Source organism: Paraburkholderia sp. BGA-UO-ETr-F21, from assembly GCF_059567925.1.
The window spans coordinates 172,057-287,399 of the sequence record NZ_JCAQOY010000036.1 but is presented as its reverse complement, the minus strand read 5'-3'; the positions used below and the strand labels follow the sequence as shown (position 1 = coordinate 287,399).

Genomic DNA, 115,343 nt, shown 5'->3' with positions numbered 1-115,343 from the left:
CGGCGATATCACCGGCCATGACGACGGCCTGTTCGTCAACGACACCCGTGTTCTCTCGCAACTGCGCCTCACTTTCGGCGGACGCGCGCCGTCGCTGCTATCGGGCAGCGTCAGCAGCGACAACACCTCGTTCACCGCGCATCTGACCAACCGTCCGCTGCCGCCGCTCGGCGGCGACAGCACGCCCGAAGGCGTGATCCACGTCGAGCGCGTGCGCGTGCTGTCGGGCACCGTGCTCAACGAAGCCATCGAACTCACCAACTACGGCACGAGCGACGCCGTGGTGCCGCTCTCCATCTCATTCGCCAGCGACTTCCGCGACATGTTCGAAGTGCGCGGCCTGAAGCGCGACAAGCAGGGCCGTGTCGAACCGGCGCGCGTCGAAAATCGGGAAGTGCTGCTCGGCTACGTGGGCCTCGACGACGTGGCGCGCAACGTGCAGATCGCCTTTTCGCCGGAGCCGGACAAACTTTTCGCCAACCGTGCGGACTACACCGTCAAGCTGCCGGCGCAGGCGTGCGTGTCGATTTATCTGTCGGTGGCGGTGCAGGTGGTCGCGCGCGCGGACAATCCGGGCGCGGGCGTCTCGCAGCCCACCCATGCGTTGAGCGAAGCGCACCTGTCGCAAATCGACGCGGAGCGTCCGCGCGTCGGCCGCGCTGCCGTGCGCGCCGCGCTCGTCGACGCCCACCTGGTTATGCGTGAGCGCCGCCGCGCCACCGCGCGCGTGCGTTCGAGCAATCCGCTTTTCAATGCATGGATCGACCGCTCGCTCGCCGATCTCGGCCTGCTGACCACGGACCTCGTGACCGGCCCGTATCCGTACGCGGGCATTCCATGGTTCTCGACGCCGTTCGGCCGCGACGCGGTCATTACGTCGCTGCAGACGCTCTGGTTGCAGCCGCAGTTGGCCGCCGGCGTATTGCGTTTTCTGGCCGAACATCAGGCGCGTGAGAACTCGCCGTTTCGCGACGCCGCGCCCGGCAAGATCATGCATGAGATGCGCAAAGGCGAAATGGCCGCCACCGGTGAAGTGCCGTTCGCGCTCTACTACGGGGGCGTCGACACCACGCCGTTGTTCATCGTGCTGGCCGGCGCCTATGCGGCGCGCACCGGCGACGTCGCGTTGATCGACGAATTGTGGCCGGCGCTCGAGCGCGCGGCGCAGTGGGTCGCGGGCGTGTGCGACAAGAACCGGTACGGCCTGCTGGATTATCAGCGCGAGTCGGATGGCGGTCTGGCGAATCAAGGCTGGAAGGACAGCCACGATTCTGTCTTTCATGCCGACGGCCGTTTCCCCGACGGCCCGATCGCGCTCGTCGAGGTGCAGGCGTATGCGAGCGCCGCCTTCGACGTGATGGCGCGCTTCGCAAAGGCGCGCGGACTGCACGATGCGGCGGAGCGTTACGGCGAGCGGGCGAAGAAGATCCGTCAGTGCGTCGAAGAAAAGTACTGGATGGAAGAGGCCGGTTTCTACGGCATTGCGCTCGATGGCCACGGCGAGCTGTGCCGTGTAATGGCCTCGAATGCCGGCCATCTGCTGGCCTTCGGTTTGCCGTCGCGGCAGCGCGGTGAATCGGTGGTGCGCGCGCTCGACTCCACGTTGTTCCATACCGGCTGGGGCGTGCGCACGCTGGCGGCGAGCCAGGCGCGCTTCAATCCCATGGCGTATCACAACGGCTCGGTCTGGCCGCACGACAACGCGCTGTGCGCGCGCGGCCTGTCACGGTACGGCGGCAAGGCAGCGGCGGTACGGCTGCTGCAGGCGCTGTTCCAGGCCGCGGTCAACTTCGACATGCGTTTGCCTGAGCTTTTCTGCGGCTTCCCACGGCGGCGCGGCGAGCCGCCCACCGCCTATCCGGTCGCCTGTCTGCCGCAAGCGTGGGCGGCGGGTTCGCCGTTCATGATGCTCGAAGCGTGTCTTGGTATCACGATCGACGCCGAGCGCCGCGAAGTGCTGATCGAACAGCCGATGCTGCCCGAAGGCATCGACTGGCTCGAAGTGAGCGACATGCGGGTAGGCGATGCTTCGGTGTCGATCACGTTCCGCCGGATTGGCGAGAAGGTGGTGGCGTCAGCGGAGCAGGGTGACGTGCGGGTGGTGGCGTTGCTTTGAGTGTGGGTTCGGCGTGGGTTGGGCGTGAGTTGAGCGCTGGTAGCTCGCAATCGATAGTTGTCCCGCGCACGCTCCCTAACTGACTGAATGCGTTGAAATTGTAAAAATTGCAGGGCGTGTCGTTCGCAATCAATTCTGGCTTACGGCGCGTTGGTCGAAAGTTTGCAGTTGCAAACGAAAGCTGTCCCGAAAATCGCTATCAATGTTGTCCTAATGCGATGCTCGGACCGAGGTGTGGTTTCGGTTGCAGCACTCAGCCCTGTTTTTATATATAGCGACAGAAAAAAAAGACCGCCCAATTGGGCGGTCTGCAGAAAAGTCGGGCCGATGCCGGTCAGGGCATCAGGCTTCTACTTCGATTGGCGTTATGCCGCGTTGGCGACAGTAAAACTTCGTTTTCTCATTTCGAGAACGGTTGCGACGAGTTTGTGCCATTTGCCAGACCGTCGATAGTCTCGATAGAGTGAACTCACCGCCGAAAGTGTTCCATGTTTTGAATTCACCGAGGTCCAACCGACACCCGTTCCGAGCTTTTCCAAGATTGCGCTGACAAACGCGCGCGTTTGTTCGCCGCTTCGACATTGTGGACCAGTTGGAAACAGGTATGCGACACAGGCCCATTCATCATCGGAAAGCCCCCAGCCGGCAGGGCCCTCAATAACGTCAGAGTCGACGAGTATCGGGTTGAGGCGCTCCCCCGGTGCCGGCTCTCTGAGTCGGAAGTGTTGCGGTTGCCGGCCGGCCCAGTCAAAAGGTGCTTCGAGTGGAGAGCATCTTCCAATGTTTAAACTCGACACAAAGAACTTGCGGCCTCTTAGACAACCTTTTACCGAGATGTCTATCTTGGCTGTCGGCAACTTGATTCCAACGACTCCGTAAGTAGCGCTGGTGTAAACGGAGTCGAATGCAACTCGGGCTGTGGGAAAACAGTAAAGCCAGCGAAGTCGCTCAAGGCCTGTGTCGCCAACCGGGACATGTTGTCTAAGCTTTCGAGGGAGAATTGCAACAGTTGTTGAACCATTCGCGTAGACGATGAATCGGCTCATGAATCAACTGCTCCCATTGTTGCTGATGCCAGCGGCGTTTGCGGTCATTGGCTTCACGCTAGGGCGCTTGATTCGTGGCTGCAGGCCGAAGCGTGATGCTCGATATCCGCGTCTCGCGATGAGTTCGATTTAGCTGCGGGATGCACATAACTCGGCGTTGTCACAGCATACCAGGATGAGGTGCGCGTTTGAAAGCATTGACTTCTGTTGTCTGGAAGTCGTCGTTGCGCGTGGCCTGGACGTGACGGAACTAGGCCATCCCGCCGCGGGTGTCATGCTCGCAGGATTGGCATCAATGGGCGCTTCAGCCGACGAAATCACCACTGCGCAACTGCTTGCAGAATCGGTGCACGAAACGAGCCCCCGGCTGCCGGGCGTTACTGTTGGGGAAGCTTGCAAGGTGGCTAAAAGCGTGGATAGGAAAACTATCAGGTTACTGTTATAGGCTCGGTGCATCAAAACTTTTGCAGCAGTTGAGGACCGTCTTCGGACCCTGTTCAACGGTCAACTACCGTTGCGTCATATCGATGGCTAATCGGTTACAAGCGGAGGCGGTGTGCGTCGAAGGAACGTGACCATAGTGGTCGAGGCAACGTTGACGTCAAAAGGATGCCTCATCTCTGCTGCGGATATGAAAGCCGCCCTCGGTGTAGGACCCAATACGCAACTGAAGTGGCACGTGCTGCTGCAGGGCGGCGTGATTGTTCGGGCAGAGGACTTGTCAATCTTGAGCTTGGCAGGCTCCGTGAAGGCAAGCAGGCATGTAGCCATTGAAGACATGTGCCCATAGCGCTGGCTTGCCGACGGAGTGCAATTTTGGACGGGGCACACCAACGGGATGGCGGTATTCGTGCTGCGAGTGACGGTTGAGTTGTGGCCAGGTGGTCGAGAATCCGGCAAGCGCGTGATTGCTACTGCTGACATTGCGCGTATCGCGGATGGGGCTTTTGCTGATTATCAAGCGCGCCTTTCTGAGGACGGCCTCAGAAGGGTGGAAACAGGACGTGTGCAGGCGCATCCGCGCTGGTCCACAACCACTTGGGACTTGGTCGCGCGCAGCATTTCGGCAGCGCTTGGTGGCAACGCTGACGAACTACCGTCGCGTTCTGTGCTACCCGAGGTCCCAGTGCACACCACGCGTGGCGGCACGAGATACGGCAGGCTTCGCGAGATTCCCGAGCCTGCTCGAACGCATTTCTTTCACCGCATCGAATATCGCACGCGACCACTGATTGACGAAGACCCAGACCCAAAAGACTGTGCTTATTTGCACGACTGACTGTACTTTGTGTGTGGCTAGTTGTTTTCTGGCCTGTCGGTCGAGGGCGTCTGCGGCATGAAGCGTTACAAACAGAGCCAGGCTGAGTCGGGACGTTTATCTATGACCGAAATTGACACCGCAAAGATGAATTCCGAAGCACCGACGTTGTACCTGGGATTCAGCAATGTTCTGCATCACGGCGAAGCTTTTTTCGACATGCATGGAGAAGTCACACTGGAGTCTGTCGGGAAGCCGTTTGGCGACACACATCATCTGTTAGACGCGCTCGCGCCGTATCCAAATTCGCAGATAGTGCTGACGACAAGCTGGTCATGGTGGCTTGGCGACGCGGATGTTATCGCGTTATTGCCCCGAGCTCTTGGAACGAGGGTCGCTGGTACTACGCGTGAGTTTCCGCCTCAAGTTGAAGAAGCTGTGACCGGATGCGGCTTTGTCGGGTCAATCATTCGCCACGCGACTGCTAACCTCTTAACGCGATGGCTTGCGATTGGGAGCGATTTCCACGGCGTGCCAAGTTACCTCATGTCGCGCTTTTTAACCTTGTCAGCAAGTGGGCTTGGGGCCAGCCACAATCGAGAAGCCTTGCGTGCGTCGCTGGAGTCGACCTTCAAGGAATGAGTCGACTAACAATCGTCGAGAGAGGACGCGAGTATTAAACCGGAAACCCATATACAAATCGCTGTCGAAGGTGAACTCATTCGAAGTCGGATTGTGGCTGCCGTAGGCACCGCCCTCGCATTGCCCCCTTCCTGCCGGCAAGCGCAAATCCTTCATTGACATTGCCACGCGAGTCATCGGACTTTTCAAATGAGCACTCCCGTACCTGACGATTTTCCTCGAGATGTGGCGCCGGCTTCTCTTTCTGGCGCTCAGCCGAAACTTGCTGTCAGGATGATTGACGACAAGTTTGTCGTAGGTCTGACTGATGAAGAGCGAGCCGAGCGCTGGACGTTGTGCAAAGACCTTGCACATCAACTTGTTCCCAAAGCCTTAAAAGATGCCGCTAAATACCCGCAGCATTCGAATGACGAGACGCTCGGAAGGATGCGCGTGCAATTGAAGGCAAGGCGAAGCAAACTGGTTGATGGCAAGGCTGCGAGGCTTCCTAGGCTGGTAACTGATGATGGCATTTGAAGGAGCACGCCACGGTAAACCGCACTCGACGACTAGCAATCGGAGTAGCGCTCAGTGAAGAGGGTTTCGCGGTACGGCAACTTTTACTCGTGAACTCGTCGGCTAACCGTCGTTCGGCGGCAGTGGGAGAGCCGGCGGAGCCATGCTGGCAAGGTGGTCGGCTGCCGGGGCGAAACGGTTCAAAAGCGGGAATTGTCGCTGACGGCGGCGTGAGTTCAGTGCTTTTCATGCATCTCCATAAGCGCAAGTATGTGAGACATCTTCACCAAGAATGCTGCAACGCAGCATGAATATGAAACGCCATTAGGCCGATGCAACCCTGCTGTCCCTAGCCGTCCTGCTGTGGCATATCTGATGGCAGGTAGAAGGGTAAAGAGCGGGCGACGATGGACAGAAATAAGAAATTGACTTCATCAAAATTGCGGCTATTATGAAGCCAATTGCTGCGATGCAGCATGTGAATGGGGCGACATCCGGCCCTATCTTTTTTGGAGTCGATTATGACCACCCTCATCCCCGAACAATCGATTGCAGCAACCAAAGCAAGCGTCGACACAGCTTTCGGTCTGGCAAGCAAGGTTTTTCAAGGATTCGAAAAGCTCGTCGAACTCAATGCGCAGACGGTCAGGACGACGCTTGCCGAGGCGCAAGGACTCGCTGCCAAGTCCCTCACTAGCAAGGCGCCGCAAGCAGTGTTTGCAGTTGAGGACGACCAGCTACGCGCCGGTTTTCAGAAAACTCAGGCCTATTGGACGCACGTAAAGGACATTGTGTCGAGCATCCAGGCTGAATTCGCCGCGGTGGGCAAAGCGGTCATTAAACAACCGTCATTTGACGCGAAGGCGTGGTTCGAAAACATGTCGAAAAATGCATTGCCGGGCAGCGACGCATTTCTGGCCGTCTGGAAGTCGGGTCTGGCCGCGGCGAACCAGTCTGCTAGTGCGGCGTATGCAACTGCCACGAAGGCGACTACAGAGACTGTCAAAACCGCGGTCAGCGAAGCGTAGTACTCGCTCGCGCCTGAAGACCTTAACACGGGCGCGGAAAAGTCTGCGAATGGGCGAGACAATGAAGCTCCACGTCAAGTAGCAGGGGAAGGAGTTCCGGTATTTGGACGGGACTCCTCAACGAAGCGGCGAATAGCATCCTGCGTGTGCGAAGTCTTAGCGCATAAGCCTGGCGGTCCAGACACCAGAAGAAACGGCTGGCAGAAGTTAACGCGACGCGTACGCCGTAACCTCTTCGGGAGTTTCGTAGATATACGTTGCGACATTGCGACGTTGCAGCGCATCACCTAGTTTCATCCGGAGAAAGCTGCTCGTGGTGTATCGGGTCACATCCGAGTAAAAGCGGGAAACGAGCCCGGTCACCATATCCGAATAGGCGTCGATAACCTCTGGAGCTATCGAAAAGTTGTCGTAGTTCACGATAGCGTGAGGTCTTACCGTGAGCCCGGACAACGCCAGTTCAACCTCAGCGCGAATGGCTTCCACGTCCTCTTCAGTCGCGACCTTGTGCCCTTCGAAGTTGATGAAGAACATATTCTTGTCCGCGTCGAAGCTGAAGCGCTCACGAAGTCTCAATCGCAGAAGCACGCTTCGCAGTCCCATCGGCTTGCTTTCGAAAATACGCGCGTCCATGAGGCGCGGCGGCGACTTGATGATTGGCGCGAAGCCCATCTGTGAAATGATGTCCCTCTGCAAGTCGACTCCTGGCGCAATTTCGACAAGTTCGAGGCCACCCGGGCCCAGAGCAAAGACACACCGTTCTGTGATGTACAGGACGGGCTGGCGGCGCTCATTCGCGTAGCGACCGCCGAACGTGCGGTGCTCCACTTCGTCCACGAACTTCCGACAGACGCTGTCCCGAAGAATTGTCAACCGGCCGTCTTTGATACTCACATCGAGGTTGCCGGCGTTAAACGTGCCGAGAAAGACCACCTTCTTCGCGCTTTGAGAAATATTGATGAAGCCGCCTGCACCTGCCAGCTTCGGGCCAAACTTGCTCACATTAATGTTGCCTTCGCGGTCAACCTGAGCCAGTCCGAGGAATGCAATGTCCAAGCCGCCGCCGTCATAGAAGTCGAACTGGTACGGCTGGTCAATGATGGCGTCAGTATTGGTCGCGGCACCAAAATTCAGTCCACCCGCAGGTATCCCGCCGATGACGCCAGGTTCCGTCGTCATCGTGAAAAGGTCGCACACCTTCTCCTCGTTGGCGACACTCGCTATGCCCTCGGGCATCCCAATTCCAAGATTCACCACGCTGTTAGCCATCAGCTCGAACGAGGCTCGTCGCGCTATGACTTTCCGCTCCGTCAACGACATTGGGGCAATGGAGCCAGCCGAAACGCGAAGCTCGCTTGCGAAGCCTGCACTGTACGGTTCGGCAAAGGTCTGCCAGTGATTTTCGGACTTCGCGACGACGACACAGTCGACCAGAATGCCGGGTATCTTGACCTGTCGAGGATTCAACGTGCCGGACTCTGCAATTCGCTCTACCTGAACTATCACGATGCCGCCGGAGTTACGTGCAGCCATAGCGATTGACAGCGACTCGAGGGTGAGCGCTTCCTTCTCCATCGTTACGTTCCCGTTTGCGTCGGCCGTGGTGCCGCGCACGATAGCGACATCGATGGGGAATGTCTTGTACAGAAGGCAGTCAGCGCCATTGACAGATATGAGGCTGACCAAATCATCTGTCGTTTTGTCGTTAAGCTTGCCGCCACCGTTTCGGGGGTCTACGAATGTACCGAGCCCGACTGTCGACAGGTGGCCAGGTCGATGCGCCGCGATGTCTCGGAACAGTTGTGAAATTACACCCTGCGGAAGGTTGTAGGCTTCGATGTGGCCTTGGACAGCCAGGCGTTGGAGCTTCGGCACAAGCCCCCAATGGCCACCGATTACTCGCCGAACAAGTCCTTCGTGAGCTAGGTGATTCAGGCCTCTGCCGGCGCCATCGCCCTGACCACCCGCATAAACGAGCGTTAGGTCTCGAGCCACATCCGTGCCGTTCTGGCCTGAGTCGAGAAACAGCTGCTCCAGCGCGACTGCAACTTCCTCTGCGAAGCCTATGCCAACAAACCCACCGGTTGCGACGGTGTTGCCGGGACGAATTAGCCTGACGGCCTCTTGTGCACTGACGATTTTGCCGCGCGCGACGCTGCTTGTCGCCGCGGGAAACGGATGTTGAAAGCCTGCGCTCATGATGTCTCCAAACTGCACCATGGAGCGCGCGGCTCCGGCGCTATCTATTAGTTAGGACTTGCTGAACTTTAACCACGCGCTTTTGTCTGCTTTTTGTTGTTGAATCTAGTACGTGTGGTCTGTGTCTAGGCAGACCGAGGCCCACACGCCCATGACCGAATTCTGCCTGATTGGTGGGCTGTGGGTTGACCCCGCGCCCGCAAAAAACGTCGCGACACCAGCTCAGCCTTCCGCATCCGGTTGGTTTGCGGGTTCCGCATGTTTGAATGCGCTTAAAGCCATCGCATTGTTGGCAATGCGATTCAGCGTCGGATAGGAATCCAATGGTATGTCGAATCGTCGTGCGTTCCAGATTTGCGGAACCAAACAAATGTCGGCGACTGTCGGCGTGTCGCCGAACGCGAAGTCTCCAACGCGCTTTTCGGCCGCGAGGCGAGCCTCCAAAGAGCCGAAGCCGATGTCAATCCAATGCCTGTACCACTGTGACTTCTGCTCGTCCGATATACCGAAGTTATTCTTCAGGTATTTAAGGACGCGCAGGTTATCAACCGGGTGGATTTCGCATGCGACCTGTAGGGCAATCGAGCGTACATAAGCACGGTCCGCAGCGCTCCTGGGAAGGAGCGGTGGTTCGGGGTGTACTTCATCAAGATATTCAATTATTGCCAGAGACTGCGTTAGAACTTCGGGTCCTTCCTCAAGAGCAGGGACGATACCGTCGGGGTTCACCTGGCGGTATTCCGGCGCGAGCTGTTGACCGCCATCTTTCAAAAGATGGACGGCTTCATACTGAAACTCTAGTTCCTTTAAAGCAAGCGCAATACGAACTCGATAAGATGCCGAGCTGCGAAAGTAGCTATACAGCTTCATTCGCTATCCTCCGAGCTTGGGACCTCAAGCGCGGGCAAGACGGTGCCGACACATGAACCGAACCCGACCCGATAGCCGTCGCCTTGGCACCAGCCAATCAGAGTCAATTCGTCGCCATCCTCGATAAAGTCACGTGTTTCACCGTTATCTAGCTTGAGCGGTGATTGTCCGTTCCAGGTCAACTCGAGCAAGCTTCCGAATGTCCCAATTTTGTCATCGGGCGATTCAGATTTTGGTCCACTGATAGTCCCGGAACCAAGCAGGTCACCGACACGAGTGTTGCAGCCTGCGGAAGTGTGGTGCACCAGCTGCTGCGCCATCGACCAATACATATACTTGAAGTTGGTCTTGGCGATAGTCGTTGGCGACGTAGCGGACTTCGGCTTCAGCTGTACCTCAAGATGCAGGTCGACTCCAGCGCGCGTAGCTCCGCGGAGGTAAGACAGAGGCTTCGGCACTTGCGGGGGTTGTTCAATTCGGAACGGTTCCAGTGCTTCCATGGTGACCACCCACGGAGAAATGGTTGTCGCGAATCCTTTCGAATTGAACGGTCCAAGCGGTTGGTACTCCCACTGCTGGATGTCGCGCGCGCTCCAGTCGTTAAGAAGGACCATACCGAAGATATGACCGTCGGCGTCGCTTGCACTGATAGTCGAGCCGAGCGCATTGCCCACGCCGACGAAAAAGCCTGTTTCGAGTTCAATGTCGAGCTTACGACAGGGTCCAAAAGTGGGACGTTCAGCGTTCGGCTCCTTGCGTTGGCCGTTCGGTCGACGAATGGGCGTACCACTGACGACCACAGAAGACGCTCGCCCGTTATACCCGATAGGAATCTCGAGCCAGTTCGGCATCAACGCGTTTTTCGGGTCGCGGAACATCGCGCCGACATTCGTCGCATGTTCGCGGGATGAGTAGAAATCCGTGTAACCGGGTATGTCGAAAGGAAGATGCATAGTCGCGTCGCGCTGGCGCACGAAGGCCCGCTCCCGCAATTCAGGATTATCCCGCAGTGTCGATGTGTCTTGGGACAATAGTGCGGATAGCTGAATTCGGGTGCTGGTCCACACTGCCTTTCCTAAGGCTACGAAATCATTGAGGCGCGCCTGTCGAAAGACGCTCTTGGGCTGACCGGCATCGTCGGTGACAACATATGGCACGGCAATCAGTCCTGCGGCCTCGATGACCGACAGGTCGAGAATCAGGTCTCCAATTGAAACGCCGACCCGGCCTGCGCTTGACTTGCCATCCGAGAATACGCCGAAGGGCAGGTTCTGAATGGGGAAGTCTGTGCTGGCGAAATTCGCCGACTCGACCCAGCTTTTGAGGTCTGAGCTAATTGTTCGACGCAGCATCAGGGCATCTTCTGTGTTGGCAGGCATCACTTAACGTCCGGGTTAAAGTTGTTTCCAAGGCCCTGCCAGCACTCAAAATACTGTGCCTGCAACTGCGAGGTTTCCAGAGCGAACTGAGTTGGCTTGATGAGATTGCGCGTCTCAAACATGAAAGCCATGGTCGAATCGACCTTCATTGGCTGCGACGTGTCAGACACCGATGCCTTTTCAAACGTGCCAGCGTCGGGACCATGTCCCGACATACAGTTATGAAGGCTGGCGCCACCCGGCACAAAGCCTTCGGCTTTGGCATCGTACTCGCCATGAATCAGCCCCATGAACTCGCTAGCGAAATTCCGATGGAACCAGGGCGGGCGGAAGGTGTCTTCGGCGGCAAGCCACCGAGGCGGGAAGATGACGAAATCGATAGTGTCAACGCCGGGCGTATCACTCGGTGAGTGCAGCACCAGAAAGATTGACGGGTCCGGATGGTCGAAGCTTATCGAGCCAATGGTGTTGAAACGTCGAAGGTCGTATTTGTACGGCGCGTAGTTGCCATGCCAGGCGACTACGTCCAGAGGCGAGTGACCTATGTCTGCGCGCCAGAGATGGCCGTTAAGTTTTGCCACGAGTTCAAAATCGCCTTCACGAACTTCATACGCCGCGTGTGGTGTCAGGAAGTCGCGCGGGTTGGCAAGACCGTTCGAACCGATAGGTCCGAGGTCAGGAAGGCGGAGCAGGGCCCCAAAGTTTTCGCAGATGTATCCGCGCGCTTCACCGTCTGGCAACTCGACGCGAAAGCGGACGCCACGCGGAATGACAGCGATTTCTTGCGGCTCGATGTCAAGAAGGCCGAGTTCTGTCGCAATGCTGAGTCGACCTTCTTGCGGAACAATCAGCAGTTCTCCGTCCGCGCTGTAGAAGAACCGGTCCGTCATGGAACGGTTCGTTGCGTACATATGGATAGCACATCCCGACATTGCATCCGCCGACCCGTTGCCTGCCATCGTGACGAGACCGTCAACGAAATCTGTCGGCGTGTCCGGCATCGGGAGCGGGTCCCAGCGCAACTGATTGGGAGGAGTCGGTGGTACGCGCGAGAAGTCGCTGACCAGTCTGCTGCTCTCCAGCGGCGTGAATGGCATGTGAACCGCGGCCGGTCGCACGCGATACAACCATGAACGACGGTTGTGGGAGCGAGGGGCAGTGAAGGCCGTGCCCGAGAGCTGTTCTGCATACAGGCCGTAGGGCGCACGCTGGGGCGAATTTCGACCAACGGGAAGCGCATCGGGGAGCGCCTCGGTGGCGAACTCGCTGGCAAATCCCGACTGATAGCCATCCGGATGGGCTGAGAATGCAGACGCGGACGATGCGCGTTGCAATGCAGTGTTGCAGAACGTGCCGCCCTGAACGGGTTCACGGCGGCTTGATGTGTCTCGGGTCGGCTGTTGCACTTTAATGTCTCCAGGTTGGACTGGTCGTTGCAGCCTGCGTGTTCCTGATGCTCGCAGGCTGGCGCGTGAGGGCGGTCAACCCTCGAGGGTTTCCCACATTTCCTTGTCGCGCTGAGCAGTCCAGATACGCGGGTCCGGGTACTGCGTTGCTTCGTCGTGTGCCCGTGTGACGTCGAATGGCATACAGTGGTCGAAGATGACCCAGTCGCCGAACTTCGGCTTCAGCGTGGCGTAGGTTTCTTTGTAAATGGCGTTCAGGTCTTTGCCTTCGCTGGCGCCAGACTTGACCTTACTGTAGAGCTCGCTGACGAAAGCGCGGGTTCCAGCCAGCCCGTCGGCCACTTCCTGCGGCGTCTTGAGAGCAGCGCCGCGGCCGGGGACAAGCTTTTCGGGTTTCAACGCGGCGATAGCATCAAGCGTGGCAGGCCAATCCTGGAAATACGCGTCGCCCGCATACGGCGTTGCGCCGTACTCGACCAAGTCGCCGGAAAGCAATGTCTTTTCCTGCGGCAGCCAGACTACGGTATCGCCCTTGGTATGCCCGCGACCAAGCTGCAGGATTTGGACTTCGAGCTTGCCCATCCAGAGCGTCATTTTTTTCTGGAAAGTAAGGGTCGGCCACGTGAGGCCCGGCACTGATTCAACCGCATTGAAGAGACGTGGGAAGCGCTCAATCTCGCTCTTCATATCCTGCTCGCCGCGTTCGACGATGAGGTCGTAGGTGTCCTGGCTTGCGATTATTTGCTCGGCGTTGTAGGCCGACGCACCGAGCACGCGGACCGCATGATAGTGGGTCAGCAGAACGTACTTGATGGGCTTGTCGGTGACTTCGCGGATGCGGCGAATGACGTCCTGAGCCATCACCGGTGTTGCTTGCGTATCAGCGACAAGCACAGCGTCGTCACCGATGATGATGCCGGTATTGGGGTCGCCCTCAGCGGTGTAGGCGTATGCATGTTCCGAAAGTTGTTCGAACGTAACTTTCTTTTCCTCAACGTCCGCGTGGGAAGCAAACTTCTTTTCTGTCGCCATGGCGAAAGACCTCTAATTCGATGGGTAAAAGGGGACTGAGCAAGCCCGCGACCAACGCCGCTGTGTCCGGGTGTTAGAAATTATACATAAGCAGATGAATTCGCATATAGACAAAATCCCGTAGATGGCTTCGTCAAACGAGAAATCTGCAAGGGAGCAGTTTGCGGGTCGTACAAGATTTTCTCTATGAGAATTTGCTTGCAGATAGCGAATTTTTGGGTGAGCCCAAGGGGCGCGTACGAACGTAACGCAGTGGGCCCGTGAGAGAGGTTGGGGTGTGCGTCGACACGTTGCAGGGCAATCAGGCCCGCTACGTGGACGGTTCCACACTTCAAACACTGCGTTGGCACAGGTTCGAGGCACCCTGGCCGCAGAAGGCCGACCTCGTGCGCGAAGCGGGCGGCAGCGTCAACCCTGAACGGGGCGGCGCATTGTCAGCTACCGTGTGAGCCGGTCGACTTCTTCACGACGCGGCCGGCGGCACGCCTCGACATGGTGCCGTGATTTCCCCCCGCTATTACGCGGAGGAACCTGGAGGTTGAGAAGGCAGACGGTCGATAGTGACCCGTCATTGCGATGGTTGGGCAGTTGAGATGACGTATCGAACCTCGCGCCTGCTTTCCGGAGGTGACGGTATTCGAGGAAGGAGACTGTCCGAGGCATGCAGGGGAGCGGGCGACAACGAATCAGTTCGTCGCCTGCTTGCCCACCGGCGCTCACGTCAGGCTTCGCTGGAATGCATCGTCTTGTACCCCAACCGATATGAGAGGTCGGTGGTCGTCTGACGCAGGGTTCCCGCGAGTTCGCCATCCCAGCGCGTGTCGAAGGTACCGGCCGGACCCACAAGGGTGATTGCGAGCGCAATCGTGCCATTGAACATGAAGACGGGTGCTGCGATTGCGTTCACGCCCGGCAGCGGATGACCCGCTGTCCGGGTCATTCCTTCTTCGCGAATTTGCTCGTATTCCTTGAACAGCCGAATCTTGTCCGCCGACTTGAGGTCTGTGGCGCCACTGAGCCGGATACCTTCATCATCAAGTGCCTTGCGCACAAGCGGTTCGGGCATATACGCACCGAAGAGCCGCCCGGTTGCCGTATTGACAAGCGACATGATTGTGCCGACGCGCAAAGTGAGGTGAAGCGGATAGGAGGGGTCTTCCTGTCGGACGACGACGGGACCGTTGGGTCCCCAGGTTGTCAGAAAGACGCTCTGTCCGGTCCTCGAGGCGAGTGCCAGTACGTCTGCCTCGGCCTCACGAAGCGGGTTCAACCGTTGCAAACCGTAAAGCCCCAGCCGCAAAGCGAGCGGGCCTGGTGCATAGTCGCCGGACGGTTCGACGCGTTGCACCAGTTCTAGCTTGATGAGGCTCACAAGGTACGGAAAGAGCTTGGCCGGAGACATGCCCGTCACCCGGGCAATTTCCTTGAGCGGCATGGGGGCGTCGGAGTAGGTGAGCGCGGACAAAATTTCACTGCCGACTTCGACTGATTGAATACCACGCTGCGCTTTTTCGGTGCTATCGGTGTCCATGCGACTATCTCGGTGGGTTGTGTACCCTTGAAATCAGGCTTCCGTCTCGTTGAACCCGGATGCCGGTAAAATCAAGAAATCACATTCACATTCGTGCGGCAGAGGATTGCATGGTAACGAAGCAACCGGCAAAAGAACAGCCTTCGGAAGGCCAGGAGACGAATGCACGCAAGGAACAGCGGGGCATTCAGAGCATGGAGGTCGGTGGTCGATTCCTTCAGTATCTTGCAGACGCTGGCGAACCCGTGACGCTGGCACAACTGAGCGCCCGAAGTGGCATACCTCCAAACCAGGTTTTTACCTACATGGTCAGCCTGTTGCGTACCGGTCTCGTCAAACGGGACCCCGTTACCTCGCGCTTCGAGCCGGGGCCGCTCTCATTGCGGTTGGGGCTGCACGCACTCCGGATGGTGCCCGATGTGCGCAATGCGATGCAGCCGTCGAGCGACCTCGCGACGCGTGTTGGACAGAGTGTGCTTCTCGCCGCATGGGGCGACCGCGGCCCGACCATTCTCCAAAGTATCGAGCCTGCTGCGTCTTTGCATGCCGGTGTTCACGTGGGCACGGTCATGTCTCTTGCGCATTCCACGACCGGCCGTGTATTTGCCGCGTACAAGAAAACCCCTCTCATCAAGGAATTGGTGAAGGCGGACATTGGCGCACAGACACCTGAGGGCGAGCGCCTCACTCTCGAGCAGTTCGATGGCATTCTGGCCGACATCCGGAAGCGCGGCCTTGCACGTGGCGAGGGAATGCCAATTCCAGGCATCAACAGCATCAGTGCCCCCGTTTTCGACGGCACTGGAGAAATTGTTCTTGTTCTCACGCTCTTCGGTGTGGCTGGAGCTTTTGACGTTGCGTGGAAGGGTGAGCTTGCTACGAATCTGCTTGAAACCACCAAACTATTGACAGAGCAGAACGCCGGCCGCGTCGCTTCAGCCGGATAAGGTCAAACCGACTGCCGGACATCAGGCGCAACTACCTGAAGTGCTCCCCATCTGGTTGAGGCATGCTGTGCCTCGACCTGCCATTCCTGACAAAAGCACGTGACCGGCAGGTCGGTGTTATCCCTCATCCGTCCGTCCGCCGTATTGCATAAATCACCCTTCGTTATGCCCGGTGCGCACCTCGTGGCGCACCTTGGCGCATTTGTCTGACCCGCCACAGGTCGTCTTTTGGGTGTCCGCGTGGCGTAAAGAGGCAATCGAATATGGCGCGCGCGGTCGTGAAAGCACGTCATCCCACTCCTATAGTCGCCACATGTGTGCAGAGACGGCGTTGGTCAATAGGCGACCAACTCTAAAAAGGAGAGGAGACGATGAAAGCGTATTTCAGGTATTCCACGATTCTTGGTGGTTTATTACTGGCGGCCACCAGTTCCGCCGCAATGGCAGCCGAATCCGTATCGGTACAACGCCAAGGCGATATTACGACCATGTGTGGTACCAAACCGATGGTCGTAGGCCTTTCGGATGGCTACGGTGGTAACACTTGGAGAAAGACCGCCATTGCGGAACTGCAGGATGAGGTAGGTCGCTGCAAGAACCTGAAACGTTTCATCTACATGAACGCGAACGGAGACCAGCAGAAAGCGAACTCCGACATCAACAGTATGGTCGCGCAGGGTGTGAATGTTCTCATCGTGTACCCGGACTTCGGAGCCGCGCAGCTTCCAGCGATGCGAGCTGCAACACGGGCTGGCGTCACGGTCATCCCCTACATGGCTCAGGTTCCGGGCACCCCGGGCAAGGATTACGCGGCGAACGTGAGCGCCGACCTCCTGCGCATTGGCGGGGCGTGGGCGGACTGGTTTGGCACGAATCTGAAGAAGGGCAATGTCGTCTTCCTCGGGGGCATCCCGGGAGCGCCGGCATCGCAGACCTTTCTCGAAGGCTTCAAAACACATCTGGCTAAATATCCCGAGCTGAAGCTGGTCCAGAATGACTTTGTTGTGACGAACTGGAACCCTATTGACGCGCCTAAAGCTGTCGAGGGGGTGATTGCCAAGTATCAGCATATCGATGGTGTGGCGGCTGACTATGGGGTGACCGCACTTGCGACCGTCAAGACCTTCCAGCAGGCGCATCTGCCTATTCCAGCCATCGCGACTGGCTCGAGCAACAATGAGCTGAGTTGCAAGTACGTAACGATGAAAGACGCTGGCAAACCTTTCCCTTACTACTCGCTTGATGGCATGACTTCCGTCATCAGGTTTGCCGCGCGGCGAGGCGTAGCGATGTATCAGGGAACGACAGACAACGAGCCTCTCCAGGTCTTCCCATACATATACGCGGATAGCGGCGCCGGCGTTGCGCCAAAGTGCGATGCCTCGGCGCCCCCCGATGCGGACTTCTCGTCGGTGCTGGCCGTCGACAAGCTAAAAGCTGTTTTCAAGCAATAACCACACGTCGTTCACCGTATGAATCGTGTGGTAGGTAATTTGTAGTGCTTATTGAAACGTCGGAAAACTCTCTTGTGTGAGGAAATGATGGGACAGGAATTCAGTCTGGAAGAACGTGTCAAGCGCATCGAAGACATCGAAGCCATTAAACAACTGAAGGCGACGTACGCGCGTCATCTCGACGACGGATACAACCCGGAGGGAATCGCATCGCTCTTTGTTGAGGACGGTCTCTGGGTCATCAAGGGCGTCGGTGGTGAGGCAAAGGGCCGAGACGGTATCAAGCAGCATTGCCGGAATCTCAAGGAAGGCATCGCCTGGGGGCAGCACAACATCTCATCACCGGTTGTCACACTTAGCGCCGACGGCAAGCGTGCAGAAGCGACTTTCTATCTGGTCTGCCTGCTTACGATGGCCGCGTCGCCCACGAAGGCGGAACAGGAAGCCTTTGTGCTCGCAGGCAAGTACAGCGACAAGCTCGTGAAGGTTGGCGACCAGTGGCTCTTCGAGGAGATTACCGGAACGATTGACCAGTCGTCGCCCTGGACGGAAGGGTGGGTCAAGTCGCCTTTCGTCAAGGAATCCTGGTGATTGCACCGTAGAGGCATTTCGACGGTGCGCTGCGCGGTTCGCCATGAGAGACATCATTGCACGTCACTCGCTTGCCGGTTCGCGTAGCGTTTTCTTTACCGCAAAGTATCCGATGAGACAGTGATGAGCAAGCTACTGCAAAGCTACGATTTGAACGGTACCTTACTGGCGAACCGTGTCCTGATGGCACCGATGACGAGGTCGCGCGCACGTGACACTGTTCCAGATGCCAGCACCGCCCTGTACTATCGCCAACGCGCTGGGGCTGGTTTGATAGTTACCGAAGGGTCCCAGATTTCAATTGAAGGAACTGGCTACCTTTTCACGCCCGGCATCCACACCCCCGAGCAAATCAAGGGATGGCAGGAAGTGACCAAGGGTGTGCACGAGGAGGGCGGCAAGATTTTCATCCAGGTCTGGCACGTCGGCCGGATTTCTCACGTGAGTTTGCAGGAAAACGGTACCGCGCCCCTGTCCTCGGTAGGGGTTCCCGCGAAAGGTTACACGTGCTTCGCATACGATGAAGCTGGTCAGCCGGGAGCGGTCCCGGTGAGCACGCCTCGGGCGATGACCAAAGAAGACATTGCGCGTGTCACCTCGGACTTCGTCACGGCGGCGAAGAATTCGATGGAAGCCGGATTCGATGGAATCGAAATTCATGGCGCCAATGGATATATCTTTGAACAGTTTATCAGTGCAAGTTGCAACACCCGTACTGACGACTACGGCGGAAGCACGCTGAATCGCCTGCGCTTCGTCCTTGACGCGGTCGACGCAATGTCTGAGGCTATCGGGAGCAATCGGGTGGGCATAAGGTTAGCGCCGTATGGGCGTCTTCACGGCATGCACAGCTTTGACGATGAGGAGAACACCTGGCTCACCCTGGCAGAGAAGCTCAGCGAGAGAAACCTGGCATATGTCCACCTCAGCGACCAGGAGTCGCTGTGCAACATTGACCCAACTGTGGCTGCGATTCCGCAAGATTTTCTCGGGAGGTTCCGCGACGCTTACAAGGGCACGCTGGTGATAACCGGTTCACTTACCCAAGAAACTGCGGAACAACTTGTAAATTCCGGTATTGCCGACCTGGCAGGGTTTGGTCGTCCGTTTATTTCGAATCCGGACTTGGTCGAACGCTTCAGGAATGCGTGGCCGCTTACGCCGTTCGACTACGCGGTCTTTTATGGTGGAGGCGACGAGGGATACATTGACTACCCCTCCTACCAGGAAAGCATGGACAACGAAATGCAAACCGGCTGAAAAGGCTGCGAGCAGCAATAAAGGTCGGATACTCGCCAGTCGGGTATCCGACCTTTTTTCTTGCGCTGCAGCTAGCGAGTGGGCGCGAGAACCGGGCGGTGGGTCTCCATCGTTCAGCGCGCGCCGATATCAGTGGTTCGGACCAGCCGAGAGCTCTGCCGTGATAACAGCACTGAAAAGGTCAGTGCAAGTATGAGAAGACCGGTTGCCGAGAAAAGAAAAACGGGCTGAGCAGAAAACCGGTCGAGGAACCATGCTGCACAGAGAACTCCAAGCGACTGGCCGAAGAATAGAAAACACGAGAAGAGCGACACTGCTGTTCCGCGGGCACCGGGTGCCATCTGAGTGGCGTGGGTTTGAAGCGTGTTGTGCAGCGCGTAAAAGCCAAAGCCGGCAAGTAGACAGGCGGGGATAGCGAACGGCCAATCGCTTAGCGAGGCGAGCCCGCCATAGGAGACCGTGAGACATGCACCGCCTAGCCGCGCCAGGTTGGCTTCGCCGAGCCGCCGAACGAGCAAGCGGGCACAACGGCTGTAAAGCAGGCCGCCAACTCCATACAGGGCCACTATGCCACCGGCCTTCGACATCGGAATATTGAAAGCCGTATGGAGGTGGCTCGGGATGAACGAAAGGGTACTGAACGCGAGCGCGCCTTCGATGAAGGTTACCAGGAGAATCGTTCGAGCCCACGGAATCGAAAGGACCTCAACGGCGCGATGACCGAACCCTTTTCCGGTACTCGTGCTGTTAGCGGGCCTGCCGCCGTTCTCCCGTAACACCAAGAGGCCTGCCAAGAGGGAAATCGCTGCCAGTGAAGCGAAAGATACGCGCCAGTTGAATGTGTCTGCCACCAATCCACCCAACCACTGGCCGGCAATCATGCCAAATACCGTTGCGCCAAGCAGCCGCGCAAGGACTTCCTGGCGTCGGTCGTACGGCACCATGTCCCCAATCCATGCCATCGTAAGAGGAACGATTCCGGCCGCCGCGGCGCCGGAAAGTACGCGCGCGACAACTAGCTGGTCCAACTGGAGGGAGATTGCTGCCCCAACATTGCCGATAGTGCAGGCCAATGTGGCGAGCGCGATGACGCGGACTTTGCCAAATCGGTCACCCAAAGGGCCAAAGAACAACTGCATAACGCCATAAGCGAGCGCAAATGCCGAAATTGTCTGCGCCGCACCACCCGTCGTTACGTCAAAAGATGACTGAAACGATGGCAGCAAGGAATCGCACACCCTCATTGATGCCATGCTTGTGAAGCAACACGTGCTCAAGAGCCATAAGACTCGCGGTGACAGCCTACTTTCCATGCTCGAACGTCCTGCATTGTGTTCAGAAGTGCGGAAGTCGCGCCGATAGAGCGCACGGGCAAATCGTCGGCGCTTGCCTGGTCAGACATCCTTTTGACCGGTGTCGCTTCCGGTCTATAAATTATACATAAGCGATTCAATGCGCGTATAGCAAATACGACCAATCCCGGAAACCGGAGGCCTTCAGCATATTTGCCGTCGCAGATGCAACGAGGGCTCAGCGCTGCCGCTGGTTCGTGCCCCTTTACTTTCGAATAGCCATATCTTTGGCGCACAGGGGCCATTGATTATGTCGTGGCCAGTCGCGAAGGCCTTCTCCTCCTCTCATATATTGGCTGCAAGTCTGATGAAGATGGCTTCATCGAAGGACTTGTGACTCTAAAAAGATGAGGAGACGATGAAAAATCTCTATCTGTATTCGATGCGCGCGCTTGCCGCTAGCCTGCTTGCAGCATCCGCGTCCATGCCCGCGATGTCTGCCGAATCCGCCTTGGTAACCAAACAGGGAGATATCGGTTCCATGTGCGGCACGAAGCCGATGGTCGTTGGTCTGTCTGATGGCTACGGTGGCGTCACGTGGCGCAAGACAGCGGCCGCCGAACTGAAGGATGAGGTCAGTCGCTGCAAGAATTTCAAGAAGTTCATGTACACGAACGCGAACGGTGACCAACAGAAGGCAAATTCCGACATTAACAGTATGGTCGCGCAGGGCGTAAACGTACTCGTTGTCTTCCCGGATTTCGGCGCGGCGCAGATTCCGGCCATGCGTGCGGCAACCAAGGCTGGTGTGACCGTAGTCCCTTACCTCGCAAAGATTTCAGGTAACGCCGGGAAAGACTACGCAGCAAATGTGACCGAGGACGTCTACCGGATGGGCCAGGTTTGGGCCGATTGGTACGGCCAGAACCTCAAAAAAGGAAATGTCGTGTTTCTCGGTGGAGCGCCGGGAGCCATGTCGTCGCAGATATTCCTGGAAGGATTCAAGACGGAGTTGACGAAGTATCCGGACCTGAAACTGCTGGATAACAACTTTATTGTGACCAACTGGAATCCGGTTGATGCGCAAAAGGCGGTCTCAGGGCTCATCGCAAAGTATCCGCGCATCGATGGTGTCGCCACGGACTACGGTGTAACCGCGCTCGCAACGGTGAAGGCGTTTGAACAGGCACACCTGGCCATTCCGGCTATCGCGACAAATGCGAGCAACAACGAGTTGAACTGCAAATATCTGGATATGAAAAAGTCCGGCAAGGCGTTCCCGTACTTCTCGCTTGACGGAACGACTTCTGTCATCAGGTTCGCTGGTCGTCGCGGCGTTGCAGATTTCCAGGGGACAAAGAATGAGGAGCCTCTTGCGGCATTCCCGGTTCCGTACGCTGACAGCGCCAAGGGTATGGACCCGAAGTGTGACCCTACGGCTCCGCCGGACGCCGATTTCTCTTCAGCACTTTCCGCCGAGAAACTCAAGGCCGTCTTTCAGCAATAAATCTCTCGAGTCGACGACGCAGGATTTCCGCGTGGACGCCCAGGCGTTCGAACGGCTGTCCCTGTCATCGCTCACGTCAGGTCGGTTCCGCAACATACCGGGTACGAAACGTTGCAAGGCATAAACGCAGTGCGTGAAGCATTGGCAAAACGGAAACATGGAGGCAAGTAATGGCTGACTACATCATCATCGGAGCGGGCTCCGCCGGTGCCGTTCTGGCACATCGACTGAGCGCCGACGCCAGCGTCAATGTCACCCTGCTCGAAGCGGGTGGCTGGGACAAGAGCCCATTCATCCACATGCCGGCGGGATACTTCCGGTTGATGCAGACGGGTCAGCTGGACTGGGGATATCACACGGTTGCACAGAAACACATGAACAATCGCGAGATGTTTATTCCTCGTGCACGCAGCATTGGTGGCTGCACAACGGTCAACGGCATGATTTATACGCGTGGCGACCGGACTGACTATGACCGCTGGCGTGACCTTGGAAACGAGGGCTGGGGTTACGAAGACATCCTCCCGTACTTCAAGAAGTCCGAAACGTGGTCGGGCGGAGAGAGTGACGTTCACGGCGGAAGTGGTCCTCTGAAAACCAGTCGGTTCGGCATTCACAATCCGATTGCCCTCGCCTTTATCGAGGCAGGTAAGCAGGCGGGCTACCAATATAACGACGACTTGAACGGCGGCAGTCAGGAAGGTTTCGGCCCCTGTGACAGCACGCTTGCCGACGGCGTTCGCTCGAGCGTGGGGCGGTGCTATATCGCCCCGATTCGCGACCGAAAGAACCTCACTGTCATTACTGATGCGATTGCATCCCGAGTTCTCTTCGATGGTGACCGCGCCGTGGGTGTGGAGTATCTGGCGGGGAAGAAATCGAAGAAAGTCTACGCTTCTCAAGAGGTCATCCTCTGCGGCGGAGCGTTCAACTCGCCACACCTGCTGCAGATTTCTGGGGTCGGTGACCCGGAGCACCTCCAGTCTATCGGCGTTCAAACCGTTCATAAGCTCCCGGGTGTCGGAAAGAACCTCCAGGACCATGTCGGATGCGGCCTGAAACAACGCATTACGCAGCCGCTTTCGCTGCTCAAGCATCTCAACATCCTGAACTCCGCATCGGCGGTTGCAAAGTACATGGCGACCAAGACGGGGCCGGCCGCCTACCACGGCGTCGAGGCGCTCGCCTTTGTGAAGACGCGACCGGACGTGGTGGCGCCGGATATCCAGTTCCATTTGAACATGGTGATGTATGAGGACCATGGCCGGAAGATTTTCTACGAAGAAGGCGTGATGCCTTACTTCAACATCTCGCGTCCTCAAAGCCGCGGAACGGTGCTGGCGCGCTCTGCTGACCCGACGGCACTGCCGGAAATCGACCCGAACTTCTTTGCTGTACCCGACGATATCCGCGTGATGCGGGACGGTCTGCGAATCGCGCGCGAGCTGATGGCGCAGAAGGCGTTTGACCAGTATCGAGGGGAGGAGTTTGGGCCGGGTAAGGAAGTTACGTCGGACGCAGAGTTGGACGAATACCTCAAGAACAAGAGCGAGAGCGTTTACCACCCGGTGGGAACCTGCAAGATGGGCTCGGACGACGACGCGGTAGTCGATGCACGCTTGCGTGTACACGGCGTTCGCGGTTTGCGTGTGGTTGACGCGTCGATTATGCCTACGCTCACGAGCGGAAACACGAATGCTCCGACCATCATGATTGCGGAGAAAGCCGCAGACATGATTCTTTACGATGCGACGGCAGGTAGTGTTGTGAGCCGAACTGACCAACACGTCGAGCAACTCGGAGTCTGAGTCAGCTTCAAGGTGGCGTCGGCGCATTGTCCGGGCCGCCTTGGGTCGTCGCAGTTTTTACCAACGTCACAGGGAAGAGCAATGACTTCTTCAATTGCAGTTTTCGATACGGCATCCACCCTCTCTGAAGCCACGAAGCGATTTCTGGGAAAGAAACATCGCCTCTTTATCGGCGGTGAATGGGTCACTGCTTCGTCGGGTGCGACTCGTGATGTCGTCGACCCGGCCACTGGGGCTACGATTTCGACGATGGCGAACGGCGATGCAAAAGACGTTGAGCTCGCAGTCAAGGCAGCTCGCGAAGCTTTTGAGGGCGGGCCGTGGCGCACGATGCCGACAAGCGAGCGCGCGAAAATCATCTGGAAGATTGGCGCACTAATCGACGAGCATGCAGAGGAACTTGCACAACTGGAAGTTCTCGACGAAGGCTCGCCGTACAACGTGGTGAAAAATTTTTACGTCCGCCTCGGCGCAGAGCATTTCCGCTACTACTCGGGATGGGCCACGAAAATCACCGGCACCACCATTCCGGTGAATATGCCGGGCGAATGGCACGCATATACGGTCCGCGAGCCCATCGGCGTCGTGGGTCAAATCATTCCGTGGAACGTGCCTCTGCTCATGGCGGCATGGAAGTTGGCGCCCGCTCTTGCTGCCGGTTGTACCATTGTGCTCAAGCCCGCTGAGGACACGCCGCTGACGGCACTGCGAATTGCCGAACTCTGTCAAGAGGCCGGGCTGCCCCCGGGCGTGCTCAATGTCGTGACCGGCGATGGTACCGCAGGTGCCGCTTTGGTCGAGCATCCGGACGTTGACAAGGTCGCATTCACCGGGAGCACCGATACGGGCAAGGCTATCGTGCGCGCCTCGGCAGGCAACCTGAAACGCGTCACGCTCGAACTCGGTGGCAAAAGCCCGGTTTTCGTTTTTCCTGATGCCGACCTGAAGCGTGCCATCCCGGGCGTGGCAGAAGCAGTGCTGCTCAATACTGGCCAGGCATGTACGGCTGGTTCCCGCCTCTATATTCACGAAGACATCTACGACAAGGTCGTTGCAGGGGTTTCGGAATATGCAGAGTCGCTCAAACTCGGTCATGGCCTCGACCCAGCCACGAACCTTGGACCTCTCATCTCCGAACGACAACTTTCGCGCGTATCAAAACTGCTGCAAGCGGGTATCGACGAGGGCGCGAAGGTGTATTCGGGCGGCGGGAAGCCGGAAGGCGCAGGCTTTTTCATCAGCCCGACCGTGTTGACAGACGTAAAGCCGGGCATGACTGTGTATCAGCAGGAAATCTTCGGACCGGTCATTTCCGCGATGAGGATGGATAGCGACAACCTCGATGCGCTCGTACGCGAAGCCAATAACACGAACTACGGTCTCGCCGCGAGCGTATGGACTCAGGACGTTAGTTTGGCTCACAAGTTAGCGTCGCGTATCCGAGCAGGCGTGGTTTGGGTCAATAACCACAACCAGACCGACGCGGCGCTTCCTTTCGGTGGCTATAAGCAGTCCGGATGGGGACGAGAGATGGGGCTGAACGGAATTGAGGCATATACCGAGCTCAAGTCCGTCGGCGTCTATCTCGGCTAAGCGCTGACCTGTGCCAACTCTCCCCATGCCTTGCGCATCGTACGCTTACTTGCGCGCGGTAGGGGGAGGGCCACGCTTGATGTAGTCATCTATAAAAGGAGACTCGTAGCATGGAGGGATTGCGCAACAAGACGATTGTTATCACTGGTGGCGCCGGAGGCATCGGCCTTGCCACGGTTCGTTGTTTGGTGGACTCGGGTAGCCGGGTCATTATGGCGGACCTGGTTTCGAGCGATGGCGAACGGTTGGCCGCAGAAGTGGACGCTGGTCGCGGAATGGTCCATTTTCTGCCTATCGACGTCACGAGCGCCGACTCGCTGACGCAGGCCGCGGACGACGTGGTTCGTTGCCATGGCGGTGTCGATGGGGTTGTGGCCAATGCTGGCATCGCGGTTATGTCAGAGGCTTTTGCATACAACGAGGCTTCGTGGCGTCAGACGATGTCCATCAATCTCGACGGCGCATTCTTTACAGCGCAATCGTTCGCTCGTCACATGCGCGAGCGCGGCGGCAGCATCGTCCTGATTTCCTCAATAGCGGCTCGCACGGTTGTCAGACCGGAGAAGTGCGCTGCCTACGGAGCTACAAAGGCGGCCGTCGAGCACCTTGCAGCGTTGCTCGGCGTGGAATGGGCGAGCGATGGAATCCGCGTGAATGCCGTAGGACCGGGTCGCACGGAAACTCCGATGATTGGAAGAATTGCGAATGAGGCGCCGGAGATGGTCGCCACATGGATGCAACAGGTCCCTATCGGACGGCTTATTCGGCCCGAGGAAGTGGCAAATGCGGTCGCATTCTTTCTTTCAGACCTGTCTAGCGGCTGTAACGGTACGACATTGATGGTAGACGGCGGTTACGACAAGACTTAAGTACTGATGTTCGTTCAGTGCCGTACTCCTGCGGCACTTTCATGGCGTCCGCAACCCACGGATGCCATCTTTTTATTTGCGCGCGTCTTGATTGGATGAGCGAACCTATCACTGTGAGATGTCGCAGGGCAAACGTTTCTGCGACATCGCATCAGCTAGTGCCAAGAAGTTCAAGCAGCGCGCTGCTTTACCAATGTATTGGGCGCAACGCCGTAAGTCTTCTTAAATGCTCTGCTGAAGTGTGAGAAATCGCTGAAACCGCATGCCACCGCGACGTCAGCAATGTGCTGGGCACGCCCCTCAGTAAGCGAAGTGTGGCTTGCCTCGAGGCGCTTCTGCCAGAGCCACCGCGCGGCCGTTGTTCCTTGAGCTGCAAATATCCTGTTCAGAGTGCGTCTCGACACGCCGATGGCATTCGAGACCATTTCGACATCAAGTTCTGAATCGCCCAGGTTCGCTTCGATATAGCTCTTTGCACGCTCTAGTACGCCTCCGTGTCTTTCGAGCATGCCTTTCATGCCGTTAAATTCAGTCTCAACGGATGCCGCGAAGATATCGATGACTGAGGCAGCCAACTTGGATGCGGCGCAAGACTCAAGCTCCTTATCCACATTTGCGGCGCCCCTGATGACCGAACCGGCGAGCGCGCCCATCGCCGATTGGCCATCCAGCGCGATTGCGGTAAAGCGCTCGGCGTCAGACAGTCGGCAGAGCATTTGCTTTCGGGGAATCTTCAGCAAAATTATGCGGTAGTCAGAGGAGAAGCTGTATTTGAAGGCCCGCGCCGTATCGTAAAGAACGATATCTCCGACCTTTTGCTTCGTTTGGCGACCACTTTGCTCAAGTGTGCCACTGCCCTGAACGAGCAGGCTCGCAAGAAAGTCGTCACTTGGCGTGCGGCTGAGGTCACTCGTCGTACGCACATACTGCAAGCCAGGCGCAGCAATGTCTCCGACCCCAATGGAAGCTATCGGTTTTTGGACGACGCGTGCTCGGAAAACGTCGCCAGCATCCGAGAACGCAGGCAGGTCTACGTGACAGTAAAGACGGCAGATTACGTCGTGGTAATAGGCCAATCGTTCACGGACCAAAACCGAAGACGTATCGAACTGTTCAATCATGATTTGACGTGCCCGTGGTGGTTATTCGCGACTCATCCCGTGAAACTTGTACAGTTACAAATTACTTCGAAAATATCCAATTTCCAATTCGAACAAACCCGGACAGCGAACGCGTGAAATAGTTGCTTAAAAGGTCGCACCGGACGAGGCATGGGACTCGAAGCAAAGAGAGCCGCAGCGGACCAGCCGACAGTTCGCTAACGGCATGTAGTTAGCCGATTCCTTCAAAGGCCTCATGGGCATCGCGATTTGGCGCGCTCAATCCATCAAATCTGTCGTGCCGAGTCGCGAACAGTCGAGTCAGGTTTCGTACATTCGTTACAAAGCGGACCACCTGCCATTGCAGGTTACGAGTTCGCAGATAAGGAGACGAAATTGAAACCGCTCACGAGCGTTCCGTACTTTCCGCACCATGGGAGTTCGCGCCTCTCTCGGGAGTCTTTGGTTTTCGCTTCTGTCGGCCGCCGTGATCATTTTCTCGGACCTTCCAGCCTCCTGCCGACGCACCTCGTCCAGCTGAACCTCAGTGGACCGGGAATTCTCGTAAAACGCGACATTAGGTGACGACCATGGATATCGAGAAAACATCCTTGCATACGCTTGTTGATAAATGGCTTGGCGCACCGACGACCAGGCCATTGCGGGTCACGGAGTTCGGACGTACTTCCTTCGGTGTGCGTTACGTATGCGTTGAAGTGCTGCGCCTCGCGGGTCCGCTGAGAATCGCCTTCTTTCACCACGAAGACGGCGCCTGGCGAGTGTTTCCCCCGCAAGGGGGCCGGCCGAGATTGACCACAGCTTATTCATGATTGGCGCTTGTGCACGCGCGTCAATTCATTTGTTGCTCGCCATGTTTTGACTTCGCTTTTCTTAATCGACGGCGAAGTTACCGATGCAATTTTTCTCAGACCGCTATTCGCTAAGGGAGATAGTCATGGAAGGGTCCAGATTCAGCACGGAGCAGCGTTTGGCACGACTCGAAGATATCGAGGCTATCAAGTATCTAAAGGCCAGGTATGCCGAACATCTCGATAACGGGTATGACCCGGAAGGCGTCGCATCGCTTTTCGTTGACGATGGCCTTTGGGTCATTAAAGGAGTCGGCGGCGAAGCGAAAGGCAGGGAGGCAATCAAGCAGCACTGTCGCAACCTGTCGGCGAACATCACCTGGGCCTTGCATAACATCGTCTCGCCAGCGGTGGACGTGGACGAAGACGGTTGTCATGCAACAGCTACGTTCTACCTGGTGTGTTTCGTATCCATGGCGCCAAGTGAGCCTTCGCCCCAAGGAGAGGCGGTTTTTATCGCCGGCAAGTACAAAGACAAGCTCATCAAAGTCGATGGAAAGTGGTACTTCGAAGAAATCACTGGCGTTGTTCAACAGTCTGCCCCATGGACGGATGGGTGGGTAAAGAACCCGTTCGTAAAAGAAAGCTGGTGAGCCGTCGCTAGCGTCTCTCTCGAGCTGTTCATCCAGTTGCTGCGGGCAAGCGACCTGTTTTCGTCTTCACTGCGGTTATACGGGATGACGTTCGGAGAGGAAAAGTGTTTAACCGAAACCAATGAAGGAATTGTTATGAGCTCGCTACTTGAAGCCTATGACATGGCTGGTACCAAGCTGGCAAACCGCGTCGTCATGGCGCCGATGACGCGATGCCGCGCAAAAAACACGGTGCCTGACGCCCAGACGGTCCTGTATTACCGTCAACGGGCCGGTGCAGGGTTGATTATCAGCGAGGGTTCGCAGATTTCGGCTGAAGGCGCAGGGTATCTGTACACGCCGGGTATCTACACACACGAGCAGATTGACGGCTGGAAGCAGGTTACGAAGGCAGTGCACGAAGAGGGTGGAAAGATGTTCATCCAGCTTTGGCATGTTGGTCGTATGTCGCATGTCAGTTTGCAGCAGGATGGCGCAGCTCCGGTTTCGTCGGTCGCCGTCGCCGCGCAAAACAGTAACTGCTATGCATACAACGAGAGCGGGGAACCGGGTCCGATTCAGGCCAGCGTGCCTCGCGCACTCGAAACGAGCGAAATTGCACGTATTAGCTCGGACTTTGTAACGGCAGGTGTCGAGTCGATGCGAGCCGGCTTTGACGGCGTGGAGATTCACGGCGCAAACGGGTACATCTTCGACCAGTTCGCCAACGGCTCGCTCAACAAGCGCACTGACGAGTACGGCGGCAGCACAATGAACCGTCTTCGTTTCACGCTGGAAACAGTCGATGCTCTCGCAAAAGGAATCGGCAGCACACGAGTGGGTATTCGCCTGTCGCCTTTCGGTCGACTGTATGACATGCAGCCATTCGACGATGAAGAGAACACCTGGCTGACGCTGGCAAACGAATTGAGCAAGCGAAATCTCGCATATGTACATCTCAGCGACCAGACAGCGTTTATTGGCGTGGGAATTGGTAGGGAATTTCTTGGCAAATTCCGTGATGCCTATACAGGCACCTTGATTCTCACAGGCGCTCTCGACCAGGAAGCGGGCGAAGAACTTGTCGAATTGGGCTTGACGGACCTCGCTGGCTACGGGCGGTCATACGTTTCGAACCCCGACCTCGTAGAGCGCTTCCGTAACGGATGGCCGCTGAGTCCTGTCGACATGCCGACGCTCTATACCGGCGACGAAAAGGGATACGCCGACTATCCCACGTACTCGGAGCTGCTCGAGTCGGCGGATGTAGCTTCGGAGTGACCGGTACGCCTGCAAAGAAGAAATTAAACAGCAGGCGGACCAAAGACCTAGAGGGTCGGCGTAGACGCTCCCGTATGCATCAAGTGCACAGCAGGGCATTCGCATTGCGGGTAAATCAGGAAGGCAGGAGACGAAAATGGAACGAAAGATTGCACTGCAGGTTGACCATGTGACGAAGGTCTTCCCAGGTGTGAAAGCACTGGACGATGTCACGTTCGAAGTCGCGGTTGGTGAAGTACACGGGCTCGTCGGGGAAAACGGCGCCGGAAAATCTACCTTGATGGCGGTTGCGTCGGGCGCCTTGGTCCCCGAAGAAGGACGGGTTGTCATCAACGGCGTCGAGTCCAAGGGCGATACGGAAAAGGCACGCACACTCGGGCTTGCCATCGTTCGCCAAGAGCCAGCCTTGATGCCCGATTTGACAGTCGCCGAGAACCTGTATCTTGGTGTATCGGAAGCGCAGCGCCCAACACTTATGCGCACGACATCATGGGCGCAACGTCTTCTGGAGCAATGGAGCGACGACGTCGCCATTGACGCATCGGCACGAGTGGCCAGTCTGAATCCGGAGCAGCGATTCATTGTTGAAATTGTGAAGGCGCTAGCGACGAAGCCGAAAGTCCTGGTTCTCGATGAGCCCACGGAGCACCTTCTCGCTGAAGACGTCGAGCGCTTGTTTGAGCGAATTCGAAAGGTGACGGCGGGAGGCTGCGCGGTCGTGTACATCTCGCACCGAATTCGCGAGGTGCAGCAAATTGCCGACCGCCTCACTGTACTTCGTGATGGCCAGGGACAAGGTACCTACGACGCTTCGAATCTGAGCGAGCAACAGATTGTCGAACTCATCGTTGGCGGGGCGCTCGACCGCGAGTTTCCTCCGAAGTCAAAGGCTCGCCGGGCCGAGGTTGTCCTTGATGTTGTCGGCTTGAGAGGTTCCGGATTCACGGACGTCTCGTTGCAGGTCAAGAAGGGCGAAATTGTTGGGCTCGCCGGCATTGACGGCAATGGCCAACGCGAATTCATGCGGGCACTTGCGGGGTTGAACAAAAGCAAGGGAAGCGTGACCGTCAACGGCAAGAGCGTATTGCTCAAACACTCCCAAGCTGCAACGCGCAGCGATGTGCGCTATCTGCCAGGTGACCGTCATCGCGAGGGCATCTTTGGCGACCTTTCGGTCCGCGAGAATTTTTCGATTCGTAGCCTGTCTTTTGACACGGTCCGAGGACTTGTGCGTCCAAAGAGCGAAGGGCGTCGTGCAGGGGAGGCTGTGTCAAGCTTCGCTGTCAAGACCCCCACCATTGAGACACCGATCCGCTCGCTCTCAGGGGGCAATCAGCAGAAGCTAGTTCTGTCCAGCGTGCTGGCGAGCAAGCCGAAGGTCCTGCTCGTGGACGAGCCGACGCAAGGAGTAGACATCGGTGCACGGATGGAGATATATAAGGTGCTCCGTGAAGCGGCCGCTGGTGGTACTGCAGTCATTGTGGTTTCGTCAGACTCTCTTGAAGTAGCCGGGCTGTGCGACCGAGTCCTGATTTTCTCGCGCGGACACATCGTGAAGGAACTTCGCGATGACGCCGTGAGCGAAAACAACATAACGTCGGCGGTTTTGACCGCGACCACAGAGCGTGAAAGAGGTTCAGCCAGTATCTCAGGCTTCTGGAAATGGGCGGCAGGGGACTGGGCACCGCTGGTGATGCTCGCGCTCGTGATTTCTGTGCTCGGCATTTATGCGACACATGTCAACGAGACCTATCTTTCGACTCGCAACCTCAGCGGGATGCTTGCGCTCGTCGCCACACTGGCAATCGTCTCATACGGACAGCAGGCTCTGATGCTTGTCGGAGGTATCGACCTGTCGGTCGGCCCCTTGATGGGATTGATGGTTGTCATTCAGTCGTTCTTCCTGAACGATGGTGCAACGTTTGGCCATCAACTAGAAGGCTGGGTGATTGTCTTTGCCGTGGCGGTAGTTGTAGGGGTCGTCAATTGGCTGCTTGTTGACCCATTCCGCCTTCATCCGATGGTCGCGACGCTAGCCACCTATATGGCCCTTCAGGCGGTCTCGCTACTCTTGCGTCCTATCCCGGGCGGTCTCATCGCGGACTCCATCGTTGATGGAATTGGCACGCAGTTGGGATTCGTCCCAGTCATCGCGATTTTCGCCGCCATCATCGCGCTGGCACTTGAGTTTGGGCTCTTCCGGACAAGGCTTGGTCTGGCATTCCGCGGAGTGGGGTCGCGTGCTGAAGCTGCACGGATGGCCGGGGTGCGCCCGCATCTGACGCTGCTTACCGCCTACGTTGGCTGTTCTCTGCTTGCCGGCATCGCAGCAATTCCAATGATGGCGCAAGTCGGCTCGGGCGACCCGAGCGCGGGCATCAACTACACGCTTGCAAGCGTGGCAGCAGTAGTGATTGGCGGTGCGAGTCTGTTCGGCGGTCGTGGCTCGTTTGTAGGCGCACTCCTAGGTGCTTTGCTTATCACACAGGTCAACGTCGTGACCTCATTCCTTGACCTCGGCGATTCGTGGCAATCGTATCTGCTAGGCGGGATGATTCTTGCGTCGGTGGCCCTTTATTCCAAGAGCAGAGAAATGGCGGTGGCAAAATGAGAAACGTTTCGACTCAAAATCGCGCCGATACGGTTCAGCACCTTCCTCGTCCGTCGGCACAGTTGCCGAGTCCGAAGGCGATTCCAGCCATGGGGGAGTTCTCATGGATTTGGATTGGGTTGGTCGTTCTGTTCGCAATCAGCGCCGTTGTAGCGCCGGGCACGATGGCGCGAGGTTCCATCCTGGCAATGTTACCGTTTGCAGGGATTCTGGCCATCGTCGCTACGGGCCAAACGCTTGTTATACAGCAGCGTGGTCTCGACATGTCGGCCACTGGCATGGTGTCCCTCGCAGGCGTTCTGATGGCGAGAACGGGCTTCGGATTCGACTCGATAGTTTTTGCCGCAGTATTTACTGTATGCGTTGGAGCGGTCGTAGGAATGCTCAATGGTGCGCTGGTTTCGCGACTGGCGATAACTCCGCTCGTTGCGACGCTTGCCGTGAACGCGCTGCTCATCGGTGTTGTCCGTTCACTCACCGGCAACGTCCCGGTCAACGTGCCGCCCATCATGCAGACAATCTCGCACGCCCAGGTCTTAGGGTTGCCGGCAAACGTGCTGTTTGCGTTCGCGTTCGTGGTTACAGCTTGGGTTATTACGCGAAAAACCGCCGTTGGCCGGAGATTTGTCGCCGTTGGTGTCAACCCGCGCGCAGCAGATGCTGCCGGGGTTCGCGTGCTCAAGTATCAGATTGGCGCGTACGTCGCCTCAGCCGTTTGCTTCTCGGCGGCCGGAATGCTGCTTGCCGGGTTCATCGGAAGTGCTTCGCAGTCGTCGGGCAACGATTACCTGATGCCTGCAATCGCGGCCGTCGTCGTCGGTGGTACACCGTTCACGGGTGGCAAGGGGAGCGTCATCGCGAGTGCCGTTGCCGCATTGTTCATGGCACAACTGGGCCAGATGGTACTTGCGCTCGGAGCTGGAACCTCGGTGCAGCTTCTGGTACAGGCGTGTGCGATTCTGGTTGCCACCACCGTTCGTTATCTGCCTACGGCACTGCGCACCTTCCGCACTATCAAGAACTGAGAGAAAAGAGCACGCCAGGCTCCTTCCTGAGGCCTGGCTATGTATCGAAGGCGTGCTGTGAGTCTTTGAAGTTGGGTTAGCGAGTTGATTGCACCGGCCCGCTAGAGACCGGGATGCAATTTTTGGAGATTTTTACATTAAGGATAACGAAATGTGTAGAAAGGTGATTTTAGGCATTCTTGTGTCCGCCGGAGTATGCAGTGCTCATGCGCAGAGCAGCGTCACGCTCTATGGCCGAGTTGCATCGGGACTCGATTTCGTCACGAATGTGGCGACGCCGGACGGTCAATCGAAGAACAACTATCGTTTTGGCAGCAACCAGTACGGTATCAGCTGGTGGGGTCTGACTGGCAAGGAAGACCTTGGAGGAGGCTTCCATGCGGAATTCAAACTTGAAAGCATGTTCACTGCGGGAACGGGGCAGTTGCCGGGGCAAAGCCTGTTCAACCGATACGCCTACGTGGGGCTTGGTAAGGACGAGTGGGGCAGCTTGTGGGCAGGTCAGATAATGAGTCTCACCGATGAGACGGGATATTATCTTGACCCGTTCGGAGAGCAGGTGACCGGTATCGCAAACTTTGCCAAGGGTCGCGCGTGGGGTTCGCGTTCAAATACCTTGACCTATAACTCGCCGAAATGGGCAGGCTTCTCTTTCCGACTTCAGAATGGTTTCGGGAACCAGGCAGGGAATTTCCGCGGGAGTCGCCAGTTTAGCGGAAGTGCCACCTACTCACTGGGTGGTTTCAACGCATTCGGGGTCTACGAAGAAATCCGTGATGCAAACGGAAAATTCTCGGACCCGTACGCAGCATCGCGCGAATACATGATTGGTGGCACGTACCAGTTCGGTGGATTGAAGTTCTACACCGGCTACCAGGCACTTGTCTCCTCGGGACACGATACGGTCGTCAGTGCCGACAATCCGACTGGGGTCACCCGAAATGAACAGGAGTGGCTGGGCGCAACCTATCAGGTCAACGCAGCGCTGGCTTTCCAGGCTGGTTGGTATCACGGTAACGCAAATCACGGCGGCGGCAGTGGGAATCTCGGGGTCATTGGTACGACCTACAACCTGTCAAAGCGCACGTTCCTGTACGCAACGTTCGGGGCAATGTTCAACGGGGGGAACGCAAACTTTCCTGTCGAAACTGCGGATTCGCTGCCGCTGCCGGGTCACCACCAGCAGGGCGGCTACTTCGGCATGATGCATTACTTCTAAGGGCTGCGAGACTGCGAGTTTTAGGGCGGAACACTGCCTTCGCAAATTCCTTATCTGCGGGGTGCCTCGGGGCACGACCGGGCGCCTCGCACTAGGTAGAAACGTGAATTATATATATACGAATCACTGCGCTAATATGTAATCAACGAGGGCCGGCGCGTGATGTTGCGGTTGCCTTCTGAGTGTTGCGGCGGCCAGGCAGATGACTTATTGACCTTCATCAGAAGCGGCGCCGTATGGAAAACAACTGCGCTGTGGAGTTTACTGATGACGACGCCGAGTTCGGTTCGCACAAGCCCTATATCGTCTGGCCCCTTTTCCGACGATACCGCGGACAACCGTCTTTTTCGCAAGGTGACGTTGCGAATCATTCCCTTTTTGTTTTTTTGCTACGTCATCGCCATTCTGGACCGCAATAACATCGGCTTTGCGCAGTTACAGATGAAGCACGACCTGTCCCTGACTGATGCGATGTACAGCCTCGGCGCGGTTTTCTTCTTCTGCGGTTACGTGCTCTTTGAAGTGCCGAGTAACATGCTCTTGCATCGATTCGGTGCCAGAAAGACGTTTGCTCGCATCATGCTGTTGTGGGGCGCGGCGTCAGTGTTGATGGTGTTCGTCTCCAGCACGTCGCAGTTTTACGTCCTTCGGTTTCTGCTTGGAGTGTTTGAAGCCGGCTTTTTCCCTGGAATTGTTTTCTACCTGACCTATTGGTTCCCGGCGCGGCGTCGCGCTGGCGCACTATCGATTTTCTATGCGGGCGTCGCTGTAGCTGGTGTGCTGGGTGGTCTGGTATCGGGCGGGATTATGCGAGGCATGGACGGAGTCATGGGTATTCACGGCTGGCAGTGGATGCTTGCGATTGAGGGCGCACCAGCCATACTGCTCGGCGTTATTGCCTTCTATTATCTCAAGGACAACCCGTCGACAGCCTCGTGGCTGTCCGCCAACGAAAAGCGCCATCTGGCAGACGTGCTGGCACGTGAAGACATACCGACTGGACACAGCCATTCGCTAGTCGCCGCGTTGGGTAACCCCTATGTGTATTTGTTCGCCTTCGTGTATTTTTGTCTGACGTCCGCTATCCTGCTGTTGCTGTTCTGGATGCCGACGATGATTAAGGACTTCGGTGTTAGCGATATCGTTCAAATCAGTCTGTATTCAGCGATTCCAAACGCAATCGGTGCGGTAGGTGTCATTGTTATCGCCAAGCATTCGGACCGGCGCAACGAGCGGAAGTGGCACTTCATCTTGTGTGCGGTGGGCGCTGCGCTGGCACTTTCTCTGTTGACATCACACGGTATCGGATTCAGCGTATCGATGGCGTTGCTGACAGTTGCTGCCGTACTGGTATACGCCGCACACCCAATTTTCTGGTCTGTTCCTGCGACGTTCTTCCGCGGTCCGAATGCGGCGGCGAGTATCGCTCTGGTTAGCAGCATCGGTGTCTCGAGCGGAACTATCACTCCGTATCTCATCGGGCTCATCAAGACTTACACCGGCAGCATGAGCAATGCCTTCTATTTCATTGCAATCTTGCTGGCGATTGCCTGCATAACGATGGGATATGCATTGCGGTCCGAAGCATCACGCCGGCTCTAGGAAGCTTGAGCGGGCGGCGAAAAACTAGGCGGGTTCTGAAATTGCCAGAGCCCGCCATTGCTTTTTCAGTAAGGCACTTTCTGGGACGAATCAATCACAGGTGGTGTCGCGCTGTGACCTCCGGTAGTCAGTGGTCGCTTTTCTCCTGAGCGTCGACACGTTGTGCCCGGACTTGCCGTTCTGCAGCCTGGATGTTTTCGGGATAGTGCACCCAGTCTTGGGGGGAGTATCCGGCGCGATGGAGGGCCTCGAGTTCGGAAACGACTTGCGCGCGGGTTACCTGGGTTGATTGCTCACTGGCGAAACTGGTGACGCTGACGGTACAGGCAATCGCAGCCGCAATAATCTGCATTTTCATGTTTGGGGTCCTTTAGCTGTGACGTGGGAGGGCATGTGTGCCCAGCGTGTCGAGACTATAGAACCGATGCGCGTAGGTAAAAACCCTTGTAAAACGAATTCACTGTTTGCTGCGACTGAATAGTACCGGCGAATGCCAGCGGCAGGGCTGTTAATCGGCTACCACCACAGACGTGGCAGGCATGAGCTCCTAAGTGCCACCGCTGCGGGGTCGCCCACCAAGGGCGTCGTCGGCAGCACTCGCTACCGACAACGGGGGATGAGGAAAGTCATTTCATGACTAGCGGGTCGATGAGGTACGCAGCAGCGCGGCTAGATATGCCCCCGATTGCGTGAGTGAGCCCGCCGTCCGCTTCGAAGGCTTTGTGAGCCTGGGCGGTGTTCCGGAACCATATGGATAAGAGCACGCTCGGCGCAACGGGCTCTGACCAAAGTCGTTCCCGTTTCGCTGTACGGACCGTCCAGTTGAATGCCATCTGTGCGTCCATCCCGTCGGCTTCGATTGCAGAAACAAGCGTCTTTCTGAAAGCCTCACGGTCCGCGGCATCTTTCATGACGGCTACGACGATGACTTTGACCCCCATGGGTTTAGGAAATTCATCTTCATGGTCGACAACGCAAAGGCTCCAGCCGCGAAGGAAATTCGGCTCATCCTCGGGAACGTATCTGGTTCCAATCGCTGAGCGTTGCGCGACGCTCATCACTTCATCATTCTCAAAGCAAAGCTCCACTACACCATCAACCTGGAAGCATCCCTGTGCGTCCGCGTGCTGCCATAGGATTTTCTCAACTCTGTTCTGTGTATAACTCGTGATGCCTTCCATGCAGAGCGCGAGGGCCGCGTGGCAGCCGGACCAATAGGCGCGGAAATCACTGGTAGCAGTTCCTTCCTTCCTGGACAACAACGTCATTCGCTTAATCATTTTCGGCTCCTGAGTGTGTGTAAGGCTTGTTGATGCATATCGGCTTGCGGCGAAGTTCTCGCTGAATCGGACCGCCCCAGAAGCAGTCGGCGCAAGGGGGTTCGCCCGAGCCGCGCCCGCGGCAACGGTCGCCCCAGAGGCCCTCCTGGTCACACTTCAGAGGGGGACTTCCATCGTCGTTTGATGTTCTAGGGATTGTACGTACGCAAATAGATGCGCATATATATAATTGTAGCGTATCATTAACTCATGGCCCAAGGAAACGGGAATGACTTGTGAGGAAGCGCCAACTGGTCGCTTTCTCGTTCTGGGAGACGAGTAATGAAGCAGGAAAGCGAATACGTCTGTGACGTACTGGTGATTGGTTCCGGATGCTCGGGGATGTCTGCGGCAATCACAGCCGCCACGAGTGGCCTCAAGGTTCTTGTGATTGAAAAGGAACCGAAATTCGGTGGTTCAACTGCCCGCTCAGGTGGCTGGCTCTGGATTCCCAATACGTCGCTCGCGAAGGTCCAAGGCATCTACGAACCCGAGGGTGCGGCACGTACCTACCTTCAGCACGAGGCGGGCGACAGTTTCGACAGCAACCGCGTCGACGCTTTCATCAAGAATGGTCCTGAAGCAGTCGACTTTTTCACAACGAAGACGGCTGTGCGCTTTGATATGCCGCTGGTGTTTCCTGACTACCACGCTGAAGCGCCAGGTGGTACGCAGGGCGGCCGTTCCATGGTCACGCGGCCGTTCGATGGACGTGAGCTTGGCGCGGCAATTAAGGACTTGGCTCCCGCGCTACCTGAACTAACTGTGTTCGGGATGATGTTGGGCTCGGGCAAGGAAATCGTGCACTTTATGCGTGTGACGAAGTCCATTAAATCGGCATGGTATGTCACCAAGCGTCTCTCACGTCACTTCGCAGACGTTCTGAAGCATGGCCGCGGCATGACATTGACTAACGGCAATGCGCTCGCCGGCCGCCTCGCAAAGTCGCTCAAGGATTTGAATGTTCCGCTGTGGCTTAACACGAAGGCCGTGAACCTGACGACCGAGGCTGGTCGAGTGACTGGTGCGCTGGTCGACCGCGAAGGCTCGAAGGTGAGAGTTGTAGCCAGCCGAGCCGTTGTGCTGGCGAGCGGTGGCTTCCCGTACGACATCGAGCGTCGCAAGCAGCTTTTTCCCCACGCACCCACTGGGACGGAACACTTCTCGCCCTCGCCGACCGGGAATACAGGTGACGGCTTGCGCATGGCAGAAGCGGTCGGTGGCCAAGTCTCGACGACGCTTCCCAATGCTGCTGCGTGGGTTCCTGTCTCCACGTTGACGCGCAAGGACGGTTCAACAGGCATCATGCCGCACTTCATCGACCGTGCGAAGCCTGGCGTTATCTCTGTGTTGCGTGATGGTCGTCGGTTTACGAATGAGGGAAATTCGTACCACGACTTTGTGCAGGCGCTGGTGAAGTCCACCCCGCCGGGCGAAGAGATTTCGGCGCACCTCATATGCGACCACAAGACGCTTCGCACCTATGGACTCGGAAGTGCCGCGCCGTTCCCGATGCCAATCGGTCGATACCTGCGAGTTGGGTACCTGACGCGAGCGTCCTCCGTCGAAGAACTGGCCGAAAAAATCAATGTCAATGCACTGAATCTGAGAGAAACGGTTCGTAGCTTCAATGCGGAAGCACGACTCGGCCGAGACCCCGCATTCGGGAAAGGCAGCAAGGCGTACAACCGCTATCAAGGTGATGCGTTGCACTCGCCGAATCCATGCGTCGCACCCATCGAGAAAGGTCCGTTTTACGCGCTCAAAATCCGAATTGGTGACATTGGAACATTTGCAGGTTTGAAGGCAGATGCATCCTGTCGAGTGCTTGATTCCGCGGGCACGCCAATCCAAGGCCTGTACGCAGTTGGAAACGACGCGTGCAGCATCATGGGTGGTAACTATCCGGGGGCCGGTATCACACTCGGACCTGCCTTGACGTTCGGATATATCGCCGGGAAGGCAATCGCAGGCGCTGACAGGCTGGACGAAGGCGAGATTTCAGTCGGCCTTGCGGCACCCAAGTTTGCAGTGGTCTCACAATAGCCGTTGGAATCGAGGAGAGCCAAGGAGCGGGCGTTTCGCGGTGGCCCTGTGCCACCGCGCCTTTTTCCCGGTTGCTAAACCACGACTGGCCGATGTTCGTAGCATGAGGAAGCGGGTGCCACGGAGGTGCAGCATGGTAGCCAGAGAACCGATTGTAGGACCTGCTGCCAGGGAGGCGAAAGAGCAGCGGGGCATTCATGCCATGGAGGTGGGCGGCACTCTCTTGCGCCACCTTGCGGACGTCGGCGAGCCCGTGACAATGGCGGCTCTAAGCGCCGCGACCAACGTGCCGCTAAATCAGGTCTTTACGTACATGGTGAGTCTTGTTCGCACCGGACTCGTACGACGAGACGCGCTGACACATAGCTACGAGCCTGGACCGCTGTCGCTCAATCTGGGGTTGAGTGCATTGGCACAGCTTCCTTTACTTCAGGAAACAGTTCGACGCGCAACTGACCTGGTGAGCGAGGCAAATCAAGGCCTTCTCGTGGCAATCTGGGCTGACCGCGGTCCCACCGTTGTTCGGTACGTGGGACCAGACATCTATATGCATACGGGCTTGCATGTGGGCGCGGTTATGTCAATTGCGCACAGCAGCACAGGACGCCTCTTCGCAGCGTTCATGCCGAAAGAGGAAGTGGGTCCGCTGCTCGACCGCGAAATATCGAAGCGCAGCAAAGTGGCACGCACGCAGTCGACCGAACTGCTTGACGACATGCTTCTGGATATTCGGCAAAAACGTCTTGCAAGAACAATGGGTTTGCCGATACCCGGAATCGATAGTCTAAGCGCTCCCATCTTCAATCGTGCGGGGAAAGCGGAGCTTGCAGTGACCGTCTTCGGACCATCTGAAGCTATCGATGTTTCGTGGGACGGTAGTGTTGCGCAACGGCTGTCAGTCCTCACATCAGAACTATCAGCGGGGTCGGTTCTTCCGCCATCCACGTGTAAGGTCGCTTAGGCTCGGGTTGCCTCCGACTGACCCCTTGTTTCTACCTGTCAAATCAATCGTCCTTCATTCATGCGCTGAGTCCCAGAACTAGCGCGCGCCTGGCTGCTTCGAGCTACTCAATCTGGCGCGCCGGGTCCAGCAAGCAACGAGTGCTCCTCTTACATTCTCCTTTGCCGGAACCTGTGACGTCTCGCAGGCCGGCAGAGACGGCGTGGTTCGAGCGGAGAAGCGAGCCCGCCTTGTACTCATCAAATTGCCCACGTTCCGGGCTAGACGCGGTCCGCGTTGTTGCGAAGCGCGCGTTTTCAAATAATTTATTTTGGGATGGAGGTTGGAGTGAAAACGAAGATGACCATTGCTTGGGTAGTCGGGGTCCTCATTGCCGGCACGTCAGTCTCGTACGCACAAGGCGGCTCAGGTAGCGATTCGCTGGCGTCGGGCAAATCAGCAAGTCAGACGGCGACGAGCAAGTCGGCGGACCGCGCTTTACAAAAACGCGTGCGTTCGGTTCTCGCCAAGGACAAGCGCGTCACCGTCTCTAATATCACTGTACGAGCTCATGCAGGTGCGGTCACGTTGCAAGGCACTGTGCCTGGCCAGGAGGAAATTGAAAGGGCTGGTGACGTTGCGAAGGGCGTGACTGGCGTCACATCCGTTAAAAACCTGCTTACAGTAAGAACCGCAGGGCAATAAAAGGCAATCGATGCACGACGCCTGAGTAGGCGGGTTTTGCAAGCAGAGAGGCCCCGGTCGCGGGCCTCTCCTGAATCACACGTCAGACTGCGAGGAAGCCCCCGTCGACAGCCAGTGTTACTCCCGTGACGTAACGAGACATGTCGGATGCAAGAAATATTGTCGGGCCAACCAGGTCTTCTGTCTGTCCTACCCGACCCATCGGGATGCGAGTCATAAACGCTTCGAGGCGACTCGGGTCTTCCCGCGTCGCTGCCGTCATGGGGGTCTCGATTACACCAGGCGCAAGAGCATTCACACGGACGCCGAACGGTGCCAACTCGGCTGCGAGCGACTGCGTGAACATTTTGATTGCGCCTTTCGACGGCGAATACCCGAGGCTACCGCCTTGTCCCGCGTAGGCTGCGATAGATGCAATATTGATGACCGCACCCTTCGTATCCTTGATTGCAGGCATGAAAGCGTGCGTCACGTTGAACGTGCCGTGGACATTGACGTCCATAACCTTCTTCCAGTTTCTTGCGGCATCTGGACTGGCGGAGTTTTCGCGAATGATGATGCCGGCGTTGTTCACGAGCAAGTCAATCTTTCCGATTTCCCGTTCGACGGTCGCCGCCAAGGCGTAGCACGCCTTATCGTCGGTGACATCAAGCTCGAAAGCCCATGGTTGGCCCTTTTGCTCTCGAATAAGCGCAGCGGTTTCCTCAACTTGCGCGATATTGATATCGCTGACAACGACCTTCGCGCCGGCCTGCGCAAGGCCTAGGGCAAGCGCTCGACCGTTGCCTTGACCTGCGCCTGTAATAAGCGCAAGCCGCCCCTCCAGCAAGCGCGGGGCGACCGTGTGTGAATACGACATAGCTTCTCCTTGCGTGTTTGATGCGTGATTGGAATCGACGCCGACGCGTCAGACCTCATCTCAGCAAGTATTTCACTACAACATATAAATTCGCATAGGTGTAATTACCGAGTGTTGTATCGAGCGCCACTTTCCTGTCCTTTCTCACGCGGAAATTCTCGCCCTTCCAGAACCTTTTCGTTGTCAGCACCTGCTCGATGACGCCGAACCGGCATAGCTCACCAGTCGGTGCACAACTTTCTAAACGCGATTTGAGGGTGTAGCTAGGTGATTGCACCTATGCAAATGCAATAGCCTATATCTAATTTCGTGACGTAGTATTCGCACATCAAGAGCGGCGTATCCGATGCGTCTGACACGCATTGAGAGCATCAGGAGCCGCGAGCCAAGCGCTCTTAAGACAACGAGAACGGAAGCGACGCGGAATTCCTGCGACCTTCGGAGTGGGGCATTCGCAGATATACGAGTTCCAAGGGATGGGATATGCGTTCAGCCGTTGGCAGCTAACAAAAAGGAACCAGCTCAAGTCTGGGCTCCGACAGAACGAACAAGATTTATTGGGTTTTTCAGGAGACTTTTGATGTTGACGCAACGAGGCACGAAGTACGCATTGACTCTAGGGTTGGGGTTGATAGCTACACCTGTTTTTGCTCAATCGAGCGTTCTGCTCTACGGCATCGTCGATACGTCGATTACCTATCAGAACAGTCAGACGACTCTCGGCTCGACGGTTCCCGGGCACTCGAACGTGAGAATGCAATCGGGTGTGTGGAATGGAGCACGCTTTGGTCTGCGGGGAACGGAAGACCTTGGTGGTGGCACTCGGGCGATTTTCGCGCTGGAATCAGGGTTCAATCTAGCCACTGGCGGACAGCAATTCACGAACGCCATGTTCGGTCGGCAGTCGTGGATAGCGTTGAACAACGACGCGTACGGAACACTGACACTCGGCCGGCAATATTCGGCCTATTACACGATGCTGTCGCCGTGGGTGCCTGCATATTATTTGACGGGATACGGTTCACATCCTGGTGACCTGGATGGTATGGACACCTACTACCGTGCCAACAACGCGGTCACCTATACGACGCCTTCGCTTTACGGCTTCACAGTGAGTGGAGCGTACTCCTTGGCAGGAGTACCGGGACGCCTGAATCAGGGCTCAACCTGGAGCGCTGGTCTTCAGTACAAGAATGGCCCGTTCGGCATGGCCGCTGCATTCTGGCGTATCAACAATTCGACACCCGGCGGCGGTCCGTACGGAACGGATTCGGCCGTGAACTCGTCGGGACAGCAAGGTGTGTCCGCCATCACGAATGGTTACAGCCAGGCACAAGCCCAACAGCGCTTCGCAGTCAACGGCGGATACAAGTTCAACGGTAATCTGGACCTCTCTTTCGCGTACTCGAACGTCCAGTACATCCCCGGCATCAACTCGAAGTTCACAGAGACCGCAGTCTGGAACACGGTCGGAACAACGCTCCACTGGAGAGCTACGCCAGCGGTCGATTTGGCGGCCGGCTACAGCTACACCTGGGCATCCAAAGCGAACAACATTTCTGACGCCGCGAAGTATCACCAGTTCGTATTGTCGCAGTATTACTCCCTCTCAAAGCGCACCGGTCTTTATGCATTGGAGGGCTACCAGCACGCTTCCGGCAAGACGCTCGGCAATCCGGGAACCGGGGCCATCATCAATGCGACTCCCGCAATCGGTGACAGCTTCCAGGGAACACCGGGCGCAAGCCCAACGATGCTGGCAGTGAGCGTGGGCATTGTGAGCAAGTTCTGATTGATTGAAACGACGGCGGGGCCAACTGCCCCGTCGCATGTCGATGCAAAAGGTTGAAGACAACATGAAAGCTATTCGCGTCATCGCAGGAATCGTAGCCTCGCTCAGTTTCGCCGCAGCGGTGCCTGCTGCGTCGGCCGACGAGATAAAAATTGGGTTCAACGGGGACCTTTCGGCGTCGCCCTCCGCGCAGAGTGGGCAGGCTGCCGTCCTTGGTATGCAAGCAGCCATCGCCGATTTAAACGCGGCCGGCGGAGTGTTCGGCAAGAAACTGACGCTAGTCGTACGAGACGACACATCGCAGCCGCCGAAGTCGATTCAGAATATGAGCGACCTTATCGACAACGAGAAGGTCGTCGCTGTGTTCGGTCCAACGAACTCTGGCAACGCAATGGCGTGGAAGCACATCGTCAATCAAAAGAAGATTCCGGTCATCGACAACGTGTCATCGGGTACGGATATCACGAAACCGATGAGCGCCGGCGCTGACAACTACATGTTTCGTGTCTCGATGGTCGACCGCGAGCAAGTTGCTGCGCTCATGGCGTATGTGAAGAAGGGTGGAAGTGACGCCAAGAAGATTGGCTTCATGTCAGAGACGACGGGCTACGGCCAAGGAGGACTCAAGGACATGAAGTCCATCGCAGAGATGCAGGGGATTACACCTGTCGCCATCGAACAGTTCGGGGTCGGCGATACAGACATGACCTCCCAGTTGAACAAGCTGAAGGCAGCAGGCGTTGACACCATCGTTATCTGGGCTCAGGGCACACCCATCGCTCAAGTCATGCGCAGCATGGAGAAAATCAACTACTACCCGCGCGTATTGAGCTCATGGGCTGCAGACAATATCACTTTCTATGACGCTGCTGGCAAGAACCTCGCCGAAAAGCCGCTCTTCCTGCGTACCGTCAGCGAGAACAGAACGCCCGCCCAAGACAAGCTGTTCGCGCGCGTCGGCTCACAGTTGAAGGCACCCAGCTCGTTTTCGTTCGCGCTGCACGGGTATGACTCTGTGATGATTCTCGCGCAGGCAATCAAGCAGGCGAACAGTACGGATGGCTCAGCCATTCGTGTCGCGCTCGAGAATCTGAATACTCCAGTGCAGGGGCTGCTCAAGACCTATAACAGGCCTTTCAGCAAGACCAATCACGAGGCTCTGACCGCGAGAGACTTTGTGTGGGTGCATTGGAAGGATGGGCGCCTGGTGCCTTACACCGATGCTTTTGTGGCGTCCCTGACTCCCGCCGACTACAAGCAGTAACGGTCTCATCGACGGTGGCGGCAATGGTCGGCGCCGCAACAGCGGAGGAAATCCATCATGGAAGCAATCTTTCAGGCGTTGATTAGCGGCTTGGCGGTCGGTGGCGCATACGCACTGGTGGCGCTTGGTTTCAGCATTACCTTCACCACGACGAAGACGCTCAACTTCTCTCACGGAGAATTTGTCTCTTCGGGCGCTTTTATCGGGATGAGCGCGATGCTGCTTCTTCTCGGGAAGCCCATCACTTCAACGACGTTCGGTGGTGCCGTGCCGGGTGTGACGGCGCAGTTCCTTGCCCTCGTCGCCGCGCTCATTGTGATGGGCGCGCTCGGATGGCTCTTATATGTCATCGGAGTTCGACCATTCGCAAAACAGCCTGGGATGGCTTGGGTGATGAGTACGCTGGGGTTTGGCGTCGTGCTCGACAGCATTGGTCTCGCCATATGGGGCCCGAAGCCCGTTGTCGTGCCTTCACCGGTTGGCGACTCTGTCATCCAGATTCTCGGAATTGGAGTGCGACCGCAAGAATTGCTTCTCCTTTCCGTAGCGGTCATCGTGATGATTGTCTTTGACTTCGTCATGCGAAAGACGATGGTCGGCAAAATGATGCGTGCCGTTGCAGCCAACGGCGCCGTTGCAAGCTTGATGGGCATCAACACGAACGCTGTGATGATTGGGGCATTTGTGGTGAGTTCAGCGCTCGCAGGTTTATCTGGGTTTCTGATTGCACCCATCACTCAAGCGTCACTGTTCATGGGGCTCACAATCGGTCTGAAAGGGTTCTCGGGAGCGATGATTGGAGGTCTCAATAATCCGCGCGGTTGCGTTATCGGTGGATTTGCTCTCGGCGTCTTCGAATCGACGGTGAACCTGTGGCAAGCACAGTGGCGTGAGATTGCTGTGTTCGCAGTGGTAATTCTCGTCCTTTCGTTCAAGCCGACGGGTCTGTTCGGCGGCCGCCTCGTGGAGAAGGTATGAGAAAGTACACCCATATCCTGTGCGTCTGTGTCGTCGCTTTCGCACTGAGCGTTGGAGCACTCGCGGTCGGAAACGACTATTACCTGCACATTGCATTCATGATGTGCGTCTACTATCTCTGTGCCGCCGGCATGAACGTGCTCGTCGGGTTCGCGGGGCAGAAATCACTCGGACAGGCGGGACTCTTCGGTGCAGGTGCATACGCGGTCGCGCTTCTTACGTCGCAAACCGGATTGAATCCATGGGCAGCCATGGCAATCGCGACGGCCATATCTGGCGTTTGCGGCGTGCTTATCGCGCTGCCGTCCCTCCGGGTCAAAGGGCCGTATCTGGCCATGGTCACCCTTGCATTCGGTATTGTCATCGAGCGTCTCGTCAGCGATTGGACGGACGTGTTTGGCGGGGCACAGGGCATCTATGGTGTTCGAAGCCCTGAGATTGGCGGTCAGCCTATGTCGCTCGCCCAGTGGGTTTGCGTGGGAGTGGTCTTCTGCGCAATCACCCACCTGCTCCTACGCAACCTTTTGAACGGAAAATTCGGCCGTGCGTTCCTGTCGTTGCAGGCCGATGAGATTGCGTCGTCGTCTGTAGGTGTGCGGGTCTATCGAGCGAAGGTGATTGCATTCGTCATTGCAGCGGTCACCTGTGGTCTCGCGGGCGCGATGGTCGCTCAGCAGAATCAATACATAAACTCCGATTTCGTGTCGTTCCAGTTGTCAATCTTTATTCTTCTTCTGGTGCTGTTCGGCGGAGCAGGAACGAAGTCGGGACCGATGGTCGGAGCCATGATTCTGACGTTGCTTGACGCGCTGCTTGCGCGTTGGCCTTCGGTGCAGCACACGTTGTACGGACTGCTTTTGCTGTTCGCTCTCTACGCGATGCCCGGCGGCGTCGTCGGTACGGTGTCGAAGTGGATTGGTCGTAAGCGTGAGGAATCGACGGGTGGCGATGTGCGGCCGAGTGGACAGGTAACAACGCTTCTGCGTAACGGTCGGTCGAGCGGGGACGAACTTCTGACTGTAACCAATCTATCGAAGGCTTACGGCGGTGTGAAGCCGGCGCAGGACATTTCCTTCTCGCTCAAGCGAGGCCACATCCATGCGCTCATCGGCCCAAACGGCGCCGGTAAGAGCACCATGATTAACATGGTCACAGGCGTCGTGCGGCCTGACGCTGGCTCAATCCGCTTCAACGGCAAGGAAATAGGCGGCAGCGCGGTCCACGCAATCTGCTGCCTGGGCATGGGCCGTACGTTTCAGAATCTGAGGCTCTTTGCTGACCTGTCGGTTCTCGACAACGTGATGCTGGGTCGTCACAGCCGTATGAAGAACGGTCTGCTCGCGTCTCTCTTCGCGATGCCCCGCGCTCGCTATGAAGAAGAGCTGACGCGGCAGCGCGCGCTGGAACTTCTGGACCTCGTTGAGCTTGGTCATCTTGCGAGCCGGCCTGCCGGGAGTCTTTCCTACGGACTGCAACGACGAGTAGAGCTTGCTCGGGCACTTGCGACTGAGCCGCAATTGCTGCTGCTCGATGAGCCTGCCGCAGGATTGAATCCGCATGAGACAGCGGAACTCGGTCAACTGCTGCTTCGCATCAGCAAATACGGCGTCAGCATTCTCATGGTCGAACATCATATGGACCTCGTCATGTCCGTTTCTGACCACGTGATTGTCCTCGACTACGGGGTCAAGATTGCAGAAGGTCAGCCTGCAGACGTTCAATCCAACCCGCGTGTTGTCGAAGCTTACCTGGGCGTCGACGAAGCTGAAGCAGCATGAGAGGAGGAAGTATGCTCAAAGTCGACTCGGTCAAAGTCTCTTATGGTGCCATTCAGGCTGTGAAGGGTGTAAGCCTCGAGGTGAAAGAAGGGGAGGTCGTCACTATTATCGGCGCGAACGGTGCTGGAAAAAGCAGTCTTCTCAAAAGCATCGCGGGGCTGCAGTCGGTCTCTACTGGGCGCATCACTGTCGGCGGTCGCGACTGCACTCGGCTGCCTGCACACATGCGACTCGGCTTGGGCATTGCTTTGTCGCCCGAGGGTCGAGGCGTGTTTCCAGACCAGACCGTTCGTGAGAATCTTCTTCTCGGAGCGTACTCGCGGAAGCAACCAATGTCTGCGACCGAAGCGGCGATGGAGAGAGAGTTTGACCGGTTTCCGCGTTTACGTGAACGCCAAAACCAACTCTCCGGGACGCTTTCCGGTGGTGAGCAGCAAATGCTCGCCATCTCGCGCGCCTTGATGAGTCAGCCACGCATGCTTCTACTCGACGAGCCGTCGTTGGGCCTAGCTCCGCTGGTCATCCGAGACATTTTCCATGCCATCCGTAGTCTGCGGGAGGAGGGCCTTACCATTCTGCTCGTTGAGCAGATGGCGAAGCAGGCGCTCTGTGTTGCGGACAGGGCGTACGTGCTCGAGGTGGGCAACATCACACTTGAGGGCTCAGGACGCGAGTTGCTCAACGACCCGAAAGTGAAAGCGGCATACCTGGGCGCGCATTGACCGCGCCGACTAATCGACTTGAAGTAACGACATTGGAGGATTGATGAGCACAGTACGCATGGGGCTTATTTCGAAAAAGCCCGAATGGGCGAATGACGAGTTCTACAGGCATTGGCTCGGCCACCATGGCCCCTTGGTAAAAAGCGCTCCGGGGCTGGGCCAATATTGGCAAAATCACATCGTCGACCGTGTCCAGCGCGGTATCGACTTCCACCGGGAGCCGTGGGAATTCGACGGATTTTCGCAGCTGTGGATTTCGGACCCGAATATGCCGTTCGGGGAAGGGGAGTTGCCGCAAAGAATCATCGAGGACGAGAACCACTTTCTCGGCCGCCTCCATATTCTCGCCGTCAAACAGACGACGGTCGTAGGCGTGCCACACGACGCGGCGCGCGCAAAGCTCAAGAAACGTATTTCTCTCATTCGCCGTCATCCCGAGCTTTCGGAGCAGGATTTCCTTAACGAATGGAAGGTGCACGCGGACTTCGTTCGGACGATGCCCGGTGTCAAAGGCTATCGGCAGAACGCAGTAGTGCAGCGCGAGCTTCAAAAGGGCACCTCGTGCAGTTACGAAGACTTGCCCATCGATGGGGTCGTTGAGTTCTGGTTTGAAAGCACTGATTCTCTGCAGAAGGCATTTGAATCAGATGTCGGGTTGAAAACGATGGAACACGCGAAGACTTTCCTCGCCGGCATCACCGCGTTCCTGGTCGAAGAACACCGAATCATCTGACATCGTTGGAAGTGAGGTAGGTGCCCGCATCGGACGACTGTAGACCTGCTCATCGTCAACCGGCTTTCACCGGAAATTCGCAGCGAGCGATGTGCACTGTACATCGCCCCGCGAGCGTGAGGATGTGCTCGCTGGGCGTAGCGCATGTACGTGCGGCCAAGTTGTGGCTATGGCCTCCGAGGTATTCAATGACGCACGGGTAGCCTGCTATGCGTTTCGCGGGCGGAGTTAGGCTTAGCCTGCAGTTGGTCGGGGGTCGCAAGAGTAGGCGATAGGTATGTCCTCCACGGCGTAGCGGGGATGGCACCGACAGAATCTACCGTGCCGCGTACGGCGCATAGTCGATGTAACCTTCAGCGCCTCCACCGTAGAACGTGTTCGGGTCCGCGGGACTAAGCGGCCAACCATTGCTGAGACGAGCGACGAGGTCGGGGTTGCTGATGAAGGGGGCACCGAACGCGACAAGGTCGATGATGTTGTCGGCAATCATTTCCTCGGCTCGCTCGCGCGTCATCCCTCCGGCCAGAATCAGGGCCGTCTGCTGAAGAAGGGGTTTCATCTCTCGCAAGAGTCCATTGAAGCCCGACTCGGCTTCTGGTTCCATAGCGTTGTCCAATCGAGAATATCCGGCCTGATTCATGACATGAACGTAGGCGAGCTTTCGTTTTCCAATTTCCCGGCAAAGTTCAGTGTATGTACTGTCAATCTCGGGGTAATGAGGCATATCGAAAAGCTTCCCGTACGGTGAGATACGGATGCCAACACGTTCGGCGCCGATGCGTGCTGTCACTGCATCGATGACTTCAAGGGTGAACCGCAGCCGATTTTCAAGATTCTCGGCGGAGTAGAAATCATCACGGTCGTTAACAAGCGGATTCATGAATTGCTCAAACAGATACCCATTTGCGCCGTGAATTTCGACGCCGTCAAAGCCTGCCTGAATTGCATTCTCTGCGGCTTGCGCAAAGTCTTCCACGATGCGCTTGATTTCGCTTGTCGCGAGAGAGCGGGGCGCGGGGGTGGTGACGAGGCTTGGTCTGCCGCTCTCGTCGTATCCAAAGGCCTTTGCGTTCTCGGCTCGTTTCGACGTTGCACTCACGGGAATCTTGCCATCTTGCTGAATTGACGGATGTGAAACGCGGCCAACGTGCCAAAGCTGGGCAAAGATTCGCCCCCCAACAGAGTGGACGGAGTCGGTGGTTAGTCGCCATCCAGCGATTTGCTCTGCTGAAAAGATGCCAGGGTTGAAGAGGTATCCCTGGCCCTCGCGGGATATTGGCGTACCTTCGCTGACAATCAGGCCTGCGGTAGCACGTTGTGTGTAATAAAGGGCCGTACGTTCATCCGCGATGTCGTACGGTGCACGTGCTCTGGTAAGCGGCGCCATGACAATACGGTTTTTGAGGTCCGTGCCGGCAAGATTAAAATGGTCGAAGAGATTTTTCATAAGTAGATAGGTGACTCAACACTAGGAGGCGGTAGTTGAGTGTGATGCGCACAGGTTCGACGTTGACCAATCAACGCTGATGTGCGAACCGATGCCGCGTTGTGAGTTTTTTGGGGGTGGGCGTGTGCTGATGCGTTTTTCGCTGTGGCGCCGTGGCGGACCCGCCTTGGCGGCAGCGAATCACCAGGATTCCTTTATAAGCTGTGACTGGACCCAGCCCTGAGTCCACGGGGCGGATTGTTGAATGATTCCCGATACCTCTTCAAATAACCACTGGCCGTCAACCTTGACGAACTTGTCGGCATATTTCCCAGAGAGGACCACGGCTTCTTCTTTTGAAGACTCAGGGGAGGTCTTCATGGTTAGGAGGCAGAGGAGGTAGAAGCTTGCGTTGGCGCTGCACCCATCTGCGCTGATGCTGACTATGGGCGAGTAGATGTTATGTTGTGCCCAGGTGATGCTTTGGCTTAAATTGCTGCAGTGACGCTTGATGCCATCTTGGCCTCTGGCTTCGCCGCCGACTCCCTTGATGGTCCAAAGACCGTTCTCAACGAAGAGAGAAGCAAGTCCCTCTGCGTCGAACTGATTGTCCAGTGCTCTCGCGTACTCCGCCTTTAGCTGCTTGATAGCTTCGACATCTTCTAGTCTGGTAATTCGCTGTTCTGACGTAAATCGGGTATGGCTCATATGTTTAACGAAAATAGTTTGGTTTCGCACATCAGACTTGACGTGAATTAAGCGACAATTTCTTGCTCAGAATTATCGGATTCTCGTTTGCTCTGGTCGCCGGTGAGGGCGAGTAAATTGTTGTAGCTAACAGTTTGTTCAGTTTGACGGGAATTGCGGGAGCACTTCTGCCGCGAGTTCGTCCATGATTTCCGAGTAGGGGCGCCGGCTGACTTTTGGATTGAGCGCGATGTGATTTACGCCCGCGGCCTGCGCTTCATGTAGAAAATGGACGAGGCTCTTGCTTCCAGACCGAATGCCGCCTCGCGTACGGCTAAACGGTTCATTCTGGTTGCCGGCGAGGTCAAGAAAGCCGCCGATGCCAAGGGGTTTGAAACGCTCAGGACCGCAGGACGTGCTGACCAGGTCGTGCCATCGCTTGGCGAATGACTGCAGTTGTTGAGGGACGGGCGCGGAGCCGATGAAGCCGTCCATGTTCTCTGCGATATACGCAAGGCTCTGCTGGGCTTGCCCAACTGCGATGGTTGGGAGGGCGCCGAACGATGGCTTCGGAATGAGTTCATGCGTACCCGTCGAACTGCCGAAGCGCGGCGACGAGAAGCTGGGGAAGTTCTCATCGAGGACAGTCTTTAATACGTGATATGCATCCCTGAATCGGTCGCCACGTGTTTCGAAGTCAATTCCGAAGAGTGGGTATTCCGCAGGCCGGTCGCCAGACGATAGGCCGAGCACCATACGGCCGCCAGAGAGTTGGTCAATCGACGCGACCTGCTTGGCGAGAAGCAAGGGCTCCCGCATTGGCAAAACGATGCCCGCCGTTCCCAGCGCAATTCGCTGGGTAAAGGCAGCGAGATACGCCATATACGGAATAGGGTCGAAAACCTGGCCGACATCGCCGTAGTACGGGTCGTAGAAAGGAACGTCGCGCATCCACAGAGCTGCGAAGCCCAGCTCGTCCGCCTTTTGCGCCATGGCGACGTGGTCGCGCATCGTCGGCGCGGGGCTATCGGGATGGGTTTCCAACGGCAGAATCAGGCCGACGGTGAGCTTTTCCGGCGAGAAGAGGCGAGCGTAGGCTGGCTGTTCGCTAAGTGTGTTGCTGATGTCGTGTTCGACGATGGAATTCATGTGATTCTCCAGATACTTAATTTTAATTTTGTTCTTCAACGCCATTAACCACCTAGAATTCCATTGAGTTCATCCTCGGATTCTAAAATCGTGCTTAGAGACAGATTTTCCGGCTTCAACGAGTTCGTCCTATCCGCCCAAGAGGGAAGCTTTACGGCAGCGGGAACCGCATTGGGCTTAACCAGTAGCGCGGTCGGCAAAGCCGTTACCCGACTCGAGACGCGTCTTGGCACCAAGCTGGTCCACCGCACGACTCGTCGGCTGACGCTGACCAGCGAGGGCGAGGCTTATCTGGCAAGTTGCCTTCGAGTGCTCAATGAACTAGAGGAAACCGAGGGGTTTCTGACGACCGGCCGCCAGGAACCGGTTGGAAAGGTGAGGGTGGAATTGCCTGCGACCTTCGGCCGTCGGCATGTGCTGCCAGCGTTGCTGGAACTATCGTGTCGTCATCCTCGACTCGACCTCTCAGCGAATTTCAGTGAGCGTCTGGCGGACCTGATTGCCGACGGAGTCGACGTGGCAGTTCGGATTGGGACGCTCAAGGACGACCTGGATATTGCTGCGCGCAGGCTTGGTGAGCAGCGCCTAGTAATCTGTGCTTCACCCGCGTATCTGAGTCGTCATGGAGTACCGGAGACGAGAGACGACCTACATACCCACGACTGCATAGTAGGGCTGCGTAGAGCCCAGCCGGCAGGCTGGCTATTGAAAAATTCACAGGGCGACTTTGAGCCGGCCGCCGTAAAAGTCAGACACGAATTGGGCGATGGTGAGGCGATGCTCAATACGGCACTTGCTGGATGTGGCCTTGCTCAACTGCCAACCTGGCTGGTTGCCGAGCATGTTCGCAGTGGCGCGCTTGTGCAAGTGCTTGAAGCGTGGACTGGTGGTGGGATGCCAATACATGCAATCTGGCCGAGGACCAAATATATTCAACCTAGAGTACGGGTCGTTATCGACGAACTCGTACGTTTGTCAAACGAGCCGGGTTCGGGGTTCAAGCCATAAACATTTTTGATGATACGCTCCAAGGTGCCTCTTAGCCACGTCTGGAAAGACTCGGGTTTGCCGTCACGAGAGTGCGCGGTACAGGCGTCAAGTATGACGAGGCATCGTTGCAGGGTTGAACGACCGCTGCACACCCCGATTCTCCCAGCCGTTTCTCGAGGCGACTCGCACCTGCACGGCGGAGCTCAACTCAGCACAGCGTTCCGAGGAGCGAATAGGCTCCCGCAGCTGACGGTCACTCTTCTTCGGTTCCTTAGGCAATACTCTCCAGCCTACATGCTTCTTTTAATGAATGCCCCTTGGTGAAGTTGAGCCTCGCCTTATCCGAAGCGAGGCCTTCAGACACGTTCCAAAGCATGAGGAAATGCCCCTCGGAGCCAGCGTCGCCCGTCAGCCGTTCGCCTCAGGGCGCTAACTTCGCCACCCCGTCCGGTATCTCAAGGCAATCCCACAGTACCGGCTGTCCCGCGACTGCTGCCGTTGATGTCCGACCAGTCGCGCGGCTGCACCGCGGAGCGGGCAGCACTACGTATACCGCGATGCACCGATGATGATTTCGCATCGGGAGTCCGCGCTCGGAAATCTGGCCGTGAACCCGGGGAGATACCAGCAAAAAATTTCTTTCCGCGGGAGGCGCGGTCATCGGGGTTTTCCCTCCCGAAATTGCCTTGACACATTCTCCTGCTCGACTGATTATTTGCCCAGCTACAGAGCATTTGTTCATTTTATTGCGGTCGGCGACTGCGTTTGCCAGCCGTGAGAGCGCGCATGGCACTCGATGACGCCGCGAGGTAGGTGCATCGGCTGGACTTCAAATTCGATGTCGAATCACGGCTCAGAACGCGACGAGCTTTCCAGATAGATTGCTTTCGCAACAAGTGCCTGAAGCGCCTAACAGGAGGATGGAGATGGCTGGAGAACTGAAAGGCAAGGTCGCTGTCGTCACTGGCGCTGGTTCAGGCATCGGGCTGGCCAGCACAGAGGCATTATTGACTGCTGGTGCCCGCGTGGTGCTAGTGGACCGCGACGAAGCCGCGCTGGCGACAATTTGTACGAAGCACGGCGATGCCGCGATTCCGCTGATTGTAGATTTGCTGGACCCAACAGCCTGTTCGTCGCTCGTGCCTAGAATCCTGGATGCAGCGGCGCAGATTGACATCTTTCATGCGAACGCGGGCACCTATGTGGGCGGCGAACTGGTGGATGCGGAGACGGCAGCAATCGACCGGATGCTGAATCTCAACGTCAATGTCGTGATGAAAAACGTCCATGACGTGTTGCCGCACATGATAGCCCGGGGAACCGGCGATATTGTGGTGACGAGTTCGCTGGCGGCGCATTTTCCGACGCCGTGGGAGCCGGTCTATGCGTCGTCCAAATGGGCGATTAACTGCTTTGTGCAGACGGTGCGGCGTCAAGTCTTCAAACATGGAATACGAGTCGGCTCCGTCTCGCCCGGACCAGTCGCCAGTGCGCTGCTTGCCGACTGGCCGGAGGAAAAATTGAAAGAGGCCAAGGAATCGGGAAGCCTGCTTGAGGCCAGCGAAGTCGCCGATGTCATCATGTTTATGCTGACGCGGCAACGTGGAATGACCATCCGCGACGTGGTCTTGATGCCAACCAACTTCGACCTCTAAAAATTGTAGACAAGACACACCTTGAATTAAGCAATGTTCCTTGGCATTGACCTCGGCACGACTGAGCTGAAGGCCCTACTTCTGGCCGGCGACGGACATGTCGTGGGCACCGCTCGTTATCCGCTCGAAATATCAAGGCCGAAGGCCCGCTGGTCGGAACAGGACCCGGAGGATTGGTGGCGCGCTACGCAGAGTGCTCTTGCAACGCTTCGTACGCGTTACCCCGGTGCCTTCGGATGCGTTCAGGCCATTGGCCTATCAGGACAGATGCACGGCGCTGTCCTGCTCGACGCCAATGATCGACCGCTGCGCCCCGCGATATTGTGGAACGACATGCGTAGCGTCAGCGAATGTGCTGAACTCGAGGCCCACGCGCCAAGGCTGCATGAAATCGCAGGCAATTGCGCAATGCCGGGGCTCACGGCACCAAAGCTTCTATGGGTCGCTCGACACGAGCCGGCGCACTTTCGAAAGCTGGCGTGCGTCCTGCTGCCCAAGGACTACTTACGTCTGCGTTTGACCGGTACTAAGCTCACGGACCCGTCCGATGCGTCGGGAACCCTTTGGCTCGATGTTGGCCAGCGCGAGTGGTCAGATGAGCTTCTGCAAGCCTGCGACATGACGCGGATGCAGGTTCCGCCGATTCAAGAAGGGAGCCGAGCGGCCGGCGTTATGCGTCGCCGTATTGCTGACGAACTTGGACTGCCCGCAGATGTAATTGTCGCGGCTGGCGGGGGCGACACCGCCACAAGCGCACTGGGCGTCGGTGCAGCGGAATCGGGGGATGGATTTCTGTCGCTCGGTACGTCCGGTGTGCTGTCTGTTGTCACCGAGCAGTTCCAGCCGAGCCCGCACTTAGGAGTGCACGCGCTCTGCCACGCGATTCCGAACCGGTGGCACCGAACGAGCGTCGTGCTGTCTGCGGCTAGCTGCGTGCGGTGGCTATGCAACCTCACTTCGGTTGACGAAGCATGTTTGCTAGGAGAGGTTGATAGTGTCAGCGCGAGCAGCCGCGCCAAGGCGCCATTGTTTCTTCCCTATCTCTCCGGTGAACGAACACCCCACAATGACCCGTACGCTCAAGGTGTGTTTTTTGGGCTTGTTGATTCGACTGACCGCGCCACGCTTGCCTATTCGGTTCTTGAAGGCGTGACGTTCGCTTTATCGGACGGCTTCGATGCTGTGCGGGCGGATGGCACTCGCGAGACCTCGCTGAATGTTATAGGTGGCGGTGCACGCAGTACGCTCTGGACACAGTTGATTGCCGACGCGCTTGGTGTACGGATACGCCGGCCGCCGGACACACAGGGTATCGCTGCGCTCGGGGCCGCACGTTTAGGATGGTTAGCGGCCGACGGCGATTTTTCGGTCGTTGTTCGCACGCCCTCGGCATCGCAAGAATTCTTTCCTGACAATGAGCGGCGTTCAATACTTACGGAGCGTTTAGCGTCGTTCCGAGCTTTGTACAAGCAGATGCAGCCGCTTTTCCCAACGTGACCTTTGCCGATACCGGAGCGGGCCTTTTTGCAGACTGCACAACCTGCGGGTGCGCACGTGGTACGCGGCAGTCGAATTGGCGTTTGGGAAAAGCGAACAGTTGGGACCCAGTTCGAGCGCGACACCGACCTGCGACGTCATCTGTAGTAGAGGAGCAGTTGTAAATATTCCAACGCTCAAAAAGGCGTCACTCGCACCTCAGCTTGTGAAGGCTGCACATGCCTCTAATCTTCGGTAAATCAATTTGTTAGCGAATGCGCCCAGAAAAGCGATTCCTCGCTGAGACAGATTTGTTTGCAAAAAACACGTTGGGACAGGTTTGATTGCAACAGGACAGCTATCGTTTGCCAGCTACCAGCGCCATCAACTCCCGCTGACCGCCATGTGCCGGGTGGTAACATTTGTTGTCATCCTCATCGACCGCTCGCCCGGTACATCCGCATGCCAGACAGTTTCGACCAGCTTGCCGCCCTGATCCGGGCGCGCTTCTCCGAACTGAGTCCGCAGTTCCAGATGGGAGCGGGTTTCCTGCTCGACCATCCCGACGAGGTCGCGGTCTCGTCCATGCGCAAAGTGGCCGAAAGGGCGCAGGTGCAACCGGCCTCACTGGTGCGTCTGTCGCAGCAACTCGGCTTCCCCGGCTGGAACGAACTGCGCAACCTGTTCGTCGCGCGCGTGCGCACGCGGCCCGAACCGCTCACGAGCCGCGCGCGTTCGCTCGTCAAATCGAAAGACGCGCTGGCGGGCGACCTGCTGGTCGCGCAACAACACAACCTCGAAGTCACCGCCGCGCACAATGGCCGCGTGATCGTGGAAGCGGCGCGCCTGCTGCGGCGCGCGCCGCACGTGCATGTGGCCGGTTTCCGCTCGTGCTATGCGGTCGCGTTCGGTCTCGTCTACGGATACCGGCTGTTCCGTTCCTCCGTGTCTTTGCTTAATGGCGAGGCCGGCACGCTGGAAATGCAGTTGCGCACGGTCGAGCGTGATAGCGCGACCATCGTGATCAGTTTCGCGCCTTATTCCGTGGAAGCCGCGCGCGTCGCCGAAGCTGCGATGGAAAAGGGCAGCAAGCTGATTGCCATTACCGATAGCGCGGTGTCGCCGATCGCGCTGAACGCCGACAAGGTGCTGATCTTCTCGCACGAAAGTCCTTCGTTTTTTCCTTCGCTGGTGGCGGCGACCGCGATCGCCGAATCGCTGGTCGCGCATCTGCTCGCGCTCGAGGGAGCCGGCGCGGTCGAGCAACTTGCCATCGCCGAGCAGTCGTTGCACGCGAAAGGCGCGTACGTGCCATGACCATTTCCGTCTGAATCGAGTTGAGATTTTGCGCGCAGCAGAATCGCTCCATTCGGATCGGTGCCGATCTGTTTGACAACAATTGTTGTTTAGAAGTATAAATACGTACCGATTGTTGAATGAATGCGAATGGTGGCGTCGACGCAGGGATTGGATCTTTTTCAGGTGAGCGGCGAGCCGTATGACATCGGCTACCGGCTGGGCGAACTCGCGCGGCCGGTGTTCGCCGACTACATGGATCGGAGTGGCGCATGGCACGCAGTTCGGCGCTGGCGCGGCGCTCCGTTCGTACAGGCACTGCGCGAAGCGGCGCGCGCCCATTTCCCGGCGTTGCTGGCGGAGTTGGAAGGCATGGCGGCCGGGCTCGGTTGGTCGGCGGAAGACGTGTTCCTCTGGAACTGCCGCGGCGAACTGATTCACAACGCGCCAGACGGGTGCACCACGTTGGCGGCGCGCGTTGGCGAGACGCGCTTCATCGCGCACAACGAAGACGGCGATCCGTTTCTGCGCGAGCGTTGCGCGCTGGTCGAGGTTCGTCCAGTCGGCAAGCCGGGCTTCGTGAGTTTCTACTACCCTGGATCGCTGCCGGGACACACCTTCGCCGTGAGCCGTGCAGGGGTCGTGCAGGCGATCAACAATCTTCGCATCCGCGTCCCCGTTGCCGGCGTGCCGCGAATGATTCTTGCGCGAGCGGTGCTCGATTCCACCTCGCTCGACGAAGCGCTCGACCTGCTGCGCTACACGCCGGCCGCGAGCGGCTTTCACCACACGCTCGGCTGCGCGGGAGATGCGCGCCTTGTGAGCGTCGAAGCCAGCGCGCGGCGCTGTTCCGTCCAGATAGTGCCGAGTCTCTATGGCCATGCAAACCACATGATTCATGCGGGTTGCGACGCCGAAGCGCAGATCGTGACGGATTCTTCGCGCGAACGTCAGCTGCGCGTGGATGCGTTGTTGCCTACAATCACACGCCCGTTACAACCGGCCGCATTGCTCGACGTATTGCGCGATCGCGCGCCCTCTGGCCTGCCGATCTATCGTGACGACCCGCACGATCCCGACGGGGAAAACACGCTCGCCACAGCGCTCTTCGAAATCGGCAGCGCGGGTGTGTCGATGAAAGTTTTCCGGCAAGGGCAGTGCGCGCTCGACAGCTTCATCGCCCGCACGACGTGCGGACGGGCCGGTGCTTAACCGGCTGCCGCAACCAATAGGAAACCGAAAACCATGTCCACCGTGTTTCATCGTTCTCCGAAGCAGTCGCTGCCGGTCGCCGTCGCGGGCGAGGGGATCGAAATCATTGATTCCACGGGCAAGCGCTATATCGACGCATCCGGCGGCGCCGCCGTGTCGTGTCTCGGTCACAGCAACCAGCGAGTGATCGATGCGATCAAGCGGCAGTCGCAGCAATTGCCGTATGCGCACACGTCGTTCTTCACCACCGAGCCTGCTGAAGCGCTCGCCGACCGCCTGGTGGCCAGCGCCCCGCAAGGGCTCGAACATGTGTACTTCGTGTCGGGCGGTTCGGAGGCGATCGAGGCTGCGCTGAAACTCGCGCGTCAGTATTTCGTGGAGAGGGGCGAACTGCAGCGGCGCCATTTCATCGCGCGTCGGCAGAGCTATCACGGCAATACGTTGGGCGCACTGGCAATTGGCGGCAATGCGTCGCGCCGTGAGCCGTTCCTGCCGATTCTGATCGAAGCGCATCACGTGAGTCCGTGTTACGCATATCGCGAGCAACGCGCCGACGAAACGGAAGAGGCCTTCGCGCAACGTCTCGCCGACGAACTCGAGCAGAAGATTCTGGCGTTGGGCGCGGATACGGTCGCCGCCTTCGTCGCGGAAACGGTAGTTGGCGCGACGGCCGGCGCCGTGCCGCCGGTGCGCGAATATTTCCGCAAGATTCGCGCGGTATGCGATCGCTACGGCGTGCTGCTGATTCTCGACGAGATCATGTCGGGCATGGGCCGCACCGGTTATCTGTACGCCTGTGAAGAAGACGGCGTGGCGCCGGACATTCTAACCATCGCCAAAGGGCTCGGCGCGGGCTATCAGCCGATCGGCGCGACGCTCGTGAGCGACCGGATTTACCAGACGATCGTCGGCGGCTCGGGATTCTTTCAGCATGGCCATACCTACATCGGTCATGCCACCGCTTGCGCCGCGGCGCTCGAAGTGCAACGTGTGATCGAGGAGGACAAGCTGCTGCCCAACGTGCTGGCGCGCGGCGAGCAACTGCGCGGCCGGCTGCGCGAGCACTACGCGCAGCATCCGCATATCGGCGACGTGCGCGGACGAGGGCTGTTCGTCGGCGTGGAACTGGTCAAGGACCGCGCCAGCAAAACGCCGTTCGACGCCGGCCTCAAGCTGCACGCGGCAATCCGGCGCGAAGCCTTTGCGCGCGGTCTGATGGTGTATCCGATGGGCGGCACGGTGGACGGCAAGATCGGCGATCATGTGCTGCTGGCGCCGCCGTTTATCTGCACCGCGCGTGACATCGACGAAATCGTCAGCCGCCTCACCGATGCCATTAGCGGCGCGCTGGCCGCTGTCTGAGACCTTCGACACCACCACGACTTGCGAGAACGATGATGACCGAGCGTTTGCCTCACTTCGACCCGTCCGATGCCACGCCCGAACAGAAAGCGGTGCTCGACGAAATTCTGTCGGGCCCGCGCGGCAATCTGAACGGACCGTTTCTTGGCTGGATTCATAGCCCGGAGCTGGCCCAGCAGGCTCAGCGTCTGGGCGCGTTCTGCCGCTACCGGACCGGTCTGCCGTTGCGCCTCTCGGAGCTGGCGATTCTGGTGACCGCGGCGCGCTGGCAAGCGCAGGCGGAGTGGTACATCCACTATCCGATCGCGCTGGAGGCGGGCGTGTCCGCAACGGACGCCGAGGCGATTCGCCAAGGCCGGCGCCCGGATTTCGCCCAGTCCGACGACGCGTTGATTCACGACTTCGCGAGCGAACTGTACGACACGAAGCGCGTTTGCGACGCGACCTATGCGAAGGCGGTCGAGCGTTTCGGGCATCAGGTGGTGATCAACCTGGTGGGCCTGCTCGGCTACTACGCATTGGTGGCGATGACGCTCAACGTGTTCGGCATGCGCGCGGTGGGGCAGGAAAGTTTGCCGTTCGCCGAGTAGGCCCGGGAGAGGTCTGCGCAAAGCAAAGCGCCCCGCTTGCAAACTTTGCAACCGGGGCGCTTCTTGACTGCAACCACGCTTATCACCTGCCACGCGCTGGCGCCACCGCCAGCGGCTGCACCGCGCGGCTTACCGCTTACTGGCCGCGATAGGTCGCGAATAGACCTTGCTGCAAGGAATCACGCGTGCCCGCATCCGACGAAACCGCCTTCACGCCGCCGACGTCGTGCGAGCCTGTCGCAACGGCAGCCACGGTCGTACCGCTTTGCGGCACGGTCTTCGGGTAGTCGACGTCGTTCTGATTCAGGAGGCCCGCTTTTTGCGCGGTGACCAGTTCAGCGCGCACTTGTGCGCGGGTCAGACCATCTGCCTGCTGGGCGAAGGAAACAGCCGGAACGAGGAGCGCGGATGCGATGACCACTGCGGAAATAAGCGATTTCATAATGACCTCCAAGATTCGATTGTTGATGAGATCGGTTGAATGCCGTGAGCCGATCCGTTGAAATCAGTCTGATTCTTGCGAGGTTGGTGAAAAAGCGGCTCCCGGAAGAAATATTGTTACGGTTATTGAAATAGTTGGTGGGCGGCTTCTGTTTTGAGCCATTGCCGGCATCGTCACGACACTGGCACACGGAAGCGCCTATGATGAGGTTCGGTCCCGCCCGCGCCTGCAGCGCCGCGCGGCACTCGCGACCGATGCCGAAACCGCAGAACATCCGGGCGGGACCCGTGCGGCAGGCATCAGATTCGGTCGTGGAGCGCGCGAAGCAGGGCACAAACAGGAGAGAGCGATGAAGCGCAAGGCATCAGCAGTCTGGCAAGGCGGCCTGCAAGACGGCAAGGGCTCGATTTCCACCGACAGCGGCGTCCTCAAGGAGACCCAATACTCGTTTTCGACCCGTTTCGCGGACGGCATCGGCACGAATCCGGAAGAGCTGATTGCGGCTGCGCATGCGGGATGTTTCTCGATGGCGCTGTCCGCTGAACTGGGCAAGGCCGGCATCACGCCTGAGCGCATCGGCACCACGGCAACCGTTACGCTAGACAAGGACGGCGGCGGTTTTGCGATCACCGCGGTTCATCTCGACGTGGCCGTGAAAATCCCGGGCGGCGACAAAGCCGCCTTTGAGAAGGCAACGGCCGACGCCAAAGCCGGTTGTCCGGTGTCCAAAGTCCTGAACGCCACGATCACGATGGACGCGAAACTCGAAACCTGAGATCGCGCCTTTCCCCAACCGTTCAAGCGATAAAGCCGGCGCTCGGGTCAAACCCGGCGCCGGCTTTTTGTTTGTACCGGCGCTGGCTCGCACGCACCTACGGAAACTCGTCTTGCTTTCTTGAACGGTTGGTCATAATATCCGTTGCATGAAGCTCACTGGCGATCCGAAAAAATCCGCAAAGCAGTCTGCGAAAAAAGCGGGCGAGGTCTGTCCTCGGGGCCGGCCGCGCGAGTTCGACACGGACACGGTTCTCGCGAGCGCAAGTCAGGTGTTCTGGAATCACGGCTACCACGCCACCTCGATCGACGATCTGTGCAAGGCCACCGGCCTGTTGCGCGGCAGTCTGTACGGCGTGTTCGGCGACAAGCACGGCATCATGCTGGCCGCGCTGGATCACTACGCGGAAGGTTCGGTCGCGCGGCTCGCCGAGCGGCTCAACGCGCCGGTGCCGCCGGAAGAGGCGCTGCGCAACGCTTTGCTGCACTACGCGCGGGTCGCGTGCGCGCTGACCGGCGAGCGCAGCTGCTTCATCACCAATACCACGCTGGAAATGCAGCCGGGCGACGAGGAATTGCGCGTGCGGGTCGCCGCGATTCAGCGCCGCATGGCAACGCTGCTGGCGGCGTCGGTGATTCGCGGTCAGGCGAGCGGCGCATTCAACTCCACGCTGGACGAAAAAGCCGTCGGCGATTTCCTGCTCTGCGTGATGCAAGGTCTGCGCGTGCTCGGGCGGGTCGCTCATCAGGAAGACGCGCTGACAGGCATAGTGGACGTCGCCATGCGTGCGCTCGTCTAAATTTTTTTACCTATTTTTTGAACGTTCAGTCATGAATAGCGAAGCCATCAAGTCCGCTCCCACGGCATTGGCCGGATCCGGCGGCAAGGCAGCCGTTGCGGTGACCTGTCCGGGCACCGTGGCCGCGAGCGTGGCGGCATCGGCCGGCAAGGGGGAGCCGCGTTTCGAACGACAGGGGCTGGCGCTTGCCGTGCTGTTCGTCGGCGCCTTCCTCGCGCCGCTCGATTATTTCATCGTCAATCTCGCGTTGCCCTCGATTCGCACCGGCCTGAACGCGAGCGACGCGCAATTGCAGCTCGTCGTCTCCGCCTACGCGTCGGCGTACGCGGTGCTGTTGATCACGGGCGGGCGGCTCGGCGACCTGTTCGGCCGCCGCCGCATGTTCATGACCGGCATGGCTGCGTTCGTGGTCGCTTCGGCGTTGTGCGGCTTCGCGACCAGCGGGCATATGCTGGTGATTTCGCGGATCGTCCAGGGCGTCGCCGCCGCCGTGATGGCGCCGCAAGTGCTCGCGACCATTCGCGCGGTCGTGCCGCTGCATCAGCAGACCAAGGTAATGAGCCTGTACGGTTTCGTGTTCGGGCTGTCGTCGATCGTCGGCCAGTTGGGTGGCGGCGCGTTGATCACGTATCACCCGTTCGGACTCGACTGGCGCATCATCTTTCTGATCAACATCCCGATCGGCATCGCGGCGTTTATCGGCACCTGGAAGTTCGTGCCGGAGAACCAGCCGGCCACGCGCACCGGCATCGACGTGAAGGGCGTGGCGCTGCTCTCCGCCGTGCTGCTGCTGATCATTTACCCGATGACGCACGGCCGCGAAGCGGGCTGGCCGGCGTGGACCTTCGTGATGTTCGCGCTTGCCGTGCCCGCGTTTGCAGTCTTCGTGCTGACCGAGCGGCGAGTGGAGCGCGGCGGTGGCCATCCGTTGGTGGATCTGCAGTTGTTCCGTAACCGGGCCTTTGCGCTAGGGCTCGTGCTCGCGTTCCTGTTCTACTGCAACAGCGCGTTCTTCCTGACCTACGGGATTTTCCTGCAAACCGGTTTGCACTGGACGCCGCTCGCGTCGGGCATCGCGATCATGCCGTTTGCGATCGGTTTCGTGGTCGGGCCGCTGACTTCGCCGGCCGTGGTCAAACGCATTGGTGGCCACGTGCTGACTCTCGGTTTTTCGATGATGACGCTCGGCTTCACGGTCACGGGATGGTCCGCCACCCAGTCGGCCACGCCGGATCTGCTGTTCTATTGCGGGCTGGTGTGCGCGGGTGTCGGTCATGGCTTGTTGCTGCCGTCGATCATGCGGATCGTGTTGCTGGAAGTCGTGCCGGAGAAAGCCGGACTGGCTTCGGGCGTGGTCTCGTCGACGTTGCAGATCGGCTCGGCGTTCGGGACGGCGGCCATCAGCGGCGCGTTCTTCGGCGCGCTCGGTGGCCGCGCGGCGCCGGGTGCCTATGCGCATGCGTTCCAGATCAGCCTGGCGATCAACGCATTGCTGATGTGTGCGTGCATCGGATTGAGCGTGTTGTTGGTGCGGCATCAGCAGCTCGCACTGCGGCGAGTAGCGTAGCGGATTTGAAAATCCGCCGGCTGAAACCGTTTTCAACAGAGGCTGCCAGAATTTATTAGGTAATTTTTTAATCAACGACGATTTTAAGCATCCCGCATTTACCGGTAACTGAGTCGTTCACAGGTAATTCCGTTTGCGCTGGATCAGAATAAACCCTGAATATTCCTGGCCACTGCATTAGATATGACAAAAGGTCCGGGCATTTTCTGCTGCCCGCGCCGTTACGCCGCAGTAACAGTTGCGATCGTGCAGTGCCGCATCTACGGGCGGCCAGGCGGTGCATTGAAGGGTTTTCCCGGTTTTACCCAAGGGCGAACCGTAGTGGAAGCCATTCCACTCCCGATGAAAACGGTATCAATAAAAAGCGCTTGCGGTGATTAATTTCGATTGTTAATCTTGGCAAACTTTTTAGAGTTTTACTTCAGCAGGCCTAATGTCGAGAAATCCGGCGCAACGATTTAATGTCGCTCAACGGTTCCGTAGGGGGTAAATATGCTAACCGCCACCATTGACGCATTCCAGACACCGCCAGCCGCCCAGTTCAATGTCGGCGACGTCGTCACGTTGAAGGAAGGGGGCTCGCGCATGACGGTGACATACGCAGGGCCAGTAGCGCTCAATCCGGGCAACTGGCTGATCTGCGAGTGGTTCGACGAACACGGCGAACTGCGCCGTGAGATGTTTGCACCCGCGAGCGTGCGCGCAGAGCCGCGCTCCATTCCCGCCGGCTCCGTTTTGTGGAGCCGCGTGGGCCGCGCCGCCTGACGCGCGGGCTGATACGCCGCCTGACGCGTTGGCCAATCACGCGGCCGGGTCGGCCGAAGCTTCGGCCGACCTTTCCCACCTTGCCCAGCCTCGCCTGATCTAGTTCTCAGAGCGGTCCCGCATGCTGCGCCGTTGCACGCGCACCAGCAGCGCGGACGAAAAAGCTCGCATCCTCACGAGTTTGCGCGTCTCCACCACCTCGCCTGCGATGTTCTTCGGCGGGTTCGGTTGCAATGACCAATACAGCGCGAGCAGCCAGCCGAACACAGTCCAGCCGAGGCATGCGTTGAAGAGCGCCAGCGTCAGCACGTCGTGGCGCTTGCGCCGGTCCGCCAGCACGGCAGGCAAAAAATAGAGCGCCAACGCCAGCACCGCGGCGATGGTCTGGACGACGAGATTGCCACTCATGGACAGCCTCCCCACATGCGACGTATGCCCGATTGTCGCGCGATTGCATGGTTCGCGTAAGGCCGCGACAATCGCCTTGCTTCACGCGTAAAAGAGCCGGCGTGAGCGACGCCTGTAGCCGTGCACCAGGCGCGATGCGCGGCGAGGGGTTCAGCCGATCCCGCATCAGGACTATCATGATCGTTTCGACTGAACAGACCTGCCACGGACCGCCATTATGATCTCGGACGACACGACCCAACAAACTCAACGCATCAACCCGGACACGCTACGTGAATTCGTGGACCGCAAGTGGAACGACGAGATCGTGCCCGCATTGACGGACTACATCGCGGTGCCGGCCAAGAGTCCGGCGTTCGATCCCGACTGGGTGAAGCACGGCTATCTGGAGCGCGTGATCACCGACGCCGCGCAATGGGCCGAACAGCAGGCCGTGCGCGGCCTGAAGCTCGAAGTGATCCGCTTGGCCGGCCGCACGCCGGTGATTTTCTTCGAAACGCCGGCCACCCGTTCCGGCAGTGAAGAAACCATCGTGCTGTATGGCCACCTCGACAAGCAGCCCGAGTTCGACGGCTGGCGCAACGACCTCGGACCGTGGACACCCAAACTTGAGAACGACAAGCTCTACGGCCGCGGCGGCGCCGACGACGGCTATGCGATCTATGCGAGCATCACCGCGCTCGCGGCGCTGGACGCGCAAGGCGTTGAGCGTCCGCGCTGCGTCGGTCTGATTGAAACCTGCGAGGAGTCCGGTAGCTACGATCTGCTGCCGTATGTGGACGCGTTGCGCGAGCGGCTCGGCAAGGTCGGGCTCGTGGTGTGTCTGGATTCGGGCGCGGGCAATTACGATCAGCTGTGGCTCACCACGTCGTTGCGCGGACTGGTTGCCGGCGATCTCGAAGTACAGGTGCTCGACGAAGGGATTCACTCGGGCGGTTATGGCGGGATCGCGCCGTCGAGCTTCCGCATCATGCGGCAACTGTTCGACCGTCTGGAAGACTCCGCTAACGGCACGCTGCTGCCGAAGGGCTTTCATGTCGAGATTCCGGCGGACCGTCTGCGTGAGGCGGAAGCCACCGCGCAGATTCTCGGCGACGACGTCTGGAAGAAGCTGCCGTGGGCGTGCGGTCAGGACGGCCGTCAGGTGCTCCCCACCACAACCAATCCGCAAGAGGCCTTGCTCAATTCGACGTGGCGTCCGTCGCTATCCGTGACCGGCGCGGCGGGCCTGCCCGCGCTTGCCGATGCAGGCAACGTGCTGCGTCCGCGCACGGCGTTCAAGCTGTCGCTGCGCCTGCCGCCGCTGATCGAGGCAGAGAAGGCGGTCGCCGAACTGAAGGCGCTCCTCGAACTCGATCCGCCCTACAACGCCAAGGTGACCTTCAAGCCGGACGCAGGCGCGGCGAGCGGCTGGAGCGCACCCGATCTCGCCCCGTGGCTTGCCACGGCGCTCAACGACGCGTCGCGCCAGCACTACGGCGCCGATGTCGCCTACATGGGGCAGGGCGGCACCATTCCGCTCATGAACGTGCTGAAGGCGGGCTTCCCGAAGTCGCAGTTCATGGTGTGCGGCGTGCTCGGACCAAAGTCGAACGCGCACGGACCGAATGAATTCCTGCACGTGCCTTACGGCAAGAAGCTCACGGCCGCGGTCGCCGAGGTCATTGCAGCCGCGCCTTGAGCATTGCCAGGCATCGCGCCTGGGTAAGACCCGCGCCATCATCAACCGGATGAGAGCGCAAGAAGACGGCCGCCGGTCCGCGCATCCACGATAGACTCTTCGTGGATTGCGCGGGGCTCGCGGCCGCATGCGTTTAAATATGCGAAACAGATACTCAGTCTGTTAGCGCACAAACCAAAAAACACGCACTCGCCAGTCATATTTTCGATTGCATTTTCTAATCGAAGACTATTTCTTTCTCTTTCCGCTCCGGCAAGAAATTCAATCCCTGACTGTAGGTAAATTGACAGCCGGGGTGCGCCTATTTGTGGGTCATTTTCGCCCATCTTCGGTGCGCAAGCGTTTGCGTTCCCGGAACCCTCCACCCGACCCTCACCCTCCCGCGGAGCACCGTCTGGCGGGGCTTTGCTCGCGGCTTGCATTCATCTGTTGGTTACCCCGCTCCCATCCGATTCCGGTCTGCTTTAGGCTCGCATTGCAATACCAGTGTTTAACCTTAAAAGGACCGTTCAAAATGAATCTCCATAACCACCACGCCTGCCGTCCCTTCCTCGAGGCCGGCAATCTTTCGCAAATTTCCGCTTACTACGAAGAAGGCCGCAACATCATGTGGATGATGTTGCGGGCGCAGCCGCGTCCCTGTTTCAATCTCGACCTGGTGCATGACATTCTGGAACTCGCGCAAGCAGCCCGGGACTCGGGATTGCCGATCGACTTCTGGGTCACCGGCTCGTTGATTCCGACCATGTACAACGTCGGCGGCGATCTGGACTTCTTCGCGGATGCGATCCGCACGGGTAAGCGTCAGGCACTGATGGCGTATGCGCGGGCGTGTGTCGATTGCGTGCATGCGGCGTCGCGGGGGTTCGACACGGGGGCGATTTCGATCGCGATGGTGGAGGGCACGGCACTCGGTGGGGGCTTCGAGGCCGCGCTCGCGCATCATTTCCTGCTCGCGCAGACCGACGCGCGCATGGGCTTCCCGGAGATCGCGTTCAATCTGTTCCCGGGCATGGGCGGCTACTCGCTGGTGGCGCGCAAAGTCGGCATGCGGCTCGCGGAGGAACTGATCGGCGTCGGAGAATCGCATACGGCCGAATGGCATTACGGCAAAGGTCTGGTCGATCAGGTGTTCGAGCCGGGCGAAGCCTATATGGCGACCCGTACCTTCATCGACACGCTCAAGCCCAAAATGAACGGCATCCGGGCGATGCTGCGGGCTCGCCAGCGCGTGCTGCAACTCTCGCGCGCCGAGCTGATGGAAATCACCGAGGATTGGGTGGAAGCGGCCTTCACGATCGAAGAGAAGGATCTGGCCTTTATGGAACGGCTGGTGATGCTGCAGAACCGGCGGACCTCGAACCTGCGCCAGACGGCGGTCAGTACGGCCAATTTCGCCTGAAAGGGCCTGGGGCCAAACATAAAAAGCCGCAAGGGGGGCGGCTCCCCCAGGGAACTTCCCATGGGGCGCACGGAGGCTCAGGCGATCAGTCGGAGCTTCTGTCTATCCTGCAGCCAGCGTTCGAATTCAGGCGCCGGCATGGCCTGGCCGTACAGGAAGCCCTGCACGTAGTCGACGCCCAGGCCCTTCATGAACAATTCTTCCGACTCGGTCTCGATCCCTTCGGCGACCACCTTGAAATTCAGCTCCTGCGCGACGACCACCATGGAGCGCACCAGCGCTTGCGCCTTGGTGTCTGCGTTGATCGAACGCACGAAGCTGCGGTCGAGCTTGATAACGTCGAGCGGAATACGGCCAAGCTGCGACAGCGACGAATAGCCCGTGCCGAAATCGTCCAGATGAACCTGCGCGCCGAGTTGGCGGAACTGCTTGATCAGGTCGATCGCGGCCGTTTCGTCTTCGATCAGGCAGCTCTCGGTCAGTTCGAGATCGATCAGGCAGGGGTCGAGATTCGCATTCTGCAGCGCCTCGGTGAAATGGCGAACCACCGCCGTATCGACGAGTTGCCGCGCCGACACGTTGATCGCGATACGCAGGTTGTAGCCGTCGGCTTTCCATTTGGCGGCCTGTTTCGCGGCCGTTTCCATGACCCAGCGGCCGAGCACGCCGATCAACCCGGACTCTTCCGCATAACGGATGAACTCGGCCGGCATGATCTGCCCACGCTCGGGCGAATTCCAGCGCACCAGCGCTTCGGCGCCCTGGACCACGCCGGTGGTGAGCGACAGTTTCGGCTGGTAATGCAGAGTCAGTTGGCCCTCTTCGAGACCGCGCCGCAAGTTGGTGTCGAGCCACATATACTCGGCTACCTTGCGGTTCATTTCCGGTGAGAACACGCGGTGCGTGCGTTTGCCTTCGTCTTTGGCGACGTACATGGCGGTGTCGGCGGAACGGATCAGCGATTCGAGACTGTCGCCGTGTTCCGGATACAACGCTATGCCGATCGAGCAGCCCGTGTAGACCTCCACGAGCCCGAGGCTGAACGGCGTGCGCATGCGTTCGAGCACGCGCTGCGCGGTGGCTTCGAGTTCGCGCGCCGTGCCCTTGGCCGCGAGCACGATGAATTCGTCGCCACCCAGGCGCGCGAGCGTATCGCCTTCATTCAGGCAGAGGCCGATGGCGGTCGATACGTCGCGAATCAGGCGGTCGCCGAACACGTGGCCGTAGTGATCGTTGACCTTCTTGAAGTTGTCGAGGTCGAGAAACAGCACGCCGACTTCTTCGCCCGGCGCGGCGTCTTCAATGGCGGTGCGGATTTTGTCCTGGATCGCGTTGCGGTTCGCGAGGCCGGTGAGCGAGTCGGTATTCGCCAGTTCGGTGAGGCGTTCCTGCGCGAGCCGTTCCTCGGTGATGTCGGTGCCCGAGCAGATCAGGAATTGTTCTTCGACGCCGCTGCCGCTGTGAACGAACTTGTTGCGGAACAGGAAGAGCCGTTCGCCATGCACCGTTTTGACGCGCCGCTCGACTTCGTACGACACGCCGCGATTGAAGAAGCCCGCAATGTTCTGACTGGAGGCCGCGCCGTCTTCGGTGGACATGAACAGCGCCCACACGTTGCGGCCAATAATGTTTTCCTCCTTGACGCCCGTGAGCTCCTCCGCGAGCCGGTTGAAGCGTTGTATCCGGCCGTGCCGGTCGACGATCACGACGACCGAATTCACTTCCGACACGACCTGCTCGGCGAACGAGAGGCCGTGGACCAGATCGCGCGCGACGGACTCAGTGTCGTCATAAGCGGAGGCGGTGCCGGCCCAGGAGTTACTGGTGAGCTTCTTGCCGACCAGATGCAGGCGCAACGGCTCGCCGAACAGCCGAACGTCGAGGACGAGATGCGAGGTCACGCCGGTCAGGCAACGGATTTGCGAGGCCTGCTGAGGATTCAGCGGAATGGCGACATTGGCAGGCACATCGCCGGTGACGGGCGTGAGTTCGAGCGCGTTGCTGTCGTTCGACAGACGCCAGCATGGGCTGCTTGTGCCGAACTGGGCATAAAGCACCTGGTCGTGTTGGTCGTCGTTCATGAGATCCCCGGGCGGTGTGTGCCGTTGGCCGTCTTGAAGGCGGAGTCGGCAAACAGTCTTCATCATACTTAAGACTGTCCCCATTGTAGCGAAGCGGCTGGCGTTCGGGCTTAGAAAGATTAACGGTTGGTAAACCTGCTGTCTTTAGGGTTTATTTACGCTGAATTAGCCGTGAAATTTTGACCGCCGACACGCGCGCCAAGCGGTCAAAAACGCCGCGCGAGCCATGCACGAGCCTGTTCCCTCTCTGAGGGAACCGTTTCCAGCAAAGGATCGAACCAGAAAGCCCCTGCCACCAGCGTGGCTACCACGACACCGTCGCGATACAGAATCCGGTTGCCTGCTACCGCGGGGACGCGTTCGCCAACAAGCAAAGTGCCTGCGAGGTTCAACGGGTCCGTGCCTGCGACGCACACAAAAGCACTATCGTTCGCATGCCGTCGCACTTCTCGCAGTATCGGAATCGCTTCAGGCAAGGCAAATTGTTCGCCCGCGAGCCCATTCACAAAACGCCCGCCGCGGATCACGCCACGCGCTTCGAGCCGCTGGAACACGCGCAAAAGATCTCGCCATGGCGGCAGCCAATCCGCCTCGCGTTCGAGCAGTCGCCAGAACACCACGCCGTAACGTCGCAATAGCGTCATTGCGACATGCTCCAGGACTTCCGGCGGAAATTGCCGGCGACGCTGCTCCGGCGCGATGGCGGACGCTACAGCAGCAGTGGGACGGGTAACGAGTGCCCAGCGGCCCGCGTCGTCCATACCGCCGATCAGCGCGCTCGAGCGCGCGCGCCGGTTGCTGGAAAACGCATTGCGTTTGGCCACCGGCTTGAGCAGCGCACGCAGGCCCGCGAAACTGTCGGAATTCACGAGACCCGCGGCCACCAGTTCGCCCAGTGCGCTCTCCAGTTCCATACGCAATACGCGAACCTCCGCCAGCAATTCGTCGAAGAACATCGCGCCGTGTTGCACGAGCGCGTCGTACACGCTTTGCGCGCGGGACGACAACTCCGGTTGCTTCGACGGATCGAGCAACGCGCTCCACACGCGCACTTGCACGCGTGGCAGCAGCACGATCGGCGTACTGCGGACCGGCCCGGCGGCGCCGCGTGCGCGCTCCGTCAGTCGGGTCCAGACTATCTTGCCGGCGCGGCATAGTTCGTCAAGCGAAGTATTCGCATACGCCTTCACGCGTGCGGGCAGAATGTCTTCCTCCCACGCGCCTGCCGCGGCCTGGAAGCCTTCGAGTTGGTCGAGCACCGCAGCGAGGGCGTCGCGTCCTTCGCTGCGCGTGTCCGGCGTCAAGTGTTGCCACTCGAACAGAAAGCGCATGAAGTCGTGCCGTTCCACCGGCTCGATTTCGCGGCGCAAGCGCTTCACCGTGTAACGGTGTATGCGCGCAAGGAGGTGACGTTCGCACCATTCTTCTTCGCCCGCTTGCGGCGTGAAGCGCCCGCGCATCACGTAGCCTTCGGCTTCGAGGCGCATCAGGCTCTGCTCGACCGATGCCGCCGGCAAGTGCAGCGCCCCGGCAATCGCGCCGACCGGCAGCGGCCCGAAGCCCGTCAGACGCGCGCGGAGCACGTCGAGCAGGGCGTCCTCGGCGGTCCAGCTCTCGCTATAGCCTTTCGGCGCGGCGAGCACGGGCGCAAAGCTAGCGGCCGGATAGAGCGACTCGAAACAGGTGAGGCGCTCGACCGGCAGCCACACAGCGTCGCCGTCGGCTATCCACAGCCGGGTGGCGCGGCCGGATTCGGCCAGCGCCGCGAGCCACGCCGGCCAGCCATCGTGACGACGCGCTTCGGCCTCGGTGATGCAGGCGAGGCCCGTCAACGCCTCATGCATCTCGTCGGCATTGCGTGCCTGCGGCCACGCTTCGTCGCGCACGCTTTCGATAGCGCCGGCGTCCAGCGCGCCGAGATCGTCGGCACTTGACGGGTCCGTCCAGCGTCGGCTCAGCACGGCTTGCGTGCGGCGTTCCTCGATGGGCGCGTCGTCGAGGTACGCGTAGGGTTTTGCATTGAGGATTTCGGCCGCGAGCGGCGAGGGCGCCGGCAAGTCGCGCGCAACCAGTTGAATGTCGCCCTGTTCGATACGGCGCAGCAGCGCGAGCCAGCGTTCGCTGTCCATTGCTTCGTGCAGACAGTCGTCGACGGTTTGGTCCACTAACGGATGACTCGGCAGTTCGCGTTCGCCGACTACGTTCTCCAGACACGCCGCCTGCTCGGGGAACACGTTCGCCAGCAAATCCTCGCTGCGCATGCGCTGCAATTGCGGCGCGGTTTTGCGCCCGCCGGTGTAACGCGGCAGGCCGAGCGCGGTGGTCGCGTTCCAGCGCCAGCGCACTCCGAACAGCGGCGCGTCGAGCAGCGCCTGAATCAGCAGATGCTCCGCGCTCTTCGAATGCAGATAGCGCCACACGTCGTCGAGCACGAAGGAATGGCTGCCGGTCAGCGAAAGGACGATCGCGTCTTCGGTGGCGGCGGCTTGCAATTCGAAGTTGAAGGTCCGGCAAAACCGCTTGCGCAGCGCGAGGCCCCACGCGCGGTTCACGCGGCTGCCGAACGGTGCGTGGATCACGAGTTGGGTGCCGCCGGATTCGTCGAAGAAACGCTCCATGACTAGCGTGTTCTGCGTGGGCAGCACGCTGAGCGCGGCGCGCGCGCGGGCGAGATAGTCGACGATCTGGCGTGCGGCGGCTTCGTCGAGACCGAGGTTGTGGATGAGCCAGTCGGTCGCGTGGTCGAGGCGGGCGGGTAGCGTTGCGGCTTCGGCTTCGGATACAACCTCAGCTTCGGCTTCAACGTCGGCTCCGCCCTCATTCACAGAAACGGCCGGCATCACCGAATCCGTCCCTTCGAGAAGACGCCCGATCTGCTCGCGCAAACGTGCGACGCCGAACGACAGTTCGTCGCTGCGCCCCGGCGCTTCGCCGAGCCAGAAAGGAATATTCGGCGGCTGTCCCTGCGCGTCCTCGACCCGCACGCGCCCGCTTTCGATCCGCAGAATCCGGTATGACGCGTTGCCGAGCTGAAACACGTCGCCGGCCAGGCTTTCGACGGCGAAATCCTCGTTCACGGTGCCGATATTGATCGCCTGCGGTTCGAGCACCACGGCATAGTCGGCATTCTCGGGAATCGTGCCGCCCGAAGTGACGGCGACGAGCTTGCCGCCGCGCCGGCCGCGCAGCGTGCCGCTCACCACGTCGCGATGGATGTACGCGCCGCGCGGACCATTGCGGCTCGTATAGCCTTCCACGAGCATGCGCAGCACGGCGTCGTACTGCTCACGCGTCAGATCCGCGTACGGTGCGGCGCGCCGCATCATGTCGAACAGCGCGTCTTCGTTCCATTCGGCACTCGACACTTCCGCGACGATCTGCTGGGCGAGCACGTCGAGCGGCGCGCGCGGAATACGCAGCGCGTCGAGTTCGCCGCGCCGCACGCAATCGAGCAGCGCGGCGCATTCGATCAGATCGTCGCGCGAGGCCGGAAAAAGCCGGCCTTTGGGCATCCCGCCGACATGGTGACCGGAGCGTCCGACGCGTTGCAGGAACGGTGCGATCGCGCGCGGCGAACCCATCTGGCAGACCAGATCGACATCGCCGATATCGATGCCGAGCTCCAGCGAAGCGGTGGCGATCAGCACGCGCAATTCGCCGCGTTTCAGCCGCTGTTCGGCGTCGAACCGATGTTCCCTGGCAAGGCTGCCGTGGTGCGCGGCGACCACGTCCTTGCCGAGCCGCTCGGTCAGATGACGCGCGGCGCGCTCGGCCATGCGCCGCGTGTTGACGAAGATCAGCGTGGTGCGGTGCATCGCCACCAGTTCGGCGAGACGATCGTAGACGCGCTCCCACACCTCGTTGGGCATCACCGCTTCGAGCGGCACCGGGGGGATCTCCAGCGCGAGGTCGCGCGCCCGGACATGACCCACGTCGACGATCGCGCAATCGGCGGGAATGCCGCTGTCGATACTCCCGCCGCCCACCAGAAAGCGCGCGACCGCGCTCACCGGCTTTTGCGTCGCCGACAGCCCGATGCGGGGCAAACGCCGCCGGCATAGCGCGTCCAGGCGCTCCAGGCTGAGCGAAAGATGGCTGCCGCGCTTGCCGCCGGCAAGCGCGTGAATTTCATCGACGATCACCGTGCGCACGGTCGCGAGCATGCGGCGTCCCGAATCCGAACCGAGCAGCACGTAGAGCGATTCAGGCGTGGTGACGAGGATATGCGGCGCGCGTTTTTTCAACGCGTTGCGTTCCTGCTGCGTGGTGTCGCCGGTGCGCACGGCGGTACGAATGTCAAGCGCCGGCAAGCCACGCGCTTCGAGTTCCGCGGCGATGCCTTGCAACGGCAACTGCAGATTGAGGCGGATGTCGTTGGATAGCGCCTTGAGCGGCGAAACGTACACCACCAGCGTTTCGTCGGGAAGTACGCCGCCGTTGGCGAGCCCCTGCTGGACCAGATCGTCGAGCGCGGACAGGAAGGCGGTGAGAGTTTTGCCCGAACCCGTCGGCGCGGCCACCAGCGTGGAGCGGCCACGGCGAATCTGCGGCCACGCAGCGGCCTGGGCTTCGGTCGGGGCGGGAAAGCGCTTGAGGAACCAGCTCGCGACCGCGGGATGGAAATCGGCCAGCGCATCGGCCGTCGAACGCTCCACGGCGGGCGTCGCGATGGAACCCGATGCGGTGCCGGGAGCCGCATCCAGGGCAGCGGCAGGGGTGGGGGTGGCCGAGGTCATGCTGGCATAGATGGGGGCGAGGCGTGCCATATCCAGAGGGCGGCGGGAGCGCGCCGCGTGTGTGGATCAGCAGCCAGTCTGGCAGGTTTGCGCGAGTTTTGCCCAACCCTGTTTGCCGGCGACGCAGGTTGCCGCTAAAGCGCTGGTACGGCGCCAATTTTTGCCGTCCGGGTAAAGCAGCACGCCCGGAGCACAGTCATTCAGATCGTAAGGAGTTTGAAACAAAAGCATGCGCGCTACCTGCCCTCAACGCATGCGTTTCACGCTCTGCCGGATTTTGCTAATTGCAGTACTCTCTACGCCTCACCGATCCACCAATCCATGATGGAGTCTCAACGATGCGATACAACCAGTTAGGCCGTACCGGTGTGTTTGTTTCAGAGCTATGTCTGGGCACGATGACCTTCGGCGGTGGCGAGGGCATGTGGAAGCAGATCGGCGATCTGCAGCAGGGCGACGCGGAGCGGCTGGTTGGCCGGGCGCTCGATGCGGGCATCAATTTCATCGACACAGCCGACGTCTACGCAGAAGGTCTGTCCGAACAAATCACGGGCCAGGCGCTAAAGAACCTCAAGGTGCCGCGCGACAAAGTGGTGGTGGCCACCAAGGTATTTGGCCAGACGGGCGAGTTTCCCAACGCGCGCGGCGCGTCGCGCTACCACATCATCGACGGCGTGAAGGCGAGTTTGAAGCGTTTGCAGCTCGATCACGTCGACCTGTATCAGATCCACGGTTTCGATCCGGCCACGCCGATCGAAGAAACCGTGCGCGCACTCGACACGCTCGTGCAGCACGGCCATGTGCGCTATGTCGGCGTATCGAACTGGGCCGCGTGGCAGATCGTGAAAGCACTCGGCATCTCGGAGCGGCTTGGGCTTGTGCGCTTCGAGACGCTGCAGGCGTATTACACGCTCGCGGGCCGCGATCTCGAACGTGAACTCGTGCCGATGTTGCACAGCGAGGGTCTCGGCCTGATGGTATGGAGTCCGCTTGCGGGCGGCTTGCTGAGCGGCAAATACGGACGCGAGCAGCAGGGCGAAGCGGGCAGCCGTCGCACGACCTTCGATTTTCCGCCGGTCAACCGCGAGCGCGCCTACGACTGTATCGACGTGATGCGTGAGATCGCTGGGACGAAGCAGGTGTCGGTGGCGCAGATCGCGCTCGCGTGGCTGCTGCATCAGCGCGTGGTGACCTCGGTGATCGTCGGCGCGAAAAAGGTCGAGCAACTCGACGACAACATTGCGGCGACCGGCGTTTCGCTCACGGCGGACGAACTCGCCCGGCTCGATCAGGTTAGCTCGCTGCCCGCAGAATACCCGGGCTGGATGCTGGAACGTCAGGGCGAGCCGCGCCGCAAGCAGTTGGAAGAGGCGCGGCATCCGGAGTAGCAGTGGACTGAAGTGGAGCGGGCCGCGCGTGGACCATATGTCGCGTGACAGATCAGGTGGCTCCACGCGCCGCCGCTCAGTTAGTGTGGCGGTCTATGTGGCGGGTACAGCCTGCTCCTCGCATCGGTCCAGGCGGCGGGGTACGGCCTGCTCCTCGCATCAGCCCATGCCCCGAGCGCCGCCTGTTCCTCGCATCGCTCAGGCCGCGTCCGCTGCTTGCGCCGCATAGGCCGCGGCGGCGTCCATCGTGCGAGCCGAATACACCATCGCGGCGCCCGCATTGATGGCGACCGCGACGCCCAGCGCTTCGGCGATTTCGTCGCGTGTCGCGCCAAGCTTGAGCGCTTCGGCGGTGTGCACGGTGATACAACCGTCACAGCGCAGGCTCACCGCCACGGCGAGCGAAATCAGTTCGCGCGTCTTGGCGCCTAGGAGATCTTTCTTCTGGCCGGCGCTAGACATCGCCTGATACGCCCTGACGGTATCCGGCGACAGTTTGGCGATTTCGCCGATGCGGCCGAACAGTTCTTTGCGGTATTCGATCCAGTTCAACATGGCAATGCTCCTTGTCTGCTGCGCGTCGGCGGGTGCCGGCGTCGTGAGACAAGTATTGCGCTGCGCCGCGATATCCTGAATACTCGATTCGCTCAACTTTTAGCGCGATCGTCTCATGGATACGCTTAGCCGACTGATCGACCTGGCGCGGCCCCAAGCCAGTCTCGATCTGCGTTGCCAGCTCTCGGGCGCCTTCGACATTGATCACGATCCGATGGAAGCGGGCATTGCGCCGTTTCACCTCGTGCTGGACGGTGCGTGCATCGTCGAAACCGCCGACGGCGCGCAGCACGCCCTGAGCGCGGGCGACTTCATGCTGTTTCCGCGCGGCGCGGCGCATCGTGTGCGCGACGTGAAGCGGCTGGCGGCCACCGCGCCATTGACGCTCGGCCATGACGGCATGTTGCCCGTGCGGCGCAACGACGGCCGCAACGATGGCAGCAACGATGGCAGCAACGATGGCAGCAATGATGCGCAGGTGCCTGCCGACATCGATCTGCTGTGTGGGCGCTTCGTTTACGCGCCGGGGTCGTCGGCGTTGTTGCTGAACGCATTGCCCGATCCGTTCCACGTCTCGCTAGGCGGCATGCAAACGCTGGGCTCGCTGCAAACGCTGATTGCGCTGATGCGCACCGAGGCCGAACGACGCGAGGCGGGCGCCCTTGCCATCGTCACCGCTTTGAGCCAGGCGCTCTTCGCGATGGCGTTGCGCGCGCACGGCGAGCGCAACGCGTCGACGTCAGGCGTGCTCGCGCTGCTCGCCGACGCGCGTCTCTGTGCTTCCGTACAAGGCATGCTGGGCGCTCCCGAGCGGGCGTGGACCATTGCCGAACTCGGCGAGCTCGCGGCCATGTCGCGCGCGACTTACGCGCGCCATTTCAATGAGCGCGCGGGCATGACCGTGATGGACTTTCTCACGCAGATCCGTATGACCATTGCGTGCGATCTGCTGCGACGCACGCAACGTAGCGCGGCCGAGATCGGCGAGGCGGTGGGCTATCAGTCGGAGGCAGCCTTCGGCAAGGCGTTTCAGCAAAGCGTGGGGGTGACGCCCGGACGTTACCGGCGTGCTCCGCACGACAACGATGTGACGCCGGGCTAGCTAGGCCTTGTTCGGTTTGCCGAACCAGCGCTGCTCGATCCACGTCATGAGAAACGCCACCAGCAACGCGCAGACCGTGCCGAGCGTCACCTCGCCGAGGCGCATCAAGGCTTTGTCCCACGCCGGGCCGATGCCCGGCACCAGCAACATGATCGTGGCGGTAATGCCGCCCAGACGCGCGGCGCTTCCCACGTTCAGGATCCAGCACATGATGATCGCCACGCCGACCGTCGCCGCGTAGGCCGCGAAATAACCGGCGCCGAGCGTCGTGCCCACGAGTCCGCACAAGCCGCCGACCATCGCGCCGATGAATTGATCGCGCGACAGGTTGCGGGTGTCGATATAGCTATGCTGGCTGACCGCAATCGCCGTGATGCACGCCCAGAAGGCCTGCTCGGTATGCAGCGCGCGGCCGATGGCGAACGCGAGGCTCGCGCCCGCGACGGCCTGCACGGCCATGAAGCTGCCTTCCATTAAACGCTCGCGGGGCGGTAATGCCTTGAGAAATGCAAACAGCGAGTTGGCGGCGCTCGCCCGTGCCGTACGTTCTGAATCGTCGCGTGAGGTCATTGAAGGTAAGAGGCCTTGTTGCGGCATGAAGGTCCCGTATTCTAGCGATTCAATTCAGGTTCGAGTGAAGACGGGCGCGCGAGCGCATGCCAATGGAAAGCATCGGCAATTCACGCAGTTCAATGATCGTGGCTAACCTTCACGACTGCGCAGCCGGTGATACCAGTTCATCAACGGTGTCGCCGAGACGCCATGGACGACGACAGATGCCGCGATCACGGCGAGCGTCAGCGGCACGAGCGGCGCGACGTTGGCCGCGCTGCCGTTTTCAAGCGCGTACGCGAGGTAGTAAAACGAGCCGATGCCACGTATGCCGAACCAGCTCATCAGCCGCCGTTGGGTCGGCGTTGCGCTCGAGCCCAGCAGAGACAATTCCACCGACACCGGCCGCACGAGCACGAATAGCGCAACGGTGAGCGACACGGTTTGCCAGGTGAAGAGCGGTGCGGTCATCGTGGCGAGTACGTTGCCGACCATTGCCATGACGGCGACTTCGGCGATGCGTTCGAGTTCGATCGTGAAACCGAGCACCGACTCCGTCATGAACGCATGGGCTTTGCTCGGATTCGCCGCGGTCGCTTCGACGTCTTCCGAATCGACGGTGCCGATCGCCTTGCGAGCCGACATGCCACCGCTCGCGCGGTGTTCGACGCGGCGCATCGCGACGCCGGCCGCGAACACGGCCAGAAAACCATAGGTTTGTGCGAGTTGCGCGACGCCGAAACACAGTTCGATCAGGCCGAGCGCGAAGAAACCTTCGAGCCCGAGCGCTTGCGCGTGGCGCGTGCGCAGCCACGCCACCGCGTGCGTCGTAGCCCAGCCGAGCACGCCGCCAATGGCGAGCGCCCCCGCCACGCCCCACACAACGCTGCCCGCGAGCTTCACGTTCAGCAGGTCACCCGCTTCAGCAGAGGGCGCGGCGCATAGCGCCAGACCGAGCAGCGCGAAGGGCAGTGCGATGCCGTCGTTCAGGCCGCCTTCGCCCGAGAGCGCGAAGCGCAGCAAATCGAGGTCGCCTGGATTGTGCACTTGCACATCGTGGGCGAGCACCGGGTCGGTGGGCGCGAGAATCGCCGCGAGCAGCAAGCCTGGCCCCCAGCCCAGATGCAGCACGTACACGCCGAAGAGCGTCAGCAGCGGAATGGTCGCCAGCATGGCAAGGAAGCCGAGCCGCAGCGGCACGGTCCAGAGCTTTTCCAGCATGCCTAGCCGCAAGCGCAGGCCAATGGCAAACAGCGAGACTAGCAGCGCGACTTCAGTGAAAATACGCAGCAGATGCGCGTCGGCGATCATGTCCAGACGCAATAGCCCGATACCGGGCGGCCCGAGGACGTAGCCGATCGCGAGGTAAAACATGGCGGCGCTGATGGGCAGCCGCCGGAGTGTCGTTGCCGCGAGACCCATGAAAACGAGCACGCCGCCAACGATCAGAAACCACAAAGTTTCGTGCATGAGCATCCGGTAAGGGCTCGCATGCAGGCGCTGCATGCGTGACCGGTTGAAGAAGAAACGCGCGCTGCCGCGTCATTTTCATGGCGCGCGTCCGAATGCTTCGCGCAGCTTGCGCTTGGCCTGTTGCAAGGTATCACGGCGCGCTTTCGGCAGGTTCCTGCCTGCGCGATTGATATAGAAGTTCAGCATCGACATGGCCGACTGGAACGGTGTGCCCTTGCGGCGCCGGCTTCGCGTTGACGACTGCTTGAGCGATTGCGCGATCGACTCCGCGCTGCCGGTTTTGAAAATGTCGTGCTGGATGTCCATTGCGTCACTCGTTTCCATCACATGATGCGACCACTTCTGCGGGCTTTTCGTGCGATGCGCCGCGTGAGCCTGGGCGTGCCGCTGGCGTGGTGGCCGTCCTGACTTGCCGCGCGCGACGGGGCGTTTCGATTTGCTCGTGGTTTTTCGGGTGGCCATGGCAGAGGGTCCTTCTCGGCATGTGCGCGCGCTTTTGCGCGGCTTTGGTGGCTCGTATCGTCCCGCTCAAAGTGAAATGCGCCGACTGCCGCGAGGGCGGCATGCCGGCGCATCGGCGCGGGCGCCGCGACTGGATAGACGCATGCGCCGCCGTGAGCGTGCTTTACAACTTCAGGCCGCCTGCTTCCGGCGCATCGGACGACGCGGGCGGAATGTCGTCGACACCGTAGTTGTCGCGTCGATCGTAACGGTCGCGGCCCCAGTAGGGTTCACTGCCGTAGTACTGATGCACGGACGTGGCCCATGTCTGATCCGCCATCGCCGGCCAGTGGTCCTTGTCGAAGCCAGGTGCGTTTTTCACGCGTTCGGCGGTTATGTTCAGCACGAAGCATTTTTGCTCGGTATCCAGCGTCAATGCATGCCATGGAATGGCGAGCAGCTTGTCGCCAATGCCGAGAAAGCCGCCACTCGAAAGCACCGCATACGCGACGCGCCCCGAATTGACGTCGAGCATGATGTCCTTGATTTTGCCGATATCCTCGCCGTCGCTGCTCAGCACCTTATTGCCATCGAGGGTGGCGGCGGCCATCACGTCCGGGCCGGGACCGTCCGCAGTCGCGCTGCCTTTGCCGACAATGCGGGCGCCTTCGCCCTGACGCAGCCCTGCCTGCGTTTGTGTCTGGTTGATCATGATGTGACTCCTCTACAAGGTGGGTATGTTGAAGCTTGAGCAACGGCCGTTCCTTCGATCTTCGAGAGAAGACCATGCGGCGCAGTAGAGACGTGATGTGTTCGAGAGCGTGTCTGCATTGCGCAAACCCTCTGCGAGGGGCTCGAACACCGCGTAAAGCGTGCTGACGTGTTTGAAATTATTTCGTCTGGATTGGCGAGGCGCACGCACGGATGTGCATTCGAAAGGCGGCGATGAGACCAGACTTCGTCGCAATTGCTCTTCAGGCCGCTTGCACGCCGGCCTTCGCATCGGTCTTCACTGCCGCTGCCTTGCGCACCTTTCGCGACTTTTTCAGCAAACTCGTGAGCGACGTGTCGATGCTCTCCGTCACCACCGACTCCCGTGCCTTGCGGCCTTTCGCGCCCGCCTGACGCGCGAGCCTGGCCGCTCGTTTCTCGGCGTGCGCGAGGAGCGCGGCAAACGCCACCTCGTCGACTTTCAGCCCACGCCGCGTTTGGCCCGGTGCGAGACTCTGCAATTCGTCTGCTTCGAATGCGCTGATCACCGCGGGGTGGATGTAGCAGCGCTTGCACACGGCCGGCGTATTGCGCAGTAGCGTGGCCACGTCCTTGACAGTCGCCACGACGTGCCGGCGCGCTTCCGCCGCGCTGCTGCAGATGAGCCGCCGCAGCGCGGCTAACGCGTAGACGCTGCCGGCCCACGTGCGATAGTCCTTGGCGGTGAAGTCCGCGCCGCTCGCACGGCGTAAATAATCGTTGATGTCTGCGGAGCCGACGGTGCGGCGGGTGCCATCGTCGTCGAGATACTGAAACAGGTCGTGGCCCGGCAATTCGGCGCAACGCCGCACGATGCGCTTGATACGTGGATTGTTGACCGTCACGTCGTGTTCAATGCCGCTCTTGCCCCGGAACTTGAAACGCAACTGGCCGGCCTCGATCTTTACGTGTTTCTTGCGCAGCGTCGTCAATCCGTATGACTGATTGTCCCGCGCATATTCGACACTGCCGATCCGGATCAGCGTCGTGTCGAGCAATTGCACGATCGCGGCGACGACCTTGTCGCAAGGCATGCCCGGCAGTTTCAGATCGCGCGCGACTCGTGCGCGAATCTTCGGCAACGCGCGGCCGAACTCGGCCATACGTTCGTATTTGTCGGCGTCGCGCGTCTCGCGCCAGCGCGGGTGATAGCGGTACTGCTTGCGGCCGCGCGCATCGCGACCGGTTGCCTGAATGTGGCCGCGGGCATCCGGGCAGATCCAGACGTTTTCATAAGCGGGCGGAATCGCAAGCGCGTTGATGCGTTTGATTTCGTCTTCGTCGTCGATGCGTTTGCCCGCCACGTCGAAGTACGCAAATCCGCCGTTCTCGCGCTTGCGCGTGATGCCGGGTTTGGCGTCGTCGGCATGGCGCAAGCCCGGCGGCATGTCGGCAGCAGCGGATGGTTTTGCGCGCTCGTCGTCCATGCGGTCTGTACGTTCAGCGCGGCTTTGAATCGGGGTGGTCGTGGCAGCCATCGTCGCAGGTAGAAGTTTCAAGCAGAAGGCGCGTTTCGCGCCGATGACTGCGTCAAGCAAAGGCAGTGCCTAACGCGTGGCGTGGGCTTTTGCGTGCCGGGTCGCGGTTGCTTCGTGAAACAGCGGAACGGTCCTTGCGCCCACTCGCTACGGGTACCGATTAACCGAACGAAGGAGAGCGCCATGAGCAGCACACTTAATCCTGATGACGAGCCGCAACAGGTCGTCAAACAAACCTCCGGCACGACAGGTGCGCTCGGTCCGAGTGATTCGTCCGATAGCGGCAGCGATGTCGCCGGCGCAAAGCGTCATGAATTCGACGTGGATTCGGAACTGGACAACCACGCACTCGAAACCGGCGACTCGGAACTCGGCAGCGACACGGATCGCGCCGGCACGGGCGAGCGTGCCGCGGCGGACGGCGATTCGACGCTGGTGCCGGATAGCGATATCGAACCCGACCGGATCATCGATCCGCTCGCCAACGACGATGACGGCCTCGACGACGATCCGCACGGTCTTTAACGGCATCGGCAGGCAACTTGGATAGCGCAGGGATTAAACACACAAGGCATTGGAATGAAGGCGCCTGCGGCGGCCCGCCGCACAGGCACGTCTATTGCTAATTAACTACTCATAAGCCGGAACAAGCCGCGCGAGACGCGACCCCGGCACTGAATGAAGGAGAACACGCATGGCTGGCAAGCTGAATGGCTGCAAGGTGGCGGTACTCGCGGTAGATGGTTTCGAACAGGCCGAATTGATCGAGCCGCAACGAGCGCTCGTGGAAGCGGGTGCAACGGTTCAGGTTATTTCCGCCAAGCCCGGCAAGATTCAAGGTTTCAAGCATGTGGACAAGGGTGACGCCGTCGCAGTCGATCTGACTTTCGACAAGGCAAACGCTGACGACTACGACGCCGTGGTGTTACCCGGCGGCGTGGTGAACGGCGATGCAATCCGTTTGTTGCCGCCGGCGCAAGCCTTCGTCAAGGCAGCCGACAGCGCGAAGAAGCCGATCGCGATGATCTGCCATGGTGGGTGGTTGCCGGTGTCGGCGGGAATCATCAAGGGACGTACGCTCACGAGCTGGCCGAGCCTGCAGGACGACATTCGCAACGCGGGCGGTACGTGGCTGGACAAGGAAGTGGTCGAGGACGGCAATCTGATCAGCAGCCGCAAGCCTGATGATCTGCCGGCTTTCAACCGGGCGCTGATTGGGCAGTTGTCCGCGCGCAAGGCGGCATAGGCGGGTGGCGAGCGAGGCGTGCCGATCGAGCGAGTGGCGCGCTTCGTCCCGCCGGGTCCGCTTCGCGGTATCCGTCGAACAGGGAGAAAATGCATGAAATTCCGGTATCCCCTACAAGCAATGACCATCGCGCTGAGTTTGAGCGCTGCGCCCATCGGCGCGGTCTATGCGCAAGCCAGCGACGCGCCTGCCAGTGACGCGCCCGTCAGCGGCACGAAGCTCTCGCCTGCGGACCAGCAATTCGTTCAGGATGCCTCGAAGTCCGACGCCACCGAAATCGCGGCCAGCAGGATCGCCCTGAAAAATTCCAGCGACCCGCACGTGAAGAAGTTCGCCCAGCAGATGATTGCCGATCACACAAAACTCTCGCATGGCATGGCGGCGCTCGTGTCGAAAAAGGGCTTTACTGCGACGCCTTCAGCGGATTCCGCGCTGGTGGGCAAACTGCAGACGCTCAAGGGCAAGGAGTTCGATCAGGCGTACGTCGAGCAGGTTGGCGTAGAAGCGCATCAGCGCGCGGTCGACCTGTTCCAGCAGGAAAGCACGAGCGGCACCGACTCTCAGCTCAAGGCAGCGGCATCGCACGCGTTACCAACCATCAAACATCATCTCGCGATGGCGCAGCAACTCGCCGGCGCAATGAAGGGTTCGTCATGAACGCGATCCTGCCTCGGCCGGCCTATGAGGATTCCCTTATGCAGATCACTTTTTCCGACGACAAGCCGGACTTCGACGGAGCGAATCTGACCGTGCGTTTTCTGGCGCGGGTGGACGGCGAAGCGGTTGTGTGCGCGATTACCGCGGAAGCGCTCGAGGACCATTTCGGCGCCGATTCCGCGCTCGAAGCAACGCTCATGTCGGCCTTCGACAAAGGCCGTCACCGCATCCGTTCGGTCTGCGCGGAAGCGCTCGACCAGAACAACGGAGAAGGCGTAGTGTTGCATAGTGGACTATTCAGAGTGGAAGGCATGGAACCGGATCGCGGCACTGCGGCATAGTGCCCGCGCATGTCGCCGCACGAGCGCGCCGAATGGCGCAGCGAGCCGCGGCGGCTGAGTCCGCAAACGCCATTCAACGATGCAAGGAGGCCTCATGTCACTCATCGTCGCAGCACGTTTCACGACTTTTCCCGCCGCTGAAGATGCGGCGCAAAAGCTCTTCAATGCAGGGTTCGTCGAAGAAGACGTCACGCTGTTTTTCGTGAATCCGCGCGGACAGCATGCGCGTTATCCGATTGGCGGCGATACCAGTACGGACGCCGGCGCGAAAGATGCGCCCAAAGGCGCCGGCCTGGGTGTCACCATCGGCGCGGTAGCCGGCGCCGTGGTGGGGGTGGCGATCTTCGCGGCGTTTTCGGCGCCGGTCATCGTGTCGTTGATCGCGGCGGGTGTCGGCGCTTACGTGGGCTCACTGGTCGGGGCGATGGCACGCACGCGCGAGGGCGGCCAGGCCGGGCATCGATCGCCGTATCACGAGGAAATGCGTGATTCCGGCGTGCTGGTCGCGGTGCATGTGTCGCCGGACAACCAGTTCGACGCCGCGCGCGTGCTGCGCGAAGCAGGCGGCGTTGCAATCGAGCGGGCGAGCGGCCGCTGGCAGCAAGGGCGTTGGGCGGACTTCGATCCGTTGAAGAAACCTGTGCCGCTCAATGAATTTCGGGAGAATCACGCGTAGGTAAAGAGGCGTGAGTTCACGCTTCTCTTCGTCTGGCTCGCCGACGTGAGGTTCGACGCGGCGCTTAGCCAGGGTGTTTAGCGAAACGGTCCGACTCACAGGTCGGACCGTTTTCTTATGGGCGTCGTGTTCACTCCATCAGGCACGTAGACGGCCGGAGCCGTCTCGCGAAGGTCCGCTCAAACCCAGATTTGCGGAGCGCTGCGTGGGCGCCGGGTTGTGCGGTCCGTTTGATGGTCATCGCTCGTCGGCTCGCAAGCGGCCGGCACGGGACCATCGTGCGTCGCCCCACACGAGGGCGACGCGACTTGCGCGCTCGGGGATGCCGCTTCACGCGGTTGCATATGTTCGCGAATCTGCATCACGGTCGCCGAGGTGATGATCGCGACGGCGACCAGACATTCTGTGCTCCTGATCTTCATGGTGGATGCTCCCTGTCGTTGTTGCCTGCCCATTGTTTTCAATTCATCGGCACGTCTTGCAGTGAGTTGTTGCGCTGCACGGCATGCTGGGGGGCGAGCTTACTAAGCAACCACTGTGCCATTGGCCGAAAGCACGCCGGGCGTGGCTTTGCGACGCGCCGCGTGGAAGCGGGGCGGGAAAAATCTACGTGCATTGGGAAGATTGGAAGTGTTGGCTGACGCGTCGCGCGGGCCATTCGCTGTGATGCACGCCGGGCACGCGTCATGCGGATAGATCAACGAACCCCGTAGCTGGATAGCGAGCGCCGGCAATGGCGCGAGGTTTCCCGCGGCGGATTCATGACTAACGAAACCCTTGGAGGTATTGAATGGCTACGAACGTTGTTTCCGTGCTGAACGATCTGGTCGAAACGTCGAAGGATGGCGAGAAGGGCTTTCGCAAGGCAGCAGAAGACGCTCACGATGCTCAACTGAAAACGCTGTTTCTTTCGCGCGCCGAAGACTGCACGCGTGGCGCGCGTGAGTTGCAGGATGCAGTTCAGGCGCTCGGCGGCAAACCCGAGACGGGCGGCAGCATGAGCGGCGCGCTGCATCGCGGCTGGGTCGACGTGAAGTCGGCAGTGACCGATCGTAGCGATCACGAGATTCTGGCCGAATGTGCGAAGGGCGAGGACGTCGCGAAGAAGCGCTATCACGACGCGCTCGAAAAGGAATTGCCGGCGGATGTGCGCGCGCTGGTCGAGCGGCAGTATCAGGGCGTATTGCAGAACCATGATCGCGTGCGTGATCTGCGCGATCAGTACGCGGCTGCACGACGTTAAATTTGGGTGAATGGACTGGCGCTGGAAACGGCGCTTGTTCTTTTGCGGCGGCTCAATAGCTGAGTGCTGAGGTGGTGCCGCCGCTGATCGCGGTAAAAGTTTGCCTTGCAACGAGAACCGAACGCGCACAAAAAAGCCGTCACATCATCGGACGGCTTTTTCTTGCCTTCTGCTCGAGTAACGGGAAGCGCCAACCGAAGCCAGCGCTTCCCGTGCGGATCGTTCGCTCTTACTCAGCGGCGATCTTCAGATGGTTCTTCACGCTCGACACACCCTTCACGGCCTTGACGACTTCCTCGGCTGCTGCCTTGTCGTCAGCCGAAGGCACCGAACCCGTGAGCCACACCACGCTCTTGCGTGTCTTCACGTGAATGTGCGTCGACTTGACGTTCTTCGCGGCCAGCAGGTCAGCCTTGGCCTTGGTGGTGATGGTGCCGTCGTCGACGTGTTCGCCGATGGTTTCGGACGAAGCCGACGGAGCCGACGCGCTGGTTTGCGCCGTAGCGTTCAGTGCGAATGCGATACAAGCAATGCTACCTGCGGTCTTCAGAAATTGGATCGTCTTCATGGTTTCTCCTTCGGGTGTTGATGAAAATTGCGGTCTTGTTGCCTGCGGTCGATCGCGGCCGAAACCGCCGATGACACGCGTGGGGTCGTTGCCGCTACGGTTCCGTCAGGGCCCGTTATCGACACTGGGCGACAGTCTGTGCATGCGAATTCGCTGCTGCGTTTCGCGTGCACAGACCGTCGTCCGTCCACATAGTGCTCATCCGCAAGCGTTGTGCCCGGCAGCGTGAGCGAAGGCGGGCAGTGAAGGAAATCCGTTATGGCACGCGGCTTTAGGCTGAAGAATAGGGCGCAATTAAGGGCTGGAGCGGCCTTGAACGCGGTGCGCAAGCGGGAACCGGAATTTGCCGGGGACTTGTAAAAAAGGCGTCCGGCCGCCTGCGCAATTGGCGGGCCTGAAAATGCAAAGCGTTGAAAAAACAGGGTGTTGCGCGAGCTGGTACGACAGTTGCTCTAAGAAAGGCTACTGACCATTTTCGGCTATTAACGGGACCTCACTACAATGCCTTCAATTGAACTACGCACAAGGCAGTCTCTCGCACTCACGCCGCGTCTTCAGCAATCGGTGCGTCTGTTGCAGTTGTCGTCTCTGGAATTCCAGCAGGAGTTGCGCACGGCGCTCGACACGAACCCGTTCCTCGAATACGACTCGTCGGATACCGAAGACGTTGCGCTCGCCACGACCGCGTCAGGCGAAAACTCGGGCGCGCTGCCTGCCACGGATACCGTAGCCAGCGCCGAGCCGGATTCTTTGCCGTCCGAGTCAGGCGGAAACGACACGCTGGAAAGTGCGGGCCAGGACGACATGCCCGGCGACTTTTCGGGCGATTACAGCAGCCGCAGTTCGACGCGCCAGAACGGCGATTCAGACAGCAGCGATCCGGCGGAGTGGGCCCGGTCCCAGCCGACCTTGCGCGAGCAGTTGCACGACTCGCTGCGCCTCTACCGGCTCGACGACCGTGACCGCGCCGTGGCTCGCTTCATTATCGAGGCGCTCGACGACGACGGCTATCTGCGCCAGGAACTCTCCGATCTCGCCGACAGCGTCGATCTCGAACCTGAATTGACCGAAGACGAGTTGCTGGTAGCGCTGCGTCTCGTGCAATCGCTCGATCGTCCTGGCCTCGGCGCCCGCACCCTGTCGGAATGCCTGTCGCTGCAGGTGAATGCGTTGCCGGCCGATACGCCGGGGCGCGAAGTGGCGCGGCAAATCGTCGAGCATCATCTGGAACGGCTCGCACGCCGCGAGCAGGCTGAACTGCAGAAACAGATCGGCTGCAGCGCGGAAGAACTGCGGATTGCCTGCGCTCTGGTTCGCAAGCTCGATCCGAAGCCGGGCAACTCCTACGGCCGCACCGAAGACAACTACGTGGTGCCGGATGTGATCGTGCGCCAGGTGCGCAACAAGTGGGTTGTGGCAATCAATCCGGCCGTGCAGCCGCGCGCGCGAATCCATCGCATGTATGCGGAGTTGTTCGCGCAATCGGCCGGTGCAAGCCGCTCGCCGCTCGCACAGCAATTGCAGGAAGCGCGCTGGCTGATCCGCAACGCCCAACAACGGTTCGATACGATTCAACGCGTGGCGGAATGCATCGTCGCGCATCAGAAGGCCTTCTTCCAGTACGGCGAAATCGCACTCAAGCCCATGGTTTTGCGCGATGTCGCCGATGAACTCGGACTGCACGAATCCACCATCTCGCGGGCCACGGGCAACAAATATATGGCCACGCCGCGCGGCATTTTCGAGTTCAAGCATTTCTTCCCGCGCGAACTCGGCACCGAAAGCGGTGGTACCTGTTCCGCCGCCGCTGTGCGTGCGTTGCTGAAGGAAATGATTGCGGCGGAAAACACCCGTGATCCGCTTTCGGACGTGACGCTAGCCAAGATGCTCGCGGACCAGGGCGTGCTTGTCGCGCGCCGCACGGTGGCCAAATACCGGCATCTGATGAAGGTGCCTCCGGCGGAATTGCGCCGCCAGGTTTGAGCGCCACGCCCCGCCGTAAGGGCTTGGGTTGAAGCGCCACGCGAGGCCAAGGCTTCGCGTGGCGTTTTTTCGTATCTGGACGTTTCATGCGTGCCCCATTACATTGGCGAGTCCATGAGCAACGGGGCAGGGTCATGAAGTACTCGAATCTGGTCGAGCGTTTGCAAGGCAGGCGCACGTCCGCGTGGGAAATCCATCGGGTCGCACAGCAGGCGGCGGCCAATGGTGAGGACGTTATCGTCCTGAGCGTTGGCGACCCGGATTTCGCGACGCCGGCGCCGATCGTCGAGCGCGCGGTCGAGGCCTTGCGCGGCGGCGATACGCACTACAGCGCTGTCTCCGGCCGTGAACCGGTGCGCGCGGCGATTGCCGAAGAACACGCGCGCATGACCGGCTGCGCCGTGAGCGCCGCCAATGTGATCCTGACCGCGGGTGCGCAGAACGGCGTGTTCGCGGCATCGCTGTGCCTGCTGGAAGCGGGCGACGAAGTGATCGTCCCCGAGCCCATGTATCTGACCTACGAGGCCTGCGTGCGCGCGGCCGGCGCCACGCTCGTCACGGTCCCGGTCGACCGGGCGCGGGCCTTTCATGTCGATTGCGATGCGCTCGAGGCGGCCGTCACGTCGCGCACGAAAGCCATCTTCTTCGCCACGCCGTGCAATCCGACCGGCGTGGTCATGCCGCGCGCCGATCTCGAACGGATCGCGCGGCTCGCGTGCCGGCATGATCTGTGGGTGCTGTCCGACGAGGTCTACGCCGAGCTGACTTTCGAGCGGGAACACGTGAGTATTGCGGCGCTGCCCGGCATGGCCGAGCGCACCGTGACGCTCGGCAGTCTGTCGAAATCGCATGCCATGGCCGGCTGGCGCGTAGGCTGGGCGATCGGTCCGGCGGAGCTGATCGAGCATATGGGGCGGCTCGCCCTCGCCATGCTGTATGGCTTGCCCGGATTCATCCAGCAGGCGGCGTTGACGGCCTTGCAGGACAAAGCGCGGATCGCCGCCGAGATGCGGGAGATTTATCGCCGCCGGCGCGACGTGGTGTTCGAGCGTTTACATCGCGTACCGGGTTTGCGCTGCGTGTTGCCCGAAGCCGGCATGTTCATGATGGTCGACGTGAGCGGCACCGGCCTCGATACGGTCGACTTCACCTGGCAGCTGTTTCGCGCACAAGGCGTGTCGGTGCTCGACGCGAGCGCCTTCGGAGAGACCGCGAATGGTTTCGTGCGGCTGGGTTTCGTTGTCGACGAAGCGTGCCTGATCGATGCCTGCGAGCGGATTGCCGCTTTCGTCCGTGCATTGCCGGTTCGTTGAGCCTTTCTATAACGTGTCGGTTGCTTTTCGAATCACGTAACGAAGCGATGCGTCTTGGGAGCAATGGGTGTCCTCGGCAGTTTTCGATTGACGCCGCCAAAGGCCGCGTCAAAAATCGAGCGCCGACTTCGTCTTAAGCTAGGACATTCCGGACGCCGGCGCATATCGACTCACTGTCGGGAACCCCATGGGCCTTCGCTTCACCCTCTCGTTACGCCGATCCCTCATGGCAGGGTCGATGGCGGCCGCTCTCGTGGCGATGGCGCTCGTGCTCGTCATGCTCGCCGCATTCAGCACGGTGTGTGCGGCGGCTGAGCCGGACGCACCACCGGATGCCGCCGCGAGCGCGGAAACCGCGGCGTCCGCGCGAGGCGCACAGGACTCGCCGGATTCGCCGCGCGTTGTGAGCGGCAAGCCGACTCAACGCGGCGAGGCGAACGCCCCACCGCTCGGCGATCCGCATGCGGGCGCGGTGCGCAGCACTCGCCAGCCACGCGCGCTTGAACCGACTCAGAGCGACGTGTCGGGCAGCACGGCGCAGCGCAATGCGAAAGCGGAGTCGGCGCCGATTCCGGTGCCGCCGGAAACCGCGTCGGTGACGCAGCATTCCATCCGGCTCGACGGCCGCAAGATCGATTACACGGCCACCGCCGGCAATCTGTTGCTGCGCGACAAGACCGGGCAGGCCAATGCGAGCGTGTTCTATGTCGCCTACACCGTCGCCGGCAAAACACCGGCAACGCGGCCGGTCACGTTTCTCTTCAACGGTGGACCGGGCGCCGGCAGCGTATTTCTGATGATCGGCTCGTTCGGGCCGAAGCGCGCGCGTACCGCGAGTCCCGCCATCACGCCACCCGCGCCGTACACGCTCGCCGACAATCCCGACAGCCTGCTCGACACCACCGACCTGGTATTTATCGATGCGGTCGGCGCCGGTCTGTCGAGGGTGGTCGGCCACGGCACGGGCAAAGACTTCTGGGGCGTGGATAAAGACCTGGACGCGTTTTCGCAATTCATCGACCGATACCTGACGGTAAACCAGCGCTGGAATTCGCCGAAATATCTGCTGGGCGAATCGTATGGCACCGCGCGCGCCGCGATGCTGGCGTATCAGTTGGGGCAGGACAATATCGCGCTCAATGGCGTGATCCTGATGTCGTCCGTGCTCGATTCCGCCGCATTCTCGGCGGGCGCCGACTTCAGGAGCGAAAGCTATCTGCCGAGCTTCGCGGCCATTGCGTGGTATCACGACAAGATCGTGCCGAAGCCGGCCAGTCTGCCGGCCTTTCTCGACGAAGCCCGCACGTTCGCGCGTGGGCCGTATGCGCAAGCGCTGGCGCAAGGCGACGCGCTGCCCGACGCCGAGCGCGATGCGATCGCCGCGCGCGTCGCGCAGTTCACGGGGCTCGACGCCGCCTATGTGAAGCGTAGCCGCCTGCGTCTTTATCCGTCGCGTTATCGCACTGAACTGCTGCGCGACGAGGCGCGCAGCGTCGGCCGGTACGACGCGCGCTTCGAAGGAATCGACTTCGACAGCGTGTCCGAGCGTCCCGATTACGACGCTTCGGTGAGCAGCGTGTCGAGTGCCTTCGACGCGGCGCTGCACCAGCATTTCGCTCAGGACCTGCACTTTACGCCGGCCGACCGTTACCGCGTCTTCAATGACGAAGCGCTGACGCAGTGGGACTGGAAGCATCGCGAATGGTGGGGTGAACATTTGCCGGTGCCCTATGCGGCGGGCGATCTGGCCGAAGCGATGCGGCAAAATCCCCAGTTGCGCGTGATGTCGCTGAACGGCTATTTCGATCTGGCCACACCGTTTTACGCAACCGAATACGCGCTCGCGCATCTCGGCGTGGACGGGCCGCTACGCGCCAACGTGCGAATCGCTTACTATCCGACCGGCCACATGATCTACCTCGACGACGCGGCGTTGCATACGCTCAAACGTGATCTGGCGAGTTTCTATGCGGCGGGAGCGCGCTGAGTTTCCCGGCAACCCTCAGGACGCGGCCGGCGCGTCTTTCGCCCGCAATTGGCCCGCGCCGTTGAACGGTATAATCCGTTCGACGCCGCGCGGTGCTTCCATGCTTGCATCGAGTCGCGCCCAGGTGGTTGTCCACTGCCTGAAAATCCGCCTGATCAACCGGCTTCACTCATCGCTGCCCATGCCATTCCTCCCGATCCAGTCCTTCACGCGCAAACGGCTGTCCGACGTGGTGTCCGACCAGATCAAGCAACTGATTTCGGACGGCACGCTAATGCCCGGCGACCGGCTGCCGGCCGAACGCGACCTCGCCACGCAGCTCGGCGTGTCGCGGCCTTCGTTGCGGGAAGCGCTGATCAGGCTGGAAGCGGACGGCTACATCGAAACCTCGGGGCGGGGCGGTTTTACGGTGGTCGACGTGACGGCGCCGATCATCTCCAAGCCGCTTGCCGAGCTGCTGCTGCAAAATCCGCGCACCAGTGCCGACATTCTGGAGTTGCGCCAGGGGCTCGAATCGATTTCGACGGTCTATGCCGCGCAGCGCGCCACGGCCGCCGACCTGAAAAAGATCAGCGCGGCGTTCGAGGCATTGAAGGCCGGCTCGCTGTCGCAGGACCGTGTGAACCTCGCCGAACTCGACGCCGCGTTTCACCTCGCGATTGCCGACTCCACGCACAACATCGCGCTCGCGCATGTGATGCACGGCATCCACACGCTGATTCGCGAGGGCATGCGCCAATACCATCGGCTGATCGATTACGACGACGCGATGGAAAAACAGTTGATGAGCCAGCACCAGGCTATCTACGACGCCGTCATGTCGCGCGACGCGCAGAAGGCCCGCAAGGCGGCTGAGCGCCATCTGGCCTATGTGCGCGAGATGTACAAGGAAGACGCGGCCAAGCCTTCATCGAGTACGGTTGCGTGATTCCCTGAGTGCCTCGCGCGGCGTGGCCGACAGGGCCGCGGCGCGATCCTCCTCTGTCCTGCGATTGACACCCTCGGTCAACTTCCTTATATTCTTGGTCAGACCAACCATACCAGTCTTACAAAAGCGCCGGAATCTCCGCTGACCGGCCTGCTTGCCGCGCAAACTGTCGCGACGACTTACTCGTGCGCCGCCATGATTCCGCAGTAGAGTAGATAACTCGCCGGCTGCCGCTTTTCTTTTCAATGAGCTTATGAAAGTCGCCCTGTTTATCCCGTGCTTCATCGACGCGTTCTATCCCGAAGTGGGGATCGCCACGCTCGAACTGCTCGAACGTTTCGGTATCGAGGTCGACTATCCGCAGGAGCAGACCTGCTGCGGCCAGCCGATGGCCAATAGCGGCGCGCATGCCGAGGCAGCCGGCGCCGAGCGTGTGTTCGCGCGCAACTTCGCCGGCTACGACTTCATCGTCGGGCCGTCGGCGAGTTGCATCCATCACGTGCGCGAGCATCTCACCGCGCTCGAGCAGACCGACGAAGTGAAAAAGGTCCGCGCGAACGCCTACGAACTCGTCGAGTTTCTGCACGACGTGGTCGGCGCGCGTGAATTTCCGTGGGCCGAGTTTCCGCATCGCGTGGGTCTGCACAATAGCTGCAGCGCGTTGCGGCATCTGAAGGAAGCCTCGATTTCGGAAGTGGCGGGCACGCCGTTTTCGAAGCCGCGCACGTTGCTCGAAGGCGTGAAGGGCATCGAGTTCGTCAAACCGGCGCGGCCCGACGAATGCTGCGGTTTCGGCGGCACCTTCTCCGTCACGGAAGAGCCGGTGTCGGTACGCATGGGACAGGACAAGGTGCGCGATCATCTGAACGCGGGCGCCGAGTACATCGTCTCGGGCGACATGTCGTGCCTGATGCACCAGCAAGGCTGCGCGGAACGCATGAAAGCCGACGCGCGCTTCATTCATATCGCGCAGGTCCTCAACGGAGCACGCGCATGAGCAACCGCATCGATCATGCGAAAGCGGCGGGCGCTTTCATCAGCAAGACAGAGCACGTTGCGTTTCACGACAAACGCCTGTGGGATTTGCGCGAGAAGCGCGATGCGCAGGCGCACGGCATTGCCGAGTGGGAGACGATGCGCGAACTGGCATCGGGTATCAAGGAACACACGCTCTCCAATCTGTCCACGTATCTCGAACAGTTCGCGGCAGCGGCCGAGGCGAACGGCGTAACGGTGCATTGGGCCGCTACCGCCGAAGAGCACAACGCGCTCGTACACCGGATCATGTCGGAGCGTGGCATGACCACGCTCGTTAAAAGCAAGTCGATGCTCACCGACGAATGCAAGATGCGCGAGTACCTGGAGCCGCGCGGCATCACGGTGATGGAAACGGATCTGGGCGAACGGATCCAGCAGCTCGATCATCAGGATCCGAGCCATATGGTGGTGCCGGCGGTCCACAAATTGCGCGCCGACGTGGCCGAGCTGTTCGGCCGCACCATCGGCACCGATCCGAAGAACAGTGATATCCACTATCTCGCCGAAAGCCAGCGGATGAACACGCGGCCGTACTTCGTGCGCGAGAAAACGGCCGGCATGACCGGCTGCAATTTCGCGGTGGCGGAGACCGGCACGGTGGTGGTATGTACTAACGAAGGCAATGCGGATCTTTCAGCGAATGTGCCGCCGTTGCATATCGCGTCGATCGGTATCGAAAAGCTGATTCCGAAGGTATCGGACCTCGGCGTGTTTGTCCGCATGCTGTCGCGCAGCGCGCTCGGCTCGCCGATCACGCAGTACACATCGCATTTCCGTGCGCCGCGTCCGGGCACGGAGATGCATTTCATCCTCGTCGATCACGGCCGCTCGGAGCGGCTCGCGATGGAAGACTTCTGGTATTCGCTCAAATGCATTCGCTGCGGCGCCTGCATGAATACGTGTCCCGTCTACCGGCGCAGCGGCGGGCTGTCGTATGGCGGCACGTACTCGGGGCCGATTGGCGCGATCATCAATCCGACTTTCGATCTGAAACGTTACAGCGCATTGCCGTTCGCGTCGACGCTCAATGGCAGTTGCACGAACGTGTGCCCGGTGAAGATCAATATTCACGAGCAGATCTACAAATGGCGCACGGTAATCGCCGAGCATCACGAAGTGCCGTTCGTGAAGCAGGAAGTGTTGAAGATGGCAGGGCGGCTGCTCGCGAGTCCGACCTTGTATCGCGCGACGGTGTCGTCGATGAGCAGCGCGCTGCGGCGCTTGCCGAATTTCGTGTTGTACAACCCGCTCAATATCTGGGGCAAGCAACGCGAGTTGCCGGAGGCGCCGAAGCTGACCTTCCACGCCTGGTACAAGAAGAATCGTGGAGCTGACCATGACAACGCGTGACGCTTTTCTGGCAAAGGTGCGGCAGGCGCAGCCGGCGGCGCGGCCGCGGCCCGACGTGCCGCTGTTCAACCCCGTGGGTGGCGATCTGCGCGCGCGCTTTACGGCGGCGCTGCAGGCCATGGGCGGCGTGTGCGTCGACGGCACGACGGCGAGCGACGTGGGCGGCCTGATTCGCGAGCGGTTCGGTGCCGAGGCATCCATCGCCTCGGCAACCCAGGAAGTGCAGGGCACGCGCACGCTCACCGCCGACACGGAACCTGCTTCGCTGCAGGACATCGACGTCGGCGTGGTGCGGGCTCGCTTCGGCGTCGCCGAAACCGGCTCGGTATGGTTTAGCGAACGCGAGTATGTGGTCAACGCGCTCGGCTACATCGTGCAGCATCTGGTCGTGCTGCTTGACCCGGCGCAATTGCTCGACGGCTTGCAGGACGTATACCGGCGCGATGATTTCCGCGCTGCCCGTTATGCGGCGCTCGTCACCGGACCTTCGGCGACGGCGGATATCGAAGGCGTGCTGATTCGCGGCGCGCAAGGCGTGCGTTCGTTGACGGTGGTGTGGCTGGCGGCGGAGTAAAAACGCCATCGCCGCAGCGTGATCGAATGGCACAATGCCGGCATCCCATTCGATAAGCCACCCCATTCTGCTGACATGGAACTCCGGCATCTCCGATACTTCGTCGCCGTTGCCGAGCACGCGAGCGTGCGCGGCGCATCCGAGCAGCTCCACGTCACCCAACCGGCTATTTCCCGGCAAATCCAGGATCTCGAAGAAACGTTGGGTGTCGCGCTGTTCGAGCGCACGCCGCGCGGCCTGAAGCTGACCCTGGCAGGCGAAGCCTATCTGCGTGAGGCGCGCGGCATTCTGCAGCAGGTCGAGTCGGCGGCGCGTGTTGCGCAACGAATCGCGGCGGGTGTGTCCGGACACGTGCGGATCGGCTTCGTTGAAAACGCGGTTTGGGGCGGGCTTGTGCCGAACGCGCTGCAAGCGTTCCAGCAGGCGGCGCCGCAAGTCGGCATCGAACTCACGCCGATGAACACGCCGGAGCAACTGGACGCCATCACTCAGGGCACGCTCGACGGCGGCTTTGTCTATCACTTCGGCGCGTTGCCCGAGCAGATCACCAGTTTGCCGTTGCTCGAAAACGGCGTGGTGCTGGCGGCGCCGGCCGCGTGGTCGTTCGGCCGCCGCAAGTCGGTGCGCGCGGCGCAACTGGCCGGCAAACCCTTCATCACGTTTCCACGGCATGTCTATCCCGCTTACTACGACCGTTTGATCGGCGCATGCGAGCGTGCCGGTTTGACGCTCGACGTCGTGCAGGAAGTCTCGACGGAAGCCGCGATTCTCTCGCTGGTGTCCGCCGGCGTGGGCGCGGCGATCGTCAACTCGGCCAATCGCGACCGGCCGCCGGCGCTGGTGCAATTCCTCAACCTGGCCGATCTGTCGATCGCGCTGCCGCTGCATTTCGCGTATCACGAGCAGCACCGCAATCCCGCGCTCGCGCAATTCATCGCCTTGCTCAAGGCGCAACGGTAACGTCCGGACTTACCGTGCCCCGATGCCTTTAAAGCATCGGCTTCCCTAAAAATCGGCATTGGCGCTGGTTTTTTGCCTCGACGATATTGATTGCATGGCCTCGCGCCGTCGTCCAACGACGGCATTCCGGCTTACTTTCTTATCGGGAGACAACCATGCCGTCCACACCATCGCTGATTTCCACCGACATCGACTACGAACGCCCCGGCCTGCAGAACGGCACGTTACGCGTGCCGTATTCGCACGACCGCTCCGCATACGGCCACATTCCGGTGCCGATTACCGTGCTCAACGGCGGTGAAGGTCCCACGGTGCTGCTGACCGGCGGCAATCACGGCGATGAATACGAAGGTCCCGTCGCACTGATGAAGCTGGTTCAGCGCATGCCGTCGATGACGGTCCAGGGCCGCCTGATCGTCGTGCCGGCGCTGAATTTCCCGGCGTTCATCAACGGCTCGCGCACCTCGCCGATCGATCGCGGCAATCTGAACCGCGTTTTTCCGGGCGCGCGCAACGGCAACCTCACCGAAATGATCGCGCATTATACGGATACCGAACTATTTCAGCGTGCGGACGTGGTGATCGATCTGCACGCGGGCGGTGCTTCGTTCGATCATCTGCCGGCGTTGCTCGCGGCGCCGCCCGGGGACCCGTCGCGCCGCGCCGAATACCGCCGGCTCGTCCAGGCATTCGCCGCGCCGCACACCATGCTGATGGATCTGCTCGGCGAGGACCGCACGTATGGCGCGGCCGTCGAGCGGCACGGCAAGCTGTTCCTGTGCGGTGAATTCGGTGGCTATGCGGCCTGCAATGCCGATGGCGTAGCGATCGTCGAGGATGGTTTGCGGCGCGTGCTGCACACGCTCGGTGTGACGCCTGACGATAATCCTCCCGCGCCGCGACACGACACGCGCTGGTTGAAAGTGGATGGCGCGCGGCACTATGTGTTCGCCTCGCGGGCGGGCGTGGCCGAACCCGTGTTCGCGCTCGGCGACCGGGTCGAGAAGGGCCAGTTGGCCGCGCGGGTATTCGATCCGTATGCGCCGTGGAGCGCACCACAGGAACTCCGCTTTGCCGGCAACGGCGTGGTGGTGTGCAAGCGTTCGTTTGCGCGCGTCGAAGCGGGCGACTGTCTCGCCGTGCTGGCTGCGGATGCGCATTGGCAGTGACGCGCTTCGTCGAAGGGAAGCAAGCCATTTCTTCGCAGTGCCCAGCCGGAGATTCGCCATGAATGCAGTCACCACCGTGTCCGATTCGAACGACGCCGACACGCGTCGTGGGCACACTTACGTTGTCGTTCTGTTCTTTGTCTGTTTTGCGTTTTCGTATCTCGACCGCCAGATCGTGAGCATTCTCGTGCAACCGATCAAGGAAACGCTGGCGCTCACCGATACGCAAATCGGCTTGCTGCAAGGGTTTTCGTTCACGCTGTGTTACGCGACGGCGGGCGTGTTCATTGCGCGGCTGATCGACCGTTCCAATCGCGTGCGTCTGATCGCGGTTTGCGTGGCGATCTGGGCCGTCTCCACCGCGTTGTGCGGTTTCGCGCACAACTTTGCCGAACTGTTGGCCGCGCGTGCGGGGACGGCGATTGCGGAAGCGGGCTTGAGTCCGGCGGCGCTGTCGATTTTCAGCGATCTGTATCCGCCGCGCAAAGTCACGCGAGCAAGCAGCGTGTTCATGCTGGGACCGTATATCGGCGGAGGCTTGGCCTTGTTCGGCGGCGGCATGCTGCTCGGCGCGCTCGAACATGGCGCGGGCGCCGCGTGGCTCGCGGGTATCGGTTTGAACGGTTGGCAGGCCGTGTTCGTCGCGGTCGGCTTGCCCGGGCTGGCACTGGCGGCAATCGTCGCGTTATCGGTGCGGGAACCACAACGGCGCGGCTTGTTCTCCACGCTCCGTACAACGGCCGAAGGGTCGGCCACGCACGACGTCGTTTCGACTGCAAAGGCTTCGACGCAAGTCTTCGCGGACGAAGCCGCTCACGACAGCACGCCGCCGCTGAAAGACGTGCTGCGCGAATTGTTCGTGAAGAACCGCTTCTGCTTGCCGTACTTCGGCGCGTATGTCGCGCTGATCACGCTGTTCTACTCGCATGCGGCATGGTTTCCGACGCTGCTGATACGTCATTTTCATCTGACGCCGCGTGCCGTCGGACAGATGGCGGCGCCGGCCTACATGTTCGGCGGCATCCTCGGGGTGGTGAGTGCGGGCTTGCTCGCCGGCCGCGTCAGCGATGCCGCCGCGGTGCGCAAAGTGCTGGCGTTGTCCGGGTTGGCGGCTGCGTTGCTGGTGCCGGCCGCTATTGCGATGCCACTCGTTGGCAACGTGCACGTCGCCGTGGTGCTGTATGGCGCGTGCGCGTTCGCGGCGAGTGTGGCGATGGCGTTGGCGCCTGTGCCGATCCAGATCGCGATTCCGAATCGCATGCGCGGACGCTCGATCGCGTTGCTGGTGTTTTTCACCAATGCGATCAGTGGCGGGCTGGGACCGTTCGCGGTCGGCTTCATCAACGAGCGGCTTGGCGGGCACAGCGCGGGTTTGGGTGTGGCGCTGGCTTGCGTGGGCGGCATGGCGGCCGCGTTCAGCGCGCTGCTATACGCCGTGGCGGCACGCCGCACGCCGGCGAGAACGTTCTCGTGACGTTGTTTTCATGGCGATGCCTGCAAAGCATCGCCAAGCGCAGAAAACGGCATTGGCCGGCATGCGCTAGATTTGCGATAGTGAAGCCATTGGCCATGGCGGCGCTACATAAGCGCTCAGGTCGCTGCCGCCGCACTTTCACGGAGTCACACCATGCCGACTGAGGTTCTTACGCACCGCGTAGGGGATGCACGCATTACCCGCGTCAGCGAAACCTGTTTTCCGTTAGCGCCGGCGGTGCTTTATCCAGACTGGGCATCCTTCGCAGCGGAAGAATTAAGCCGGCGTGTGTCGGCGGAGAGTCTCGACCTCGAACGCAACGAGGTGAAACTGAGCGTGCACACCTGGGTCGTGCAGATGGACGGCCTGACCGTGCTGATCGACACCGGTATCGGCAATTTCAAGGAGCGGCCGTTCAGCAAGCTGTTTCATCGACTGAACAACCCGTATCTGGAGCGCCTCGTCGAGGTGGGCGTCTTGCCGGCGCAGGTGGACGAGGTGCTGCTCACGCATTTGCATGCGGACCACGTCGGCTGGAATACGCAGTGGATCGACGGCCGGTGGCAGCCGACCTTCCCGAATGCGACATACGTGTTCCCGCAAGCGGAGCAGGATTTCTTCGCGACTTCGGCGGGGGATAGCCGCCGCATGGTTTTCGAGGACAGCGTCGTGCCGGTGATCGAATCCGGGCAGGCCGCGACGATTCCCGCCGAGGGCGGCGCGTGGCGCGAGGGCATTGTGTTTCATCCGACGCCCGGGCATAGCGCCGGTCATATGTCGATTTCGATCCGCTCGCGCGGCGAGGAAGCGATCTTCACCGGCGATGTGATGCATAACCCCGTCCAGGTCTACCGCCCCGAATGGAACTCGACGTTCTGCCTCGATGCGGCGCCGGCGCGAAACTCGCGGCACTGGCTGCTCAACTATGCGGCCGATCACGGTGCGACGCTCTTCACCGCGCATTTTCCGCAGACATCGGCGGGGCGCGTGAGAAGGGGCGGGGACGGATTCGAATGGCAGTACGTTCACGCCGCATCCTGACGTTGTATTGAGCCAATCTGGACGGCGCCTTCACGGATTTTGCTATCATTACTGTATAAACATACAGGTTTCGTGAAAGTCCCGTGGCAACACCTGCCTCTCCCTACGCTCTCTACTATCTGCTGAACTTCGAGCGCGCCCTCGCCTGGCTCGCGCAGCGCTACGACGACCTGTTCGACGCGCAGGAGCACGCGTTTCTGCGTGAGTTCGCCGCGTTGCCGCAGACTTCGCGCGCGCTTCTGGTTCGCATGCTGATGCGTAAAGGCACGCTGTTCCGCGCGAGCCGCCTGTCTTACGAAGAGATCGGTTGCCCATTGCAGGCAGCGGCGCCGATCGCCGCGCTCGGCTGGGTCGACACCGAGCCGGGCCTGACGCTCGACGATCTGTTCGCGCTCACCACACGTGCCGGGCTAATGGAAGTTTTCGCGGACACCATTGCGTTGATTCCCGGCGCGAGGAGCTTGCGCAAACCGGAATTGCTGGAAACCCTGCGCCCGTTTTACCGTGGCGAGCGCGACGAGGAAAACGCCGCGGCACGCCCGCTCTCCGCATGGCACGCTCAAGCTGCGGATTGCGTGCTTCACGTTGCAATCGCGCCGCTTTGCGAACGTCTGCGTTTGATGTTCTTCGGCAATTTGCAGCAGGAGTGGTCGGAGTTCGTGCTGGCCGACCTCGGTGTGTTCCAGTACGAGAAGGTGGCGTTCGCGCCTTCGTCGCGTGCGTTCCAGCAGCGCGCGGACGTCGACGTCTATCTCGCCTTGCACGCGTGCCGCGAAGCGCTCGAATGCCTGCCGGGCGGCGACGCGGATGCGGCCGTTATCGAAGACCTCGTCGCGGCCGTCGGCGAAATCGAAACCTCGAATCCCTGGCTTGAAACGCGGCGCGCGAAACTGCTGTTCCGAATTGGCCACCTGTGCGAGCGTAGGCAGAACTGGACGGCCGCGCTCGCCGTTTATGAGCGTTGCGGCTGGCCCGGCGCGCGCCATCGGCGCATGCGCGTGCTCGAACGCAGCGAGCGTTTCGACGATGCCTACGCGTTGCTCTCGCAAGCCGCCCAGGCACCCGAGAGCGAAGAGGAAGCGCAACGCATCGCGCGCATGCTGCCGCGTTTGCAGCGCAAGCGCGGCGTGCCGGTTGCGCGCACGAGCGCGGCGCGTCCGGTCGAGCGCGGCACGCTGGTGCTGCCGCAGCCCGCGGCGCCAATGGCGGTCGAATATGTCGTCCGCGATCATTTGACGTGCGAGGCCGCGCCGGTCCACTACGTCGAGAACGCCCTGATCAATTCGCTGTTCGGGTTACTGTGTTGGGAGCCGGTTTTCGCGGCGCTGCCTGGCGCGTTCTTTCATCCGTTCCAGCGCGGACCGGCCGATCTGCACGCGCCGGATTTCCATGCGCGCCGCGCGGAACAGTTCGCCGCGTGTCTCGCGCAACTCGACAGCGGCGTTTATCGCGAAACGATCTGGCGGCATCTGCACAGCAAGGCGGGGCTGCAATCGCCGTTCGTATTCTGGGGGCTGCTCTCGCCGGAACTCGTCGCGCTGGCGCTCGATTGTCTGCCCGCTGCGCATCTGAAACTGTGGTTCGAGCGCTTGCTGGGAGATATTCGCGGCAATCGTTCCGGGTTGCCTGATCTGATCCGCTTCTGGCCGGACGAGCGACGCTACGAGTTGATCGAAGTGAAGGGCCCCGGCGACCGCTTGCAGGACAACCAGATCCGCTGGCTCGCTTACTGCGCGCAGCACGGCATGCCGGTGCGCGTGCTCGACGTGCGCTGGGCCGATGAAGTCGTCGCAGTACAGACTGACGCGGCTGCAGGCACCGCGGGGGTGGCCGCAGAGGTCGCGGCCGAGGTCAATCGCGAGGCCGCCGCGGAGATCGCCACCGGAGTTTCCACTGCGGTCACCGCCGAGATCACCGCCGCAGTGGCCGCCGCGGTCTGCACCGAGGCCACCGCCGAGATCACCGGCAACGCCAGCACCACCGTCAACGCCGAAGCCATCCGCCACACCAAAACCGAGGCCGCCGCATGACGTACATCGTCGCCGTGCGGGCAATGTGCGAGTTCACCGCGAGGCGCGGCGATCTGGACCTGCGCTTTACACCGGCGCCGACCTCGCTCGAAGGAATGGCGGGCCACGTGACGGTTGCCGGGCGGCGCGCAAGCGGCTACGAAACCGAAATCACGCTGACCGCCACGCATCGCGGCCTGACCGTGCGCGGTCGCGCCGACGGCTACGACCCGGCGGCGAACCGGCTGGAAGAGATCAAGACGCATCGCGGCGACCTCGAACGCATGCCCGCCAATCACCGCACCCTGCATTGGGCGCAGGCGCTCGTCTACGGTCATTTGCTATGCCGCGCGCGCGGGCTCGCCGGGCTGACGGTGGCGCTGGTGTACTTCGACATCGGCAGTCAGAAAGAGGTGCTGCTGACGCAAACGCATACCGCGCGCGACCTGGAGATTTTCTTCGTCGAGCAATGCGAGCGTTTTCTCGATTGGGCCGTGCAGGAAGAGGCGCATCGGGCCGCACGTAATACCGCGCTCAATGCGTTGCAGTTTCCGCACGGTCAGTTTCGCAGCGGCCAGCGCGAGCTGGCGGTGTCGGTCTATCGCTCGGCACGCGACGGCAAGCCTTTGATGGCGCAGGCGCCCACCGGCATCGGCAAGACGCTTGCAACGATCTTTCCGCTACTCAAGGCGTGTGCGTCGGACCAGATCGACCGGGTGTTTTTTCTGACCGCCAAGACGCCAGGCCGCGCGCTCGCGCTGGACGCGATCGAAACGCTCCATCGCGGCGCCGGGCACTTGCCGTTGAGAACCCTCGAACTCGTCGCGCGCGACAAGGCCTGCGAGCATCCCGACAAAGCCTGCAACGGCGATTCGTGTCCGCTCGCGCGCGGCTTCTACGACCGGCTCGACGCGGCCCGCAGCACGGCGCTGGCAGGCTTGCGCCTCACGCGCTCGGCGGTGCGCGATGCGGCACTCGCGCACGAAATCTGTCCGTACTATCTGGCGCAGGAACTCGCGCGCTGGGCCGACGTGGTGGTCGGCGACTACAACTACTACTACGACAGCAGCGCCATGCTGTACGCGCTCACGCAGATCAACCAGTGGCGCGTGGGCGTGCTGGTGGACGAGGCGCACAATCTGCTCGACCGTGCCCGCCGCATGTACACCGCGTCGCTCGATCAGGCGGCATTCCGGCTCGCGCGCAAAACCGCGCCGGTTACATTGCGCAAGCCGCTTGAACGGCTGCAGCGCGAATGGAACGCTGTCAAGCGCGCGCAGAGTGCGAGCTATCAGGTCTACACGGAGGTCCCTGGCAAACTGCTCTCCGCCGCGCAAAATCTGATCGGCGCCGTCACGGATCAACTGGCGGAAGCGCCGCTTTCCATCGACGAAGCATCGCTGCGGTTTTTCTTCGACGCCATGCATTTCGTCGCGCTCGCCGAGCAGTTCGGCGAGCATTCGATTTTCGACATCACGCTCGCCACGGATCGTTATGCGCCGCGCGACAAGACCAGTGCCACGCTTTGCGTGCGCAACGTGATCCCGGCGCCGTTTCTCGCGCCGCGCTACGCGGCCGCGCGCAGTACGGTGATGTTCTCCGGCACGCTCAATCCGCATCATTTTTATCGCGACACGCTGGGGCTGCCCGAAGCGACCCAATGGCTCGATGTCGAAGGGCCGTTTCGCGCGGAGCAGTTGCAGGTGCGCGTGGCCGGCAACGTGTCGACGCGCTGGCGCGACCGCGAGCGCTCACTCATCCCGATCGTCGATCTGATTGCGAAGCAATATGCGGCGCAGCCGGGCAATTATCTGGGCTTTCTGAGCAGCTTCGAGTATTTGCAGCGCGTGGTCGAGTTGATGCGCGAGCGGCATCCCGGCTTGCCGGTGTGGGCGCAGGAACCCGGTATGGACGAAGCGGCGCGCGACGCATTTCTGGCGCGCTTTCGGACCATGAACGAAGGCGTGGGCTTTGCGGTGCTTGGCGGCGCGTTTTCGGAAGGCGTCGATCTGGTCGGGGAGCAGTTGATCGGCGCGTTCATCGCCACCCTCGGTTTGCCGCAGATGAACGAGATCAACGAGCAGATGCGCCGCACGATGGAAGCGAAGTTCGGCAACGGATACGACTACATGTATCTGTACCCCGGGTTGCAGAAGGTGGTGCAGGCGGCCGGGCGCGTGATTCGCACGGAGCAGGACCAGGGTGTGGTGCATCTGATCGACGACCGGTATCGGCGGCCTGAAGTGAGGCGGTTGCTGCCGCGCTGGTGGGACGTGCAATAGCGGCCGAGATGGCAGATTTTTTGGTGCGCCATTTTGCCTCCTGGGAGTCGGCCTGCGTAGCGCCGCCTGGCGCCGTGGCGGCACGGCATCACGATTCACGCTTCAGGCCGCAACGACGTGGCATGGAGACTGTGATGCATCTGCGCCGGTCGAACTTAACGGCCGACCCAGCGCAGCGCCGCTCGAACTCGCGGGGCGGCTCACCGCGGCGCTAATACCCGGCGCGTCGCTACATGCCTGCGAAGCCGCCGGCTACGGTCTCCACTTCACTCATGCGGAGAGGTTGAACCAGGATTGGCTGGCGTTCCTGGGCCGCCGGCCGGCTTAGGGTCGACGGGCAACTGGTCCTCCACCGGCGCGTCGGCTTGCCGGGCCGCTGCCGAAGACGGCGCATCGGCGCGCGGTTCGTCCCTGGCGATTTCGCTGCGTGCCGTGTCGAGCGTTTCGTCAGCGTCGATCTTCGCCGGCACGCTTTCCGGATCCCACGTCAACAGATTGCGCTGCGGGTTCGCGATCGCGATGCCGCGTTCGCGGAACTGGTCGAGAATGCGGCGGTTGAATTCGCGCTGCACGCCCCAGCGCGCGCTGTCGCGGCACTGAATCTGGCCGGCCAGCGTAATGGCCGAGCCGTCCAGCGCATCGACGCCCCAGAAGCTGAAGTCCGACAGGATGCCGTCCTTGAAATTGTCGTCCTCGCGCAAGGCGGCGCCGATTTCCTTCAGCGTGCCAATGGCGAGATCCACATCCTGGCCGAACACGATATTGACCTTCACCGCGGCGTTGCCGATACCCCGGTTGGTGTTGTTCACCGTCGACACCGAACTGAAGGGCACGGTGTAGAGCGAGCCGTCGCCGCCGCGCAGGCGCACCGTGCGGATCGACAGATATTCGACGGTGCCCGACACGCCCGCGAGCGTGACCCAGTCGCCGACCTGCATCGCGTTTTCCATCAACAGGAAAATGCCCGTGATGAAATCCTGCACCAGCTTCTGCGAGCCGAATCCGAGCGCCACGCCGAAGATGCTGGCGCCCGCCAGCAGCGGCCCGATATTCACGCCGAGTTCGCTCAGGCCGGTGAGCACCACCACCAGCGCGATGGCGCAGAAGAGCGCGCTGCGCAGCATCGGCAGCAGGGTGCGCAAGCGTGCGGCGCGCACGAGATCGCCGCTCGTGGTCCAGCGATCCAGCCGCTGTTCGACCGACACGTTCACGCTTTCCCACACCAACAGCGCGACGACGGCCGCCACGCCGATCGTGATAATCGCCGACGCGAGCCGGTGCCCGATCGTGCCGGCGCGAAACAGCTCGCCCACGTGCACGCCCCATACCTGCAACAACGCAAGCGCGGTCACGATGCCGATGATCCACGCCACCAGGCGGCGCACCAGCGGGTAATAGCGATACGCATGCTGATGCACGAGCGACCTGGCCGTGTCGTCCTGCACATGGAAGAGCCGGGCCAGCGCGCCGAACAGCACGATCGACACGACCCGCGCGCCCACCAGCACCGCGAGCGAAATGCCGCCGAGATGGAGTAGCGTCTGATAGCCGTTCTGCACGTCGAGCGCCCAGATGAACCACAGCGCCATCACGACGAATACCGCGAACCAGGCCCAGACTTCGGCGAAGACGTTGCCGGCCATCTCCAGCGATTTGCGTGCGGCAACGCCCTTGCGGATCAGTTCGCCGACCGGCGCCGCACATTGCAGGAGCAGGATCGAGACCATGGTGTGGCCGGCGAGCGCGACCACTTTTATCAGCGCGAGATGCGCCGCGTCGTTCAGACCGAGCGACAGGGCAATCTCCGCGATTGCCGAACCGGCGCCCACCACGCTGACGATCCGCACGATCCAGCGCTGCACGAAGTCGGCCCACGCATCGCTCATACGGAGCAGGCGCAGGCGCGGCGCGGCCGGTTGCAGGAAGAACCCGCCGACGATCACGATCACGCGGCACAGCACGTAAATGTCGATCAGCGAATCGAGTGCGCGGTCTTGCGGCGTGTCGCCATCGGCAAAGATCGACATCAGCGCGCTTGCCGCGCTGACGAACACCACGAGCGGCAACAGCCGCAGCGCCAGGCTGAGGAGCGCGCGCGGCAGGCGTTGCAGCAGCGTCCAGTGATGTTTGGCGTTCTGCTGGCCTTTGGCTTCGGTGAGCTTGCCGTTGGCCGAGGTGGCCGCGGATGTGCCGGCCGGCGCGGCGGCCGCTTTCGCTTGCGCCGCCGTCACCGGCGAGGGCGGCGAAACGGGCAGCGGCGGCGCGGCGTTCAGCGCGTCGGCGGGTTGGGGCACGACGTCCACCGGGAGGTCGGTTTGCGGTGCGTCGTCTGCGTCGGCCAGTTCATGGCGGGCTGCCAGCGCCTTGTAAGCGCGGCGCAACAGACGGCGCGCGAGCCATTCGAGTCCGAACGCGGGTATCAGCGCGGCCAGCAGCGACCAGGCGACCTGACCGAGGACGGCGCGTGCGTGCGGGTTGGTCGATTGCCACTGCCACCAGGCGCGCACCGATGCGACATCGAGCAGCGCGCCGACCGAACTGCGTACCGACGCGCCGAAGTGGACGGCCCAATGCGCGCCCTGACGTGCCAGTTGCGAGGCAAGTCCGTTCGACTTGAATGCGGCCGGCACGAGGGCGGCGGGACCGCTTGCTGCAGCGGGTGCCGACGCGGCCGTAGGTGCCGAAGCGGGCGGCGCGCTCAACGCGCCGGCGGCGGCGATCGCCTGCAACGTATCGGCGACCTGCGCGCGGCGCTTGGGGTCATTGAGGACGGCGAGCGCCTGACGAGCCTGTTCGGGCGTCAGCGTCACCCCGGGACTGGAGGCTGTCGAGGCGGGTGCGGCGGAGGCTGCCGCGGCAAAGACCGGTGAAGCGCCGAGCGCGAGAAGAACGAAAAACCAGGCTTGGAGTAGTTTGCGCATAAGGTGAAAGCGGGGGACAGATGCGGATGGCTGTGCCGATTGCGACGAATGGGACGGATTGGATCGGCTGCGTGACCAAGAACCGACATGGGTCCGGTCCCACAAGTTCCTCGGACGGCCGTCGCATAGGGTGCAGGAAATTCCGAAAGGCCGTCGCGATGGCACCTTGGAGTAGCAAAAAACCGGCCTGTCAGGCCGCGCCGACCTCCCGCATCCCGGCCGCGGAGCTCGGGCATTCCCGCCTCGCCGCGAAGCGCTGCGTGATTGCAATCACGCAGCGTCAACCGCCGCCGTGTAGACCGGCGGCACACCCAAGGTGCCCGCCACGACTTCCGTGAAAGTCCGCTCTTCGCGCAGGATAAAGCGCTTCGTCTGGGCCAGCCTGAAATTCTCGCGTGCCTCGGCATCGGCGCGCAATCTCGCCCGATACGCTTCGTAGGTCGCGAGGCTCTCGAATGCGATCAAGCCCCAGGCAATGTCGTTGGTGCCTTCGTGCGGCAGGAAGTAGCCGACCAGATGGCCGCCGCAACGCGGAATAATGCGGCCCCAGTTGCGGGCGTATTCGTCGAAGACATCGCGCTGGAAGGGATCGATCTGATAGCGGATGAAGCAGGTTATCGCCATGTGCAAGCTCCCGGTTGGTCGAGGATCGTGGTTTGAAGCACCATGACCGCAGTATGGCGGCCGCCGTGCGGCGATGTTTCAGCGCGGACTGAACTATGGATGGCTGGACGTGTGTGTGCCGCGTGCGTGCCTTGTATGCGCCGTGGATCAGGCGCGGCACCTCTAAAGCGGTCGTTTCGGGCTGATCGTCAGAGCCGCCAGCGCCGCGCCGGCCAGCGCGCACAAAGCCGACACCAGTGCCACCGCGCGTAATGCCGCGCCGAGCGCTTCGGCCTGGGCACGAGCCAGATCCGGTTGAACTCGTGCCGCTTCCTGCTGGCTTTGGGTCGCATCGCGAGTGGCTTCGGCTTGCTTCTCTGTCCCAGTTGCCCGCGCCCCTTCCGACTTTCCGTCCGGCGTACCGGTCCCAGCGGCCGGCGACGCAGCGTCCGCACCTATCCCCACTCGCGCCAGGCTCGTTGCCGCGCGCACCGCCTGCGGCACATGCAGTGCGTCGAGCCGCGCCTCGAGCGCCGCATCGTGCGACCACACGAACACGATGCCCAGCACCGCGATCGCCAGCAGGCTCGCCACCCGCGCCACCGCGTTATTGATGCCCGACGCCACGCCCGTGCGCGCGGCGGACACCGAGGTCATCACCGTTGTCGTGAGCGGCGCGACGGTGATGGTCATGCCGAGCCCAAGCACGGCCAGCGCGGGAAGAAAGCCGCGCCAGTACTCGCCGTGCACCCACGGCAACGCGAGCATCGCGAAGCCGGTGGCGGCGACGGCCGGTCCAGCGCTCAGCAACGCCCGCGCGCCGAAGCGGCTCGTCAGGCCGCCGGTAAACCGCGACAGCAAGCCAATGGTCACCGGCACTGGCAACAGCGCTGCGCCCGCCTGGGTCGCGCTGTAACCATAGGCGCGGATCAGCGTGAACGGCAGGAAGAACAGCGCGCCGCCCAACCCGAAGTAGACCAGCAGCGTGACGAGATTAGCGCCGACGAAGTCGCGCGAACGAAACACGTCGAGCGGCACCATCGGATTGCGGCTTCTCGCTTCGAGCGCGACGAAAGCGAACAGCACCAGCAGGCCGCCGAGTATCGACGCCAGCACCCAGCGGTCGCCAAAGCCGCGCGCCGAAGCGAGGGTCAGGCCGTAGGTCAAGGCGGCGAGCCCGGCGGTGGCCGTAGCCGCGCCCGGCCAGTCGAGCCGGGCCGATACGTGTTCGGCGCGGCTGGAGGTGGGATGGGGGAGGGAGGCGGCATCGGCGGACCCGCGTACGGGCGGATCTTCATCGTCTTGCCGGCTGTTCGGCACGGCGATGACCGCCAGCACGACGGTCGCGCAGGCAATCGGCACATTCAGGAAGAAAATGGCCCGCCACGAAAACGCATCCACGAGCCAGCCGCCCGCCACCGGTCCGAGCGCCGAGGTGATAGCTCCGACGCCGGCCCAGGTGCCGATCGCCTGGCCGCGCGCCTTGTCGTCGAACACCGCGCCGATGATGGCGAGGCTGCTCGGCACCAGCAGCGCCGCGCCCACGCCCTGTACGCCGCGCGCGACGATCAGGGCGGCGGCGCCCGGCGCGAGGCCGCAACCGATCGACGCCAGCGTGAAGAGGCCGATTCCCGCGATGAACACGGTGCGCCGGCCGAGCTTGTCGCCGAGCGAACCACCTACCAGTACCAGCGCGCCGAGAAACAGCAGATAGGCGTCCACGACCCACTGGATCGCCGCCACGCTGGCGTGCAGTTCGGTCTGGATGGACGGCAACGCGACATTGACCACGGAACCGTCGATGAAGGCCATGCTCGAGCCGAGAATGGTCGCGGCCAGCGCGAGCTTTTTCCGCCGGCAAGGGTGGACGAGACCAGGCGGTTGTGTGCGGATGACGAGCGCATCGCACGGGCTGGCCTGAGCCGGCAGGACGGACGAGGATCGGCGTTCGAGCGCCGGTGCGTGCTGGTCGGCCAAGTTCGCTCCCGGATGGATGAACGGCCTTCAGCGTAGCAATGCCGGCGTCTCGGCGAAAGGAGCGGAGGCTGCCGCGCGATTTCACGCCGATCGGGTCATGGCGCGCGGCGAGGCTCCACTCGGTCCCGCAGAACAGAGCGAAGCACGCCCAGCGCAGAAGCCAGGCGGCTGGATCTCACACGCTCACACCAGCGAAGGCGCCCTCCGCTCCGCCTCGCCGTCGGCATCCGCGCCGCCGCCCGCATTCGCGGCGCGCCCGGTCGCCACGTCCTGGTGCAACCGGTTGGCGTGCATCAGCCGGTACAACGTGGCTCGTGAAATGCCGAGTTCGGCCGCGGCTTCGGACAGCTTGTAGCCATGCCGTTGCAGAGCGTGCTCGATGGCGTCTTTCTCGGCCTTACTGCGGATCTCCGCCAGCGTCACGGCCGGGCCATTTTCGGCTTCCGGCAAGCCCAGATCGCTGGCCGTGATGAAGCGGCCCTCGCTCATCACCACGGCGCGGCGCACGCAATTGATCAGTTCGCGCACATTGCCCGGCCACGGATAGTTCGACATGGCGACGATCGCGTCGCTCGACAGCCCGCGCAGTTTGCGCGCGCCGTCCTGCTTGTACATGCTGAGCGCATAGTTGGCGAGCAGCTTGATGTCGCCGCCGCGCTCGCGCAACGGCGGTTCGACGAGCCGCAGCACGCACAGGCGGTGGTACAGGTCGGAGCGGAAGCGGCCGTCTTCGACTGCCTTATCCAGATCGACGTGGGTCGCCGAAATGACCCGCACATCGACGTTGATCGGGCCATTGCCGCCCAGCCGTTCGATCGTGCCTTCCTGCAGGAAACGCAACAGGACCGCCTGGCATTCATGCGGCATATCGCCGATTTCATCGAGAAAGAGGGTGCCTTCATGAGCGCTCTCGATCCGGCCGATCTTGCGCTGGAGCGCGCCGGTAAAGGCGCCGCGTTCGTGGCCGAACAATTCGGCTTGCAGCAGGCTCGGCGGAATCGCCGCGCAATTGATCGCGACGAAGGTGCGGCCGGCGCGCGGCGAGCGTTCATGAATCGCGCGGGCGGTCAGCTCCTTGCCGGTGCCCGACTCGCCGGCGACGAACACCGGCGCGTCGGTCACGCCGCATTTGTCGATGCGCCGGTACAACTGCTGCATGGCCTCGCATTGTCCGACCATGCCGTGGCGGCCGAGCGACGGCTCCGGCGCGACTTCCACATGCCGCAGGCTCGACAGGCCATGCGCGTGGCCTAGCGCGAACACGAGCCGCTCGTTCAGCCACGGGCGCGTCACGAAATCGAAGCAATAGTCGAGGATGAAACGGCTGACCAGTTCGTTCTCCGCCTGCCCCGGCGCGATCTGGGCGACCCAGTTGGTTTCGACGCGCCGCATGCAGGACGCGAGCGCGGACAGATGTTGGGATGTGCAGTCGCCGGGCAGTTCGACGAGGCCGACTTTGATATTGCCACGTTCGATCATGCGTTCGGCGACGGCCGTGCTCTTGGCATGCACCGCTTGCCAACCGGAAGCCGCCAGGAAAGCGGCGAGTTTCTGGTCCGGCGAATTCGACACGTAAAGAACGGTGCGTTCCGTGTCGACAGGCGTGCAAGTCGTATTCATGTTACCCCCGGTTTGATGCTGCTCTCAGGACTGCTCTGCGACGTACTCGACAGACCGGCAAGATGCCGGCTTCCGGCCAACTGAGCTAACCGGTCCGTTTGCACGGGTCCGGTTAGGGATTGCGCCGCCGCCGAGGGACTCTGCTGTTCGCAGCCGGGCGATGACGGATTCACGGTAGCGGCAATCTCGGGGGCATGGAGCAGGCGGCGCGAGCCGCGAGGTGCTACACATCGGACGGGTGGCGCAACAGTGTTCACCGTTGTAACCGCCAGACGATCTCTTCCCCGAATTACACCAGCTATTTCTTAGCTCGTTGGCCTGGTACAAGCGCTCTAGCGGCGCATGGGCTTAACGATAAGCGAAACCGCTTTCTAGCGCCATACAAACAAGTCTGGATTAAGGAAGGTTTTTTGCATCATGTCACTCGTCCTGACTGTTCAAAAACCGATGGTCAAGGGCTCCTATGCGCGGAGTCCAACACAGCGTTGCAATTCGCTTTGCCACGATGAGGAATCGCACTGTCGTTCGGGATTGGGCGTGTCTCACGCTTGCGACACATCGGGCAACCCATTTTTGCGTACCGGTAGGGTTCCGAAGGAACGGCACTTTTGACCGGAATGCGAGCGCGACCCGCGACCCCACGCGGGATATGGGAGCGCCGCTTAAGCAGGCGGGTCGGTACATCCATACCGGAGCGCGCGGCGGGCGCGACAAACACGTGTCGGATTCGAATCAATGCGCGATGCGAAGGGTGCCCGGCGCGGGTGTGCCGCAGCAAGACTCACGGTGGCATAAGGGTTTGAACGTGCCTGGCATAGCCGTTGCAATAAGCACCTCACAGGGAATGCGTTGCCGCCCGGTCACTCGACGGGAAAGCCACATAAGAAAAGCCGGCGGCAAGCTCAGAGACTTCGTAGGCGCGGCCGGGGAAGCCAATGCGTCTTACGAAGGGCGGCGGGGCCACTAAATAAGCGGATGTCAGAACAAAAGCGGGGCGAATGATCGGTACACCTGACCGGTCATCCGCGAGCGGAGGAAGTAAAACATCGACCTCGCACAAACAACAGATATCGCCGCCGGGAGGTTGAAAAGCGATACACGGAACAGCGCAAACAACAGCGGCTTACACAACCGCGGCGCATACAACAGCGAAAGAGCAGCGACGGGGCAGCGCGCGGTCAAGGACCAACCGGGCGCGACGAGGCGGGGAGGAACGGCCGGAGTCTCCATAGAGAGGCGCAGGTTACGAGGTGGACCGGGCGCCGTGTCCGCGAATTCGCGGACACGGCTCACCTGGACACGGCCTTGAAACAAGACATATTTTTCGGGGGTTGTCATGACCATACATTTCAAGCGCGCTGGCGCTGCACAACCGGCTCATGAAGGTGTCGCGCGTTCGGCCGGCGC

The 115,343-nt window shown here is 60.4% G+C and carries 94 protein-coding genes (2 of these 94 only partly in view); 64 read left to right on the top strand and 30 right to left on the bottom strand.

Translation table 11 applies throughout. The annotated features are described in order from the left end of the window. On the top strand, positions 1–2,116 hold the 3' portion of the coding sequence (locus AC57B1_RS22325; RefSeq protein ID WP_408346310.1) for an amylo-alpha-1,6-glucosidase. The gene continues 158 nt to the left of window position 1, outside the view; the window shows 2,116 of its 2,274 coding nt (coding positions 159–2,274); its start codon lies beyond the left edge, outside the window; its stop codon occupies positions 2,114–2,116. 365 nt (positions 2,117–2,481) lie between these two features. Here the strand turns inward: AC57B1_RS22325 and AC57B1_RS22320 are convergent, their stop codons facing one another. Continuing rightward, positions 2,482–3,162: a transposase gene (locus AC57B1_RS22320; protein ID WP_496418696.1), complete on the bottom strand. Its 681-nt coding sequence runs from the start codon at positions 3,160–3,162 to the stop codon at positions 2,482–2,484. Between the two features lie 838 nt (positions 3,163–4,000). On the opposite strand from AC57B1_RS22320, the gene AC57B1_RS22315 reads away from it, so the two are divergent. The 4 genes from AC57B1_RS22315 to AC57B1_RS22300 all read left to right on the top strand — a co-directional run bounded on the left by AC57B1_RS22315 (position 4,001) and on the right by AC57B1_RS22300 (position 6,585). Further along, a complete protein-coding gene (locus tag AC57B1_RS22315; protein ID WP_496418695.1) occupies positions 4,001–4,441 on the top strand; it encodes a hypothetical protein in 441 nt (146 codons plus the stop codon). A gap of 57 nt (positions 4,442–4,498) precedes the next feature. After that, positions 4,499–5,062: an HAD domain-containing protein gene (locus tag AC57B1_RS22310; RefSeq protein ID WP_496418694.1), complete on the top strand. Its 564-nt coding sequence runs from the start codon at positions 4,499–4,501 to the stop codon at positions 5,060–5,062. Positions 5,063–5,251: 189 nt separating this feature from the next. Next, positions 5,252–5,578, top strand: a complete 327-nt coding sequence (locus AC57B1_RS22305; protein WP_496418693.1) for a hypothetical protein — start codon at positions 5,252–5,254, stop codon at positions 5,576–5,578. Positions 5,579–6,078: 500 nt separating this feature from the next. Next, on the top strand, positions 6,079–6,585 hold the full coding sequence (locus AC57B1_RS22300; RefSeq protein WP_496418692.1) for a phasin family protein: 507 nt from the start codon (positions 6,079–6,081) through the stop codon (positions 6,583–6,585). Between the two features lie 207 nt (positions 6,586–6,792). Here the strand turns inward: AC57B1_RS22300 and AC57B1_RS22295 are convergent, their stop codons facing one another. The 5 genes from AC57B1_RS22295 to AC57B1_RS22275 form a co-directional block, all read right to left on the bottom strand. Beyond that, positions 6,793–8,784, bottom strand: a complete 1,992-nt coding sequence (locus tag AC57B1_RS22295) for an acyl CoA:acetate/3-ketoacid CoA transferase (protein WP_496418691.1) — start codon at positions 8,782–8,784, stop codon at positions 6,793–6,795. A 222-nt stretch (positions 8,785–9,006) separates the two neighbouring features. Continuing rightward, entirely contained in the window at positions 9,007–9,654 is a 648-nt protein-coding gene (gene maiA / locus AC57B1_RS22290) for a maleylacetoacetate isomerase (RefSeq protein ID WP_496418690.1), read from the bottom strand. After that, a complete protein-coding gene (gene fahA / locus AC57B1_RS22285) occupies positions 9,651–11,033 on the bottom strand; it encodes a fumarylacetoacetase (protein WP_496418689.1) in 1,383 nt (460 codons plus the stop codon). Before fahA ends, maiA begins: the two co-directional genes overlap by 4 nt. Then, complete coding sequence (gene hmgA, locus AC57B1_RS22280; protein ID WP_496418847.1) at positions 11,033–12,367, bottom strand: homogentisate 1,2-dioxygenase; 1,335 nt, start codon at positions 12,365–12,367, stop codon at positions 11,033–11,035. The genes fahA and hmgA overlap by 1 nt, the downstream gene beginning before the upstream one ends. 147 nt (positions 12,368–12,514) lie before the next feature. Continuing rightward, the gene (locus tag AC57B1_RS22275; protein WP_106305428.1) at positions 12,515–13,471 is read right to left on the bottom strand and encodes an MBL fold metallo-hydrolase; all 957 of its coding nucleotides are present in this window, start codon (positions 13,469–13,471) and stop codon (positions 12,515–12,517) included. Positions 13,472–13,731: 260 nt separating this feature from the next. Between AC57B1_RS22275 and AC57B1_RS22270 the strand changes: the two genes are divergently transcribed. Continuing rightward, positions 13,732–13,920, top strand: coding sequence for a hypothetical protein (locus AC57B1_RS22270; protein ID WP_496418688.1), 189 nt, complete (start codon positions 13,732–13,734; stop codon positions 13,918–13,920). A gap of 272 nt (positions 13,921–14,192) precedes the next feature. Here the strand turns inward: AC57B1_RS22270 and AC57B1_RS22265 are convergent, their stop codons facing one another. Next, the gene (locus AC57B1_RS22265; protein WP_496418687.1) at positions 14,193–15,002 is read right to left on the bottom strand and encodes an IclR family transcriptional regulator; all 810 of its coding nucleotides are present in this window, start codon (positions 15,000–15,002) and stop codon (positions 14,193–14,195) included. A gap of 110 nt (positions 15,003–15,112) precedes the next feature. On the opposite strand from AC57B1_RS22265, the gene AC57B1_RS22260 reads away from it, so the two are divergent. The 4 genes from AC57B1_RS22260 to AC57B1_RS22245 all read left to right on the top strand — a co-directional run bounded on the left by AC57B1_RS22260 (position 15,113) and on the right by AC57B1_RS22245 (position 19,254). Beyond that, positions 15,113–15,949 (top strand): IclR family transcriptional regulator, encoded by an 837-nt coding sequence (locus tag AC57B1_RS22260; protein WP_496418686.1) that lies wholly within the window; start codon positions 15,113–15,115, stop codon positions 15,947–15,949. 371 nt (positions 15,950–16,320) lie between these two features. Continuing rightward, the gene (locus tag AC57B1_RS22255; protein WP_496418685.1) at positions 16,321–17,403 is read left to right on the top strand and encodes a substrate-binding domain-containing protein; all 1,083 of its coding nucleotides are present in this window, start codon (positions 16,321–16,323) and stop codon (positions 17,401–17,403) included. Between the two features lie 72 nt (positions 17,404–17,475). Next, positions 17,476–17,994 (top strand): nuclear transport factor 2 family protein, encoded by a 519-nt coding sequence (locus tag AC57B1_RS22250; protein ID WP_496418684.1) that lies wholly within the window; start codon positions 17,476–17,478, stop codon positions 17,992–17,994. 123 nt (positions 17,995–18,117) lie between these two features. Beyond that, the gene (locus tag AC57B1_RS22245; RefSeq protein WP_496418683.1) at positions 18,118–19,254 is read left to right on the top strand and encodes an alkene reductase; all 1,137 of its coding nucleotides are present in this window, start codon (positions 18,118–18,120) and stop codon (positions 19,252–19,254) included. A 113-nt stretch (positions 19,255–19,367) separates the two neighbouring features. On the opposite strand, the gene AC57B1_RS22240 is transcribed toward AC57B1_RS22245, so the two are convergent. After that, entirely contained in the window at positions 19,368–20,567 is a 1,200-nt protein-coding gene (locus AC57B1_RS22240; RefSeq protein ID WP_496418682.1) for an MFS transporter, read from the bottom strand. Between the two features lie 397 nt (positions 20,568–20,964). Here AC57B1_RS22240 and AC57B1_RS22235 point away from each other — a divergent pair, with 397 nt between their 5' ends. The 4 genes from AC57B1_RS22235 (at position 20,965) to AC57B1_RS22220 (ending at position 26,323) form a co-directional block, all read left to right on the top strand. Continuing rightward, a complete protein-coding gene (locus AC57B1_RS22235; protein ID WP_079499276.1) occupies positions 20,965–22,053 on the top strand; it encodes a substrate-binding domain-containing protein in 1,089 nt (362 codons plus the stop codon). 170 nt (positions 22,054–22,223) lie between these two features. Then, positions 22,224–23,861 (top strand): GMC family oxidoreductase, encoded by a 1,638-nt coding sequence (locus AC57B1_RS22230; RefSeq protein ID WP_496418681.1) that lies wholly within the window; start codon positions 22,224–22,226, stop codon positions 23,859–23,861. Between the two features lie 81 nt (positions 23,862–23,942). Next, positions 23,943–25,454, top strand: coding sequence for an aldehyde dehydrogenase family protein (locus AC57B1_RS22225; protein WP_496418680.1), 1,512 nt, complete (start codon positions 23,943–23,945; stop codon positions 25,452–25,454). Between the two features lie 110 nt (positions 25,455–25,564). Beyond that, positions 25,565–26,323 (top strand): SDR family NAD(P)-dependent oxidoreductase, encoded by a 759-nt coding sequence (locus tag AC57B1_RS22220; RefSeq protein ID WP_496418679.1) that lies wholly within the window; start codon positions 25,565–25,567, stop codon positions 26,321–26,323. A 170-nt stretch (positions 26,324–26,493) separates the two neighbouring features. On the opposite strand, the gene AC57B1_RS22215 is transcribed toward AC57B1_RS22220, so the two are convergent. After that, positions 26,494–27,444, bottom strand: coding sequence for a helix-turn-helix domain-containing protein (locus AC57B1_RS22215; RefSeq protein WP_496418678.1), 951 nt, complete (start codon positions 27,442–27,444; stop codon positions 26,494–26,496). Between the two features lie 967 nt (positions 27,445–28,411). Here AC57B1_RS22215 and AC57B1_RS22210 point away from each other — a divergent pair. From AC57B1_RS22210 to AC57B1_RS22185, 6 genes are all read left to right on the top strand, one after another. Then, the gene (locus AC57B1_RS22210) at positions 28,412–28,885 is read left to right on the top strand and encodes a nuclear transport factor 2 family protein (RefSeq protein WP_496418677.1); all 474 of its coding nucleotides are present in this window, start codon (positions 28,412–28,414) and stop codon (positions 28,883–28,885) included. Positions 28,886–29,020: 135 nt separating this feature from the next. Then, entirely contained in the window at positions 29,021–30,145 is a 1,125-nt protein-coding gene (locus AC57B1_RS22205; protein ID WP_496418676.1) for an alkene reductase, read from the top strand. Positions 30,146–30,281: 136 nt separating this feature from the next. After that, complete coding sequence (locus AC57B1_RS22200; protein ID WP_496418675.1) at positions 30,282–32,756, top strand: ATP-binding cassette domain-containing protein; 2,475 nt, start codon at positions 30,282–30,284, stop codon at positions 32,754–32,756. Further along, complete coding sequence (locus AC57B1_RS22195) at positions 32,753–33,781, top strand: ABC transporter permease (protein ID WP_496418674.1); 1,029 nt, start codon at positions 32,753–32,755, stop codon at positions 33,779–33,781. Before AC57B1_RS22200 ends, AC57B1_RS22195 begins: the two co-directional genes overlap by 4 nt. 151 nt (positions 33,782–33,932) lie before the next feature. Continuing rightward, a complete protein-coding gene (locus AC57B1_RS22190) occupies positions 33,933–35,000 on the top strand; it encodes a porin (RefSeq protein WP_496418673.1) in 1,068 nt (355 codons plus the stop codon). A 267-nt stretch (positions 35,001–35,267) separates the two neighbouring features. Next, the gene (locus AC57B1_RS22185) at positions 35,268–36,602 is read left to right on the top strand and encodes an MFS transporter (RefSeq protein ID WP_496418846.1); all 1,335 of its coding nucleotides are present in this window, start codon (positions 35,268–35,270) and stop codon (positions 36,600–36,602) included. Between the two features lie 127 nt (positions 36,603–36,729). Here the strand turns inward: AC57B1_RS22185 and AC57B1_RS22180 are convergent, their stop codons facing one another. Together AC57B1_RS22180 and AC57B1_RS22175 are read right to left on the bottom strand one after the other, a co-directional pair. Further along, positions 36,730–36,960 (bottom strand): DUF4148 domain-containing protein, encoded by a 231-nt coding sequence (locus AC57B1_RS22180; RefSeq protein WP_496418672.1) that lies wholly within the window; start codon positions 36,958–36,960, stop codon positions 36,730–36,732. A 268-nt stretch (positions 36,961–37,228) separates the two neighbouring features. Further along, positions 37,229–37,882: an EthD domain-containing protein gene (locus AC57B1_RS22175; protein WP_496418671.1), complete on the bottom strand. Its 654-nt coding sequence runs from the start codon at positions 37,880–37,882 to the stop codon at positions 37,229–37,231. 321 nt (positions 37,883–38,203) lie between these two features. Here AC57B1_RS22175 and AC57B1_RS22170 point away from each other — a divergent pair, with 321 nt between their 5' ends. The 3 genes from AC57B1_RS22170 (at position 38,204) to AC57B1_RS22160 (ending at position 41,612) form a co-directional block, all read left to right on the top strand. Continuing rightward, positions 38,204–39,967 (top strand): FAD-dependent oxidoreductase, encoded by a 1,764-nt coding sequence (locus tag AC57B1_RS22170; RefSeq protein ID WP_496418670.1) that lies wholly within the window; start codon positions 38,204–38,206, stop codon positions 39,965–39,967. A gap of 133 nt (positions 39,968–40,100) precedes the next feature. Further along, positions 40,101–40,928, top strand: coding sequence for an IclR family transcriptional regulator (locus tag AC57B1_RS22165; protein WP_496418669.1), 828 nt, complete (start codon positions 40,101–40,103; stop codon positions 40,926–40,928). 327 nt (positions 40,929–41,255) lie between these two features. After that, on the top strand, positions 41,256–41,612 hold the full coding sequence (locus tag AC57B1_RS22160) for a BON domain-containing protein (RefSeq protein WP_496418668.1): 357 nt from the start codon (positions 41,256–41,258) through the stop codon (positions 41,610–41,612). Positions 41,613–41,694: 82 nt separating this feature from the next. Here the strand turns inward: AC57B1_RS22160 and AC57B1_RS22155 are convergent, their stop codons facing one another. Continuing rightward, on the bottom strand, positions 41,695–42,471 hold the full coding sequence (locus AC57B1_RS22155) for an SDR family NAD(P)-dependent oxidoreductase (RefSeq protein WP_496418667.1): 777 nt from the start codon (positions 42,469–42,471) through the stop codon (positions 41,695–41,697). Positions 42,472–43,051: 580 nt separating this feature from the next. On the opposite strand from AC57B1_RS22155, the gene AC57B1_RS22150 reads away from it, so the two are divergent. From AC57B1_RS22150 to AC57B1_RS22125, 6 genes are read left to right on the top strand one after another with little or no spacing between them, the layout of a single operon-like run. Continuing rightward, complete coding sequence (locus tag AC57B1_RS22150; RefSeq protein ID WP_496418666.1) at positions 43,052–44,263, top strand: porin; 1,212 nt, start codon at positions 43,052–43,054, stop codon at positions 44,261–44,263. Positions 44,264–44,300: 37 nt separating this feature from the next. Next, positions 44,301–45,527 (top strand): ABC transporter substrate-binding protein, encoded by a 1,227-nt coding sequence (locus AC57B1_RS22145; protein ID WP_496418665.1) that lies wholly within the window; start codon positions 44,301–44,303, stop codon positions 45,525–45,527. Between the two features lie 54 nt (positions 45,528–45,581). Then, a complete protein-coding gene (locus AC57B1_RS22140; RefSeq protein ID WP_496418845.1) occupies positions 45,582–46,505 on the top strand; it encodes a branched-chain amino acid ABC transporter permease in 924 nt (307 codons plus the stop codon). Further along, positions 46,502–48,283: a branched-chain amino acid ABC transporter ATP-binding protein/permease gene (locus AC57B1_RS22135; RefSeq protein ID WP_496418664.1), complete on the top strand. Its 1,782-nt coding sequence runs from the start codon at positions 46,502–46,504 to the stop codon at positions 48,281–48,283. The genes AC57B1_RS22140 and AC57B1_RS22135 overlap by 4 nt, the downstream gene beginning before the upstream one ends. Positions 48,284–48,294: 11 nt before the next feature. Further along, on the top strand, positions 48,295–49,005 hold the full coding sequence (locus AC57B1_RS22130) for an ABC transporter ATP-binding protein (protein WP_496418663.1): 711 nt from the start codon (positions 48,295–48,297) through the stop codon (positions 49,003–49,005). 43 nt (positions 49,006–49,048) lie between these two features. Beyond that, positions 49,049–49,738 carry an EthD domain-containing protein gene (locus AC57B1_RS22125; protein ID WP_496418662.1) on the top strand — a complete coding sequence of 230 codons (690 nt, stop codon included), beginning with the start codon at positions 49,049–49,051 and terminating at the stop codon, positions 49,736–49,738. Positions 49,739–50,054: 316 nt separating this feature from the next. Here the strand turns inward: AC57B1_RS22125 and AC57B1_RS22120 are convergent, their stop codons facing one another. From AC57B1_RS22120 to AC57B1_RS22110, 3 genes are all read right to left on the bottom strand, one after another. Next, the gene (locus AC57B1_RS22120) at positions 50,055–51,185 is read right to left on the bottom strand and encodes an alkene reductase (protein ID WP_496418661.1); all 1,131 of its coding nucleotides are present in this window, start codon (positions 51,183–51,185) and stop codon (positions 50,055–50,057) included. A gap of 180 nt (positions 51,186–51,365) precedes the next feature. Beyond that, positions 51,366–51,872 carry a nuclear transport factor 2 family protein gene (locus AC57B1_RS22115; RefSeq protein ID WP_496418660.1) on the bottom strand — a complete coding sequence of 169 codons (507 nt, stop codon included), beginning with the start codon at positions 51,870–51,872 and terminating at the stop codon, positions 51,366–51,368. A 138-nt stretch (positions 51,873–52,010) separates the two neighbouring features. After that, positions 52,011–53,000 carry an LLM class oxidoreductase gene (locus AC57B1_RS22110; protein ID WP_496418659.1) on the bottom strand — a complete coding sequence of 330 codons (990 nt, stop codon included), beginning with the start codon at positions 52,998–53,000 and terminating at the stop codon, positions 52,011–52,013. A gap of 63 nt (positions 53,001–53,063) precedes the next feature. Between AC57B1_RS22110 and AC57B1_RS22105 the strand changes: the two genes are divergently transcribed. The 7 genes from AC57B1_RS22105 (at position 53,064) to AC57B1_RS22075 (ending at position 61,581) form a co-directional block, all read left to right on the top strand. Further along, positions 53,064–54,008: a LysR family transcriptional regulator gene (locus AC57B1_RS22105; RefSeq protein ID WP_496418658.1), complete on the top strand. Its 945-nt coding sequence runs from the start codon at positions 53,064–53,066 to the stop codon at positions 54,006–54,008. A 908-nt stretch (positions 54,009–54,916) separates the two neighbouring features. Then, entirely contained in the window at positions 54,917–55,645 is a 729-nt protein-coding gene (locus AC57B1_RS22100) for an SDR family oxidoreductase (RefSeq protein ID WP_496418657.1), read from the top strand. 33 nt (positions 55,646–55,678) lie between these two features. Then, positions 55,679–57,142 carry a xylulokinase gene (gene xylB / locus AC57B1_RS22095; RefSeq protein ID WP_496418656.1) on the top strand — a complete coding sequence of 488 codons (1,464 nt, stop codon included), beginning with the start codon at positions 55,679–55,681 and terminating at the stop codon, positions 57,140–57,142. A gap of 441 nt (positions 57,143–57,583) precedes the next feature. Continuing rightward, positions 57,584–58,438: a MurR/RpiR family transcriptional regulator gene (locus AC57B1_RS22090; protein ID WP_408186420.1), complete on the top strand. Its 855-nt coding sequence runs from the start codon at positions 57,584–57,586 to the stop codon at positions 58,436–58,438. Positions 58,439–58,567: 129 nt separating this feature from the next. Continuing rightward, positions 58,568–59,629 carry a C45 family autoproteolytic acyltransferase/hydrolase gene (locus AC57B1_RS22085; protein WP_496418655.1) on the top strand — a complete coding sequence of 354 codons (1,062 nt, stop codon included), beginning with the start codon at positions 58,568–58,570 and terminating at the stop codon, positions 59,627–59,629. A 33-nt stretch (positions 59,630–59,662) separates the two neighbouring features. Then, positions 59,663–60,991, top strand: coding sequence for an aspartate aminotransferase family protein (locus tag AC57B1_RS22080; RefSeq protein WP_496418654.1), 1,329 nt, complete (start codon positions 59,663–59,665; stop codon positions 60,989–60,991). 35 nt (positions 60,992–61,026) lie between these two features. Next, on the top strand, positions 61,027–61,581 hold the full coding sequence (locus AC57B1_RS22075; RefSeq protein WP_496418653.1) for a carboxymuconolactone decarboxylase family protein: 555 nt from the start codon (positions 61,027–61,029) through the stop codon (positions 61,579–61,581). 136 nt (positions 61,582–61,717) lie between these two features. Here the strand turns inward: AC57B1_RS22075 and AC57B1_RS22070 are convergent, their stop codons facing one another. Beyond that, entirely contained in the window at positions 61,718–62,023 is a 306-nt protein-coding gene (locus AC57B1_RS22070) for a DUF4148 domain-containing protein (RefSeq protein ID WP_496418652.1), read from the bottom strand. A gap of 349 nt (positions 62,024–62,372) precedes the next feature. Here AC57B1_RS22070 and AC57B1_RS22065 point away from each other — a divergent pair, with 349 nt between their 5' ends. From AC57B1_RS22065 to AC57B1_RS22050, 4 genes are all read left to right on the top strand, one after another. Beyond that, positions 62,373–62,798, top strand: a complete 426-nt coding sequence (locus AC57B1_RS22065) for an OsmC family protein (protein WP_011492126.1) — start codon at positions 62,373–62,375, stop codon at positions 62,796–62,798. 148 nt (positions 62,799–62,946) lie between these two features. Continuing rightward, positions 62,947–63,597, top strand: coding sequence for a TetR/AcrR family transcriptional regulator (locus tag AC57B1_RS22060; RefSeq protein ID WP_091807988.1), 651 nt, complete (start codon positions 62,947–62,949; stop codon positions 63,595–63,597). A 31-nt stretch (positions 63,598–63,628) separates the two neighbouring features. Next, complete coding sequence (locus tag AC57B1_RS22055; RefSeq protein WP_496418651.1) at positions 63,629–65,164, top strand: MFS transporter; 1,536 nt, start codon at positions 63,629–63,631, stop codon at positions 65,162–65,164. A 492-nt stretch (positions 65,165–65,656) separates the two neighbouring features. Beyond that, entirely contained in the window at positions 65,657–65,929 is a 273-nt protein-coding gene (locus AC57B1_RS22050) for a YodC family protein (protein ID WP_091807992.1), read from the top strand. A 99-nt stretch (positions 65,930–66,028) separates the two neighbouring features. On the opposite strand, the gene AC57B1_RS22045 is transcribed toward AC57B1_RS22050, so the two are convergent. Beyond that, positions 66,029–66,337, bottom strand: a complete 309-nt coding sequence (locus AC57B1_RS22045) for a superinfection immunity protein (protein WP_091807994.1) — start codon at positions 66,335–66,337, stop codon at positions 66,029–66,031. Positions 66,338–66,554: 217 nt separating this feature from the next. Between AC57B1_RS22045 and AC57B1_RS22040 the strand changes: the two genes are divergently transcribed. Both AC57B1_RS22040 and AC57B1_RS22035 read left to right on the top strand, forming a co-directional pair. Then, positions 66,555–68,018 carry a M20 family metallopeptidase gene (locus AC57B1_RS22040; protein WP_091807996.1) on the top strand — a complete coding sequence of 488 codons (1,464 nt, stop codon included), beginning with the start codon at positions 66,555–66,557 and terminating at the stop codon, positions 68,016–68,018. Positions 68,019–68,532: 514 nt separating this feature from the next. Continuing rightward, positions 68,533–69,420 carry a crotonase/enoyl-CoA hydratase family protein gene (locus AC57B1_RS22035; RefSeq protein WP_408346289.1) on the top strand — a complete coding sequence of 296 codons (888 nt, stop codon included), beginning with the start codon at positions 68,533–68,535 and terminating at the stop codon, positions 69,418–69,420. Positions 69,421–69,497: 77 nt separating this feature from the next. On the opposite strand, the gene pdeR is transcribed toward AC57B1_RS22035, so the two are convergent. After that, positions 69,498–71,501 carry a cyclic di-GMP phosphodiesterase gene (gene pdeR / locus AC57B1_RS22030; protein WP_408346286.1) on the bottom strand — a complete coding sequence of 668 codons (2,004 nt, stop codon included), beginning with the start codon at positions 71,499–71,501 and terminating at the stop codon, positions 69,498–69,500. Positions 71,502–71,707: 206 nt separating this feature from the next. Continuing rightward, the gene (locus AC57B1_RS22025) at positions 71,708–76,267 is read right to left on the bottom strand and encodes a DEAD/DEAH box helicase (protein WP_496418650.1); all 4,560 of its coding nucleotides are present in this window, start codon (positions 76,265–76,267) and stop codon (positions 71,708–71,710) included. Positions 76,268–76,575: 308 nt separating this feature from the next. Between AC57B1_RS22025 and AC57B1_RS22020 the strand changes: the two genes are divergently transcribed. Next, positions 76,576–77,625, top strand: coding sequence for an aldo/keto reductase (locus AC57B1_RS22020; RefSeq protein WP_408346280.1), 1,050 nt, complete (start codon positions 76,576–76,578; stop codon positions 77,623–77,625). 198 nt (positions 77,626–77,823) lie between these two features. On the opposite strand, the gene AC57B1_RS22015 is transcribed toward AC57B1_RS22020, so the two are convergent. After that, positions 77,824–78,180 carry a carboxymuconolactone decarboxylase family protein gene (locus tag AC57B1_RS22015; RefSeq protein WP_091809253.1) on the bottom strand — a complete coding sequence of 119 codons (357 nt, stop codon included), beginning with the start codon at positions 78,178–78,180 and terminating at the stop codon, positions 77,824–77,826. Positions 78,181–78,295: 115 nt separating this feature from the next. Between AC57B1_RS22015 and AC57B1_RS22010 the strand changes: the two genes are divergently transcribed. After that, positions 78,296–79,282 (top strand): AraC family transcriptional regulator, encoded by a 987-nt coding sequence (locus tag AC57B1_RS22010; RefSeq protein ID WP_496418649.1) that lies wholly within the window; start codon positions 78,296–78,298, stop codon positions 79,280–79,282. Here AC57B1_RS22010 and AC57B1_RS22005 read toward each other — a convergent pair whose 3' ends face one another. The 5 genes from AC57B1_RS22005 to AC57B1_RS21985 all read right to left on the bottom strand — a co-directional run bounded on the left by AC57B1_RS22005 (position 79,283) and on the right by AC57B1_RS21985 (position 83,976). Beyond that, complete coding sequence (locus AC57B1_RS22005; RefSeq protein WP_408186409.1) at positions 79,283–79,852, bottom strand: FUSC family protein; 570 nt, start codon at positions 79,850–79,852, stop codon at positions 79,283–79,285. A 132-nt stretch (positions 79,853–79,984) separates the two neighbouring features. After that, positions 79,985–81,304 carry a cation:proton antiporter gene (locus AC57B1_RS22000; RefSeq protein ID WP_496418648.1) on the bottom strand — a complete coding sequence of 440 codons (1,320 nt, stop codon included), beginning with the start codon at positions 81,302–81,304 and terminating at the stop codon, positions 79,985–79,987. Positions 81,305–81,382: 78 nt separating this feature from the next. Continuing rightward, positions 81,383–81,769 carry a DUF3175 domain-containing protein gene (locus tag AC57B1_RS21995; protein ID WP_496418647.1) on the bottom strand — a complete coding sequence of 129 codons (387 nt, stop codon included), beginning with the start codon at positions 81,767–81,769 and terminating at the stop codon, positions 81,383–81,385. A gap of 163 nt (positions 81,770–81,932) precedes the next feature. Next, positions 81,933–82,460 carry a PRC-barrel domain-containing protein gene (locus AC57B1_RS21990; protein WP_496418646.1) on the bottom strand — a complete coding sequence of 176 codons (528 nt, stop codon included), beginning with the start codon at positions 82,458–82,460 and terminating at the stop codon, positions 81,933–81,935. A 262-nt stretch (positions 82,461–82,722) separates the two neighbouring features. Continuing rightward, positions 82,723–83,976, bottom strand: a complete 1,254-nt coding sequence (locus tag AC57B1_RS21985) for a DNA topoisomerase IB (RefSeq protein WP_496418844.1) — start codon at positions 83,974–83,976, stop codon at positions 82,723–82,725. 183 nt (positions 83,977–84,159) lie between these two features. Between AC57B1_RS21985 and AC57B1_RS21980 the strand changes: the two genes are divergently transcribed. The 6 genes from AC57B1_RS21980 (at position 84,160) to AC57B1_RS21955 (ending at position 88,139) form a co-directional block, all read left to right on the top strand. Then, positions 84,160–84,501: a chemotaxis protein gene (locus AC57B1_RS21980; protein WP_408186405.1), complete on the top strand. Its 342-nt coding sequence runs from the start codon at positions 84,160–84,162 to the stop codon at positions 84,499–84,501. Between the two features lie 169 nt (positions 84,502–84,670). Further along, entirely contained in the window at positions 84,671–85,222 is a 552-nt protein-coding gene (locus AC57B1_RS21975; protein WP_496418645.1) for a type 1 glutamine amidotransferase domain-containing protein, read from the top strand. A 93-nt stretch (positions 85,223–85,315) separates the two neighbouring features. After that, positions 85,316–85,879, top strand: coding sequence for a DUF4142 domain-containing protein (locus AC57B1_RS21970; protein WP_496418644.1), 564 nt, complete (start codon positions 85,316–85,318; stop codon positions 85,877–85,879). Further along, complete coding sequence (locus tag AC57B1_RS21965) at positions 85,876–86,220, top strand: DUF1488 family protein (protein ID WP_091808019.1); 345 nt, start codon at positions 85,876–85,878, stop codon at positions 86,218–86,220. Before AC57B1_RS21970 ends, AC57B1_RS21965 begins: the two co-directional genes overlap by 4 nt. A 94-nt stretch (positions 86,221–86,314) precedes the next feature. After that, complete coding sequence (locus tag AC57B1_RS21960) at positions 86,315–86,896, top strand: hypothetical protein (protein ID WP_408346259.1); 582 nt, start codon at positions 86,315–86,317, stop codon at positions 86,894–86,896. Positions 86,897–87,686: 790 nt separating this feature from the next. Continuing rightward, entirely contained in the window at positions 87,687–88,139 is a 453-nt protein-coding gene (locus tag AC57B1_RS21955) for a PA2169 family four-helix-bundle protein (protein WP_496418643.1), read from the top strand. 229 nt (positions 88,140–88,368) lie between these two features. Here the strand turns inward: AC57B1_RS21955 and AC57B1_RS21950 are convergent, their stop codons facing one another. Beyond that, on the bottom strand, positions 88,369–88,707 hold the full coding sequence (locus tag AC57B1_RS21950; RefSeq protein ID WP_408346253.1) for a BON domain-containing protein: 339 nt from the start codon (positions 88,705–88,707) through the stop codon (positions 88,369–88,371). A gap of 501 nt (positions 88,708–89,208) precedes the next feature. On the opposite strand from AC57B1_RS21950, the gene AC57B1_RS21945 reads away from it, so the two are divergent. From AC57B1_RS21945 to AC57B1_RS21885, 13 genes are all read left to right on the top strand, one after another. After that, entirely contained in the window at positions 89,209–90,690 is a 1,482-nt protein-coding gene (locus AC57B1_RS21945; RefSeq protein ID WP_496418642.1) for an RNA polymerase factor sigma-54, read from the top strand. Positions 90,691–90,824: 134 nt separating this feature from the next. After that, positions 90,825–92,003 (top strand): pyridoxal phosphate-dependent aminotransferase, encoded by a 1,179-nt coding sequence (locus AC57B1_RS21940; protein ID WP_496418641.1) that lies wholly within the window; start codon positions 90,825–90,827, stop codon positions 92,001–92,003. A gap of 187 nt (positions 92,004–92,190) precedes the next feature. Beyond that, entirely contained in the window at positions 92,191–93,990 is a 1,800-nt protein-coding gene (locus AC57B1_RS21935) for a S10 family peptidase (protein ID WP_496418640.1), read from the top strand. A 181-nt stretch (positions 93,991–94,171) separates the two neighbouring features. Next, the gene (locus tag AC57B1_RS21930; RefSeq protein ID WP_091809257.1) at positions 94,172–94,918 is read left to right on the top strand and encodes a FadR/GntR family transcriptional regulator; all 747 of its coding nucleotides are present in this window, start codon (positions 94,172–94,174) and stop codon (positions 94,916–94,918) included. Between the two features lie 253 nt (positions 94,919–95,171). Further along, positions 95,172–95,915 carry a (Fe-S)-binding protein gene (locus AC57B1_RS21925; RefSeq protein WP_408297543.1) on the top strand — a complete coding sequence of 248 codons (744 nt, stop codon included), beginning with the start codon at positions 95,172–95,174 and terminating at the stop codon, positions 95,913–95,915. Further along, positions 95,912–97,306 (top strand): lactate utilization protein B, encoded by a 1,395-nt coding sequence (locus AC57B1_RS21920; protein ID WP_408186398.1) that lies wholly within the window; start codon positions 95,912–95,914, stop codon positions 97,304–97,306. The genes AC57B1_RS21925 and AC57B1_RS21920 overlap by 4 nt, the downstream gene beginning before the upstream one ends. After that, positions 97,293–97,880: a LutC/YkgG family protein gene (locus tag AC57B1_RS21915; RefSeq protein WP_408186397.1), complete on the top strand. Its 588-nt coding sequence runs from the start codon at positions 97,293–97,295 to the stop codon at positions 97,878–97,880. Before AC57B1_RS21920 ends, AC57B1_RS21915 begins: the two co-directional genes overlap by 14 nt. Positions 97,881–97,955: 75 nt before the next feature. After that, on the top strand, positions 97,956–98,840 hold the full coding sequence (locus tag AC57B1_RS21910; RefSeq protein WP_496418639.1) for a LysR family transcriptional regulator: 885 nt from the start codon (positions 97,956–97,958) through the stop codon (positions 98,838–98,840). A gap of 155 nt (positions 98,841–98,995) precedes the next feature. Continuing rightward, the gene (locus AC57B1_RS21905; protein ID WP_496418638.1) at positions 98,996–100,009 is read left to right on the top strand and encodes a succinylglutamate desuccinylase/aspartoacylase family protein; all 1,014 of its coding nucleotides are present in this window, start codon (positions 98,996–98,998) and stop codon (positions 100,007–100,009) included. A gap of 58 nt (positions 100,010–100,067) precedes the next feature. Then, on the top strand, positions 100,068–101,483 hold the full coding sequence (locus AC57B1_RS21900; RefSeq protein ID WP_496418637.1) for an MFS transporter: 1,416 nt from the start codon (positions 100,068–100,070) through the stop codon (positions 101,481–101,483). Positions 101,484–101,636: 153 nt separating this feature from the next. After that, positions 101,637–102,524: an MBL fold metallo-hydrolase gene (locus AC57B1_RS21895; RefSeq protein ID WP_496418636.1), complete on the top strand. Its 888-nt coding sequence runs from the start codon at positions 101,637–101,639 to the stop codon at positions 102,522–102,524. An 83-nt stretch (positions 102,525–102,607) separates the two neighbouring features. Further along, entirely contained in the window at positions 102,608–104,554 is a 1,947-nt protein-coding gene (locus tag AC57B1_RS21890) for a VRR-NUC domain-containing protein (RefSeq protein WP_496418635.1), read from the top strand. Then, the gene (locus AC57B1_RS21885) at positions 104,551–106,815 is read left to right on the top strand and encodes an ATP-dependent DNA helicase (protein WP_496418634.1); all 2,265 of its coding nucleotides are present in this window, start codon (positions 104,551–104,553) and stop codon (positions 106,813–106,815) included. The genes AC57B1_RS21890 and AC57B1_RS21885 overlap by 4 nt, the downstream gene beginning before the upstream one ends. A gap of 266 nt (positions 106,816–107,081) precedes the next feature. Here the strand turns inward: AC57B1_RS21885 and AC57B1_RS21880 are convergent, their stop codons facing one another. From AC57B1_RS21880 to AC57B1_RS21865, 4 genes are all read right to left on the bottom strand, one after another. Further along, on the bottom strand, positions 107,082–109,736 hold the full coding sequence (locus AC57B1_RS21880) for a mechanosensitive ion channel family protein (RefSeq protein WP_496418633.1): 2,655 nt from the start codon (positions 109,734–109,736) through the stop codon (positions 107,082–107,084). Positions 109,737–110,006: 270 nt separating this feature from the next. Further along, the gene (locus AC57B1_RS21875; protein ID WP_496418632.1) at positions 110,007–110,360 is read right to left on the bottom strand and encodes an NIPSNAP family protein; all 354 of its coding nucleotides are present in this window, start codon (positions 110,358–110,360) and stop codon (positions 110,007–110,009) included. A 162-nt stretch (positions 110,361–110,522) separates the two neighbouring features. After that, the gene (locus tag AC57B1_RS21870; RefSeq protein ID WP_496418631.1) at positions 110,523–112,316 is read right to left on the bottom strand and encodes an MFS transporter; all 1,794 of its coding nucleotides are present in this window, start codon (positions 112,314–112,316) and stop codon (positions 110,523–110,525) included. A gap of 183 nt (positions 112,317–112,499) precedes the next feature. Next, positions 112,500–113,936 carry a sigma 54-interacting transcriptional regulator gene (locus tag AC57B1_RS21865; protein ID WP_408346218.1) on the bottom strand — a complete coding sequence of 479 codons (1,437 nt, stop codon included), beginning with the start codon at positions 113,934–113,936 and terminating at the stop codon, positions 112,500–112,502. Between the two features lie 1,336 nt (positions 113,937–115,272). Between AC57B1_RS21865 and AC57B1_RS21860 the strand changes: the two genes are divergently transcribed. After that, on the top strand, positions 115,273–115,343 hold the 5' end (the start) of the coding sequence (locus AC57B1_RS21860; RefSeq protein ID WP_408346215.1) for a hypothetical protein. Its footprint extends 214 nt past the window's final position; the window shows 71 of its 285 coding nt (coding positions 1–71); its start codon is at positions 115,273–115,275; its stop codon lies beyond the right edge, outside the window.

What these genes read in the sequence shown, in the direction of transcription:
- AC57B1_RS22010 (WP_496418649.1), top strand. Translation starts at nt 78,296, where the DNA reads ATGGATACGCTTAGCCGACTGATCGACCTGGCGCGGCCCCAAGCCAGT.
- AC57B1_RS22240 (WP_496418682.1), bottom strand. Translation starts at nt 20,567, where the DNA reads ATGGAAAGTAGGCTGTCACCGCGAGTCTTATGGCTCTTGAGCACGTGT.
- AC57B1_RS22230 (WP_496418681.1), top strand. Translation starts at nt 22,224, where the DNA reads ATGGCTGACTACATCATCATCGGAGCGGGCTCCGCCGGTGCCGTTCTG.
- AC57B1_RS22115 (WP_496418660.1), bottom strand. Translation starts at nt 51,872, where the DNA reads ATGAGCCATACCCGATTTACGTCAGAACAGCGAATTACCAGACTAGAA.
- AC57B1_RS22320 (WP_496418696.1), bottom strand. Translation starts at nt 3,162, where the DNA reads ATGAGCCGATTCATCGTCTACGCGAATGGTTCAACAACTGTTGCAATT.
- AC57B1_RS21925 (WP_408297543.1), top strand. Translation starts at nt 95,172, where the DNA reads ATGAAAGTCGCCCTGTTTATCCCGTGCTTCATCGACGCGTTCTATCCC.
- AC57B1_RS21975 (WP_496418645.1), top strand. Translation starts at nt 84,671, where the DNA reads ATGGCTGGCAAGCTGAATGGCTGCAAGGTGGCGGTACTCGCGGTAGAT.
- AC57B1_RS21895 (WP_496418636.1), top strand. Translation starts at nt 101,637, where the DNA reads ATGCCGACTGAGGTTCTTACGCACCGCGTAGGGGATGCACGCATTACC.
- AC57B1_RS22085 (WP_496418655.1), top strand. Translation starts at nt 58,568, where the DNA reads ATGGTGGCGTCGACGCAGGGATTGGATCTTTTTCAGGTGAGCGGCGAG.
- AC57B1_RS21960 (WP_408346259.1), top strand. Translation starts at nt 86,315, where the DNA reads ATGTCACTCATCGTCGCAGCACGTTTCACGACTTTTCCCGCCGCTGAA.
- AC57B1_RS22205 (WP_496418676.1), top strand. Translation starts at nt 29,021, where the DNA reads ATGAGCTCGCTACTTGAAGCCTATGACATGGCTGGTACCAAGCTGGCA.
- AC57B1_RS22215 (WP_496418678.1), bottom strand. Translation starts at nt 27,444, where the DNA reads ATGATTGAACAGTTCGATACGTCTTCGGTTTTGGTCCGTGAACGATTG.
- AC57B1_RS22120 (WP_496418661.1), bottom strand. Translation starts at nt 51,185, where the DNA reads ATGAAAAATCTCTTCGACCATTTTAATCTTGCCGGCACGGACCTCAAA.
- AC57B1_RS22295 (WP_496418691.1), bottom strand. Translation starts at nt 8,784, where the DNA reads ATGAGCGCAGGCTTTCAACATCCGTTTCCCGCGGCGACAAGCAGCGTC.
- AC57B1_RS21865 (WP_408346218.1), bottom strand. Translation starts at nt 113,936, where the DNA reads ATGAATACGACTTGCACGCCTGTCGACACGGAACGCACCGTTCTTTAC.
- AC57B1_RS22035 (WP_408346289.1), top strand. Translation starts at nt 68,533, where the DNA reads ATGAATCTCCATAACCACCACGCCTGCCGTCCCTTCCTCGAGGCCGGC.
- AC57B1_RS22025 (WP_496418650.1), bottom strand. Translation starts at nt 76,267, where the DNA reads ATGGCACGCCTCGCCCCCATCTATGCCAGCATGACCTCGGCCACCCCC.
- AC57B1_RS22145 (WP_496418665.1), top strand. Translation starts at nt 44,301, where the DNA reads ATGTCGATGCAAAAGGTTGAAGACAACATGAAAGCTATTCGCGTCATC.
- AC57B1_RS21885 (WP_496418634.1), top strand. Translation starts at nt 104,551, where the DNA reads ATGACGTACATCGTCGCCGTGCGGGCAATGTGCGAGTTCACCGCGAGG.
- AC57B1_RS22155 (WP_496418667.1), bottom strand. Translation starts at nt 42,471, where the DNA reads ATGTCGTATTCACACACGGTCGCCCCGCGCTTGCTGGAGGGGCGGCTT.
- AC57B1_RS21935 (WP_496418640.1), top strand. Translation starts at nt 92,191, where the DNA reads ATGGGCCTTCGCTTCACCCTCTCGTTACGCCGATCCCTCATGGCAGGG.
- AC57B1_RS22005 (WP_408186409.1), bottom strand. Translation starts at nt 79,852, where the DNA reads ATGACCTCACGCGACGATTCAGAACGTACGGCACGGGCGAGCGCCGCC.
- AC57B1_RS22220 (WP_496418679.1), top strand. Translation starts at nt 25,565, where the DNA reads ATGGAGGGATTGCGCAACAAGACGATTGTTATCACTGGTGGCGCCGGA.
- AC57B1_RS21985 (WP_496418844.1), bottom strand. Translation starts at nt 83,976, where the DNA reads ATGGCTGCCACGACCACCCCGATTCAAAGCCGCGCTGAACGTACAGAC.
- AC57B1_RS22015 (WP_091809253.1), bottom strand. Translation starts at nt 78,180, where the DNA reads ATGTTGAACTGGATCGAATACCGCAAAGAACTGTTCGGCCGCATCGGC.
- AC57B1_RS22080 (WP_496418654.1), top strand. Translation starts at nt 59,663, where the DNA reads ATGTCCACCGTGTTTCATCGTTCTCCGAAGCAGTCGCTGCCGGTCGCC.
- AC57B1_RS22310 (WP_496418694.1), top strand. Translation starts at nt 4,499, where the DNA reads ATGAAGCGTTACAAACAGAGCCAGGCTGAGTCGGGACGTTTATCTATG.
- AC57B1_RS21970 (WP_496418644.1), top strand. Translation starts at nt 85,316, where the DNA reads ATGAAATTCCGGTATCCCCTACAAGCAATGACCATCGCGCTGAGTTTG.
- AC57B1_RS21905 (WP_496418638.1), top strand. Translation starts at nt 98,996, where the DNA reads ATGCCGTCCACACCATCGCTGATTTCCACCGACATCGACTACGAACGC.
- AC57B1_RS22195 (WP_496418674.1), top strand. Translation starts at nt 32,753, where the DNA reads ATGAGAAACGTTTCGACTCAAAATCGCGCCGATACGGTTCAGCACCTT.
- AC57B1_RS21955 (WP_496418643.1), top strand. Translation starts at nt 87,687, where the DNA reads ATGGCTACGAACGTTGTTTCCGTGCTGAACGATCTGGTCGAAACGTCG.
- AC57B1_RS22065 (WP_011492126.1), top strand. Translation starts at nt 62,373, where the DNA reads ATGAAGCGCAAGGCATCAGCAGTCTGGCAAGGCGGCCTGCAAGACGGC.
- AC57B1_RS22130 (WP_496418663.1), top strand. Translation starts at nt 48,295, where the DNA reads ATGCTCAAAGTCGACTCGGTCAAAGTCTCTTATGGTGCCATTCAGGCT.
- AC57B1_RS22165 (WP_496418669.1), top strand. Translation starts at nt 40,101, where the DNA reads ATGGTAGCCAGAGAACCGATTGTAGGACCTGCTGCCAGGGAGGCGAAA.
- AC57B1_RS22225 (WP_496418680.1), top strand. Translation starts at nt 23,943, where the DNA reads ATGACTTCTTCAATTGCAGTTTTCGATACGGCATCCACCCTCTCTGAA.
- AC57B1_RS22020 (WP_408346280.1), top strand. Translation starts at nt 76,576, where the DNA reads ATGCGATACAACCAGTTAGGCCGTACCGGTGTGTTTGTTTCAGAGCTA.
- AC57B1_RS22070 (WP_496418652.1), bottom strand. Translation starts at nt 62,023, where the DNA reads ATGAAATCGCTTATTTCCGCAGTGGTCATCGCATCCGCGCTCCTCGTT.
- AC57B1_RS21930 (WP_091809257.1), top strand. Translation starts at nt 94,172, where the DNA reads ATGCCATTCCTCCCGATCCAGTCCTTCACGCGCAAACGGCTGTCCGAC.
- AC57B1_RS22190 (WP_496418673.1), top strand. Translation starts at nt 33,933, where the DNA reads ATGTGTAGAAAGGTGATTTTAGGCATTCTTGTGTCCGCCGGAGTATGC.
- AC57B1_RS22245 (WP_496418683.1), top strand. Translation starts at nt 18,118, where the DNA reads ATGAGCAAGCTACTGCAAAGCTACGATTTGAACGGTACCTTACTGGCG.
- AC57B1_RS21990 (WP_496418646.1), bottom strand. Translation starts at nt 82,460, where the DNA reads ATGATCAACCAGACACAAACGCAGGCAGGGCTGCGTCAGGGCGAAGGC.
- AC57B1_RS22185 (WP_496418846.1), top strand. Translation starts at nt 35,268, where the DNA reads ATGACGACGCCGAGTTCGGTTCGCACAAGCCCTATATCGTCTGGCCCC.
- AC57B1_RS22170 (WP_496418670.1), top strand. Translation starts at nt 38,204, where the DNA reads ATGAAGCAGGAAAGCGAATACGTCTGTGACGTACTGGTGATTGGTTCC.
- maiA (WP_496418690.1), bottom strand. Translation starts at nt 9,654, where the DNA reads ATGAAGCTGTATAGCTACTTTCGCAGCTCGGCATCTTATCGAGTTCGT.
- AC57B1_RS21915 (WP_408186397.1), top strand. Translation starts at nt 97,293, where the DNA reads ATGACAACGCGTGACGCTTTTCTGGCAAAGGTGCGGCAGGCGCAGCCG.
- AC57B1_RS22315 (WP_496418695.1), top strand. Translation starts at nt 4,001, where the DNA reads ATGGCGGTATTCGTGCTGCGAGTGACGGTTGAGTTGTGGCCAGGTGGT.
- AC57B1_RS21875 (WP_496418632.1), bottom strand. Translation starts at nt 110,360, where the DNA reads ATGGCGATAACCTGCTTCATCCGCTATCAGATCGATCCCTTCCAGCGC.
- fahA (WP_496418689.1), bottom strand. Translation starts at nt 11,033, where the DNA reads ATGCCTGCCAACACAGAAGATGCCCTGATGCTGCGTCGAACAATTAGC.
- AC57B1_RS22260 (WP_496418686.1), top strand. Translation starts at nt 15,113, where the DNA reads ATGGTAACGAAGCAACCGGCAAAAGAACAGCCTTCGGAAGGCCAGGAG.
- xylB (WP_496418656.1), top strand. Translation starts at nt 55,679, where the DNA reads ATGTTCCTTGGCATTGACCTCGGCACGACTGAGCTGAAGGCCCTACTT.
- AC57B1_RS22135 (WP_496418664.1), top strand. Translation starts at nt 46,502, where the DNA reads ATGAGAAAGTACACCCATATCCTGTGCGTCTGTGTCGTCGCTTTCGCA.
- AC57B1_RS22060 (WP_091807988.1), top strand. Translation starts at nt 62,947, where the DNA reads ATGAAGCTCACTGGCGATCCGAAAAAATCCGCAAAGCAGTCTGCGAAA.
- AC57B1_RS22090 (WP_408186420.1), top strand. Translation starts at nt 57,584, where the DNA reads ATGCCAGACAGTTTCGACCAGCTTGCCGCCCTGATCCGGGCGCGCTTC.
- AC57B1_RS21945 (WP_496418642.1), top strand. Translation starts at nt 89,209, where the DNA reads ATGCCTTCAATTGAACTACGCACAAGGCAGTCTCTCGCACTCACGCCG.
- AC57B1_RS22075 (WP_496418653.1), top strand. Translation starts at nt 61,027, where the DNA reads ATGACCGAGCGTTTGCCTCACTTCGACCCGTCCGATGCCACGCCCGAA.
- AC57B1_RS22045 (WP_091807994.1), bottom strand. Translation starts at nt 66,337, where the DNA reads ATGAGTGGCAATCTCGTCGTCCAGACCATCGCCGCGGTGCTGGCGTTG.
- AC57B1_RS21920 (WP_408186398.1), top strand. Translation starts at nt 95,912, where the DNA reads ATGAGCAACCGCATCGATCATGCGAAAGCGGCGGGCGCTTTCATCAGC.
- AC57B1_RS22180 (WP_496418672.1), bottom strand. Translation starts at nt 36,960, where the DNA reads ATGAAAATGCAGATTATTGCGGCTGCGATTGCCTGTACCGTCAGCGTC.
- AC57B1_RS22110 (WP_496418659.1), bottom strand. Translation starts at nt 53,000, where the DNA reads ATGAATTCCATCGTCGAACACGACATCAGCAACACACTTAGCGAACAG.
- AC57B1_RS22100 (WP_496418657.1), top strand. Translation starts at nt 54,917, where the DNA reads ATGGCTGGAGAACTGAAAGGCAAGGTCGCTGTCGTCACTGGCGCTGGT.
- AC57B1_RS22050 (WP_091807992.1), top strand. Translation starts at nt 65,657, where the DNA reads ATGCTAACCGCCACCATTGACGCATTCCAGACACCGCCAGCCGCCCAG.
- AC57B1_RS21965 (WP_091808019.1), top strand. Translation starts at nt 85,876, where the DNA reads ATGAACGCGATCCTGCCTCGGCCGGCCTATGAGGATTCCCTTATGCAG.
- AC57B1_RS21910 (WP_496418639.1), top strand. Translation starts at nt 97,956, where the DNA reads ATGGAACTCCGGCATCTCCGATACTTCGTCGCCGTTGCCGAGCACGCG.
- AC57B1_RS21900 (WP_496418637.1), top strand. Translation starts at nt 100,068, where the DNA reads ATGAATGCAGTCACCACCGTGTCCGATTCGAACGACGCCGACACGCGT.
- AC57B1_RS22275 (WP_106305428.1), bottom strand. Translation starts at nt 13,471, where the DNA reads ATGGCGACAGAAAAGAAGTTTGCTTCCCACGCGGACGTTGAGGAAAAG.
- AC57B1_RS21950 (WP_408346253.1), bottom strand. Translation starts at nt 88,707, where the DNA reads ATGAAGACGATCCAATTTCTGAAGACCGCAGGTAGCATTGCTTGTATC.
- AC57B1_RS22000 (WP_496418648.1), bottom strand. Translation starts at nt 81,304, where the DNA reads ATGCACGAAACTTTGTGGTTTCTGATCGTTGGCGGCGTGCTCGTTTTC.
- AC57B1_RS22040 (WP_091807996.1), top strand. Translation starts at nt 66,555, where the DNA reads ATGATCTCGGACGACACGACCCAACAAACTCAACGCATCAACCCGGAC.
- AC57B1_RS21880 (WP_496418633.1), bottom strand. Translation starts at nt 109,736, where the DNA reads ATGCGCAAACTACTCCAAGCCTGGTTTTTCGTTCTTCTCGCGCTCGGC.
- AC57B1_RS22265 (WP_496418687.1), bottom strand. Translation starts at nt 15,002, where the DNA reads ATGGACACCGATAGCACCGAAAAAGCGCAGCGTGGTATTCAATCAGTC.
- AC57B1_RS22255 (WP_496418685.1), top strand. Translation starts at nt 16,321, where the DNA reads ATGAAAGCGTATTTCAGGTATTCCACGATTCTTGGTGGTTTATTACTG.
- AC57B1_RS22235 (WP_079499276.1), top strand. Translation starts at nt 20,965, where the DNA reads ATGAAAAATCTCTATCTGTATTCGATGCGCGCGCTTGCCGCTAGCCTG.
- AC57B1_RS22305 (WP_496418693.1), top strand. Translation starts at nt 5,252, where the DNA reads ATGAGCACTCCCGTACCTGACGATTTTCCTCGAGATGTGGCGCCGGCT.
- AC57B1_RS22125 (WP_496418662.1), top strand. Translation starts at nt 49,049, where the DNA reads ATGAGCACAGTACGCATGGGGCTTATTTCGAAAAAGCCCGAATGGGCG.
- AC57B1_RS21995 (WP_496418647.1), bottom strand. Translation starts at nt 81,769, where the DNA reads ATGGCCACCCGAAAAACCACGAGCAAATCGAAACGCCCCGTCGCGCGC.
- AC57B1_RS21940 (WP_496418641.1), top strand. Translation starts at nt 90,825, where the DNA reads ATGAAGTACTCGAATCTGGTCGAGCGTTTGCAAGGCAGGCGCACGTCC.
- AC57B1_RS21980 (WP_408186405.1), top strand. Translation starts at nt 84,160, where the DNA reads ATGAGCAGCACACTTAATCCTGATGACGAGCCGCAACAGGTCGTCAAA.
- AC57B1_RS22200 (WP_496418675.1), top strand. Translation starts at nt 30,282, where the DNA reads ATGGAACGAAAGATTGCACTGCAGGTTGACCATGTGACGAAGGTCTTC.
- AC57B1_RS22055 (WP_496418651.1), top strand. Translation starts at nt 63,629, where the DNA reads ATGAATAGCGAAGCCATCAAGTCCGCTCCCACGGCATTGGCCGGATCC.
- pdeR (WP_408346286.1), bottom strand. Translation starts at nt 71,501, where the DNA reads ATGAACGACGACCAACACGACCAGGTGCTTTATGCCCAGTTCGGCACA.
- AC57B1_RS22175 (WP_496418671.1), bottom strand. Translation starts at nt 37,882, where the DNA reads ATGATTAAGCGAATGACGTTGTTGTCCAGGAAGGAAGGAACTGCTACC.
- AC57B1_RS22150 (WP_496418666.1), top strand. Translation starts at nt 43,052, where the DNA reads ATGTTGACGCAACGAGGCACGAAGTACGCATTGACTCTAGGGTTGGGG.
- AC57B1_RS22300 (WP_496418692.1), top strand. Translation starts at nt 6,079, where the DNA reads ATGACCACCCTCATCCCCGAACAATCGATTGCAGCAACCAAAGCAAGC.